Source organism: Methanobrevibacter thaueri, from assembly GCF_003111625.1.
GTDB lineage: Archaea > Methanobacteriota > Methanobacteria > Methanobacteriales > Methanobacteriaceae > Methanocatella > Methanocatella thaueri.
Map to the genome: position 1 here is coordinate 1 of NZ_MZGS01000017.1, position 115,343 is coordinate 115,343.

Here is a 115,343-nt window from a genome sequence, read left to right on the forward strand (position 1 = left end):
AAGTAATTTACTATTTTTTAACCATTAAAAACAAAATTAAAGAAAAATTAGAACGAATTTTCACCGAAGTGAAATTTCAACTGTAAAAAATTTAAAATCAAATAAGCCTATAAAATTTTACAGACTCTTTTTTTTTAAATTTAAGTATCATTAGTTCCATACCTTATACCATGTGTTCAATAGTAGGTTTACAAGGTAAGGTCAAGGCAGATGATATAGTTAAAATGTTAAAGGTCTCTAAAAATAGGGGGCCGGATTCATCAGGTCTTTTTTTAGATGAAATTTACACAGACATTGATTTGGATGAATTCAGTGATGATAATGACTATCCTATAGCTTTTGGCCATAATCTGCTTTCAATTTATGACCTGAATGATAGGGTTTCCGAGCCACAGCCGGTGGCAAATGACAATCTTGTTGTAGTTTTCAATGGTGAAATCTACAATTTCAGGACAATCACCAATCTGCTTTCCAAGGTGGGTGTTGAAAAGGAGATTCTGTCCGATGCGGAGGCATTGCTTTACCTGATTGACTTCTACAATAAGGGAGACCTTGTAAAGGCTATTCAGATGGCAACCAAACTGATTGACGGGGATTATGCATTTGCCGTTTGGGATGGTGAAAATCTTGCGATTTCAAGAGATCCGTTGGGTGTCAAACCGCTCTTTTATGCTGAAAATGATGATTTAAAAGGTTTTGCATCATCCAGACAGTCCTTATATGAGGTCGGTTTTGATGAGATTGAAACATTGAAGCCAGAACACATTCTTTTTAACTGGGAGGATATAGCTCCGGCACAACCAATTTATGAAAAAATCTATGAGGGTGACGTAACTAAAATAGACAAGCTATTAAAGTTAAGTGTTTCCAAAAGGATTGAAGGATTAAGAGAGGTCGGTGTAATATTTTCAGGTGGTCTTGACAGTTCGTATCTCGCATTGCTTTTGGGAGAGATAGCCGAAAACATTCCATTGAAAATCACATTATATGCGGTGGGGGCCGAAGGTTCAAAGGACATTGAATCAGCGATATATGCCTCAAAATTCCTCAATCTTGACTTGAAGATATGTGAGGTTACAGAGGAGATGGTGCGCGAAAGTCTCCCAGAGGTCGTAAAGGCAATCGGTGATGACAATCTCATGAAGGTCGGCGTTGGAATGACCACATACCTTGCAACAAAGATGGTTGCCGAGGACGGAATAAAAGTGGCTATATCCGGCCAGGGTGCAGATGAGCTCTTTGGAGGATATAAGCGTTACCTTGAAAGCTTTGTAAACGACACCCTGAACTATGACATCCGTATGGACATCTCAAACATGTACCATGTGAACCTGGAACGTGATGACGCATGCTCAATGCTCAATTCAGTCGAGTTGAGATTGCCGTTTCTGGACAAGAACCTTGTGGAGCTGGTATTAAACATCCCTGACAACAAGAAAATCGTCTCCATGCATGACGACATGCGCAAAAGCATATTGAGGAAATTGGCCTTTGAAGAGGGTCTTGATTATGAAATAGCCTACAGGCCCAAAAAGGCAGCCCAATACGGAACAGGCATCGATAAGATTTTAAGAAAGAAGATTTTAAAGGATACCGACATTTCACAGTATCTTAAATAATCTTTTCAAACTTTTTTTAATCACTTTTCCCATTTTTTCTTATAACTTTATTAATATTAAAAAACATAATAAATATATTATTGATTAATATAGGAGTTTTAATATTATGACAATCGAAAAAGATGCTGAAGATATCATAGAAAAATTTTCAAAAATATTAGAGGACATTCCAGATTCAGATGAAACCTGGTATATCACCGATAATTTGAATTTAACACGTGAAGATGAAGCTCATGAAAAAGATCCAGAAAAAATATTGAGAAACGCCAATATTGACAAAGATGGAAATCTCATTGTAAAAAGAGCTGATTGGACAAATTAAGAGTGATAACATGAGAATAAATTTGGTTCTCGAACTTATGGATACTCCAGGACAACTTGTTAAAGCATTGGAACCAATCAGTAGTCTTGGTGCAAACCTTGTCACTGTTATTCATAAAAGAGATTATAAAAACGAAAAAGGCAATGTTCCGGTGCAACTCACCATTGAAGGGGAACATGAAGACCTTAAGAAAGTAGTTAACAGATTTGAAGAATTAGGATTTTCCATTATAGAAATGGATGGTGTAGTTAAAAAGGAAAAGATCACCACAATTTTCTTCGGCCACATTGTAGACCAGGACTTAAGAGACACCATGGACAGAATCAATGCACTTGACGGGGTTGTCATCGTTGCATTTGACATAAAATTGAACGGTGAGGAAAAATCCACTGCGTTAATCAACATTGAAGCAGATGTGGGCAAAAAGCAAGCGGTGTTTAATAGAATTGCAGAAATTGCTGAGGAAAAGGATTTACTGGTAATTAATGAAGTTTAAGTGATTATTATGGATGAATGTAAAGTCATTATTATGGGATTCGGTTCAGTTGGCCAAGGTGTAGCCAACGCCCTTTCCATGAAGAAGGATTTAATTAAAGACAAAACCGGAGTCAGCGTAAAGGTTGTTGCTGCAGCAGATTCATCTTCATCCGCAATCTCCCAGGACGGATTGGATGAAGAGTTGCTTGTAAAAACTAAAAAGGAAGAAGGAAAACTGGCAGCATATCCTGAATTCGGTTCTGATAAAAGCGGTTTGGATGTTTTGGATGCGGTTGAATACGATTGTCTCATTGAAGCAACTCCTACTAATATCGTTGATGCACAACCGGCACTCTCATTAACACTAAAAGCATTCGAACAGGGAAAAGATGTAGTGACCTCAAACAAAGGACACTTGGCACTCAAATTCAAGGAAATAGTTGGCGCTGCTGAAGAGGCAGGCGTTGAATTCAAGTATGAGGCAAGTGTCGGAGGATCAATGCCTATTATCAATTTCACAAGAGACACACTGGCATCATGTGAAATCAAGTCAATCAAGGGTATTCTAAACGGTACCACAAATTACATCCTCTCAAGAATGACTTCAGAAGGTTCAGATTATGAAGTCATACTTAAGGAATCACAGGAATTGGGTATTGCAGAAACCGACCCAACACAAGATGTTGAAGGTATAGATGCAGCTTGTAAAACAGTAATTTTAGCAAACTCACTTTTAGGCATTGACGCAACCTACAGTGACGTTAAGGTTGAGGGTATTTCAAACATTAACTCACAGGCTATTGAACTGGCTAAAAAGGACGATTACCTAATCAAGTTAATAGCTGAAGTGTCCCCTGAAAATTTACAGGTTTCCCCTCGTCTGATTAAAAGGGGAAGTTCCTATGACGTAAGCGGAACCCTGAACATGGCCACCATCAAGACAGATTTGGCGGATGAGGTTTCCGTGATTGGACTTGGAGCAGGTTCTCTTGAAACTGCTTCTGCGATGTTGACTGATTTAATTAGTATTTTAAAGAATAAAAACTAATTAAATTATTTTTTTACTTTTTTTAAATGATGATAATATGAAATATGTAATTTTTATCCCTGATGGGTCAAGTGATTATCCTGTAGATGAATTAGGTGGCAAAACTCCTTTGATGGTAGCAAACACTCCAAATATCGACAAGTTAGCTTGCAAAGGATTTGGAGGATTCACAAACAATGTGCCTGACCAGTACACACCTGGTTCAGATGTGGCGAACATGAGCATTTTCGGATACAATCCAGCTGATTTCTACACAGGCCGTGGACCGCTGGAAGCGGGCAGTGAAGGAATTCCAACCACTCCATGCGATGTTATATTCAGATGCAACACCATCTACAGCGAAAGCGATGCAATGGACGACTTTAATGCAGGCCACATTTCAACCGAAGAGGCCGATGAGCTGATGAAAGGATTGAACGAATACTTCAATGAAAAGTATCCTGACTTCAAAGGCAAGTTCTACACCGGCGTAAGCTACAGGCACCTGTTCGTATACTCCTGCGACAGTGTGGAGGACGCCAAAATCATGTCAAGCATCAAGACAATGCCTCCTCATGACATTGTTGACGAAAAGCTGGTGGACAACCTATTCGGAGAATGCGAACTGGCCGAGGAATTCCACAAGATCATGTATGAGGCAAGGGAATACCTTAAGGACCATGAGGTTAACAAGAAAAGGGAAATCCCTGCAAATATGGTGTGGCTATGGGGACAGGGCGTAACCCCAACATTGCCTAACTTTGAGGAAACCTATGGAATCACAGCTTCTGTAATAACAGGTGTCGATTTGCTTAAGGGAATCGGAAACTTTGCCGGAATGAACATAGTGAATGTTCCTGGCGCCACAGGATATTTCGATACAGACTATAAGCAGAAAGGTGAATACGGTATTGAAGCATTAAAAGAAACTGATTTATTGTTGATTCATATTGAGGCTCCGGACGAAGCGGGCCATGCTCAAAATACTGAAGAAAAGGTCAAGGCAATTGAAAGAATTGACGAGTTCATTGTCGGACCGATAATCGAAAGCCTTGAAGGCAGCCCATATAGGGGCGCAATCCTTCCGGACCATCCGACTCCAATCAGCGTCGGAACCCACACCCGTGACAATGTGCCTATAATCATATTCGATTCCGAACGTGAAGGGGACGATTGCGAATCATTTGATGAGGAAGGAGTTAAAAAAGGATCCCTTGAATTTAAACAAGGACATTTCTTGGTACAAAGATTGATTGATGGAGATTATTAGAATGAAAGTATTATTAGTTAACGGAAGTCCAAATAAAAATGGATGTACTTTTACAGCTTTAAGCGAAGTTGCAAAAACCCTAGAGGGACATGATATAGAAACAGAGATTTTCTGGATTAAAACAAAACCGATAACAGGATGTATTGCATGCATGAAGTGTGGCGAGAAAGGACAATGCACATTTGACAATGATGTTGTAAATGAATTCGTCAAAAAGGCATACGATGCAGATGCTTTTGTATTCGGCTCACCTGTGTATTATGCCAGCGCAAACGGATCCATGACTTCATTTTTAGACAGGGCATTTTACTCAAACTCCCATGGAGCCAATGGCGAGGCATTCAAGCACAAGCCTGGAGCTGTGGTATGTTCCGCAAGACGTGGAGGAACAACCGCAACCTACGACCAGCTAATCAAGTATTTGGGAATCAGCCAAATGCCAATCATATCCTCATTCTATTGGAACATGGTTCACGGAAATACTCCTGAAGAGGTCATGCAGGATGAGGAAGGATTGGGCACCATGAGGCAATTGGCCCACAACATGGCATTTTTCCTGGAATGCATGAAAGCAGGTGAAGAGAAAGGTTTGACCATAACAGAAGAAGAAAAACCTCGTACAAACTTCATAAGGTAAGTTATGAACATTTTCAAAACTCCTGAAAACTATCTATATTCAAATAGGGCATTACTTGCCTTATTCATTCCACTTTTAATAGAATACTCATTGGAATTCCTTGTGGGATTTGCCGATTCAGTGATGGTGGCTTCATTAGGTGAAGCGGCCATATCAGGAGTTTCACTAGTTGACTTTTTAGTTCAACTTCTCATTTTTTCATTTTCAGCTCTTGCAACGGGTGGTGCAGTCGTTGCGGGACAATATTTGGGCAACAATCAACTGAAGGAAGCCCAGGACTCTGCAACCCAGCTTGTCTGGTTTTCAACAATATTATCCACAATACTGATGATTGCAATCCTTTTTTTAAGACGATTTTTAATTGGGCTCTTGTTTGGACACATTGAGGCTGACGTTTGGGCGAACGCCGACGTATATCTCTATTTCATGGCATTGTCAATTCCGTTTTTGGCCATTTACAATGCTGGAGCGGCGATTTTCAGAACAACCAACAATGCATACACTCCAATGCAGATTCTTTTCGTCTGTGACATTTTGAATGTAATCGGAAATGCGATTTGCATCTACTTTTTGGGATGGGATGTTCGAGGAGTGGCCATTCCAACAGTGATTTCAAGGCTGCTTGCGGCCCTTCTGATATTGCATTTCGTTGTTGACGAAAATTATAAATTGCATATAAAAAAGACTTTAAAGCATAAATTCGACACCAAAATCCTTAGGAAAGTTTTGGAGATAGGCATTCCATATGGAGTTGAAAACGGCCTATTCCAATTGGGAAGGGTTTTGGTCCTCAGTCTCGTCTCAACATTCGGGACAATGGCAATAGCTGCAAACTCCGTTGGTTATGCAATAGGCATATTTTCTGTATTGCCCGGTTTTGCCATCAATCTTGGACTGACTGCAATAATATCGAATTGCGTTGGAGCCAATGACTATGAGCAGGCAAGGTACTACAACAGGAAATGCCTGATTATTGTGGTGATTTCACACATTGTCATAAATGCGATAATCTTCGCTAGCCTGCCATACGTTTTAGGCATTTACAACCTATCGGCAAAAACGGCTGCAATGACCACTGATATGGTGATTTGGCACGGAATATTCGCAATAATAATTTGGCCGCTGTCATTCACATTGCCGGCAACATTCAGGGGAGCCGGAGACTCAAAATCAGTGATGTACATTAGCCTTGCAGTGATGTTCACCTGCAGAATAGCATTATCATATGTCATTGCCGATTGGATGGGCATAGGAGTGTTCGGAACATGGATTGCAATGTTCATCGACTGGTATGTGAGGGCTGCGATTTACATTTACAGATATTTCTCAAACAAATGGACAGAATACAGGGTGGTTTAAATTAGATCTGAAATAACATATAAGAATACGCATAAGTTTTCAAAAAAGGAACTGCAGGAGCTTTTCTGCTCAGTGGAATGGTCTTCTGGGGAATATCCCGAAAAGCTTGTCATAGCGATGAAAAACTTCGATACTGTCTATTCCGCATGGGACGGTGAAGATCTGGTCGGGATGATTTGCGTAATGGATGACGGAATAATGAACGCATATGTTCATTATCTGCTCGTAAAGCCTGATTACCAGCTTAAGGGAATTGGAAGGGAACTTGTCGAAAGGGTCAAGTCCCATTATAAGGACTATTTGAGGATTGTTGTAATCTGCTTAATGGAGAACGTTAAGTTTTACGAATATTGTGGATTCGATGTAGAAGAGGATAAGCGCGCATTATTCATAACAGAATTGGAAAATTAAGGGATAACTATGGTATTGTTTAGAGGAGACATAAAGTGCAAGAGCTTGCAGAGGAGAACTTCAATCAGCGTGATTTTGCCTGCGGACAACATTCATTTCCTGCAGGACACCGAGGAAATCGTCCCGCAGCCATACAGGACATTGTATCTGCTTCACGGATTATACGGCAGCGATGACATATTCCTTGCAAACACATCCATTCAGAAATTTGCCGAAGACCATGGGATAGCCATTGTAATTCCATGTGGTGAAAACAGTTTCTACGTTGACAACGAGAAGGCACACGCATATTACGGCGAATATGTCGGTCAGGAATTGCTTGACATCACAAGAAACATCTTCCCTCTTTCGGACAAAAGGGAGGACACTTTCATTGCAGGATTTTCCATGGGAGGATATGGAGCCCTTAGAAACGGCTTGAAATATTCTCAAAACTTCTCCAAAATCGGAATGATTTCACCTGCACTGATAACCGATGATATCGCTGATTATGCTGATGACAACAACGTGCTGCATTCAAGGGACTTCTATGAATCAGTTTTTGGCGATTTGGATGAGATTAAAAATTCAGATAAGGATCCTAAATTCTTAATTGAAAACTGTGAGGACCTTCCGGACATCTACATGGCCTGCGGAATAGATGACTTTTTGTTTGAGAAGTGTGCAGATTTCTACAAGTACCTGAACTCCAAAGGCATTGAAGCAAGGTTTGTCGGCGATGAGGGAGAGCACACTTGGGAATTCTGTGACAAGTACGTCAAGGATTTCATTGAAACATTTTTAGGGTGATTGAATGGTGAAGTTATGTCCAAAATGCGGTGCCGATTTGACTGAGGTGATTGGAGGATACCTTTGCCATGAATGCGGCGGAGGAATGTATAGTGATGATGAGGTGATTACTCCAAGTTGCCCATCCTGCGGAAGCGAGCTTGGAACTCTGGGCGATACCTACTACTGCTTTCAATGCGGCAGGACCGTAGGAAAGGATGATGCGGTCTATGGTCATGATGTTGATTTTGATGATGATTATTCATTTGATGAGCCTGATTATGATTCCATGGTAAACAATGGTGACAATATCTGTCTGAATTGCACATACTGGAGCGTAAGTCCCTATGGAGCATCTTACGGTATGGTATGCAGGAGAGGATATATGACTGAAGGCCCTGGAGACTCCTGCAGTGATTTTGAGCAGTCCCGCAGCTTTGCAAATTATGGTGATGGTGGTCAATATCAGTTTGATGAGACATCAAGGGACATTTCAAACAAGTTATATTATTGGAAAAATAATCGATAGTCATGCCACTTTATATACCAAATTAAATTTTTATATATTAGTAAAAACTAAAATTATAGTATAATTATTGGAGAGGATTAATCTGACAAAATATATCATTATAACTGGTGGGGTAGTTAGTTCCATAGGTAAGGGTATCACCTCTGCATCTATGGGTAGAATTTTAAGGTCTTATGGTTTAAAGGTTTCAGCTATTAAAATAGACCCTTATTTGAACTGGGATTCTGGAACACTCAATCCATATCAACACGGTGAAGTGTACGTTACTCATGACGGTATGGAAACTGATTTGGACCTTGGACATTATGAAAGATTTTTGGATGTTGAACTTGATGGAATGGCTAATATTACAACCGGAAAAGTTTATGAATCCGTCATCGCTAAGGAAAGGGAAGGAGGATACCTGGGCGAATGTGTACAGGTTATTCCACATATAACTAATCGTATAAAAGAGATGATTAGGGCCAATTCCGAAAGCGCAGATTATGATGTGGTTCTTGTCGAACTCGGTGGTACTGTTGGTGATATTGAAAGTCAACCTTTCCTCGAAGCCTTAAGGCAACTCAGAAATGAAGAAGGCAGAGAAAACGTTATGTTTGTCCACGTTACATTTATCCCCTACCTAAATGCAGCTGGAGAATTCAAAACAAAGCCTACCCAACACTCCACAAAAGAATTGAGAAGTGTCGGTATTAATCCTGATGTAATTGTATGTAGATCACAGGTTCACATTGACGATGCGCTTCTTGGAAAAGTGGCACACTTCTGTGACGTGGATGTTAACGCTGTAGTAAACACCCCTGACGCAGGAACCATCTATGAAGTGCCTTTGGTTTTGGAAGACCGCAACATCGGTGAGCTAATCGTTAACAGAATAGGTTTGGATGTTGAAGCAGACACCTCCAAACTCGATGAGTGGAGAGAAATTGTAAAATCTCTTAAGATAACTGACCCACAGGTCACCATCGGTATTGTCGGTAAGTATGTTGAACTTGAAGACTCATATATCAGTATCCGTGAATCATTGCTTCATGCTGCAGCAAGCATTGGCGTGAAAGCAAATATCAAATATTTAAGTTCCGATGTTGAGGAGCTTGACGGGGATGCCTTAAAAGAGTTTGATGGTATCCTGATTCCTGGAGGATTCGGTGAAAGAGGATTTGAAGGTAAATTGGATGCAATTGATTACGCAATCGAAAACGATGTTCCACTGTTCGGAATCTGTCTCGGTATGCAGTCCATGGTAACCCAGTTCGCAAGAAGAAACGGCTATCCTGAAGCAAACAGTTCAGAGTTCGGTGATGACATTGTCGACCCTGTAATTGACATGATGGAAGAGCAAAAGAAAATCAAGAACATGGGCGGAACAATGCGTTTAGGTTCCTATGACTGTAAGATCATTGAAGGAACCAAGACCTATGAGGCATATGGTGAAATCGATATCGAGGAACGTCACAGGCACAGATACGAATTCAACAATGATTACAGAGATGACCTGCAGGAAAAAGGCTTGATAATTTCAGGTACTAGTCCTGATGACTTTTTAGTTGAAATTATCGAATTGCCAAATCATCCTTGGGCTATTGGTTGTCAATTCCATCCGGAATTCAAGTCAAGACCTAATAGACCTCATCCATTATTCAAAGCATTTTTAGAAGCTATTTACGAGTATTCTAAAAATTAATTTTTCTTTTTTTTATAACTTAAAAACAATTTTGCTAGCTTGGCTTCTGCTTAATTTATATTATCTGACGTAGAATAATATACCTATGAATTTCAGTAGTATATTTTTAATTCAGATAACTGTTACAGTATTGTTTTCACTTTGCGCGACAATTTTCGATGTTAGGAAGGGTTTTGTTCCGAACCTGTTATGCTATATCCTGATTGCCTTCGGCCTTTTTTCGAACCTGATTTTGTCATTGATTTCAACTAACATTAAATTCATTCTAGCTTCAATTATTTCAATGGTTATCACATATTCCATCACTTATATGCTATGGCAATTGTCGATATGGGGAGGTGGTGATGTAAGGCTCTTCACTGGCATTGCCACAGTAATACCATTCGGTTTAAACATTGACTTTTTGCACATTTTTCCGGTATTGTCAGTGTATCCCTTTTCGTTTAGCGTTGTCATAAACAGCATACTGGTGTCATTTCCATTCCTGATGGTCTTCGTCTGCTATGCGATAGTCAAGAAGGACCTGTTTCAAAACAATATAGACATACTCTTCAACGTCTTCAGCGTGGACAGCCTGAACTACATCAAGGAAAAGACGCTGAACAAGACGATACCCGTTAGGGAGATAAAAGAGGGAAACATTGTAAACAGCTATTATTTCGACGATGAGCACATCTCTGATTTGATTGGGGAAGAGGACGGAAACCTGAAGGTATACGAGAACACAGATAAGGGCTGCAAATATTATTTCAAGTCCATAAGCGCAGGGGGAATAACGAAAAAAGAGGAGAGCCTCCTTAAGATAATGAGCGTTCAGGGGTTCATTGACAATAGGATCTCAATAAAGGTTTCATATCCATTCACTCCGGCAATCGTGGCGGGATTGCTGATTGCGGTGTTCTATGGGGACATAATGATGATTTTTGCAAAAAACATAATGCTGGTGATATGATGAGGGATAATTGGGGCCAGGTTTCGCTGGAATATCTTTTGATATTTGCCATATCCATGATACTCCTGATAGCGTTTACATTGCCCTTGACGGACTTCACAATCCAGACTGCCCTTGATGTGTCGGATTCCCTTGACATGAAATCAGATCTCTCCAAACTCTCGCAGGCAATTCAGACCGTTTACGGTCAGGGTCAGGGGTCAAGGCAAATCGTGAATATAATCTCCCAGACTCCCAGCAAGATTGACGTCACCGATAGCCATGTCTCATGCAATCTAAAGCTTAAGGACGGAAGCAGAAAGCTGGTGAAAGTGACCTCCAAGTCAAACCTGGCCAAGACCACAATACCAATATCCGAGGGCACAAACACGATTGTCGTCGAATGGCCGGTGGGTAGCGAAACTATGAATATCCACAAAACAGGCTAAAATTCATACAAAGTTATTTTAAGTATTATAACTTAATATTAAAGTATAACACTAATTGGTGTGTGGAATTTTATGGATATAATTACAACTATAATTTACATAGTTTTATTCATTATCATGATGCTTTTTGTCTTTTCAATAGGAATGTTAAGACATTATATGCCAAAGCGTGAAATACTTTTGGTGTTGGTTGTGGCGTTCTTCATTGGCGCAATCGGAGGAGCGTTCTTCCTGCAGCCGATATATGAGGAATTGCCTGCCATGGCAAGCGCTGTTGAAAGTAACATGCCTAATAATGAAGAAACTTTATACTTAGACTTGTCTTCTTCAATCGACACTAACCAGTTGAGGGACCAGTTGTCTTCAATGGATGGTTTCAAGTCCTTTGATGAGACCTCGATCACGATTCCGATGTGGAGTTTCAACGAACGGGAACACGACTATTTCGCTTCAATTGTGGGAAATATCGATTCACATTATAAAAACTACAATGTAACCTCAAATGAGATTAAAATTGAGCTTGCAGAAAATTACACTGCATCAGATGCTCTAAAATCATTTTCAGACTGGTATAAACTTGTATATGACGATACCATTTCATATGCACAGATTCATGCCGTTCTTGTTGTGGATTCAACCAAGCTGGATGATTTTGAACAGGCATTGCTTGAAAAGGGAATCGTTGCGTCTAAAATTGAAGGACCTATTCAGGACAGTGTAAACAATACAAATGCCTCAATGTTGTCAAATCTTGAATTTACCATGGTTTGCGGTGGTGTAGGTGTCATTGTTTCAATAATCGGAATCTACATGGATTCTGTAGTGCCTTTATATAGAAGATTTAGAAAGTTCATGAATACTAAGCGCAAGAGATAATATGAATGTTGCAGTATTGTTTTCAGGCGGTAAAGACAGCACTATGGCCGTTTATGCCGCATTGGATGCGAAAGAGGATGTCAGGTATCTTCTTTCCATGAAATCCAGGAATGATGAATCATACATGTTTCATGTTCCTAACATTCATATAACTGATCTGCTTGCAGAGGCACTCGACATTCCGATAATGTCAGTTGAAACCGATGGGATAAAGGAAGAGGAACTTGAGGATTTAAGGACTGCTTTTGAAAATCTTAAGGATTTGGGCGTGGAGGCCATATACACAGGCGCCCTTTACTCAGTTTATCAGAAATCCAGAATAGAAAAGCTCGGCAGTGAAGTGGGATTGGAAATAATCTCTCCCTATTGGCATGTCGATGAGCTGGAATACATGCGGAAAATCGTATCCCTTGGCTTTAAGATAATGATTTGCGGTGTGGCAGCATGGGGATTGGACGAGTCATGGTTAGGCCGCATTATCGACGATGAGACAATTGATGAACTTGTAAGGCTCAATGAAAAGTATCATGTTGATATTGCATTTGAGGGCGGTGAAGCCGAAACCCTGGCCATTGACGGACCTATTTTTAAAAAAAGACTTGAAATATTAAAATATAAAAAGGAATGGCACCTCGACAGTGGTGTTTACATTATCGAAGATGCAACCTTGCAGGAAAAATAATCATAATCCGATTTCGTCAAAGAAATCGTTGATGTCCTGAATGAAGCTTTCCATATCGCTTTCGTTGATTATCAATCTGTCGGAAAGTGAAATGACGGATCCGATACCGAAGCCCAATTCAGACATATCTCTCTTTTTGAATTCGTTGAAATCCTGTGAATCGTCTTCTCTCATTCTCTTTTTCAATCTTTCAAACCTTATGTTGGTGTTTGCAAAGATTGATAGGATCATGAAGTTGTCAAAGTTTTCCTTGAACATGTCGACCTCATGAAGGCTTCTGATTCCTTCAACGATTATGGTTTTTTCAACGCCTTCATCCTGAAGCTTTTTGATTTTTTCAATTGTCAATTCGGAAATGATGTATTCTCCGAATTCTTTTCTTAGGTTTTTAGCGGTTTCCTTACTGCCTTCCCCTCTTTTTTTAGCTTCTTCTCTCACGATGTCTCCCATACTAACGATAATCGCACCTTTTTCAGTTGCAATGTCAGAAACTATTCCTTTTCCGGAACCAGGTAATCCAGATATTCCCATTACTTGCATTATATTCACTCTTTTAATTTAATCTGTTCTAATGATTCTTTAAGATTCTCTTCATTATCAAAGTCATTAACTATTTCCATCAATACTTGCTTGTCTTGAGTTTTCAAGTCTTCAGCTATTTTTGTCATGAAAGGTATCGCACGGACAATGTTGTCCATTATTGACACGTCAGACATTTTTGAAGTTCTTGAAAGTGGGTTCAAATCAATGGTTATTATGTTTTTGCCGCTTTTTTTCAATATTTCGGCTCTGTCCCCATCTTCCAGAGGTATCAATACGGTATCGGCACTGTATATTCCAGTTTTGCTGGCGCTTGCCCTGTTGTTCTTGATGTCAGTGAGATACTCGATGTCATCGTCCAGGGTGCCCAATATTTTATCGTAACCGAGATCCTTGTATATCTGTGTGATGATCTTCACCCTGTCGTCGGTTCGGTAAAACAGGTTTATTTCGATTTTTGCGCCGACACTGTTTGCCAATTCAATTATTTCTTCAACAGCTAATGCGGTGGCATTTCCATTAACGGAAATTACCGGATTATTTGATAAGAGTAAAGCTGCAACGGCAACATACATTGCCCTTTTTGCAGGATAGGTTGTTCTTTCACCAATTAGATAATCAAAAGCCTCTCCCCTACCATGAGCTATCATTGCGGAGTCTGCCAGATATCCCTTTTTGGCGGCTTTCACCATTTTGTCTCTTAAAAGAAGAGATTCATAACGTGGATGTGATTTTGGTATCATTAATGTTGTCTCCTTATTTTAAATCAATTTTCATTTGCGCCAAATAGCCTAACAGTGTGGTAATTGATAATGTTATTACTGCCACTGAAATTATGTGTATTGTGTAATTTTCAAACATTGGGTTTGGAACATTCGGTAAAATGAAAAAAATCATATCTAGAATAATATCGATTATTACAAAGACTATTCCCACTAAAATCCCTTCAACAACCTCGTTTGTCTCGATATTCCTGATGTAGAGTATTCCGAAAAATCCTGTAACGACTATGCTTATTATTGGGATAATGATGTCGATATGAGGAAGCCTGGTTGTGAATATTGGGCCGAAAACTGCGGATAGTGCGTATGATAATGCCCATATTACAATTCCGAATATTATTGCTAGTTTCACTTTCATTTTTTAAACCTTAAATTATAATCAATTATATTTTTGGTTTGAAAATGTTAAATACTTTTCTAACAACATAAGGTTCGTAAAAATTAAAAATAGATTGGGATGTTTAGGTAGTTAATATGATAATTAACTACCTATTACTTGTTTTACAAGCTTTAGAGAAATGAATTTTAAATTTGGCTGTTTAATCTATCTCTCAAGGCTACTATGTAGCCTTATTTATAATATTGTTTTAACTATATATAAATGTTATTGTTATTTTATAAAAATTCAAGTATACTTTATTAAAAACCTTTATATCTATCAAATTAATAAAGTTAAATTGAATGACACATGACGATAACTTTGAAGAGTATTTGAGGAAGATGTTAAGTAACTCCATAAGCTCACTTAACCCCTCAGAGGAGGCAAAGGCCAGGGCAAGGAAATTGTCACCTTCCTACTTTATGGATTTGAAGGAAAAACTGCTTATTGAATATGAGGGCAAGAAATTGGCCGACGTTATGGACTGCAAGGTCTCTAAGGAATCCTATGGGGAAGTGCTGAAAATAGAAAACTCACAAAGGATAGACTTCAACATTGAGGACAATGACTTTAAAAAGCAGATAAACACTAACCTCAAGCTTCTTCCGAAAATTGGCTTGAAGACAGAGCAGAACCTCAAGAAAAAGGGCTACACAACAATAGAGTCACTGAAAGGCCATGACAAATACTCAGATGTCGCAGGCAAGTTCCTCTCCACAATAGATGACATGAGCTACCTTGAAATAATGGACCTTCTGGACAATAACAGGTACACAAAAAAATGCAGGAACAACATCATCAAAAGCATTAGCTTAAAGGATCCTGAAGACTTCAAGTTCATGGATATCGAAACCAAGGGACTCTCCAATGTTCCAATAATACTTATAGGCGTGGCTGAAATAAAGGGAAGCAGGATCATATCCTCACAGTACTTCCTAAGGGATTATTCCGAGGAGGCAAACATAATAGAGGCCTATCTGAGCCATCTGGATGAGGACTCCGTGCACGTGACATTCAATGGAAAGACTTTTGATGTGCCGTTTATAAAAAATAGATGTAGATACAACAGGATTGATGGAAATCTCGACTTGCCCCATCTTGACCTGATGTATTTTGCAAAAAACCTTTGGAGCGACGAGCTGCCAAATTGCCAATTGCAAACAATTGAAAGGGAACTGTTTGGAATCGAGCGTGAAGGAGACGTTCCAGGACAGTATATTCCAGGATATTATGACACTTACCTAGAAAAGAATAATATAGGTCCCGTTGTGCCGATAATAGAGCACAACTGTCAGGACATCATTTCTCTTGCAAGCTTTTTGGATAAAATGTATAGGGACGTAAATTAAAATGGGATTGTTTGACAGATTTAAAAAGGATAACACTAAAGAAAAAAAGCCTAAGGAAGAAAAGGTCATCCCCGATGATTTGGAAATTGATGCGGATCAGTTGATATTGAAGGAAATAGCCACAAACAGCAAGGATCGCTATGAAAGGGCGGCCGCCGCTGATCAGGTCACCGACCAGTATGTTGCACTGGACATGTCAAAGACCATAAAAGACCGTGCAATAAGGCTGATAGCCATCAATAAGGTTAAGGATGAACGATTGCTACGTGACGCTGCCGAAAACTCACAGTTTTTTGATGTGAGAAGCTTTGCATGGGAAAGGCTGGGCGAAAACAACAAGTCCATAGCCGAAGTGGTGATAAACACCAAGAAAAACCCTCACGCTGATGAAATCTTTGACAAGGTAAGCGATGAGGAAACCCTTGCATGGATTGCGACAGATGCGCAGGACAAGAAATACAGAAACAGTGCCATTGACAAAATCAATGACCCTAATGTATTGTATGATTTGGTGTTTAAGGCAAAGGACAGTTCCATTAGAAAAACGGCGGTATTGAAGGATTCATTCGTCAGCGAGGACATCCTCCAGAAGGTGGTGATTGAGGATAAGGACGAATCCGTTAAGATGGCAGCCGTGGGAAAAATCAAAAATGAGGACAATTTGGCTAAAATCGCATTGAACGAGGACAATGCCAAAATCCGTTCAATCATCTTTGACAGAATTCAAAACCCTGAAATCATAGAGGATATTGCATTGAACTCAAATAAGGCAGATGTCAGATTGGACATTGTTAAAAAAATTGATGATGAAAAGCTATTGGCGCAAATGGCCTTGAATGACGATGACCACATCGTCAGAAGCGAAGCCGCCAAAAGGATAACTGATGAGGACGTTCTGCTCAAAATCATTTCCAGCGATGACGACAGGTTTGTTCGCCAAATTGCCGTAAACAACATTCAAAACCCTCAAGACCTGATTAAGATTGCCTTGGAGGATGAGGACCAATTTGTAAGAAACCATGCCATCAAAAACGAAAATTTGACTGATGAGAAGGATTTCACCTACATTGCTATCAACTCAACCCACGAGGAAATTGCCATGGAGGCTTTGAATCACGTAACCGAAGAGAAGAACTTCATTGAAATCCTCTGGAATGCAAAGCTTGATACAATCAAAAAAGCCACACTGGACAATATCAATGATTTGGAAACCCTGATAAGAATAGTTCTTGCCAATGAGGATGAGGAATTCTCGCTTAGGGCATTGAATAAGATCAAGGTTGAAAAGTGTCTCTTCAAGATTTATGAGCAGGGGATATCTGAAAAGATTTCCGTCAGAGCGGTGTCACTTATTAAAAATCAGAAACTGTTGACTGACATCGCCAGAAACGAGGAATCCTGGAGGGTTCGCGAAGCTGCAGTTAAAAAAATAGTGAGTAAAAAGGTTTTAAGGGAAATCTCAATGAATGATGAAAACGAATACGTTAGGAATGTGGCTAAAAAGAGAATGAATCTATAAATAGAATTCAGGCTCTTTTCTTTCACTGTTCGCTTTTTCAAAATCTACTTTTTTCGCCTCGAAGGCGGCTCCTGAGAATTTACGGGCATCTTCAGGACATATTGAGATGCATGCTGTACATCTTGAGCATATGTCCAGGTCGGTAGTTACCGGATCATCGTCAGGAATTGCCTTTTCAGGACATATTGAAACGCAGTCATAACAGAATGCACAGAGACTTTCATCACATGTTATCTCAAACGGCAACTGCTTATAGTCGGTGTAGGGCCTGTTTCCAGGTATGTCTGACTCCAATAATTCACCGGATTCTATCTTTTCAATACATTTCTGACTAAATTCATTGATTTTTTCAATATCTGAACTGTCTGGTCTTCCCACAGCAACGCCATCGAAGATTGAGTGGTGGCTGACGGTTGAAGCTGCTGCAACAACATTGAAGCCATTTTCTTTGGCTAGGTCAACCAGTTCCAGCAATGCATCGGTAACATGGGCATTTCCGTAATTTACGACAGCAATTGCCTTTGCACCGTTTCCCTTGATTTTTGAAAATCTCTCCCTGGCGGTTTTCGGAAGCCTTCCGGCAAAGATTGGCATGGCTATTATGGCAATGTCATCACTTGAGAGCTCCTTTGAGTATTTGAAATGAAGCAAGTCACAAATCTCTTTTTCCTGGCTGAAATTATTGGCTATTGTTTCAGCAACCTGTTTTGTTGTCCTTGACGGACTGAAAAATATTTCTACAATTGTCATACTCTCTCACCTAAATTATCAATTATATATATGATTAGAAAGTATTTAATATTATTAAATTTAAAAAAATAATTTGGTGATACGATGGAATTAATGAAAGAGCTATCTTTGGCACCGGGAGTTTCCGGATCCGAAGAGGAAATAGCCAAGATTATTACACGTGAATTAAAAGATGTTGCTGATAAAATCGAAACTGACAGTATGGGAAACCTGATTGCCACCAAAAAAGGTAAAAAAAAGGCACCTTCCGTAATGTTGGCAGCGCACATGGATGAAATCGGTTTGATGGTCAGATACATTGATGATAACGGTTTTATTAAATTCTCAAATATCGGTGGAATTAACGATCAGATGTTAATGAACCAGACCGTGACAGTCCACTCATCAGTTGGTGAGGATGTTGTCGGTGTAATCGGTTCTAAACCACCTCACGTCACAACTGCCGAAGAAAAAAACAAGGTTGTCAAGTCCACTGACATGTTCATTGATATCGGAGCAAAGGATAAGGAACAGGCAGAGGAAATGGTCAGGATTGGAGATAAGATGACCTTCAATTCATTGTTTGTTGAATATCCTAACAATGTGATTATGGGTAAGGCATTGGATAACCGTGTGGGCTGTTATGTGATGATGGAAGTCTTAAAAAGAGTTGAAACCGATGCCACAGTTTACGGTGTAGGTACCGTACAGGAAGAGGTAGGATTAAAAGGAGCCAAAACCTCAGCATTCAAATTAAATCCTGATTTGGCAATTGCGCTTGACGTTACATTGTCTGGTGACCACCCTGGAATCAAGCCTGAAGAGGCACCAGTGGTCATGGGTAAAGGTCCTGCAATCATTTTGGCCGATGCAAGCGGAAGGGGTATTCTAACCCAACAATCCGTTAAGGACATGCTCATCAAGGCCGGTGATGAAAATGACATTCCTTATCAATTGGAAGTTAGTGATGGTGGAACAACTGACGGAACCGCTATTCACTTGACCCGTGAAGGAATTCCGACCGGTGTTTTATCAGTTCCTACTCGTTACATACACACTCCTGTAAGTGTATGCAGTATGGATGATATTGAATCAACCATTCAATTAATTACAGAAGCTATAAACAATTTATAGCTTTAATTTTTTTCTTTTTTTAGATTCTATTTGAATCTGTCGTCTGATTTTTGTGATTTTGCTTTTTGGTGTTTTGTTTCAAACCAGCCGATTTTCAGCTCGTCGATTGTGTCCTCGTATAGCTGCGGAACGTATGGCTTGATGTCTAGAAGGGGTGTTCCGTCCAGGATGTCAACGTTTTCAACGTAAACGGTATTTCCTTCCACTTTATTTACCTTGACGACACTCATTCCTATGCGGTTTGGCCTTTTTGGTGATCTTGTTGCGAAAACGCCGTGTGTGTCGTTGTCCATGAAGGGCTTTACCTCAAGCATGTATCCGTCTACCTTGTGGAGCAGATAGATTAGGTGGATGTGTGAGAATCCGTCCAGGTCCTTTAGTCCGTCAACATATTTGTCCTTGATTTCCAGTGTTCCTTCAATGCCTTTCGCACCTGTCGGTTGAATGGGCATGCCTTCAATTTTTTTAAATTCAGTATGGATTGTTCCTATTGATTCCATTTCGATATTCATAATTATTATTCTCGTTTTCATTAAATAAAATAATTTCCTTTTATTTTTTTGATATTTTCGATATGAAGCATTTTCGGTAATCGATTTCAAAATCGTTATTTTAGCAAAAACCGAAACATTTATATGCAATTCGATATAACATATTATTGTAAAAAATTAAGGAGATGAATAAATATGCAACTTAGTGCAAGAAATCAATTAAAAGGTAAAATAGTAAGTGTGGACAAAGGTGCTGTAATGGCAAACATCAAAATCGAAGTAACTGAACCTAACACAATCACTGCTGTAATCACTAAAGAATCAGCTGAAAAATTAGGTTTAACTGAAGGCGATGATGTCGCAGCTATCATCAAATCTACCGAAGTAATCATCGGTAAATAGATTTTTTTCTTTATATTCGGGGTTTGGATTTTTTGGAATTAGATTATTCCTAAAAATCCTAATAATATCAAAATAACAAATATTATGACTGCTGCTTTTAAAAGTGTTTTTAGATTTTTGATTATTGCATAGATAATGATGAAAAGCAGTACTAATTTAATGATGAAAGAGAGGGTAATCATTGCTTATCCCCCTGCAAGAATGGTTTTTGTACCTTCTTTTGAAATTTCTTCTTTTTTGAATTCCACTTCATATTTCACGGTTTCGATAACTTCTTTTAATGCGTCAAGAGTTTCTCCCCTGTGTGCGCCAAGAACCGCAACTAAAAACAGCATGTCTCCGGTGTAGAACTCTCCGATGTAGTGGATGACTGAAATTTCATGAACGTTATATTTTATTTTTGCATTTTCAACAATCTTTTCGATTTCCTCTTGTGTCTTTTCCTTATCAGGTGTGGTGAGTATTAACTTTTCAAGGTTCATATTTTCTTCTTTTCCGCGTACAATTCCTTCGAATGTGAATATTGCACCTGAGTAGTCAATCTTGGTGCTTTTTTTAATTTCAGCTATCAAATCAGCTGTTGTTACTTTATCTTCTTTGGCTTCAATAACTCTTACGACCATTATTTCATCTCCAAGTTAATTATTATGATTTCATGTTATATAACTATTGTTATATGTCACTGATTTCCTTTACGGACAAGTTTTTCAAACGATTTACTCCGTCAATTTCCTTAAGAAGGTCAGCTGTTGCCTTAGGAACAAGTTCCTGCCAATTCTCATCCTTCAAAATCCTGCGCCTGACCTCTGTTCCGGACAAGTTGATGCGGTCATATAGCGGAGGTTGCCTAATCTCATAGCCCTCCTCTGCAAAGAGTTGCTTGACCAGAGGATTTCCTGAATAGACTATGGAAAACGGAGGGGTCAGCATCTTTACATGTGATGCCCAGATGGCATTGAAATTGATATCCTGCATTGGAATGATGTAATATCTTGACGGATCCACATCTATCTCTGCCAAGGCCTGTGTCATCATGACGACACGCTCACCTGCGGTAAATGGGTCCTTGACCTCATGGCTGAGCTGGGCACTGCCTATTCCGATGACAATCTCATCCACCTCTTCCAAAATCCTTTTGATAACTTCCATATGTCCATTGTGGACAGGCTGCATACGGCCAATTAAAATACCACGAACTTTATCCATATTAATCACTACGCATTTAAACTATCTAAACTATTAATCAAATTCACAGCTGTCTGATGTTTTTGCAGAATCGGATCGGTAATTGAGGTCTCCATGAGCAAAGTGTTGATACCCTGTTTAGCGATAGGTTCGGTCACTTTCTCAGGACTTGTGCCCTCTCCGAAGTCATAATCGACAAGATTGACGTCATTGCTCAATTTATCAATAAAATAATTAATTTTATCCGTTCTGTTGGACAGGCTGAATATGAAGTTTGAATATTCATAGTCAGGATTAATCTCATGAACATCAACAACGATAAACGGATTGTCCTTAGCAATATTCGGAACAATATACTTGTTGGCCAATTCCTCACCTGCAGGACGTGTGTCCTCACGGGTAGTCAGGTTGTCCTTGGTCTGGACATAATAAATGACGTATTTCTTTGTAAGGTTATGAGTGCCGTTTTCTTTGGTAATGTTGTATATTGTCTTATTCACTTCCTCATGAATCTCGTGTTCCCTTGGGTGAACGCCCAGGATTATTCCAACGGTTTCATTGCTGGACATGTTTCCCGCCACGACTTTATAGACTGTGCCGTTGGCGTTGCTGCCCACGGTTGTGACATTATAGATATTGTCGGGGCCACGTGTAACCTCGGATATCATAATGGCTAAATTGAATATCACTATGGCGACTAGAACAATTAGCAATATCTGATATTGTTTTTTCTTATTCATAAAAAGACCTTAAAATCATTTATATAATTATTATTCTAACTAAACTTATATTAAACACTTTTTACTTAAATTATATTAACTAAACGATATGGAGTATGTTTAATGGAAACTAAAAATATGATAATAATTGCAGTAGTGGTTGTAATAATCGCTATTTTAGGCGTTGTTTTCGCTACTGGAATGTTAAATGGTGATGATAATAAAAATGTAGTGACCACTCCATTCAAGACTGATTTCATGGAAGGCAGTTTTGTTGGAAAAGTCAAGCTTGTAAATGACGATGAAAAGTTCATGCATTCCTATAGGGATAAGAACCACAGCATAACCTACAACATCTCAACAGTGGACGATTCCGAATCCCTCATGGACATCTATGAATTGCAAGGGGTGACAAACCCTGAGGAGAGGTCTTTCAACGGCAATGACTGGAATATCTACTTCACACAGGCAATTCCTGGCAATGACACCAATTCCTCAAAGGACAATGATACAATGAACATCATAATCGCCCAATCACAAGGCAAAAAGCAAGGATACCTAATCTATATGATCATTGATTCAAAATCCGATGTCAATTCAACAATGAACACATATGGTCAGTCATACACAGACTACATGAAGCCTTTGCTTGAAAGCATCACATTGAAGAAAAGCGATGACGTTCCGAAAATATATGACCAGTTCGGATTAACCGAGGACCAGTTCAAGCAGCAAATGGATATGATTCATGACTATCAAGCAGGAAACATGTCTGCGCTAGGATAGTGTTAGGATGAACATTACAGTTTTTCATGCAAACGAATGCGACAAGAAGAAGTGCACAGCCATCAAACTGGCGAAAATGGGAAAATGCAGGCTTGTTGAAAACATAAACAAGATTCCTTCAGGTGCAATAGTTCTGAATCCGTATGCTGAAAAGGCTGTATCCTATGAGGACTACCGATATGTTCAAAGAAGGGGAATAGTGGGACTTGACTGCTCCTGGAATGAGGTGTCAAGTTCTAAAAAATTCTTCTCCCTGTCCAAATATCACAGATCCCTTCCCTTTCTGATAGCGACAAATCCGGTGAATTATGGAAAGCCATGCATATTGTCAACCGTTGAGGCCATCAGTGCGACATTATACATTACACGCTTCAAGGAAGAGGCTCGTGACTTGATGGATGGTTATAAGTGGGGACATACCTTTTTGGAATTGAATCATGAGTTGCTGGAAGCTTACAGTGAAGCCGACACCAGCGCCGAAGTGGTTGAAGTCCAGAATAATTTCCTCGAGTCTAAGCAATAATATTTTTTATTATTGTTATTTTTTCTTATTTTTACTCATTTTAACTAAAACTTTAAATACTATTAGTTTAAAATAATTAATTAATAGTTATGTATTCATAACACTTTATTATTATTAATTTTCACGATTAAGGAGGAGTTATTAATGGCAAGATTCGAAGAAGCAGAAAACAGAATGTTCAATGTAAAAATCTGCTTAAAATGTAATGCTCGTAACCCTGCAGGAGCTACAACCTGCAGAAAATGCGGTTACAAAGGTTTAAGATTCAAAGCAAAAGAACAAAGAGGATAAACATATTCTCTTTTTATTTTACTATTTTTTTAAAACAATTAATTTAATATATTATTTTTAATAAAACTATTTTTAGGTATTCTTATGAAAGATGTAGAAAATTATATTAGAGATATATTAAAAACACGTAAAATTCATTTTACATTGATTGATCCTGATGAACAGACTCCGGAGGAGGCTTTGGAAATAGCAACACAGGCTATTGAAGGAGGCACTGATGGAATAATGATTGGAGGATCCACTGTAAATGGAGATGATGTTGATAATACTTGTAAGATATTATCTGAAAATATTGCAGTGCCTATTATTATTTTCCCGGGCAATACAAGTAGTGTAAGCAAATATGCTGATGCAATCTTTTACATGAGTTATGTAAACTCAACCAATCCGTACTGGATCAACGGTGCTCAGGCAATAGCCGCACCGGCGGTTAAGGCATCAGGAATGGAGATTTTATCCATGCATTACATGGTTGTCGAACCTGGCGGAACCGTTGGATGGGTCGGAAACGCTAATCTTGTACCAAGAAACAAGCCAAAGATTCCAGCGGTATATGCAATGTCCGCCGAATTGTTCGGAATCAAGTTCTTCTACTTAGAAGCTGGTTCAGGCGCTCAGGAACCAATTCCAGCTGAAATGGTTGCATACTCTAAAAAGGCAGCCCCTAAAAACATTTTAGTTGTTGGAGGAGGAATCCGTGACGGCAAGGCAGCTTATATGGCAGCAAAAGCCGGTGGTGACATCATCGTTACCGGTACCGTTGTGGAAGAAGTTGATGACGTTAAAGCTAAAATTCAAGAATTGACCGGAGCTATCCTAAAAGCTTCACAAGAGTAGTTTCCAACTGCTCTTACCAAACTTTTTTTTATCATATAACTGAATATTAATAATAGTGATATTATGTTAAATTCATTGTATGAAAAAGCCATCGCTAAAAGAGGATTTATCCAGGATATAGAATCTGACACGGATATTGAAAGCCAACTGGAACATAAATGGTTTAACAGATTCATTGATGAAAATCATGGAGATTTTTCAATTGCCGCAGGAGATGGAAGCTTCAATAAGAAGAAATTCCTCACCACTAACTTCTGTGCGGTTGGAGCGGAATCCATTATTTATGATGGTGAAATTAAAAAGATTGACGACTCAGACATATTCGACATACCTCATGTGAGTTTTCTTGACGAACTGTTAAGCAATTATATGGCGATATATGAACTGAAATGTGCATTAAGAGCTATAAAGGATTATAACGTTGATTATTACATGTTGGACGGGTCAATTTTAGGGGACCTGCAGAACGCATTTCCAAGAGGGGCCAAGTTGCCGTCAAAAATCAAGGAAAATCTTGACGAGTCCACATTGAACGAGTTTGAAAGAAGACTGTCCCATAGGCATTACGGATTGGTCTTTCCTGAAATTAGGGACTCTCTCAAGCTGATGGAATTGCCCAAAAGTGAGGAAATGAATAAGGTTGAGGAGTATAACCTTCACCTGGCCTCTATTGAAAAAATCATTCTTTTAAGGGAAATATTGCAATACCGCAAGAAAATAATATCAATTTCAAAAACCTCATCTGACAATGAGCTTTTCCATTGGAACATTCCGGATATTGCATTTCTTGACAAGTTCACACATCAACAGGGAATGTCCATAATAAAATATAAGTCCGTATGGGAAAAGGCGGCATTTCCGTATTACAATGACTTTTTCAAAAAGATTACGTTTACAATATTTTATGTAAGGTTCCAAAACAACAAGAACGTATTAAAAGTTGAATTGCCTTATAAGGCAAGCAAGGACCACGTGTTTGAATTGATCAAAAAGATAAACGCCCTATCGGTTCAGGGATATCCGTACCTTTTGAACAAGGCCCACAATGATGTGGTAATAACCGATAGGAACATGAAGGAACTGGTGAAAATAGCTAAGATTTACGAGACAACAAATAGGGAAGTGATGTCATGGTAGTTGGAATTTGCGTAGGGGAAACCTCCCTGACAGAAGTTACATTCATATCAGATAAGATGCCGCAAGTTGGCGAATATGTAACAATAGAATATGACGGAAAGAAAGTTTTAGGAATGATTGAAAATCTGGTGAGAGGAAATGATGCCCTAAACATCGATATCAATGACTTTAAAGCGATACGACAGATATCCAAGATTGGAGCTGAAGACAACTACATTCGCGGAAAGGTTAAGATTCTTGGGGACGTCAACGACAACTTGAAACTGCCCCGCACACCTGTGCTGCCGGGAACCGAAATCAAATTGGCCGATGCTGAAATCCTTAAGGAGATATTTAAGGTTACAAACCCGATAAAACTGGGGGCTCTTGTTAATCAGAGTGATGTTGAGGTCAATGTTGAAGCAAACCCTATATTGTCAAGGCACCTTGCGATTCTTGCGATGACAGGTGCAGGTAAATCAAACACCGTGGCGGTTCTAATTGACCAATTGCTTGGCTACAGCGTTCCTGTATTCATATTCGATATGCATGGAGAATATAAGGATGCCGAATTCCCGAACGGCAACGTCAATGTCATCAAGCCGAAAATCAATCCGCAATACATGACATTTTATGAAATCAAGAAGCTTGTAAACATCCCAAGCAACGGCTACATTCAGGAAAGGCACTTCAGAAGGGCATTTAAAAAGGCAAAGGAAATGCTCAGCGATGGTGTTGCGCACACCAATAACTTCCTGCAGATAATTTATGACATTCTTGAAGCCGATTCACAGGTTGAAGGCTCAGACAAGCAGATTGTTGACGTGATGAACAAGATTGACGATTCAATGGACAGGTACTCCAACCTTTTCGACCAGTACACAGGAAATATCCTGACAAGCATCAAGAAGGCCCATGCAAATGTCCTTGATTTGAGTCAGGTCGATGAATCCGTTGCCAGTGTACTCGTAAGCCACATCCTGAGGAATTCCCTTCAAAGGTCCAAGAATGCAGCCCACAGCGGAAACAAGAAGGAACTGTTGGACAATTCCATATTCTTCATTCTTGAGGAGGCACATATTCTGGCTCCAAACAAAAGAGACAGCGATTCCAAACGCTGGATTCAGAGGGTTGCAAGAGAAGGCCGTAAGTTCGGATTGGGATTATGTCTGGTGAGCCAGTCACCGAAAACAGTTGACCATGACGCATTGTCACAGATGAACAACATGATCATCCTAAGGCTTGTTGAACCGGAGGACCAAAGGCACGTTCAATCAGCCAGCGAAAGCCTATCACAGGATTTGATCAATCAGTTGCCGTCATTGAACGTAGGGGAAGCCATTGTATTGGGTTTAATGACAAGGGTGCCTACCCTAGTGAAAATAGACAAGTTCAAAGGTCGCCGTCATGGTGATGACATGGATATCGTTTCACATTTCATCAACTCACAGAAGGATGATGAGAAGGAAATTGATGACTTGGAAGATGAACTTCTAGACATGGGATATGATTATTAATCCCATTATTTTTTTCTTAACTTTTTTTAGATAATTTTTAGATTGTTAAATCAATATTTATTACATTTCAAATGCTCTCTTGGCAAACCATTATATATAAAATAGAATATACCATTACTCATTAAATACTTGGTTAAGTGTTTAAATTGGTTATATACGAAAAATTTAGAAGGTAATATAATGAAATTTGCACATTTAGCAGATACTCATTTAGGTTATCGCCAATATGGATTATTTGAGCGAGAAAAAGACTTTTATGAAGTATTTGAAAAGGTTATTGATAAAATAATTGAAGAAAATGTCGATTTTGTAATACATAGCGGTGACTTATTTGAAACCGCAAGACCTTCACCTATGGCTTTACTGACTTTCCAAAAGGGTTTGTTAAAGCTAAAAGGTGCGGGAATACCTATGTATGCAATCGCAGGAAATCACGACGTTGTAATGCGTAAGGGATCCATCCCTCCACAGGTAATATTCAAGAAAATGGGCTTGAAGGTAATCAGCAACATCAACCCGACATACCTGCATGGGGACATATTTATTGCAGGGCTGCCATACTATCCTGCATCACATGGAAAGGTCCTAAGAAGCAAACTGGCCGAACTGTCAGAAAAGGCATCCCAGCATGAAAAATCAATATTGGTTTTACACCAGGGAATCGACAAGTATTTCGGCTATAATTATGAGTTGGAAATAGGTGAACTTCCCGACAACTTCAACTATTACGCATTAGGCCACATTCACAAATATGTCAACGATAAATATGGCGAGGGAAGATTGGTTTATCCGGGTTCTGCTGAAATCTGGAAAACCTCCGAAATACCTGATTACATGAAAAACGGCAAGGGTTTTGTTGTTGTTGAAATGGAAGGTTCTAAAACAACAGTCAAAAGGGTTAAAGTGGACATGCCAAGGGAATTCATTCAAAGAACTCTTGACTATAACAATCTGGAAAGCGGTGTTGCTGGAATCAAGGAAATAATCAAGGACTTTGAAAAGAAGCCTATCCTAAACTTGACAATCAACAATGTCGAGTCAGACACCAGCAGGGTCTATGAAATAATCAAGGAGGAATTGGGAGATTTGTCCCTAATGATCAGGCCTACATTCAACATGTTTGACATGGAGGTCCCCGGTGATATTGTCGATGACAATAATAAGTTGGGTCCAAAAGAACTAATCGTCAAACAGTTGGAATTATATGGAAGCAGCGATATTGACACATTGGCCACCGATTTGTATGACTTGCTGTCAAAGGATAAAATGGACGAATCCGGTGAGCTGATTGACCAATTCTACCATGAACATTATGCTCATATCACTGAAGAGGATGTTGAATTGGAAGATGAGGAAGCAGAAAAGCAACCTCCCAAAGAGGAAGAGAAAGATGTACAAGTAACATTTAAGGAGGTTCTAGAATGATTTTCACAAAACTAAAATTGAATAACTTCAAGTCACATGAAAATACTGTCATATCATTCAACAAGGGCATTAGTGTGATTGTTGGTGAAAACGGTGCTGGAAAATCCACAATACTTGAGGCTATCAGCTTTGCATTATTCAAACAACATACAGGTAAAAGAATTGATGATTTGGTAAGAAATAATGCTCAGTCAATGTCCGTTGAGCTGGAATTCACTTCCAATAACAGGGAATATAAAATCGTCCGTGAGAAAAAATCCAATCTAAAATCATCCATCTACAAGAAGACATCTTCAGAAGGAGGATATGCACACATCTGCACAGGAGATAAGGAAGTGGCTTCAGAGATTCGCCAAATCCTTGACATCGATTCAGACTTATTCCTAAATGCAATCTACATCAGGCAAGGCGAAATCGCCGAACTTGTTGACAAGACACCTGCAGAGAAAAAATTATTGATAGGTAAACTATTAGGTCTGGATTCACTTGAAAAGGCATGGAAAAACTTTTTGCCATTCATCACAGATTATGAAAATCAACTTTCAGAGCTTAAGGGTAAATTATACAATTCTGATAAATTGTATGAGGACCGTGACAAAAAGCGTTCCGAGTTAAACATCTTGAAAAACAGAGGTCATGAACTAGAACAGGAAATTGAGGAAGTCAAAGTTCTTTTAAACGACATTTCTGAAAGCAAACGTAATATGGAACGTGAAAAGGAAATCTATGACCATCAGGTCAACAATCTGGAAGTAGAAGAGAACACATTAATCAAGCTTGAAGAGGACAAGCATTTGGTTCAAGACAATCTGGACAAGATCCACAAGGCTGAAGAGGAAATAGGCAGATTGGAAAAATTCGTCTCAAAGCTGGACGTTTACCTTGACTTTGAAAAGTCAGTTTCAAGCATTCAAAGTCTCAAGATTCAACAAGACGAGATTGAAGACAAGCTGGATTCAATAGCTAATCAAAAGGAAATTGTTTCAACTAAAAAAGAAGGTTATGATTTCTACTTGAAATCTGATGAGGATATTACAAATTTAAACAATCAGAAAAATGATTTTGAAAAGGAATTGGCCACAATCGCTAAGCTTGAAAAGGATAAGAAGGATTTGCTGAAGGATATTGAAGATGAAAGAAATGACATTGAAGACTTCTTCTCAAAATCCAAAGACAAGCTGGATGAAGAGGGCATGAATCAGGACACTCTTGCGGAAATCGATGATTTCAACCACCTTGAAGAGGCAACCAATGATTTCATTAGTCAGACTTCATCAAAAGTCAAAGACTTGACCGAGGAGATCATTTCCAAAAACGAGGATATTGTTGTCTACAAGCAAAACATCAAATCCTCTGAAAAGCCGTTGAATGACTTGAAGGATGTTGACAATAAGTGTCCGGTATGCCAATCCGACATCAGTTTATATCAGAAAAAGCAATTGGTCAAGCAGTATCAGGCCCAGATATCAGAAAACGAGAAACTGATTAGTGTAAATGAGGAAAATGTTCGTTTATTATCCAAAAACAAGGCAAGTTTTGAAGAGAAACTTGAAGGGCTTCAGGAATTGTCTAAAAAGATTGTCGAATACAAACAAAAATTCAATCATTTGCAGGAGCAATTAGTTAAACTGAACAAGATTGATGAGGGCCTGGAAGGCAAGGAGTATATCAGCAACAAGTTAGGCGACATCATACTGTTCATAGCTAATAAAAAGGCAGATCGTGAAAGATTTAAAGAAGATTATGATGCATTCAATCAGGCTAAGGGAGCATTGGAAGTTTTAGGCAGTGAAGCCGAAACCCAACAAAAACTGAAGCAGGTTGAAAATGAAATCGATAATCATGTCACCAATATCAAATTGGCTATAGATCAGGACCCTCACTTGAGCAGCGACATCAGTCCTGAAGAGCTTAGGGACCGCATTGATGACTTAAAACAGAAAAATGAGGAATATAATCAGCTCAAGGGTTTTGTTCAAAATAAACAGAACTACATGACCCAACTTGATTCCATCAAGGAGGACATTGGAGTTTCAATCAACCAAATAGACATAACCAAAAATAAGATTGAGGCATCAAAGTATGATAAGGAAAAATATGACCAAATCATATACAGTTCCGAGTTATATGAAAGAAGGTTCAACACATTCAACAGTGAACTTTCAGAAATCAAGGGCAGGGCACGTGAGTCAATTGCAGTTTTAAATGATTTAAACGAGAAGATTGCCATTGCGGATAAGTTTGAACAGGAATACAGGGACATATCCGATTATATTAATTTGCTCGACCACATAAGGAATTTATACAGTAAGAATGGTATTCAAAGGGAATTAAGGAATATTTCAAGGCCTTTAATCCAAAAGCATACCAAGGAATTCTTCAATGAGTTCAACTTCAACTACTCCGACTTGACTATTGATGACGAATATGAAGTGACCGTTTACGGTCCTGAAGGCGAATCATCAATGAGCATGGTCAGTGGTGGTGAAAAAATCGCTATTGCACTTGCCTTAAGGTTAGGTATTACCCAAGCAATGGCCAATGGTGAACTGGATACTATTCTATTGGATGAGCCTACAATTCATTTGGATTCATCCAGAAAACATGAGCTTATCAATCTCTTGAAGGAAATGTCATCATTGCCCCAAATGATTATTGTAACTCATGAGTCTCAGCTTGAAAATGCCGCTGACAATCTAATCAAGGTTGAAAAAGAGAATGGTATTTCTAAAGTAATAATGTAGATTACATTATTACCACTTATTTTTTTTACATTGTTTCAGGTGCATCTTTAATTGCATCGATTATGCAGTTTGCGTTCCATCCAACAATGGTTGCAGCTTTTTCTTCCAATACTTCAGGAACTTCCTCAAGGCCCATTGGCCTTACAAGAACGATAGGTATCTCATACTTTTCAGCTGCGTTTAATAAGTGTCCGAACAGTTCCTTATTGTCATTATACAATCCGGCCAATAGGATGATCCTGTCCACTTTTTTGTAAAATCCTTCTCCTGCAAGTTCATAGGAGCCGGATATTGATTCTTTCCATAGGAAATCAACTTTTGAGAATAATTTTTCAGTGAATTGACCGTATTCATTGTTTTTGTCAATGCCGTTTGTTATAACCAAATTGTAAATCTTGTCGTCCCTGTCATCTTCAAACATGTTAAACACCTTGTTCTTATTATATTTTCATTCAATATAAAAATGTTTATTAATTGTTAAGGTGTAAGTTTATAATAGAAATTATTTTTTAGGAATTATTTTTTATGAGAGCAGCGGTAATTGGTTTAGGTGTAGAAGGTAAGAAAGCGGTAAATTCTCTTTTAAAACATGGATGGGATGTTTATGCCACTGATTTGAACATGAATGTTGATTTGGACGGTTTGGATTTGCCTAACTTGTCCATGAACTTGATTGAAGATAGTCAATCAGTTTCCATTGTTGGAGATAAGATAACCGTTGACTTGGGTTTTTCCAATTCCTACGCCATTGAGGAGTGCGATGCAATAGCAATCAGCCCGAGCATGTTTGGAGGGGCATTTGCCAATCGCCTGCTTGAAAGCAATGAGCTCTTATGTGATGTTGTTTGCGGACATAGGGATCTCTTCACAATAGGCATTACCGGAACCAACGGTAAGACAACCACTGTCCATATGCTCAAAAGCATTTTGGAGGATGCAGGACGCAAGGTTTTAGTTGGCGGCAACGGTGGTGGAGGATTTTCAGGCTATTATGATTTGATTCTCGAGGCGAATGAAGGGGATTATGACATTCTATTGGTGGAAGTGTGCGATATGACCCTTGATTTTGCAAACTATTGCTTTGATTTTGACATGGTCGGCCTTACAAATATCGGGAATGACCATATGGACGTTCACAAGACAATTGCCAATTATAAAGACTCTCTAGTTAGATTCTTTTCAAACAAGACAATTTTCACAGCATATAATCAGGATTTCAACAGTGACTTCAAGGAATCTGCCAGTCAAACAATTCCTTATTTTGTTTATCAGGATGAATTGAAATTATTCGGAAAGTTCAATATGCTCAATGCGGGCTTGGCTGCAGCAATTGCCAAGGAGCTTAAGGTGCCAAAGGACATCATCAGGCAAAGCCTGGCTAATTTCAATGCCGTTGAAGGCCGTTTGGATGTATATAAAATCAATGACGCTGACGTTTATGTCGGAAAGACCGACAATTCAGATGCATTGGCTTCAATTTTGGCTGAAAGGAACTTTTATGCATTGTTTATAGGCACTCCAAGGCATCATGAAGAGCATAGGCTTGATATCTTGGATGTTGCAGTCCAATACAATCCTGAAGTGATTGTTTTGTTCCCAGGTTTGGATGACACTTTAGACATTGCTATCTATAGACTTAATTCCTTGGGTTATATGGGCAATATCATAACTGTCAACACGCTTGACCAGATCATTGAATTGGTTGCCGAGTATTCTCATGAAGATGCAATACTGATTGGAGGCAACGGTCAGGAAACCATCATTGAGATTCAAGAAAGAATAAAGCTAATTTCCGAAAAACTATAATTTTTCAATAATGTTTTTATATCATATGTGATATATTAATTAGTGTATATTTTGCTAGGTGTATTAAATGAGTAGTTGGAGAAAAATATCAATTGTAGTTCTTATAGCATTATTAGCCTTATGTGCATTTATTGCAATTACATCCGCAAGCACTACTTCCTACTCAGCAGAATCAGTAGCTAAAGATTATAATATTCCTATTGGTCAGTCCATGTTTGAAAATCAGTCAATTGTCGGAACCAGTGAAAATGTTGAAGTTCCATTGGTTGCAAATGTTGGATTTTTAACACATCAATTGATGGCATTTGATTTACAGGGAATCTTAAGAGGAGTAACTACCGGTATTGTTCCATTTGATTTCAGTGTAGTTTCCGGTGAAGGTATTGATTCTTACGGTAAAGTAGTTGATGTTGTAGGTCCAGGTTATTTAACTTATGAGGGGGATAAACTAGCAGTTAAAGCGCCTGATAATTACGTATGGGGATATAGTGCTCCTTATAAATGGTTAGAGAAAACTGAAAGTGGTGTCGACGTATATGAAAACGGTACAAAAATCAAATCTGTGCCTGTGGATGAAATAAGAAATCTTGATTATCATAATGATTATTATAACGCATCTACCATAGCAAGCTGGTATAATTATGATGCGCAAGTGGGATCTACATTCACACTTGAAAAGGGTATGGTTGGATTTTCCGATGGTAGAAACAACATCTCCTCCAGTGATGTTCCAAAGATATTCGGTCAAGCTGTAGTGGATTATGCAGCAGAATATCCGACAGGTTCTCCAATCCTGTTATACTCAGGTAACTACACCAATGAGACTGGTGAAGTTTATGGTACCTCATTAGGTTCACACCCTGAATATGGAGATTCAATCAGGGAAATTAATGCAAGACAGTTTGTTGAAGCATGGAATGGAACCGTCATACCACCTAATACAACCGCAAGTGGTAAAGATTACGTCTACTTCGAATCAGCCAGTGATGCTTCCGCACCTGGTGGAAGTGCGGCTCACGGTGTTTGTCCATCCGCAAGAGCTTTAAGAGCTGCTGTAACTTCAGAAGGTTTCGGATTACCTACTGGCATGACATGGGACGAAAATGCAGTTTTATTCGGTTATAACCCTGCAAGGGACATTACCGTCTACAATAACCACGATTTCCCAGTTGAAATTAGAATGTGGACCGAAGGTTCCGGAACTGGTATGGGCGTTTATGCCCAAGTAATTAGATATATTCCAAATGACTGAATATATCCTATTTTTTTATTTTTTATGTCTGTTTCTACTGTTATTACCGCTGCAGGTAAAAATTCTCGAATGAGAAAAGACCAAATTTCCAGAGGCATTGAGTTAACCAATAAGCTAATTTTACCGTTCAATGGCAAGACAGTCATAGAGACAACCATTGATAATGCATTATCCTCAAATGCAGATGAGTGCATTGTGGTACTTGGTCATTATGCTAGTGAAATAAAAGAGGCAATCTTTGATAATTATAAAGATAAGGTGAAATTTGTTGAAAACAATCCCGTTGATGTAGGTTTATCAACATCACTTTACCATGGTCTTTCAAAATTAACCTCAGATTTCGCATTGTGCATAACAGCCGACCAGCCGACAGTGACAACAGAAACATTCAACAGACTCATTGAAGTCAGTCAAAAATCAGATGATCCCTACAGGACAATATCCATCTTAAGAAGAAGAAAGACAGGACTGCTGGACACTGCTGAAGGTTTGGGAATGCCTTTTGTGGCTCCAAGGGAAAACCTTATGGGATACCTTGAAAATGAGAACGATAACCTGAATCCTATATTGAGAAAAATATTCGATGATGGATATGTGTTTTATGGAATAAAAGAAAAAAATGAAAAAGAGTTATTAAACATTAATCACTATGATGATTATTTAATACTCTTAGATTGATTCTAAACCGGAAATGACTTCTTCAATCATTTCTTTACTGATGCCTACAGCCATTTCCTCATCCTTGATGTCAGCTGCTTTTCTTGAACCGTCACAGCCTAATGTGAAGTTGATTCCACCTTCAATGTATGGTTTTGAAAATGCATCGCCGCATAAGGATTGAATTCCTGCAAACATTCCGCAAGCCTTTTCACCGGTTTTATAAACGATACTTTGAGCAAGTTTCATTCCGCCGACAGGTTTTGTGATGACTTGAATCACGTCAGCCTCAAAGTCTGCCTCATCCAATGGAGCATAGATAATTCCCCATGACCTTTCAGGAACAATGGAAAGGTCTGCAGTTAATTTTTGTGCGGTTTCCAAATCTTGGAATCTGCCTAATGAGAAGTATTTTTCACCGTTGGCCAATTTTTCAGGCATGTCCCTAAGGCCGATAGCTCCTGCACCGCCTAAACATTTCTGTTCTTCAATAGTTGAGTAAAATTTATCACCTAATGATGCTTTTCTAACCATTTCACAATGTCTGATTTTTTCATCAATCAAATCATAACCTTCCGGAAGGTCTTCTTCGGTTTTGATTAATTTCATTGCTACAGGTTTGCAATCGAGTGCAATTTTGCTTTCGATTACTTCACAATATTTTTTATTTGTTTCTAAATTAGTCATTTTAATCCCCTTTAAATATTATTAGTATTAAGGAATTTTAATATCTTTTGTTTTAACACTGTTATTTTTACAAAATGTCCTGAAATCGCAAGCACTGCAGGTTCTTTCATCAGAGTCAGCTTTCCAGGCTTCCTGAATCTTGCAGCCGTTCATTTCCCTGATTAATGAGCTTTCAATATTATCGACCACACTGTCGAACATCAGCAGTGCATTTTCCTGCTCTTCCTCATCCACGTTGATGATTCTGATTGATCTGCTTATCTTGAACCCGTCGCTTAATTCGGGAGCCTTGTCCTCTTCCTCCCACCTTTCGATTAGCTTAACGTCATCCTCAAATTCATTGCCCACATCTGTCAGCTCATCCTTAAGCTCCTCCTTAATCAAAACCAGGTCCTCTTTTGAAGGTACAAGCTCATTCAGGTAAAAGATGATTCCTGCCACAATAGGCTTTGCATCCTCCTGTTTGGACCTGAGCCAGGAGTAGGTCAATATCTGCTGTTTATGGGTTTCCCATTTGTCCTCGACTTTCGGATTTGTTACTATAGTTGGAGGTCTTTTCATTCCCTTATAGTCGATGATTATCTCATAATCCTCGCCGTCCTGTTCCTTTATCCTTTTTTGGAAATTAGGGTCCTTTTTAAGGAATGCGATGATTTCATTGTTGAAGTTGTCCAGGTTGCTCTGCTCCAGGTCATTGATCTTCATGGAGGTCAGGACATCCACAACCCCGTTGATGCCGTAATAATTTGAACGGCTTTTATGCTCATCATAATTCGGCATTGGCCTTACTCCCTTAATCAAATGCTCTGATGAGTCAATCAAAGGGAACAGGTGCTTTCCCCATATATTTATTGCCTTTTCAGCTCTTGCACTTGCCAGCTTCTTATGGTCATGCTCATTTAGGTACTCGACTTCAGGATGATTGGACATGCTGAAAAACAGGTCCTCATCATAGGGATAGAGTCCCCTTGTCTGCAATCTTAAATCGATCTGCTCCTCAATAGGCCTGATGTCATCTATCCAATCCCATGGGAAGCTTGTCTTCTTGTAATCCCATTCCAGATATGCCTCTTCCATCACACCATGGATGAACTCACCAAACCACCTTTGCACGGGCTTTGATGGGGGCAGGGTTCCCTTATTCTGGTATCTGTACTGTAGGTTACAGGTTAAAAATGAAAGCAAATCTCCGGTAAGACTGTACTCTGGAATTATATAAGGTTTTGATTTTGACGGTAATTTCATAGTTTTCACTCCTAAACTAAATATATCTCCTTGAATCCAACGTATTTCTCATCCCTGCTCCATCCAAGAGCAACGTTCGGTATGTTGAAGTGGTCGTTTCTTTTCGTATAACCTTCAATGGCGGGACTCAGTCCAACAAGCAGCAATACACTTTCCGCTCTGGAAAACGCTACAAAGTATAGTCTTGTCAAGTCGTCGAAAGAACGGTCCCTTTCGCTTCTTTCGCTTTGCCCAAGAGAGCTGTGCTGCCTTACACTGTCCTCAATGGTTATCTTGTCATCAAGAGACTTTGGAAATCTCAATATTTGGGTTTTTATGTTGTTTGTCTTGAATTTTGAACCCACGTCAACGATGACAAGCGGAAACTCCAATCCCTTTGACTGGTGAATTGATAGGACATTCACCCTATCGTCAGGCAGGGTTTCAAGCAGTGATTCGTCAATCTTGACCCCACCGGTTGATAATGGAATGAAAATGTTCCATATGGCCTCAAGAACTGATTCTGCCTCTTGTTTTTTATTATAAAATGAAATTGCTGAGTGATATTCATTGAAAAATCCTGTCTGTGTGATTGATTTGGTGATTGCCTCCAGATACACTATTCCCTCAACATCATCCTGCAGCTCCTCAATCCATGTTGTCAGCTTGTAGGCAAGTTCCATTAGGCTAGCCCTTTTCGGCCATTCGTCATGTCCTCTCGGTCGTCTGAGCTGCCAATAGGTGACAAATTCGCTTAATGAAATGGGTTCGCGAGGTTCTGGATTCATTTTCATGTAATCCTTTGCCTTAAGCCTCCATCTGTTCATGTTTCTCACGGCCAATTTCGGAATTGTCTTGTCTGAACGTTGGAATGTTGACTCGGGATCTATGCATTCGAGCATCAATCCGCAGAAGATTCCCACTACATCAATTTCCTGCAGGTCAATTCCCCTTGGATTGAACATTTCAATAGGATTCTTGAGTCTTTTGAGATGTTTTCTAAGTGAAAATAAAAAGGAACGGTTTCCATGGGACACCTCTTTTGGTGAATATGACAATATAGCAATATCCGAAGCGGATCCATAATCATCATCCAATTTAAGCTTGATGCTTTCCATTTCCTTTCCTGCTTTGAGGTTTTCACTTCTGATTTGCTGTAATTTGGCAATGTCAAGAGGTTCATTCATCTTTTCATAATATTCCTTATTCAGCACCTGCATTACCTTTAGGTCACACTCTCCCTTGTTGACCAGCTTGTTGATGAATATTGACAGGTCCTTTGCAAGCATTTCAGGATTGTTTCTGAACATTCCCAAAACAGGCATTTTGTCCTTTTCAAAATCAGGGGCTATGATTTTCGGCTTGTTTGCCACCCTTGCTTTTTGATATTCACTGTCAAGTTCCACAAACTGGTTGCAGTGCTCTATGATGTTTTCTGTTGAGCGGTAGTTTGTCTGCAGGTTAATCTCTGTGATGTCTATGCCAAGTCTCTGCTTGACTCTTTCAGGGTAATGCGTGAAGAGGTCTACTGTCGCACCTCTGAAGCGGTACAGTGACTGGTCATCGTCTCCCACAACGGTTATGCTCCCTCCATTTTCAATGGCTGATTTGGCAATTGTGAAGTATATGTCCTCCTGTATGAGGTTGGTGTCCTGATATTCATCGATTAGAACAATCCTTATCTCATCAAGGAATTCATTTAAATCTCCGCTTTTGAGTTTATTTAGGAACAATGCCTCTAGCATTGCAAAATCGATGGTGTTCATGCTTTTCAAAGTTTTCTCGTATTCCCTTATGCAATCCAGGGCAATGCGCTCTCCGCTTCCCTCTTTGCTTTGCTCATATAATTTGTCAATGTCAATCTGGTCGTAGAATAACCTGTTCTTGATGTTAACAAGTATTTCACTTAATTTTGATGGCTCTTCCATCTTGGATTTGCCGCTTAGTTCCTTGAGGTATTCCACTAATTCCTTATTGAGATATGCTTCATTTTCTATAATAATTCTCATCATTGCTGAGTTGGCAACGAATTCTTCAATGACAATGGCTTGGTTTTCACCAGGTTTTTTAAAGTCCCTGAGTAATTCCTCGGCGATACTGTCGGTTGTTCCAATCTTGATTTGATTGAAGTCTATCCTGTCGATTTTAGCGATGCTTTCGAAATCATCCACATTGTCCAGCAGGTGGTTTTTGATTTCATCTCCCCATCCGAGAATACGTGAGTACAGTTCCTCTGCGGCTTTTCTTGTAAAAGTTGTTGCCAGTATCTCATTTGGGTCAATGTCATCTACAAAAATGTATTTAAGTATTTTTAGAACCATAACGGTTGTTTTACCGGAACCTGGTCCCGCTACAATAAAAAGGGATTCATCGCTTTTTGACAGTATTGCCTTTTGCTGATTTTTATTTGAAGAAATATCTCTTTCAAGAATATCCACTACAATATCTTCAAATTCATCATATGATATCATTTTTTCCCTCTTAATTTACTATAATTTAATTTTTCTAATTAACTTATTTAAATAATCTTTGAGAGAGCATTTGGAAACTATTAGTTGTTGCTAAGGATTACTTTCCATCTGCTCTCACCTTCGATTTAAATATCAGTATAGATTAAATAATTACTATAAATATTAAAATTATTTAAGTAGGAAATTGAAATATATTATTGGAGGTTGTAAACTTCCATAATATGCATAAGTTAGAACCAAAAATGGTTCTAGCTTACTATTTTTTACATTTTACAATTCCAGAGACTATTTCAGCTGATATTATGGTAGACAATATTGACATGTTTAAAAACGATGTGAGATACAGGGAAAACATTGCCCATATAGAAACCATACCAGCTAAAGAGGCCAGTTTCAGGAAAGTGAATAATCTAAACGAGAGGATCGTTGATTATCTAGATTCAAAAAATGTTAAATTATACGAACATCAGGCGGAGACATATGAAGCCATAAAGGACGGAGAGAATGTAATAATCACCACACCAACAGCTTCAGGAAAGACATTGGCTTTTAACCTTCCTATTATGGAGACAATGATAGAGGATAAGGATGCAACGGCGCTGTACATTTATCCCGCAAAGGCTCTCTCAAATGACCAACTGCACGTTCTTGAAGGCATGGAAGAGGAATTGTCTATTAAGATACGTCCCAGAACATATGACGGCGACACCCCTCGGGAGGATAAAAGGGGAATACGCGAAAAGTCAAGGATAGTCCTGACAAACCCATACCAATTGCATCTTATATTGTCCTGGCATCACCAATGGTCAAGATTCTATAAGAACCTCAGATATATCGTGATAGATGAGTCACATTACTACAAGGGCGTTTTCGGTTCAAACGTTGCCTTCCTGATTAAAAGGCTGAAAAGGATTGCCAATTTCTATGGCTCATATCCGCAGTTCATATTGTCCTCAGCCACACTTGCAAACCCGTTGGAACTTGCAAACAGGCTGACAGGGGAAGACTTCAAGCTTGTCGACAATGACACATCCCCAAGCGGAGAGAAGGACTTCATTCTATACAACCCATTCAAGAATTATGTCCGAAAGAAGATCAACACGCAGAATGCGCCTTCAGTGCACATGGAAACGGAAAACATTTTCATGTACATGATGCTCAAAAACATTCAGACATTATGCTTCACCGTTTCACGTAAAACCACAGAACTGATTGCGATGTGGGCCAAAAAGGACATGACTCAGGTAAAGGGCAAGCTGGCCCATCGTATTGCAGCATATCGTGCAGGATATCAGGCCCAGGAGAGACGTGAGATTGAAGAGGGACTCAAAAGCGGAAAATACCTGGGAGTGACATGCACTAATGCATTGGAATTGGGAATAAATATCGGTTCCCTTGATGCTGTAATCATTTCAGGCTATCCCGGAACAATGATTTCAACATGGCAACAGGCTGGAAGGGCAGGAAGAAGCAACCAAAAGTCCCTGGCAGTATTGATAGCATTTGAAAACCAGCTGGACCAGTATTTCATGAACAATCCTAAATTCTTCTTCGACAAGCCCCATGAAAATGCAATCATAGACTTGAAAAATCCGATTTTGCAGGAGGCCCATCTTTTGTGTGCGGCCAAGGAACTGCCTTTGCAGAGGGGTGAGGCGGAAAAGTACTTCGGCATTTCACAGAACGTTATTGACGGCATGGTCGCCAGGAAGGACTTGCATGAAAACCATAGGGGAGACTTCATATATCCGTATGACGACAGTCCCGCACTTGACCATTCCCTTGACCAGATTTCATCAGAGGAATTCAAGGTAATGAATAACGGAAAGCTTTTGGAGACAATGGAGCGTTCACAGGTTTATCGTGAAGCCCATGAGGGAGCAATCCTTATCAACAAGGGAGACACCTACGTCGTCAATGATGTTAATCTGAAGAGCGGCTATGTGAATGTCTCAAAAGAGGTTGTGGATTACCATACGATGGTCTTGAACCAGACTGACATCAGCATCAGGAAGAAGCTGTCAAAAACAAAATACGGCGACTTGACAATACACTTCGGGGAACTGACAGTAAGTGAAGATTACTTCAAATACAAAAAGATGCATTTTTCAAAAGCAATTGGAACATATCCTCTTGAACTGCCTCCTTTGAAGTTCAACACCAAGGGATTGTGGTTCACAATACCGAAACGTGTTCAGGACACCTTGGAAGACATGTTTCCAAATGAGGAGGAGGTCTTTGCAGGGGGCCTTCATGGAGCGGAGCACGCATTGATCGGACTCTTCCCATTGCATACGATGTGCGACAGGTTTGACATTGGAGGGCTGTCAACAAACTATCATGAGGACACCCAGGAAGCGACAATATTCATTTATGATGGATATGAAGGTGGAATAGGCATCTGTGAAAAGGCTGCTGATGTGTTTGTGGAATTGCTGAACTCAACAATTGACATGCTGAACAATTGCCAATGCCAAAGTGGCTGTCCCGCATGCATCTACTCACCAAAATGCGGAAACGATAACAAGCCATTGCACAAGAACGCCACAAAATACATTCTTGAGTTCATGTCCAAACTGATATCCAATGAGGATGACAGTGAAATCGAGGCTGAAGTAATCGTTGAGGAGATTGTGATTCCGGACGACTTTGATGAGGCCTATGATTTATATAAAAAGGGAGACTATTCGGCTTCAAAGGACCTTTTGAACAACATAATCTCAAATGATAAGAGACATGCCAGGGCATTGGCCCTTATGGCTCAAATCTTATATGAACAGGACCAGAAGGATATAGCGTTACTGTTTACCAAAAAGGCATTGTCTGCCGACAGGTCAAACGAAATGGCAAATGAGCTTGAAGTCCTGCTTACCAACAAGCCTCAAAAGGAAATGGTGGAGTTGAACTCCCTTGATGATGTAGATACATTATATGAGGAAGCCTATGACCTGTATGAACAGGGAGACTTGGCCACAGCTTCCGATATTCTGGTGAAATTATTGGATTTCGATGATAGAAATTCAGAAGCGTTGGCATTGATGGGATTGATATATTACCATTCAGGAATTTTCCCAAAGGCGGTTGAATATTATAAAAAAGCGTCAAAAATAAATAAGAATGGTGAAATGGTTAGGGAATTGAAGATGAGGGTTGCTTAAACCTCATCCGTATGGGGTGAATCCTTGCTCAAAGTGTTCGCACACCTTTTCAAGCATTTCCGGAATGTCTATTTTTTGAGTGCAGTGGTCAATGCATGTGCTGCAGTATGTACACTCGTCAGCAGGAACCTTCTCATCGGCCAGCTTGTCAAAGTACAATCTGTAGATGTCGGATTCAGGCTGGTTCTTGCTTGTGTTGTATAGATTGAAATATTCAGGGATTGGAATCATTTCAGGACATGCGTCAACACAGTATCCGCATTCGCTGCATGGAACTGCAACGTTGTCGGCCAGCTTTAGAGCCATCTTTTCCAAAAATGAGTTTTCCTCATCGCTTAAGACCTCAAAATTCTCATAGGTGTCGCAGTTATCAATCAAATCCTCCATTTTGCTCATTCCGCTTAGAACTATTTTAACGTTTTCAAGGGATGCGCAGAATCTGATTGCAAAGCTTGCAATGGACTTGTCCGGGTTGAACTCTTTGAAGTCATTTTTTATCTCATCATTTGGATTTACAATCACTCCTCCTTTCAATGGTTCCATGACATAGACGTCAAGTCCGTGTTTGACACACAGGTCATAACATTTGTGGGCTTCAATTGACGGATCCTCCCAGTCAAGGTAGTTGAGCTCCAGTTGGACTATGTCGAACATCTCTCCGTATTTGTCGAGAACTTCTTCAAGCAGGTCTGATTTGTCGTGGAAACTGAATCCAATTTGCTTTGCAACTCCGTTTTCTTTCATCTTTTTGACATATTCAAAGGTGTTTGCATTTATTGCGTTTTTAACCCATGGTCCGTTGATGTTGTGAATGAAGAAAACGTCAAAGTATTCAATGCCAAGTCTTTCAAGCATTTCGTTGACGAACTTTTCATTGTCTTCCTCGCAGGTCAGAGCCCATGTCGGCATTTTGTCACATATTCTGAAGGATTCACGCGGATACCTTTCAACAACTGCCTTTCTGATTGCAACTTCGCTCATTCCGTTGTGATAAGCATAGGAAGTGTCAAAGTAGTCATATCCTTTTTCCATGTAGATGTCAACCATTTCGTTGAACAGGTCCTGATTGATTGATGTGGGGTCGTTCTTATCGGTCAGGGGCAGTCTCATGCAGCCGAAACCGAATTTTGATTTGTAAGTCATAATACTATCTCCTAATTATTATTAATTTTTTAAAAATATTATATTTAAATGTTGCCAACATCAACATTTATTTAAAAGATTTAAAAATTATACTTTTTAAGTATTACTTCAATAATACTAATATATTAAATACTTTTATTAATGGATAAAACTAAATTTATAGTATTAATGTTTTATATAGGAGTTGTAAAATGCACGAATTATCTATGGCTCAAGGCATTATCAATGCGGTTCTTGAAACTGCAGAGGCAAATAATGCAACTGAAGTAAATGAAGTCACTGTTGAAGTTGGAAGACTCGCAATGATAAATCCAGAACAATTGGAATTCATATTAGGAGTTTTGATTGAAAATACAATTATGGAAGATGCAAAAATTGTTTTTGAAGAGATTCCAGCTGAAATAGAATGTAATGACTGCAATTTCCATGGTGAAGCTATATTAGATGATAGTGACCACTACGCTCCACTCGTCAAATGTCCTGAATGTGACAGCTTGAGCGTAGAGACCTTAAATGGAAAAGACATTGTTGTAAAAAATATTGTTATTGAAAAACCTGACGATAATTAGATTGGAGGCAAAAATATGCACCAAGTAGCTGATGTAGAAGTAGCAAAAAATATTATGGATGCTAATAAGAAATTAGCGGATAAAAACTTAAAAAATTTGGAAGATAAAGACATTTTCTGTGTTGATTTTGTAGGAGCAATCGGTTCCGGTAAAACAACACTTGTCGAAGAGATCATTGACAATACTGATTATAAGATTGGTGTTCTTGCAGGAGACGTAATCTCAAAATTCGATGCAGGACGTATAGAAAAGCATGATGTGCCTGTTGTAGGTTTAAACACTGGTAAGGAATGTCACTTAGATGCACATTTAGTGGGTCACGGACTTGAGGACCTGCCTTTGGATGACCTTGACATGGTCATTATCGAAAACGTGGGTAACTTGATTTGTCCTGTGGACTTCGAATTGGGTTCACACTTGAGAATTGTCGTTGTGAGCGTTACCGAAGGTGACGACACTGTTGAAAAACACCCAATCATTTTCCAGACATCTGATGTGGTTGTAATCAATAAGGTTGACCTTGCAGATGCCGTTGGAGCTGACGCTGACAAGATGGTGGCTGACGCTCAAAGATTAAACCCTAATGTTAAAGTAATTAAATCCAGTTTGAAAGAAGGAACTGGATTGGATGAAATTATTGCTGTAATTGAAGAAGCAAAAAATAGTTAAGTTTTAATTCAGGTGGTTTCATGAAAGTATGGATAGATATTTCAAATGCTCCTCATGTGAGATTTTTCAAGGACGTAATAAAATATTTGGAAGCTGAAGGTGAGGATGTAATAGTCACTGCTAGACAATTTGGTGATATCCATAAACTGATGGAAATGTATGACATTGACTTCATATCAGTCGGAAAACATGGCGTAAGCCTTTACGATAAGTTAAGGGAAAGTACTGAAAGGGTGTACAACCTTGTGGACATCATAAATGGCGAAAAGGTGGATGTCGCCCTTAGCAAGCATTCCATTGAACTTCCTAGAATCTCATTTGGTTTAGGAATTCCAAGCCTATACGTTTTGGACAATGAGCATGCGCTTGCAGCCAACAAGCTGACCCTTCCGTTATGTGACAGGATTATCACACCGAAAATCATCGACATGTGGAAACTGATGAAATTCGGAGCAGATCCGAACACTATCATATCCTATGATGGAACCTCAGAATTAATGCACTTCAAAAGCTTTGAATATAATGACAATGTGTTTGATGACTTGAATCTTGAATTGAAACATCCAAAAACAATTTTGATGAGGCCGGAACCTTCACTTGCATCATACCTGAACACAGACTGCAGAAAATCAGTCTTGTCCCCTATTGTTGACGAGTTGAAGAATGTGGCCAATATTCTGATTCTTCCAAGGTTCAAGGAACAGGCTGAAATATTTGAGGGCATTGAAAACGTCTCAATTTTGAAACCGCCGGTTGACACATCAAGCATCATTAAGAAGTCAGATTTGGTTATTGGTGCCGGAGGAACAATGAACAGGGAAGCTGCAATCCTTCAGACTCCTGTAATCTCCTGTTATCCTGGAGAAACATTGTCCGTTGACCAGTATTACATCAACAAGGGACTGATGTTCAGGTCCATCGATACCGATGAAGTGATTGAAAAGGCACTTGACCTGATTGTCAAACCTCATGAGGAAATCGATGTTAAGACTGATGACTTGTTCCAGGTGATTATTGATAATTTATATGATTTGGCCAAAAATGGCAAATAGTTTTTATAGTAAAATAATCATATAATTTAGTATAGTATTAATTTGTTTTATTGGGCTGGTAGCTCAGATGGTAGATCGTCGCCTTGGCATGGCGGAGGCCCCGGGTTCAAATCCCGGTCAGTCCATTTATTTTTTTAAAATAAGATAGAATTGTGATTAAAATATGTTGTTAATTGCTCAAAACCACTTACAGTTAATTGTAGAAGTAGCGGTAATGCTATTTGTCACATGGGTGTTTGCTTTGAATTTAATCCCATTGTCACTCAGTGTGGTTACCTTCCTGTCACTGTTCCTGATGGGCGGTTTTACATTGATATTTGCAGGGGACATCGCACTTTTGGTATTGTCCTCGAGTCAGGCGGAATTTACGCATCCATTCGGACCGATAGCGTTATTGGGTACCGTTGCGGCTTTGGCATCATTGAAGGTGATGAAGGAATCGGGAGTGGACATACGGCCACTTAGAAGGTTCGTTATTCTTTTCCTTGCAGGTATAACAATATTCGGAGGATTAATGCACAGGTCATTTTTAATCTTATGGTTAATAGGATTGTTCTTCGGCTATTTGATAATATCCAAATCATTCAGGGAAAAATCAATATTCACCGCAAAAAGAATTGGAATGTTCCTGGGTGCTGCGGCAGTCGGTTTCGTTCTTCTGGAAGTGGTTGCAAGAGTGAGTGGAATGACAATTTTCTCACCATTGCTTAGGTTGGGAAGGATTGAACAGTACTCTGCATCAAGTATTAAGACAGTATTGAGCAATATACAATTGATAGGACACAATGCCAATGCATCCTACTGGGGAGCGGAAGGTACGGCATTTGCGGAGGGTTACATTACATTACCTATGCAGCTGGTATTATTCTTCGGTTTGCCTTTCCCAATGTTTTTCGGTATATTGGTTAACCAAAAGGATACAATCGACTATATGCTTCCAGGTATCTTCGGATACGGTTTTGACTTCGGAATATTGGGATTAATCGGATTAATGGTTTTCGTGCTTGGAACCATCATAATTGGTTTTAAAGTATTGAAAATGTACAGAGAGAAAAGAGAAAAGAACAATAAGAAGTATCTCGGTAGGGAAGTATTGCTAACCGGTGCCCTTGCAGCATTCTGTGCACAGGCATTAGTTGGAATGTTCATATTTAACAGGTCCATCAACGGTATGGCATTGTTGACGTTTATTTTCGTAGGTACATTGATTTTAGCTAATGTGGTTACATTAAAGACAAGATCATGAGGTAATTATATGAAAGCTTTAGTTTTACTTGGATGTCCTGAGACTCCATCACAAACTCCAATGGCCGTTTATGTATTCAATAAATTAACAAAGATGGGATATGATACAACCATTGCGGCAAACCCCGCAGCCAAAAAATTGGTCAAGATATCAGACCCTGAAAATTATTATAATCTTAACCTAGTGGATTTAGAAAGGCTTCTTGGCGAAATCAATGAAGGAGATTTTGACCTGTTGGTTGGTTTCGTTCACAAAGACGCTGCCGCATCATTTTTCGTAACATTTGAACAGATCATTCAATGCAAATCCATTGCACTGGTATTCTCAAGGGATGCAGATGAGGTGGCTGAATTTGTAGAAATGATTGAAGAGAGTGGCAGCAACGCTTTGATTACCGCAGTAAGAGCTTTCCATAATCCGTCACCGATTAAAGTTAAATTTGACAGAGCAATTAAGGAGTTCGAATAAGATGTCATTCTGTTTAGACACATACTTACAACAATCAGATAATTATGAAATCCATGCATCAAAGGCAGGTTTCAAGGACTGTGCAATGATTATCAGATTCAAGGCTGATGACATAGTCTACATCAAACCTGGCGATGAGGTGTTGGGGGTTAGAGTAATAGGAATCCCTCCGATACCAATAGGTTTTGACAATGAAAAAGGAACAGTATTCCTGCCATACACTAAACCTTGTCACGGAACCTCCGTTGTGGAATTGCCGATTGATGAGGAAGAAGTAGAAAAAATCAGAAAATTAGATACCGGTAATAAAAAATGAAATCCACTGTTGTCGGAAGCTTCCCAGTTGAACTGAAAAAGGAATCTTCCACTAAAAATAAGTTATTAAGTGCTCTTGGAGCATATGATCCGTATAAACAAGCTATAAAAGATAGTGTTATCTCTCAACTTGATGCCGGAGTTGACATAATCTCCGATGGTCAGGTCAGGGGAGACATGGTCTCTATTTTTACTAAATACATTCCCGGAATGAAAATCGAGGAGGGAAACACTGTAATCGTTTCCAAAATCGTAAGACCAATTCGGGAAATATCCATCAAGGATTTGCAATATGCAAAGAAGGTCATGAAAGACTATTATAATGGAAACATTCCTGAAGGAAAAGGCGTTAAGGGGATAATTACAGGCCCTAACACCATTGTGCACTCTTCCAGAATCCAGTTCTTCTACAAGAACAGGGAAGATGCCATAATAGATCTTGCACACAGCCTTAAGCATGAGGTTAATGCCATTGTCAAAAAGGTGGAGCCCGTCTACATCCAGATTGACGAGCCCTTCCTCTCCACAGGCATGGTGGACATGAAGGTCGCCAGTGAAGCCATTGACATCCTTCGCGAAAACCTTGAAATCCCATTGGCAATGCATGTATGCGGAACACTTGACGGTGCATTCAAGGATTTGGCAAAGTTCAATGTGGACATTCTCGATATGGAATTTGCGGGAAATAACGTCAACATAAACGTCTTGGAAGAGAATTCCAATCTGATTCATAACAAGATTATAGGATTCGGATGTGTCGATTCATCAGTCAACACAGTGGACAACATTGATGAGGTTGACGACTTGGTTATCCGTGCAATCAATATTGTTGGAAAGGACAATCTGATATTGGATCCTGATTGCGGTCTTAGAAGAGCCCCAAAAGATGTGGCATTTGAAAAGTTAAGAATCATGAATGAAATCAAAGACAAGTACAGCTAGTCCTTGGGGTTAAAATGACAGAATATTGCAGCAAATGCGGTGAAAAACTAAAGGAAAACGCATTATTCTGTGCCAATTGCGGCGAAAAGGTTCCAAATAGGAATAAAAAATTTCCAATTAAGTATATTATTTTGATAGTTATTGTGGCTATTGTTGCTGTTGCAATTGCCTCAACTCTTTTTATACCCGGTCCGACCCAAATAGTGAAGGTGGATGACGTTGAGTTCCAGCTTCCGGCAGATTATGTCATGGAACCGGACAGGACAGAAGTCAGCATAGATGAAAACGTGAAGTCAACTGCAATGGCTTGGAGTAATGAAAAGTACTTTATAGAGATTGGCGTTACAAAGACTCCAGGTTCCGGCTTTGACAGTGAGGAGGTTGCCGCAAGCCTGGAAGGAACACCAACCAAGATGTACGGTTACAGTGGATATTACTTGGAATATGAAAACCAGGGAGCAGCATTCATATTTGGACTTAAAGACGAGGTCTGCATGATTTATGTGAGCCATCCTGATGCATTTGATGATGTAAAGGTAATTGGTCAGGTTTATGAATAGATATTGAGTTTTTTTTTGGTTTGGGTATTGTCCCTATGATCTTTCATATAAACATGTGTTATTTATATACATTATAAATATAAGTTAAACACATATTTTTACACAAAGATTGAATTAAAAAAGAGGCCAATTATGAATAATAAAAAAATAATAATCTTATTTGTACTGATAATATTCACAGTAGGTATGGTGATGAGTGCAGCTTCAGCAAGCCACACATTCAAAAAAGGAAAATATAAAGTAACAGTATCAGATAAAACATATAACAAAATAAAAAAAGGAAAAAAAGTCATAAATAAGAAAGTAGGGACTAAAAAGAAAACTAAATGGGTTACAAAAAAAGTGAAAACATATGAATCATGGATTGATTCGGATGGGAACTTGTATAAATCCAAATCTTGGAATCCTTATAAAAAATTAGGATATAAAGCTAAATATATAAAATCTGTTTGGAAATATTATGATGATGGGGATATTTGTTGGGAGTACTATAAAGTACCTAAAACCATTAAAAAACCAGTTTACATGCACATTTATGCTGATTGGACGGGAGATTTGGAACATATGAAATATACTGGTAAAATTAAGGTTGAATTAGATAATTGCAAATATCTTTGTTTTTAGAAAAGTGTTACATTATGTAACACTTATGTTATCCTTTTTTTAGTTTAATTTATTTTACTTCCGTTATGAATATAATAATTATTAATTTTCATTTAAAACACTACTAATTTTCCAGTATTTTCATCATTTCTTGCTTTAGACTCTTTAAAAAAAGTTGTGAGGACTTGATTTCAAGCCCTATTTTTGTGGATGGTTTTTTCATGGTGAAAATGAGGGGTGGTGTTTTCCTCATTTAACGATATTCGTGTTTGAAGTTTTTGTCATATAGCTTGGACGCATTAAAGTCGCCAGGGTCTAGGACATCTCCCACCACAATCATTGCAGTCTTTGTTATATTGGCATCTTTCACTTTTTCTGCAATATCCTTGAGGGTTCCTCTAATTATTTGCTGGTCAGGCCAAGTTGCCTTTTTGACTACTGCAACAGGTGTAGTTTCCTCATAACCTTCAAGCAATTCATCCACCACTTTGTCAATCATGCCTATTCCCAAAAAGATGCACATGGTTGCATGATGCTTTGAAAAGCTTGCAATACTTTCTCCGGCAGGTTTAGGTGTTCTGCCTTCAGGACGGGTAATGATTACACTTTGTGAGATTTCAGGCAGGGTCAATTCAGCTTCAAGGACGCTTGCGGTACCGAACAGTGAACTTACACCTGGGATAATCTCATATTCTATGTCATGCTTTTTGAGCTCACGGATCTGTTCGGCAATTGCACCGTAGATTGATGGGTCTCCTGTATGCACACGTGCAACCAGTTTGCCTTCATTGACTGCTTTGGTGATTATTTCATCTGTTTCGTCTAAATTCAAATAAGCACTATTGTGTATTTCACAATCGTCACGGGCAGGGCATAATACGTCCTTGTTGACGAGTGAACCGGCATATATAATAACATCGGCTTCTTCTATGACTTTCCTTCCTTTGACGGTGATTAAATCAGGGTCTCCCGGACCTGCGCCAATAAAAATAACTTTACCTTTCATGGTATTAGTTTTATTTCCAATATTATATAAATATTGATTTTAATTCAATGCAAACTTTATTAATCGTTAAAATAATTAAAAAATATGGATGATAAAGGTTTTATTTCAATAGAATACTTGTTTGCATTATTCATAATTGTCATTATTGCCTGTGGCATGTTGTTTTTCACACAGGCCTCCTTATCGTCAAGCTTCAATATTGAGGATGGCGCGTCACATAGGATGATTCTGGATAGCGTTGCAAACCAGATTGCTCAGGTGAACTCGAATGGTGTGGGATACTCCAAGATAATACGGTTGCCGTCGGACATGGGCTATTATGAGCTCACCTTCAATAAAAACAGGCTGATAATGGAATATGATGGCAAGAAGGGAGAGACAATAATTCCCATAGCGAACATTGACCATGATACGAGACTGGTCAGTGGAAGGAGTTACATGATTACAAAGACGGATGAGGGGATTGTGATAACATGATGGAAGACAGGGCGCAGATTTCAGCGGAATTTCTGTTTCTGATGGGGGTTCTGATACTGATTGTGATGCTTTCAATAGCCTTTGTGGCTCAGGAGCAGGAATTGTCCCAGGCCATGGCATCGGCAAGAAACGGGGTGAATGAGGGTGTCGGCACATCATCAAGCGCAATCTATCCGGAAGACACTTACAGGGAATATTCGACTGCAAAAGAATCTTTGCTGTATCCCTATTCCGTGGAGATTGTAAATGTCTCATATACCGATATGGGATATGATAAGAACTTTGAGAAAAGATGGATACAGTTCAAGGTATACGCTAAAACCTCAGAAAGGTTTGATAATGATGAATTGGTTTCAATAGGCGACAGGATAAACTATAATCTAAGGAAATCCATTGCAATCAGCTTCAATTCTACCCCGTCAACCAACAGACTATACAATCCCGTATTCTCCCAGCACTATGTCTACACCACCGCTAATGTTAAATGGGTTTGAGTATATATTCTTAATCATGTCAAGGTATGAAAAGGGAAAAGAAGTTTTAGAGGCAATTCAGGAAAGGTCTGTTGAGGAAATATTTGAGGGTCTTGAGGACATCGCGCCGGACATGTCAAGATTCGTGGTCGAGTTTCCCTATGCGGAAATATACACCCGTGAGGAGGTTGACTTGAAAACACGTGAATTGTGTACCGTTGCTGCACTGACAGTCCTTGGAACAGTTCCCCAATTGAAGGACCACATCAACGCAGCGTTGAATGTGGGAAACTCCCCAACTGAAGTTGTTGAAATCATAATGCAGATGAGTGCCTATTGCGGATTTCCAAAGTCAATCAATGGTGTGGTTGCCGCTAAAGAGGTATTTAAGGAAAGAAATCTAATATAGTGAGAAAAATGTATGAACTGGATGGAATCAATATTTCAGATTTGAATTACGACAGGGTCTGTCTTAACTGCAAGCATTGGCAGGTCAATGTCCAAATCAGAGGTCCGGCAGATGGTGTAATATGTAGATTGGGCAGGGGACATACTGAGCCTACAGACACATGCCCCGAATTTGCACTGAACAGCACATTCGACAGCCTGCAGGACCCGAACAAGTATCAAGACAAGTCAAAAAAGCTTTATGTATTTAAGAATCTTTAGGTGTTATGATGACATTTGATGAGGTTGCCTCTAAACTGCAGTGCGAACTTGCGGACATAATCATGAACCGGAAGGAAGTCAACGAATACGAACTGATCGTCTACAAGTATCTCTTCATTACGGAACTGAAGATACCTGTCCATGAGGATTTGGGCGTTGAGATTGTCGAGGATTCATTTGTATTGTATCTGATTCCCGACGGTTTGGAATTTGAAGTGATTCGCAGACTGGATGATGCCTTTGATAGGTTTAGAATAACTTTCATGCCTAACGATTATGGTTTAGTAAAATTAAAATTTGAACTCAGTGATTGAATGTATAACGAAGAAGAAAAACAACAGTTAATGAATGATTTGGTTGAGATGGAAACGTTCCAGGCAGACACAGGTGATGAGGGCAAGATCCTGCAGGAGGACCTGAAGAAATACTTCATAGACGGTGAAGGCGATAAGGAGGATTTGATCTTTAGGCTGGAACTGTATTTCTATGCATTCAAGCTGTTCTGCAGAAAGGACATTGTAATCTATAGGAATCAATTCACAGTATACCTGAACGATTCCCTGCTTGACTATCATTTGATTAATCTGGTAAAACAAGATTTAACGGATTTCGAATTGGAAATCGAAGCCGTTAAGGAAAACAATGAAGTGCTGATTAACCTAAATTTCATTCTGCACTTTTAAATTTTGAAAATTTTACGGGCATTGTTGGTGGTTATCTCATCAACGGTGCTGACATCCATATTTTTTATCTCAGCTATTTTATGAACGGCCTTAACAACGTTTGCAGGCTCGTTTCTCTCTTCTTTTGTCATTGCCAAGTACGGACTGTCTGTTTCGGTCAGAACATAATCAAGGTCTATTTTCTCAATCAAATCCTGGTGATGCTTTGAATAGCACAGCATTGTTGAAAAGCTCATGTATGAATCGTCACGGTTCATTATCCTTTTAGCGGTTTTCAAGCTTCCGCCATAGCAGTGAAAAACAAAATACGGGATGTCGTCATAGTCTTCAATGATGTTGACCGCCTTTTTCTCGCAATCCCTTACATGCATCACAATAGGAACCCTATATTCATTGGCAAGTTCCAGAAAGCTTTTGAATATTTCCTGTTGCCTTTCGCGCAATGCCTTGTCGGTGACATAGTAATAGTCCATTCCGACCTCACCAACTGCTAGAATTGAGTCAAGATTATTGTGTATGTTCTCATGGGCGATTTTCAAGTCTTCTTCACTTGCATTTTGAGAACTTACAGGGTGAAAACCAAAAGTGGGATAAATGAATCCTTCATAATCCTTTGAAAGCTGCAATACCTTCATGTTGCTTTCATTGCTGTAACCGGAAACGATAACGTGGTCAAGCTTGTCCTTTGCTCTTTTGATGACATCCTCACGGTCATCATCAAATTCCTCAAAATCAATGTGGCAATGTGTATCAATCATGATTATACACCAAAACGTCTTTCTCTTTCCTGGTAGGACCTGATAGCCCTTATGAAATCGACTTTTCTGAGTTCCGGCCATAAGGTTTCACAGAAGTAAAGTTCTGAATATGATGATTGCCATAGCAGGAATCCGCTTAAACGTTCCTCACCGCTTGTCCTTATGATAAGGTTCGGATCGTCTAATCCTCCGGTGTAGAGGTTTTTGCTTACAAGTTCCTCATCTACATCGTCTATGGTGATTTCGCCTGCTTGGACTTGCTGGATAATCTTTTTGAATGAGTCTATGATTTCCAAACGCCCATCGTATCCAATAGCTATGTTAAATAATCTTTTATCGTAGTGGGCGGTTGCATCCTCAGCTTCCTTGATTGCCTCACGCACGCTTTCAGGAATCAGTTCTGTCCTGCCGACAACTTTAACCTTCACTTCGTTTTTGTGTATCTTTTCGTGGTCAACCAGTCGTTTGAAGTTTTTAACGAAGAGTTTCATCAATCCTTCCACTTCATGCTGAGGTCTGTTGAAATTTTCTGTTGAAAAAGCGTATACGGTTATGATTTCGATTCCAAGTTCGATACTCCAGTCCAGTACCTTTTCCAGTGTGTCCACTCCAATTTCATGTCCCTTAATAACGTCCATGTTTCCCTGGAGCTTGGAGTAACGTCTGTTACCATCCATGATTATGGCTACATGCTTAGGCATCTTCTCCGGTTTCAAATCACGACTGATGTACCATTCATATAGCCTATAAAGAATATTTTCTGCCATTTCAATCCCTTGAATCTAGTTAATCATGTTCGGCTAAATCATTGACTAAGATTAGGCTGCGAACATATCCTTCAATGCTTTGGTCTCGGCTTGTATCGATGTAGGTTTTGTCTATTCCAAAGGTTACGGCACCGTAGCTCGGCCAAGAGTTCAGTAAAATAAGTGTTCTGAATATTATGTTTCCAACTCTGCCGTTTGGCGCGATAATAACGTTGCAGTTGTCTTTCATTGCTTTTTCAATAAGGATAAAGTAGTTTGTGACATCTTCTGATGTTTCTTCAATCATTTTTGTTAGTTTTTTTGCGTCCTTGATTGAATTGGAAACTTCACTGCCTCTTCCGAAATCATCTTCTCTTCCTTCTGCAAGGACTGCAATTTTAGGGGTTTTGCCAAGTTTTTTAAGAAAATCACAACAGTTCATTGCTATTTCAAACTTGTCCTCAACGCTCACGCCCTCATCAATACCGACTGGTGACAATAGGAATTCATAGTCTTTTCCATTAACATATGTGGCTCTTGATAAATTAGGGTAGTGTTCTTTGAGTTCTTTCATGATATTAGATGCTGGAAGTGATCCACGGACTACACCATCTATTTTATCATCTAAAACTGCTTTTACTAAGTCCTCATCCTTATATATTAATTTAAGTTCTGTTTTTGGGTGTTTTTCTTTAAAAATATGACAAGCCTGTATTATATTTTCGTTTTCACCAACACCAATAGCTATTGTTTTCATTAATTTTTAATATGTATTTTAATATAAATTAAAGTTTTCTAAAATTGTGGTGTTTTTTGATATTTTTAAAAAAAGAATTTATGATGATTTGTTAAAATCATCAATTGCTGAGTCTACCAATTTGATAACTGATTCACTTAAATCAGGGTATGAATCGTTTATGGCAACTGGAATGTTGTCACAGTAGACCACTTCCAATCCATGGGCTATTGCGTCCTTTGTTGCAACGTCAACTGCTGCAGCCTTAAGTTCAGTCAGCATAACGTCCGCATCATCCATGTATTTTGCCATGTCCTCCCTCAGGAGTGGCCTGTTGGAGAGATGTGCGGTTGTTCCGATTACTTCACAGCCGTAGTTCTCCTCAAGGTAGTCAACAAGCTTGTCCTTGACGTCTTCAGGGGCGGTTGTTGCAAACAATACCTTCTTGCCTTCGATGTTGTCAAGAGGCTTTGGCCTGAAGACTGTTGATATTACGGTTGCATCAGGGTTTACATCAGCTACAAACTCCTCAATCTTTTTAAGCTTTTCATCATCACACATAGGCTCTTCGCACATTGTCAGAATGACCAGATCTCCAAGCCCCACCCTGTATGGTCCGAAGTAGGTTGTGAGGTTTTCAATCGGTTGGTTTGCACCTATCAATGCTATTTTCCTGTTTGTTTTTATTGGAGGGATTGCAGCTCCGCTTCCCTCGAAAATTGCGAATTTGGAGTCAACCTCATTTGCAAGCCTTGCTCCCTTTTTCATGTTGGTGAGAAATACCTCTCCTGCCATTCCTCCGCCGCAGCGTCTGCATCCTATGGTGAGGATTCTGCTCATGAGTGCATCCTCCCAGTGGTCGCTTGCGGCATGGACTCCTTTTTCGGACTGTTCAAGAAGGAATTCCGCATTGATTTTCAGCTTTTCGCCGTGAACTATTTCAGGATCTTCCGGTCCTCCCCTTCCCATTGCAATGACACATGGCTCGTAGCCGTTTTTGTCAATCAGTCTGGATACGAAACCTGATACGGCTGTTTTTCCGATACGTTTTCCGGTTCCGAGAATTGTGATTGACGGCTTTTCCATTATGTCATATTGTGATGTGGCATCGAACTTGAAGTCAGGTCCCTCATATGATATTCCCTCATTGAGAACCTTGCATGCTATCTTGAACCTTTTAGGATAGTCGAGAATTGGCTCGTCACTCAAGTCGAATACTGTGTCAATGTCATATTCTCTTATCATGTCCACAATGATATCGTATGGTATGTCCTTGTCCTTGGCGAATTGGACTGGAATTCCGAGCTTTTCAGAGTATGATTCCTCAGAATCGTCCCTTAGCTTTTCGGTTCCTCCTATAAAAACTGCACCTGCGATATCGATGTGTTCTATGTTGTTTAGGGTATCTATTGCTTCCTGAGTTACTGGTAGATAATGTTCACCGTCAACTAAACAGAGCATTTTAGTTAAAGCTTTCATAATATTTAATATAGTTTTAATAGCTTATAAGTTAAATTATTAAATATGCAATCTAGTGAAATTGACATTGAAGAGACACATATTCGCCTAACGACAGATGTATCAAAGCATGACTTGAGGCATTATATTTACAACTTAAGGTCAGATTTGAAATCATACATCAATCGCAATCAGGATTTTCTATTGTCCATTGAACCGATTGCCAAAAGAGATGAAAATTTGCCGGTGATCATTGACAGGATGATTGAATCTTCAAGTCTTGCGGATGTCGGCCCCATGGCATGCGTTGCCGGAACGATTTCCGAATTGTCACTGGATTATCTGATGGAACATGATTCCAGATATTCAATTGTTGAAAACGGCGGTGACATTGCTCTTGTCAATGACCGGAAGGTCCTGTGCGGGATATATTCCAACAATCAGGTTTTGGGAAATAATATCGCTTTTGAAATTAGGCCCCAAAGGGGCAAGCTTGGAATTTGCACATCCTCTGGAAAGATTGGCCATTCGATAAGCTTTGGCGATGCGGACAGCGTCACCGTAATATCAAAATCCCCATCACTTGCAGACGGGCTTGCAACAAGGATTGCTAATGATGTTTACGGTAATACCAGTGAGGATAAGGTGGCTAATGCAGTTGAATCCGCTGAACAATATAGGGAATTTTTCAGGGGTGTCTTGATAATTTCACAAAATCACGTTGCAACTGTGGGCAAAATTCCGAAAATTGTTGAAACATCAATATTTGATACTAAAAAATAATTCTATGATATGTTTTATTAAAATATACTTGAAAAACACAACTATATTTGAATGCAAAATTTAAATATAAGTAGTTAATAATATTAATGTATAAGATTTAAGGAGTTAATTTTTAACTAACTGAAATTAGTTAATATGGGTTAGATATCTATGTATAAAGACGAAATGATACAATTACATCAATTTTTAGTATATGTTTTAAAATATTTAGCTGAAGATGACCAAATTACCAATGACTGCAGTGAATATATCACCCTGAAAATTAGTCCACATCATATTCACAAGACCAAGGCAGAGCACAAGCATGCCATTTTTGTTTTATGCAAAATCATTTCTCAGGTAATTGCAGACAAGGAAAACAATTCCATACCTGAAAATGTCCGTAACTCCCTTTCCGATTTAGTCAGAAGATCTGAAGAGGAAATGGGTTCATCTTAAATCTTTCTATTTTTATATCTTTTTTTATTCTTTAACTGTTTTTGAAAAGCAAAATCTTAAAAAGTTTTATATACTATTATTACTTATTTATCTATAATATTGAAATCAACATAACATGTGTGATATTTTGAAGTCATTCGAATTTTTATCTAAAAAAAGAGAGGAAAAACCAAGGAGCTGCGGCTTGACAATGGTTTTGGACAAGGGACTTGGTCTCCAGACAGCGGAAAGCCTAATGGAGATTTCAGGAGAATACGTTGATTATCTTAAATTTGGATGGGGAACATCCATAGTTCATGAGCAGGAGATAATAAAATCAAAAGTTGAAATGTATCAGTCACATGACATACAGGCATATACCGGAGGAACACTATTCGAATTGGCCTATATGAACAATAAGCTAGAAGAGTTCTTCGAAGAAGCTCATAATTTAGGATTTAAAGCAATTGAGGTTTCCGACGGTTCAATATCCATTCCTCATGAAAGCAAAGTGGAATGCATCGGGATGGCAAAGGATGAAGGATTTGAGGTATTGTCAGAAGTGGGCAAAAAGGACCCGAACCTTGACAAGGAACTCACACTTGACGAGAGAATCCAATACATGCAGGAGGAGCTTGATGCAGGTTCATCACTGATTATAGTTGAGGCAAGGGAAGGCGGAAAGAATATAGGCATATTCGACAAGTCAGGAAATGCAAAAGAGGATGAGATAGACTACATCTTGGATAATTTTTACGCAAGTAAAATATTGTGGGAAGCCCCAAACAAGGACCAGCAGGTGTTTTTCATCCTTAAGCTTGGAAACACAGTCAATCTGGGAAACATTTCCAGTGATGACATAACCTCCCTTGAAACCTTAAGAAGAGGACTGAGGGGAGACACTGTCGGCAAGATTTAATCATATTTACAGTTAGAGGGTGTGTAAATGACTCAAAGAACAATCAGCCAAATCAATGAAAGGATTGAAAATGACGAAGCCAATATCTACACAGCAGAGGAATTCAAAAAGCTCATCAAGAAAGGTAACGCTCCTGATTTTGAGGAAGTCGATGTAGTCACCTGCGGAACTTGTGGAGTAATGAGCGGAACCGCAGCAATTTTGAATTTCATCATATCTCCACCGGGAGAGTTCATAAGGGCAAGCGAAGTCTATATGAACGGAGTTCCGGCATATGCTGGACCATGTCCAAACGAATGGCTCGGATCAGTTGACGTGATACTTCATGGAACCGCCCATTCAATACATGATGAGAATTATGGTGGAGGATTCCTTTTGAAGGATTTGCTTGAAGGCAAATCAGTCGATGTGAGAGTGGAAAGTGCCGACGGCAAGACAATTGAAAACTCGATAACCATTGATGACATCACAAGGGGTCAAATTATAGGTGCCCGTATGGCATTCAAGAATTATACTGCATTCACAAATCCGAATAATGAAGCGGTCAAGTCAATATTTGCAGCAACACCTCTTGAGGGAAACTTATCCGGTTTGACATTTTCAGGATGCGGAGACCTGAACCCGCTTCAAAACGATATTCCTCACAATGTAATTAAAGAGGGTTGTAGGGTTTTAATAAACGGTGCCCAAGGTTATATTCTGGGTGATGGGACAAGGTCAAGTGCTGAAAAGCCAAACCTGATGCTTTCAGCAGACTATAAGCAGATGGATCCGTATTACATCGGTGGATTTAAGACAGGTCAAGGCGGAGAGATATATGACACGGTTGCAATACCTATTCCTGTACTGAATGAGGAAATCTACAGTAACCTCCTCGTGACTGATGACATGATAGACCTGCCGGTTGCAGACATCAAGGGACGTCACCTGCCATTGGACAATACGGATTACGATAAGATGTGGGGTGGCCATGACTTAAGGCCAAAATTCGACGATTCCAAATGTTCAAAATGCGATTCATGTTCCGTTGAAAGCGTCTGTCCGACAAATGCGTTTAAGGACAGGAAACTGAACATCGCACATTGTTTCGGATGTGGAATGTGTGCCAACTTCTGTAAAAACGATGCGTTCGACATGAACACAGGAGATGTTGATTTGAAGATTAATGGAGAAAATGTTAACATTCCAATTATCTGTAGGCAATCAGACAGATTGAGGGGAAACAAACTGTCATTAAAACTCAAGCAATTAATTGAAAACAATGAATTTAAACTGTAGGCGGTATTATGAAAAACCAACAGAAAATTACCGACTCACCGATTGATTTTGCTGAAAAAATCATAGAGGACGTTAAAAACTCAAAGGATGATGGTGTCCTGAAATGCGTGCAGTGCGGAATGTGCACATCAACATGCCCCGCAGCAAGGCATTCCGACTATAACCCTCGTGAAATAATCGAAAGGGTATTGGATGGGGATTTAACCATCATTGAGGATGACAATATCTGGAACTGCTTTTACTGCTACACTTGCCACAGCGTATGTCCTGTTGGAAACAGCGTATGTGAGGTCAACCAGATTCTGAAGCAAATTGCAGTGGAAAATGAGGTTGGATACGAAAAGCTATACGAATATTTAGGATTTGCCGACTCATATTTCACGGCGGCAATCGGAGCAATCCCTGAAATATTCTTCACTGACATCGACCGTGACGTGCCTGGCTGGTGGGATTTCAGACAGCACTTGGATGAGATAAGGAACGAACTGGAATTGGACCCTCCATTGATGCCTCCGGAAGACGTCATTGATGAGGTAAGCACAATATTGACAATCACAGGTTTCAAGGACAAGATAGAGAAAATCAGACAAACACAGGAGGGGTCTGAATGAAGTACGTGCCTGATAAGGACATATTGCTCTTTAGGAGCTGTCTTGTAAGCGTGGAATACCCTGGAGTTGAGGCATCCACAAAATTCGTCTTCGATAAGTTGGGAGTGGATTATGCAATCTCAGAAAAACAAACCTGCTGTACCGGATTGGGTCATTACTCCGATGTATTCAATCAGATTGACACATCAGCAATTGGAGCAAGGAATTTCAGAATAGCTAAGGAAATGGGAAGACCTAATCTTGTTATGATGTGTGCAACATGTTATGCAATCAACAAGAAATCAGTCAAGCTGCTCAACAAGAAGGACGACTTGAGAAATCACATTAATCAATTATTCGATGAAAACGGTTTAAGCCATCTCAAATATGAAAAGGATGACTTGAAACCGACAGAAAACATTTTCCATGTAGTGGACATATTGTATGCCAAAAAGGATGAAATCAAGAAGCATATTAAATATGACTTGAGTGATTATACGATAGCAACCCACCATGGCTGTCACTATTGTAAGGTGCATTATGAGGACACCATCGGTGGAGTCAGGGATCCTAACATTATGGATGAGCTGATAGAGGAATGCGGTTGCAAGACTATCGGCTGGTATGATCACAAGAGGTCCACTTGTGGAACAGGATTCAGACAAAGGTATTCCAATCCGGACTTGTCTTTCACAGCCACTGCAGACAAGATGAATGCCATAGCGGATGAGGATGTTGACATACTGGTGCACCTTTGCCCAAATTGCCATATTCAATTTGACAGGTATCAGCATCTCATAGCCGAAAGGGAAGGTAGAGAATTCAGGGCAATTCATCTAAACATTGCACAGTTCATTGCATTGGCCATGGGGGGAGACATGGATAAGGTAATTGGTGCCAAGGCACATACGGTGCCTATTGATTCAGTTATAAAGCAGCTGAAGGAGGTAGAGAAATGAGGGATGATTTGAAAGTTGGCGTGTTTTTATGTGAGTGTGGAGGAAACATTTCAGATATTGTGGATTTGGATAAGGTTCGTGAGGAACTTGATGTTGAATTTATTGGGCAATTCGAAAACCTGTGTTCATTGAATGGGCGTAAGATAATACGTGATGCCATATTTGACCATGATTTGGACAGGGTAGTCGTTGCAGCATGCTCACCGATAAGCCATGAAAAGACATTCCAGGACTATGTGAAGCCACTAAATCCGTATCTGATGGACATGGCCAACATACGTGAACAGTGTTCATGGGTTCACTCAGATAAGGAAAAGGCAACTCACAAGGCCATAACTTTAATCAACGCATCAATCGAAAAGGTAAAGCAATCCGATGCAGTCGACCCGATTTACTGCCAGACACCTGATGAGGTTGCGGTTATAGGTGGAGGAATAGCCGGAATGAATGCGGCATTGTCCCTTGCAAAACAGGGAACAAAGGTAACCCTCATTGAACAGTCCCCTTCAATAGGAGGGCACATGGCAAAGATAGGTAAGGTGTTCTCACCTGTCAAGATAGCAGAGGAATGTGGAATGTGTCTCTTAAACCCTATACTCAACGAGCTCGTCTGGAACGATAATATTGAAGTATTGACAAACACAAAGGTCATTGAAGCCGAAAGACGGGCCGGAACATACAATCTCATACTGGAGAAATCCCCTCGTTACGTCGACACGGAAAAGTGCATAGCATGTGGAAAGTGTGCGGAGGCATGTGAAGTGGAGGTGCCGAACGATTGGAACGATAACCTGTCCATGAGAAAGGCGATATACAGGCCTTTCGGACAGTCATACCCTGAAGCTTACGTAATAGACATGGACAACTGTACAAAATGCAGCAATTGCGTAAAGGCATGTAACATGAAGGCCATCCGGCTCAGGGGGAGGTCCGAAAGAATCCCATTGCAGGTGGGGTCAATCATTGTGGCAACAGGTCACAAGCTCTTTGACATGGAAAAACGTCCGGAATACGGTTACACAAGATATGATGATGTGATAACCCAGTCTGAATTGGGCCGTATTACCGGTGTAAACGGTCCGACAAAGGGAAAGCTATTGAAATCCAATGGTGAGGTTCCAAAACGTGTCGTAATGATACAGTGTGTCGGGTCCCGTGATGAAAAGCCTGACGGGCACAGATACTGCTCAAAGATATGCTGTACCGTGGCGCTCAAGAATGCGAACATCATCAAGCACAAGTATCCCGACACCGATGTTCTCATCTGCTATACAGATGTGAGGACCCCTGGAATGTTTGAGAAATACTACAAGCACACCCAGGAAAACGAGGTGAGATTCCTGCGTGGCCGTCCGGGCGAAGTGGTCAAGAAAGGAGACAACTTCATTGTCAGAACAGAGGACACCCTGAAAGGCGAGTTCGTCGAAATCGAAGCGGACATGGTGGTATTGTCAACAGCCATGGAGCCGTCTGCAGGAACCTGTGAAATAGCTGAAATTCTGAATGTGGGAACAACTGAAGATGGATTCATCAAGGAATCACATCCGAAAATCAAGCCTGTGGCTACTGATGTTCAGGGAATATTCGTATGCGGAACAGCACATGAGCCAAAGGACATTACAGATTCAATCATGCAGGCAACTGCCGCAGCATCAAAGGTTGCAGAGTACAATTACGGTGGTGTTGAAATCGAGCCGTTCATTGCAGAAATCGATACAGATAAGTGTACAGTCTGCGGGGAATGTATAAGCCGCTGCAAATACAAGTCAATGAGCATTCAAAATGATGAAATCTACATTGATCCTATGAGCTGTACAGGTTGCGGAAAATGTCTCATTGGGTGCAACCAAAGGGCAATCACTGTCAACGGTAACATTGATGAGAAAATCATGTCTACAATCAAGGGAGCATTGTCTAAAAAGCAAGAAGGCGAACGCATGATTTTAGTGTTCCTGGACAATATCGGTTACACAGCTGCAGACAACATTGGAGTCAACAGACTGTCATATCCGGAATCAATCCATATCATCAAGGTGATTTCAGTCAATCGCGTAAGGCCAAGACACATCAAATATGCACTTGAAAACGGTGCCGATGGAGTATTCATTGGTGAATTCCCAGGAGATCTGATGTATGATGAGGTTGAGCGCAAAATCGGCCGTGTCAAGGATAGGATTGCCGAGTTGGGTGAAAACCCAGAAAGGATTACATTCTCCAAGGTTTACATTCCTTACTTCTCAGGCCTTGCCCGAAAATTCAATGATTTTGACTTAAAAATTAAGGAATTGGATGAACTTGAATCATGATTTAATGGATAAAGGAGTTAAAAACTCCTTAATCTATTTTTTTTAAAATATTATTTAGAATCTCTAGTCCTAACGGGGTGCATACGTATACCCTTCCCTTAGATGCATTTTCATTTAGGCATCTAACTAGTTTTTTACTCTTTAAAGTTGATAGGGAATATGAAACCAGAGCGAAATTCATATCAAGTTCCCGGCCAATCTCTGAAGGCATCTTATAATCCTCGTTTATTGCCTTTAAAACTTGGACTCTATTTCTTGAAGACAGCACAAATCCGATAAGTCCGTATAATTCTTTCTTATCCATAATGTTAGTTTTTAATTCAGTTATAAAACTTTATTTAAAGAGTAAATTGTTTAATTATAACTTAACTAATTTTATATAATACTATGGATAAAGTATCTGTATGTCAAGATGTCCTAAATGTGGTGAGGAACTTAAGGTGAATGCGATATTCTGTCCAAACTGTGGATTTAAGGTCAAATCCGATGATGGCGGCTATGACAAGATGATTGCTGATGTCATTTATGTTGACGGCAGGATATCAAAGGCAAAATCAATTGGTGTGGCTATTTTTCTATTGTATATTTTTGCAAACATGTTTTTTGTATTTCCTTCAATGCTTAGGTTTAGTTTCCTGCTGTTTTTAGGTGCAGTGATAGTTGTTTTCCTAATTGGATTGTTCTATTATTGTGTATGTAGAGGAATAGGATTTGTAGTGAGGAGATTCGTGAATTAGATGGATTTCATGAACCTTTCCTTGATTGTAATCGGATCAAGGTCAATGATTGGGGCTGTTGAGTTTCCCGCTTCTGTCTTGTAGACGATGAAGCTTGCATCATCGCTCTCGATTATGTCCCTCAAGTCGATATCCTCAAAATTAAAGCTGTTTTTGAATCCTACGCTTTGTGCAATGTCAACCAAATCAATGAGTTGCGCATAGGTGTCCTGGTTTCCGGTAGAACCGTATGCACCATTGTCGATTACAATCCATGTTAGATTTGCAGGATTGCTTGCAAATATTGTGACGAGTGAGCCCATGTTCATCAGAAGGGATCCGTCCCCGTCGATGACAATGACCTTTTCATGTGGTTTTGACAGTGCAAGGCCCAATCCTATTGAGGATGCAAGGCCCATTGAGCCGATCATGTAGAAGTTCCTGGACCTGTCGTTAATCTCATATAACTCTCTTGACGGAAAACCTATGTTGCAGATTACAAGTTCCTCATCAACATAGCTCATTATGTCTTCAATAGCTTCGTATCTCATGTTATCACCAGTAGCTAATGTCCAGAAGTACGCTTACGGGCTTTCCTTCCTCTTCGGACATTTCCCATCCTAATCTTACGTCATTGTATCCCGCTTCTGAGTCTCCTGGTCTGAAGAATCTGAAGTCCATCGCTTCGAGTATTCTTGGTGTTGACTCTCCCATAGGGACCTGTCCAACGATGTTTTCTCCTTTTGTTCCTCTGTGACTCATTATCATGAGCAATGGGAATTCATAGAGTTCCATAAGGGATTTCAATGCGTTTATTGAGTTTCCAAGTCCTGAATTCTGCATCAATATTGCCGGCTTTTTGCCTCCAAGGTATGCTCCGGCACATATTCCAATCCCCTCTTCCTCACGGGTGACGGGAATATGGATTATTTCATCATCCTCGTCAATCATATCGAGCAGTTTTGATAGGTTTACGCATGGAACACTAACGACAAAGTCGATTTCGGCGTCCTTAAGTCCATCATAAATAGCTTCACTACTATCCATATTTATCACACATACAATTTTATTGATACTTTAAATTTATTTAAATTACTATAAAAAACTATTTAAATTATTTTCATTCAATGTTTTTCAGATTATCAAGAGAATAGACAACGATTTTTAATTTAATTAATGTACATTTTAATACATTACATTAAATTAATAGTAAACTTTTTATTTAATTTTATACTAATATAAAATCATGTTTGATAAACTACCTATTTCCTCTAAAACAGAAAGGATATTGACCAAATCCCTGGATGAGGCAATCACTGTTGAAGAGGCAAATCACTTGATGAATATTCAGGGGCAGGATTTATACTCCCTACTAGCAACAGCGGATTACTTAAGACAGGAAATAGTTGGAGACAACGTTACATTCATTAACAACTGCAATATCAACTTTACCAACATTTGTACAGTCAGATGTGGCTTTTGTGCATTCGGTAAGGATGCGGACGACCCTGATGCATACATATTGTCCGATGAGGAAATCCTGGCAAAGGCCGAAGGTGCCGTGGAGAATGGCGCCCGTGAATTCACCCTGATGGGAGGAGTTCTTCCGGATGCAGACATTGACTATTATCAACATTTACTTACATTATTGAAGGACAATTATCCTAAGGTGTCCATACACGGATTTTCACCTACAATGGTTCGGGATGCCTGTCTGGTGTCCGGAATGGATATCAAGGAAGGATTTGAAATACTTAAGGATGCAGGTTTGGACACATTGCCCGGAACTGCGGCTGAAATACTGACCGACAGGTCAAGGGAAATCATTTGTCCGGAAAAGGTAAGTGTTGCCGAGTGGATAGATGCCGTCAAGGCAGCTCAGGAAGTTGGAATTCAGGGATCAGCAACAATAATGTACGGTCATGTGGAAACGTTGGAGGAAAGGGTAGAACATATAGACATTATCAGACAAATTCAAGAAGAGACTCACGGATTCACAGAGTTTATTCCAATGACTTTTATGCATGAATATTCTCCAATCTTTTTGGAGGGCCAATCAGATCTTGGAGCTACTGGTACACAGGATTTGAAATTATATGCCGTTTCAAGATTGATGCTTAGAGATTTACTTCCGAATATCCAGGTGTCCTGGGTAAAAATGGGCTTCAGATTTGCACAGGTCGTGCTGACTGCTGGTGCAAACGATTTGGGAGGCACATTAGGTGGAGATGAACTTTCAGAGGCTTCAGGAGCACCGGATGGTGTTGATGCATCTATCGGAACTTTAAGCAGAATGGTTAAGGACTTGGGAAGAACTCCAATCGAGAGGGATTCAAAGTACAGTGAGTTTTATCCAATAGATTAGGTGTTTTGGTTTGAAGAAATTTATTGTTATTGACGGTTTGGACGGTTCCGGAAAGGATACGCAGGTCAATCTGATTGCTGAGGCATATCAAAAGAAGGGCAGGGATGTCACAATACGTTCCCATCCATGCAATGACAATAAGTTCGGCAGAAAATCAAAGGCTGCACTTCTAAAAACAGGGAAACTGAATCACATAAAGGCAACTATATACTTTGGCCTTGATGCGATAAGGTCCGTCCAGATGTACTGCCACAACAGGAATACCGATGTCGTAATCTTTTCAAGGTATATTCTGGCGGTGATGTATCTTCCGAATGTGGTTAACACAATTGTCTATAAAATCGTGGCATTTGTTCTTCCGACATCTGATTGCATGTTCTTTTTGGACATAACCCCTGAAGAGTCACTTAGAAGAATAGGGTCTCGTGATGAAGAAACAGAAATGTTTGAAAATATAGAATCCTTGACTGAAAACCGTGAAAGGTCCAGGAAATTCACATATAACTGGAATGTGGTGTCTGCTGATGACGCTCCCGATGTGATTTCCGAAAAAATAATAGCTAAATGCTTTGAAACAGATTGATTACAATACTTCTTTTATGCCCTCTGATGTGATAATCATCAGGGAATTTAGGTTTTCAAGAACCAATGAGACGATAGGGTGTGTTTGGATGTCCTTATGCATGAAAATTATTTCCTTATCCACAATGTCAATCCAGTTTACATGATAGACGACCACTCCATTGACGATCAGGCCTAAAAACTCAGGCACGAATCTGTTCTCGTTAACTTCCTCAAAGTATTGGTTTTTTCTCAATATTTCTCTTAAAACGTTTTCCATTCTTATACACCTTTTCTTTCATAAACGAATTTTGGAACTGCCTTATCGAAAGGATCAAAGGTTTCACGGTTCTTGACTTCCATGCATTTCATGCTCACTTTTGAGTGGAGTGATGACGGCAATCTTAAAATCCTTTTAAGGTCGATTGATACTTTGGCATCGATTGTTGCAAGATTGACTCTTGCCATTGCATTTACAAGGTTCCTATAGCGTCTAGGGCCTATGTCATTTTTAAACTGACCCCAGTTGTCCCCTTCCAGGTGATGTCTTGCGGCCATGATGTCCTTCATCAGTTTCGGGTTGATTCCGTCAAGCTTCTCGTTGCCGACAAGATGCTGTATGTTGAACTTGACCCTGTCAGTGAATATCTTCTGGTATCCTATTGGTATTGAGAAGTGCTCGAAGTTGAAGCTTTGGTTTGAGACTTCTGAGTTCACGAATTGTGATTTCGGAACTTCTGCGCCCGCTGCGTATTTCAATACCTCTGAGCGTAGCTCGCTTCCTGCAACCATCATTTCCTCATCAAGTATTCTGATGTGATATCCTCTCCCTGAATAGATCAGATGGATATTCTTAAGGCCCAAATCACCCTGCAAGGTGTCAATTAGGTTGTTTACAATTTCTAAAGCTTCCCCTAGGCAGATTTCGCACACTCCATCGCATTGGCAGGACCTGATCGGTATGTCCTTTGCGTCAACGTCGAAAATGTATTCCGCCTTTAGCCAGTCCTCCCTACGGCGTGGATTGTTGTAGAAAGCTACTGAGATGTATGCTGCAAATGGGGCCTTGTATCTTAGGAACTTGCGCAATGACTCTGTTCCTCTAAAGACTTTGTACCTGTCGTTAGGTCCGCGTCCGTTATGGTCAAAACCGAACTCCCTTTTCTTGATGTCGGTGGCGATAAAGTCCGGCAGGTCTTTCGGGTCCCATTCTTCACGATAGTATTGTCTTCGCTCTTTAATGGTAGCTTTAGAAAACATGATTATAGTTATATTTTCAAAGTATTTATTTTATTTGTTGGTGTGATTTTGTGTTTTTTCATAGCTTCTAAGCTTTGTAAATATAAATATAACAATTGTTAATATATATTATCGAGGTTGAAAAAGATGGAATTCTTAAGACAAAGTGATGTGATACAATGGAAGGATGGGGAATGCAAAGAAATAAAAGAGAATACAGTGGATGATGAATACACATATCTGTTCATTGACTACTTGCCCCCAAGGAAATTTTCCACCTATCCAAAGGATTTGGAAGACTTTGCAGTCGGCTATTGTCTTGGAGAAGGCTTGATTAAAGATTATTCTGACATTGAATCAATAAAGCTCGACGGGACAAACGTGCTTGTGACAACAAGACTGTCACATGACCCAGAAGAGGATTTGGAACAGGATGGAATAGTGCAGGAGAGAAAGGGAAACTGTGAACATGCCTGCGTATGCAGACTTTTGGAATATCAGGGAGTAAACTCAGACAATGCTGGGGGAATCCGCTCCGAGCTGGAAACCATAGAGCCGAATACATCTGACTTATCCATTGATGCGACACAGGTCATAAAGGATATCAAACACCTCACCGATGAGGCCAGGATATGGCAAAAAACGGCTGGTGTGCATGTTGCGCAATTGAAATATGAGGATAAAATCATTATCCGTGAGGACGTAAGCCGTCATGTTGCTGTGGATAAGGTGATTGGAGCTGCCTCAATTGAGGGCTATGATTTCAGCAAATGCTACATCTCATACAGTGGAAGGATGCCTGCGGACATGCTGATTAAGGTAATCCGCGTTGGTGTGCCAATAATCATATCCAACGCAGCGCCGGCATCTTCAGGTATCGATGTGGCCAGGGCGGGAAACATCACAATGATAGGTTTTGTCAGGGGCAACAGATTCACGGTCTACACCGCCCCCGAACGGGTGAACCTTGAAAAGTAAGTTTATTATACATCACTTCAAAATATAATCATATGAATGAGTTTGTTGAAGTCATTGGAGTTGAGCATTTAAAGACAATTCTTTCAGGCCTAACACCTGAGGAAATCGTGAAACCGGCATATGACAATTGGATGGGCGGCATCAAGACAGGCCATACCGTATTGAATCTTGAGGACGGCCGTGTTTACGGTTTGGGCATGGATTTTAATCAGCTCCACCTGCATGACGATATCTACATTGAGCTATACACAATCGAATCCCATGAGGAACCGATTTCCGAGGAGGAATTCTTCTCCAAAAACGAGTATGAGGAATATCTGGAGTTCAGCAGCGATGACCCATGTGAATATATTCCCGATGTGATATCAGAATTCTGTGAAATGAAGGGAATTGACGAGTATGAACGTACAGTTGGCCTTTTGGCATATAATTTTGAAAAAAACGAGCAGGCCAATTACAACATGTGGGAATCAAAGATCTTAAACAAGTATTATGATGCAATTTATGAGGATCACAATCCTTTCCAGTTTTCACATTCTACTCTTTAGGGGCTTCCTGGTCCAATTGGTATTTTTTACGTCCGTAACATGATAACGGGTTGTTTATTCCCTTGCAGGACTTGTCTGGATGGCATAGGTTAGGCAAGTGTATCTTTATTTTTTCACAGCTCATCGGTGTGTACCATTTTGTCTCGCCCTCATGGTTTATGTCAACCCTCTCATGCATTCCGAAACCTAGTTTTGAGATGATGTTTATTTTTTCCTGTGGCTGGTCGTCAAACAAAGGCGGTGTACAGTTGTCTGCAGCATCAAAGATCAACGGCAGGATTTCGTTTTCGGTTATTGACAGGTCGGGATCCATGTCTGAGACTTTAACGGTCTCGTCTGATGCGAATATTCTTGGATATAACCTTGCATATGATGCGAATGATGTTAACAACAGAACGATTGCATCGTTACGTCCACCGGAGGACACGCCTTCGACGGTTGCCTTGATGCATGGTGGAAATGCGTCCGGATTTAATTTTCCTGCCTGAACTGAACCGTAAATTCCACCGCTTCCGGCATAGTATTGGTTGTATTTGCTGATTTCTTCAGGAATGAAGTCCTTCAGGTCCTCTCCAATCTTGATGATTGCCGGGTGAATTTCAATTCTTTGGGACATTTCCTTAATCCTGTTTATGTATTCCTCGGTTTTCTGCATGATAAGACGGGATATGATTTGTTCCTTAACGCTGTCACCTATCAGGATATTGTACATCCTTTCAGGGCTTCTGTCGGTAAACTCGTCACCAAAACGATATAGGAAGTCTTCCTGCTGAAGTATTATGTCTCCGTCGTCAATTAGAAGGTCGGTCAATTTCAATTTTTTGCTGGCCACAATGTCCCTTAGTGATTTCCAGTGAATGGCGCCATCGGTCTTGATTTCATCAAGAACCTCATCGATTATGTCTGCCCTTGCCATTGGAGGAATCTTGGCCAGTCTTTCTAAAATAAGTGTTCCCTGTGATTCGATGAAAAGTCTTGTCTCGCGTGAACCTGTGTTGAACTGTATGGCTATTGCCTGACACAATATATGGAAGGTTACAACGTCCTGCTTGAACAGATCACCGTTTGCCAGGTATTCAAACTCTGCCTGGGTGAAGTTTTTGTTGTTCTTTTTCTCGATTGCCCATTGGATGCGTTTCATTGCCAGCTCGGCATATGATTTAGGAATCAGCGCATCGTCTGAAATTCTTTGATTTAATGTGTGGGTGCAGATATCAATCAGTGACTCATCTACGTCGAATATCTGATTTAAATCGCCGTATTCGCGAATGATGCTTCTTCCTTCATCGGATAATGGGTTTATAAATGAAACTTCAGCCATGTTTTTAACTCTTTATTTCATGTTTTAAATAGCTATCTCATTGGAAATGCCAACATTGCTTTTTGTTCACGCGTCAAGATTTTTCACATTTAACACGGTTAAAAAATAAGCATTTATTATATATGAGTAACATAATTATATCATGCTTAAAATAATTGAGGAGATAAGATAAATGTCTAAAATATTTATTTCATGTGCACTTCCTTATGCAAATGGGCCATGTCATTTAGGCCATATCCGTTCTACCTATCTTCCGGCTGATATTTACGCCAGATACAATAGGATGATTGGAAATGACGTGCTGCTTGTCTGTGCCACCGATGAGCACGGAACTCCAATTGCGGTCAAGGCAGATAAGGAAAACAAAAAACCGATAGAAATCTCAAAAAGATATCATGATATGATTGTAAGAGATGTAGAGTCAATGAACATATCATTGGATAACTTTACAAGAACCACAGATGAAGCTCACTATGAAATCGCAAAGAATTTCTTTAAAACTTTATATGACAATGATTTAATCTACAGGGAGGACATTCAACAGCTATACTGTCCGAACTGTAACAAGTTCCTTCCCGACAGGTATGTTGAAGGATTATGTCCGGTCTGCGGATCCGAGGCAAGGGGAGACCACTGTGAAAAATGTGGAAAGGCCCTTGACCCGACCGAACTTGACGAACCCCACTGCATTACCTGCGGAACCACTCCGGTAATCAAGGACACCTTCCAATACGCATTCAAGCTCTCAGAGTTTGAGGATGCCCTTAAGGAATACATCGACAACAACGATAACTTGCCTGCAAACGTGAAAAACTATGCATCCAACTGGCTGAAAGAAGGATTGAATGACTGGATTTTAACCCGTGATATGGATTGGGGTATTCCAGTACCGTTGGATGAGGCGAAAGGCAAAGTATTATACGTATGGATTGAAGCATTCCTTGGTTATATCTCATCAGCAAGCCAATGGTCAAAGGTTTCTGGCAAGAAATGGGAGGAATACTGGAACGACTATGTAGTTCATTTCATAGGTAAGGACATTATCTACCACCATTCAATCTTCTGGCCTGGACTTCTCAAGGCATACGGATGCAAATTACCTGACATGATTTACGCAGGCGAATTCCTGTCCCTTGAAGGGGAAAAGATGTCAACCAGTAAAAACTGGGTCATATGGATTGCTGATTTTGTAAAGGATTACGAACCAGACCTTTTAAGATACTATTTAACAATAAATGCTCCATTGAATAAGGATTCAGACTTCTCATGGGACGATTTCCAAAGAAGAAACAATGACGAACTTGCGGATGTTGTCGGAAACTTCCTGCACAGGACATTCGTATTCACCAAGAAATACTTTGACAGCAAAATCCCTGAATACACCAATCCAAGCGAAGAGGATGAGGAATTCAGAAAGGCCATTGCGGAATTGCCGGACAAGGCTGGTGCATTGATTGCCGATTATGAATTTAGGGAAGCGTTGCTTGAAATATTCAAGGTGGCCAAAAAAGGTAACAAGTATTTCAACGATTCCGAACCATGGAAAGCGGTTAAGGAAGACATGGCCAAGGCGGCAAACTGCCTATACTTATCAAATCAATTAGCAAAAACATTGGCATACACATTAAAGCCATTCCTTCCAACAAAAGCAGACAAAATTGCTGAAATAATGAACATAGATAATTTAGACAACTGGAATGATGCTAAAGTGGAATTGCCAACAGGCCATGAAATAAACAAGGCCAAACCATTATTCAAAAAGATTGAAGACAGCGAAATTGAAGCACAAAAAGAAAAATTGAAAGAAAACCTAAAAAGTGAGGAAGAGGATACAATGAGTGACTTAATATCAATTGATCAATTTGATGAAGTAGTAATTAAGATTGGACAAGTAAAAGAAGCGGAAAAAATAGAAAAATCCGACAAGCTATTAAAATTGCAAGTGGACATAGGCGAGGAAAAGCCAAGACAAATTGTCGCAGGACTTGCAAAATTCTATTCTCCTGAGGAATTGGTTGACAGGAAAGTCTGCGTCGTTGCAAACTTGCAGCCTGCAAAACTATTCGGAACCCTATCAGAAGGAATGATACTCGCAACCGGCAAATCCGGTGCACTGTTATCTCCTGATGAAGCTGGAGAAGTCGGCGAAAGAATTCAATAGTTAGATTAAAATGCCAGAATCTGTCCTAGTAAGTAAAGTCGAAAGTTATTTGATTGAAATATCAAACGATTCAATTAGCTTGGATGATATTGATGATTTTGATAATTTCAAAAGTCTTTATTTTAAGCTAGATGACAGATTAGACAAATTACAACGTTTTAAAGATGATATGGATGCCCAAGGGTACACCACTCCTTTTACATCCATAAACAAGTATGGAACCAAATCCGTTGCTGAAGTGGCCATTGAGGAGAAGGGCGAAAGCAGTCGCCATAACCAGATATTCCGGATGAAGGCAAACGCCAAAAAGAACATTCTGGACAGGGTCAAATCAGCAATCGACTCACATAAGATAGCCCTTGGAAATCTGGAACAGTTCGGATATGTCAAGTGCAACTCATGCTATAAGAAATATTCCATGAGTGAATACAAGCAGATGGACGCCAAATGCAGTTGCGGAAGTCAGGGATTCACATTCAAGATAAACAAGGAAGCCACTCACCGGATAGAGATCATCCCCTACTTGCCATTGTCAGGAAATTACATGGTTCTCAGAAATGAGCTGTCATCATACGGCAGGGAATCTCTCAAGCAGGTCTTCAACATTCTTAAACAGGAACGTAAGGGTGTTGTAAAGACTATATCCATGAGGATACGTTTCAGAGACAAGAACAAGCGTCTTATTCGAAGAAACATATCATTGGGCTCAGAATACGTTAACAACTATGATGAGGAAGTCAGGCGCAGATACGGTAGGGAAGTGAGGATTGAGTCCTTAAGGTTCAATAGGACAAAACCTGCAATTATCGATGACAATCATGCAAGAATGGCCCTGGCTATAGGTTATGTCAAATACGGTGAAGAGATAATCGAAAGCATCAAGGATGAAATCCTGAAAAGAAGGCTGACTGATTTCAAGCGCATAAACAAATATGATGAGATAACCAACACCTACAAGAATGCCTCACCAGAGTTCATCGACCAGAACGACATTGATGAAATCGAGGACTGGAGAAAGGCACAGATAGAGGATAGCTTTAGGAAATTGGGCTACATCGACAAGTTCGGAAATCTGACAAGATCCCTAAAGCGTGATTTGAAGATAAGGGAGAACATCTATAGGAACACCCTAAAGAATATCGCATCAGCCTTGATTATCTGGGATATCTTCAAGTACTACATGACAACCTCAAACAATTCACGTAAACACGATATCGGACCATTCCCATACATTCGTATCGAGCTTGACCGTGAACAGAGAAAGGTGTTCCAGGCATCATATACCAATGTCATCGAAACCCTAAACAGCTATACCGATATCAAAATCATTCCAATCCCTGAAATGGACCTTCTATTATATGAGAAATTCAAGTTCGAAAAGGAGATAAGAAGTATCAATATCAAGTTCAACCATGTGGCATTGGGTGCCGCATTGATTAACTTAAATTCCGACATTGAACTGTCAAAAATCAGCAATGCATTCAACATCAACGAATCAAGAGTCAAAAAGGAAATCGAGCATATTGACACCATCAAAAATCCGAAAAGCGACAAGTTAAAAAGATTCAACGAATTGATTAAAAAGTGATTGGATGGGTAAAGAAACCAGAACAATTCATATAACAAAGGCATTGTCATATTCAATGATTGGGGAACTGTTTAACGAATATCCCAATCTTGAGGAGATTACCTGCTCTCCAAGCGTATATAATAGAACCTCAAGGAAATATATCGAGGCATTGTCCGAAATGGGTATCAATGTTAAAAAGAAATATGAATGGGGCGCCAAGTCCAGAAGCGACAATCTGGAACTCTATATTTTAAAGCTTTCAGACGAAGGGATGTCCGCACGCGAAATTTCAAACAGATTGGAAATTCCCCTTAATCGTGTTTATTACCTGCTTAAGAAAGGCAAGGCAAGTTTCAACAATCGTCAAAGGAAACATGACCATGATGAAGTAAAGAGACTCAAGGGGGAAGGCCTAAAGCCTAAGGAGATTTCAGAGATATTGGATATTCCCCTTAGAACTGTCTATTATATCCTAAACAAAAAATAATTACTTTTTTTAATAATGAGTATCATATCATTAAATATGATGATTTTACCACAACTTCCGTTATATGCAATAGCCATAATCTGTGGGTTACTATCCTTTTTTGTAACCAGATTAACTATGCCTAGGATTATTAGAAAACTTGAAGCTGCAGACATTGTTGGAAAAGATATACACAAATCCTGGAAACCGGTTGTAGCCGAAATGGGTGGATTCGGAATACTCTTTGGATTCATCATCGGAATGTTTTCAGGAATATACATGCACGACATCCTGGCGTTTCCGCTTGTGATTGTCCTTGTAGTGATTTTGCTTGTAGGAATGATTGGAATCGTGGACGACCTTCTTGCATTGTCCTCAAAAGAAAAGTTCTTCCTGCTGTTTCTTGCGGGCCTGCCATTAATCTGGGCGGCACCATCAAATGTGGGGCTATTGTACCTGATAACAATACCTATCGCATTGTCAATAGGATCCAACCTCACCAACATGCTTGCGGGATTGAATGGAATCGAATCAGGTTTGGGAATCATTTCAATGACCTCCCTGACAATCGCATGTATCATCTTGGGCAAATATGATGTAACAATCATTTCCATGAGTATGCTCGGTGCATTAATCGCATTTTTATATTTCAACAGGTATCCTGCACAGATTTTCCCAGGGGACACCGGAACACTCATCATCGGAGCAGCTATCGTCTCAATTGCATTCATCGGTAGGGTAAAATTAATCGCTTTGATAGTGCTGATGCCGAACATCATTGATGCTGCATTGAAATTCTACTCAGCAGGTGTCATGAACCGTCAACAGCAAAAGCCGACACAATTGAACGATGAGGGAAAGCTTGTCCGTCCGCAGCAAGGTTTCAAGTCATTAATCAGACTTGTTTTGAGAAAGCCTATTTCAGAAAAGGATGCGGTCACAATAATCTGGGGAATCGGAATACTGTTTGGAGTATTAGGTATCCTTGTAGCGTTAATAATGCCTGGAATGCTTGAAAACCAGACACTGGCGAACTTCCTTCATGTCAAGGAGATGTTCTATCATATTTAGGTGAAAAGATGAGACCTTATGTTATACTGAATGCGGCAATGACCTTGGACGGTAAAATCGCAACTCAAACCGGAAGCTCAAACATCTCCGGCAAAGAGGACTTGGAAAGGGTTCATGAGCTTAGAAAGGAATGCGACGCAATCATGGTGGGTATCGGAACGGTGATGGCTGACGATCCAAGATTGACAGTCCATAAAATCGATGCCAATCCCGAAGACAATCCTGTTCGGGTGGTTGTGGACAGCAAATGCAGAACCCCAATCGATGCAAGAATCACCAATGGAGACGCACATACCGTCATAGCATGCGCCAATGAGTATAAGGAAGAGTTCAAGAGTTCCGAAAAATTCGAAGCATTTAAGGAGAAGGGAGTCAAGGTTTTCTTTTCAGGCGATAAGAGAGTGGACCTGAGTGCGCTTATGAGCTATCTGCATGAGGAAGGCATTGAAAAGCTGATGCTCGAAGGTGGAGCAACACTGAACTTCTCAATGATTAAGGCAGGACTCATTGATGAGATAAGGATTTGCATTGCGCCGATGGTTGTCGGTGGAGCTAATGCGAAGACCTTCTTTGACGGTGAGGGCTTTGATTTGATGGATGATGCGATAAAACTAGAATTGATTGATTCATACAGTCTTGGAAAAGACCTTATTTTAACTTATAAAGTGATTTAATAGATGTTTTTTTTTAAAACATCATATTAAATGGCATATTCTTTGATACGCAATATTTGCATAGTGTATTTTTATCATGGATGTATTGGGCACGGCCCTTGCAATAGAATTCTCCGTCAGTGAAGAAAATATCATCTTTTTTGTCTTCTGAAAAAGGATGAAGAGGCTTTTTGGCAATCAATGCAAGATACAGTGAAAGGTTTTCGGTGAAATACTTGGTTTCCTCATCACCGCCGGCATATGTGTCAAAATAAAAGCCGATGTCCTTTTTCAAATTGTTAATCAGGGCATCCTTTATTTCAAAATCGTCAACGATATCTATTCCATATATGTCGTCATATGTTTCAGAGTTATATTTTGCAAGCTTTTTTGTTAAAGGGTCCTTATACCTGTCGTCGGTTACCTTGTTTCTAACGTATTCTATATCGTAATCCTTCAGGTTTTCACGGATTATTTCCAAAAGTTTTGACGCTTTCATAAGATCCCTTTGCTTTTCAATAGTTCACGTGGGTTGTCGACAATGGCCTTCATGGCTTCATCTGGAGACAATCCTGCTCCTAAAGCTATCTCATATGACTTTTCGAATGTTATCAGGTCGCTTGGGGCGTGGGTGTCTGTGTCAACTAGCAGCTTGTTTCCTACTTCACGTGCAACGTTTGCAACATGTCCGTTTCCAAGGCAGTGTCCCTTACGGGCGGAAATCTCAAGATAGATGTCGTTTTCCTTTGCAAGTTCAGCCTCTTCGACTGTTATCAATCCAGGATGTCCTAAGATATCAACATGTTCGGATTCCACTGCGGCACGGTTGGTTCCAGGGGTGACAGGTTCGTTTAAAGTCTCACCATGGACCACAACAATCTTTGCACCCAATTCCTTTGCTCTTGCGGCAATTCCGTCGATTGATTCGCAAGGGGCATGGGTGACCTCTGCACCGAGTACAACGGTTATGTCCCAGTTCGCATTGATGTCGTCAATTGCATCCTGAATGGCAGGAATTGTGTCAACGTTTGACCAATCGACATGGTCTGTGATTGCTATTGCTTCATGATTTAATTTTAAAGCTCTTCTAGCCAGTTCGGACGGCAGCAATTCGCCGTCACTGAATAAACTATGCATATGTAAATCTATTCTTTTGTTCAAAATATAACCTCTTCATATTAAGTATAATATTATATATAGTACATTTAATATAAATTTATATAACTTAAATATTTTATAGAGGTTATTGAAATGAAAGCAAAAGCAGTTAAAATAGCAGATGGCGTCTATTGGGTTGGAGTAATCCATTGGCACAGCAGAACTTTCCATGGATATGGAATTCCTGGAACAACCTATAATGCATACCTTGTATTCGGTGAAGAAAAAACCGTATTGATTGATAACGTTTACAGGGGAATGTTCGAACAGTTCGATGCAAGGGTAAAGGACGCATTCGAACAGGAAGGAAAAGAGTTCAAGATTGATGTGTTTGTTCAAAACCACTCAGAAATGGACCATTCCACCTTCTTAAGACAAACCATAGAAGAGTACAACCCTGATGCTGAAATCTATGCTTCACAAAATTGTATCAACTTCTTGGAAGCTCAATATCACAACTTCTCAGACTTGGAAATCAACGCCGTTGCAACCGGTGATGAGTTAGACATTGGCGGAAGAACCCTCAAATTCATTTCCGCACCGATGCTTCACTGGCCTGACAGCATGTTCACCCTTCTCGCAGAGGAAGGCATATTGTTCTCAAACGACGCATTCGGACAGCATGTGGCTCATTCCAAAAGATTCGATGAGGATTATGATACACAATATTTACTTAGGGAAGCACAAAAATACTACGCTAACCTAGTTACCTTAGGCTCCCCAATGCTTAGAATGAAATTGGATGAATTGACCAACACAGGTTTAATCAATGATATAAAAATGATTGCACCATGTCACGGTCAAATCTGGAAAAACCCAGCTCCAATAGTTGAAAAATACTCAGAATGGGGATCAGGTGTATGTAAGGACAAAATCACTGTCATCTATGACACAATGCACCACTCAACCGAAAAATTGGCTTATCAAATCGCTGAAGGTATAATGAGTGAAGGTGTTGAGGTTGTAATGTATTTCATGCAAGAGGACGGTCCTGATGATGTAATTACAGACATATTGGACTCCAAAGCTATTGCGCTCGGTGCTCCTACAATGATGAACAAGCCATTCCCAAGAATTGGTAACATGATGTACTGGCTGGATTGTGTCAACTTCAAGGGAACCGGCAGCGAGAAAAACGCATTGATCTTCTCATCCAAAGGATGGGGTGGAGGTGCTGTGGCAAAACTCCAAAATGATTTGGAAGCTGCAGGATTCACTGTAACCGACACTTTGGATGTATTGTTCGTGCCTGATGAGGATGTCATGGCTGAAGCATTCGAGAAAGGTGCAGAGCTCGCAAGATCCATTAAAGAATAATCATTCTTATTCTTTTATTATTTTTTTTAAATCAATAATTGTTGCGAATAGCAACATTTATATGCTTAATTATTTAAATCATAATCAAGGAGTTAATATTATGTCAAGCTTAGTAATTTATTTTTCAAGAAACGGTGAAAACTACTTCGGAGGAGAACTCAAAAACATAGAGAAAGGAAACACCGAGGTCATTGCCGAATACATTCAGGAAATTGATGGTGCAGATCTATTTAAGGTGGAACCTGCAGTTGAATACCCTGAAGACTACATGAAATGCATTGACGTTGCCAAAAAGGAACAGCAATCAGATGCAAGGCCTGAAATCAAGGAGACACTTGAAAGCATTGATGATTATGACACCATATACATTGGTTTTCCTAACTGGTGGGGAACATTACCGATGCCTATGTTCACCCAATTGGAGCAATTAGACTTTGCGGGTAAAGTCGTAAAGCCTTTTGTAACCCACGAAGGTTCCGGTTTCGGTTCATCACAAAAGGATTTGGCCAAATTATGCCAAGGAGCTGAAATCAAGGGAGGTTTATCCATTCCTGGGGCTAGTGTATATGATGCTAAAAACACTGTGAAAGTGTGGATAGACGAATAATTTTTTTTCATATTTTTTTTTAAAATTTTTCTGTTTACTTTTTTTTCATATTAAAACAATTTTGTATACTTTATCTTACATTATTATGGCTATTTTGTTTTCGTAATTTTTTCTCGTGTTTTTGATTAATATTGATTGGTTGTTGGAAATTGCTAAAAGTATTATAATTTTTACATGAATGTATGAAAATTGTACAGAAAAAAATATAGGACATTAAATAAGATTTAATCAGTAATTTTTGTATTTTGTTTAATTTTTTTAAATTTTTATATTGTTTTTGTTTTATTAAAGTTTAAATATGATGTCTAAAATAAGTATAATATGCAATAATATTTAAAATAAATCAATTATTGTTGTTTATTTAATAATATATTTATAAAATGAAAAATTTTTAATATTTTATTAAATTATTATAAATTTAAATAATATATTGTGATTTATTGAGTTAAATCAAATCTTATTGTAAATATAAAGATCAAATGTTCGGAGAAATTTTTACTGAATATGATTGGTATTCCTCGGTCTAGTGTTTGTAAAACGAATATGATTGACTAGTTAGTTGTATTACGTTTTATCTTGCATGGTAATGATTGGGTATATTATTTATAAAGAGGTTCAAATTAACGGAAATAAATTTAATTATATTATTAAATTATGTATTTGATTAGTTTATATTTTGATTTGACTCTCGTATGAGGGAAAAAATGAAATTTAATAAACTATTTGGAATTGTATTATTAATTAGCGTATTATGCTTATGTATAAGTGCTGCTGCAGCTGCTGATGGTGTGGACAGTCATGCGGTTGGAGCAGATGAAGGAAATTTGGCTGTTGAAAATAATAATGATGATGTTTTAGGTGCCGGTAACAGTTGGTATGTTAAGGCAGGCGCGTCAGGAGGAGATGGATCAGAGACAAGTCCGTATGGAGATTTAAAATCTGTAACCAATAACGCTAACTATAAAGAGAATGACGTCATATATGTTATGGATGGTACTTACAAAGGTGCAAAAAATCGTAACATTGACTTGAAAGAAAATACTACTGTAAAGGCTTATGATGGTGCAAATCCTGTATTTGATGCTCAAAAGCAAAATTCAATATTTGTGATTTCTCATAACGGCATTACACTTCAAGGATTGACATTAATCAATGGTGGAGGAGTTGTTGCTACAACTGCACAAGGTACTAATAGTTGGTGTGGAGGTGCAATTTGCAACTCTGGAGATAACCTGACAGTAGACGGTTGTACCATTAAGAGCAATGACCCTATCAGTTATGGAGGGGGAATCTACTCAAAAGGTAAAAACACTGAAATCAAAAACTCTAACTTTGAAGGATGTGAAGCAAGTAATGGTGGGGCAATCGCAATAGACGGACCATATGCTAAAATTGTTGGCAATAGCTTTAAAAATAATGCTGGGGCACAAGGAGGAGCCATAAACATTTATAATTATGGTGGAGCCCTCATCGCAAATAATTCATTTACTAGGAACCGCGCTAACAGTGGATATGGTGGAGCGATATATGCCCGTGCTGGAAATAACTATATTGCAAACTCAACCTTTGATCATAACCAGGCTAGAACCTACGGTGGAGCGATATGTACTGTTAATCCAAATACCAAGATAGATAACTGTACTTTTAAAAGCAATCAGATTTTCAACGATAATTCAAATACTAATTGGGGAGGGGCAATCTATTCCCAAGGACGCAATACATCTATTGTAAATTCCAGATTCACAGATAATGCTGTTAGGGATGATGGTGGTGCAATTTGTGTTAGAAATAGTAAAAATTTAGTTGAAAACTGTACTTTTGATAAAAATTGGGCTGCAAGAGGCGGGGCAATTTTTATTGTGGAGAAAGTTTCTGGAGGAAATATTTCAGATGTCGTAATCAATAATTGTACATTCAATGACAACGGTATAATAACAGAACAAGACGGTCAGCCTAATTTAGGAACAAAAGGTGGAGCAATCTACTCCTGGGGAATTGACACTAATGTGACCAATTCCAAATTTAACAACAACCAGGCTATGGTTGGTGGAGCAATATTGTTTGAACGTGGTCATAACTTTTTAGAAAACGACACTTTCACAGGCAACAAGGCAGTCAGGTATGGTGGAGGTGCTATTTCAAGTACCCGTTTCGGAGATACAATAAACAATTGTACCTTTGAAAACAATTTCGCCCAAGGTTACGGTGGAGCTGTAAGTGCTGATTATCCAACAATTACCAATTCAAAATTCATCGGTAATGAGGCAAACCACGGAGGAGCAATATGTACAATCACTGCAAATGTTTCAGATTCAGAATTCTACGACAATAAGGCAGACGATAATTGGGTTGTATTGGCTGCTACAAAATTGATTGAATCAAATAATATTCATCCAGGTCAAGTGGCTCTTTCAATGAACCATACAACCTACCTGAATATGGAATATGATATGGATAAAGAGATTGCTATCATGCCTGGATATTATGCATACTGTATGGAAGAGTTTGCTGACTATCCTCAATATGGAGTATTATGGGAAAACTTAAGATTCGCTCAGAATTCATTGTCCGAGGAACGCATTGGTGAATATGTTAAAATTTTGATTTTCAAATACTGGAATGATGAATCACAGCATGAAAACCTTCAGAAGTTAGTTAACGCATTCACAGATCGTGACTTCAGAAACAATGATAACCCGATTGTTAAAGAAATTGTTGCTTTGTACGATTCCGGTTACAGGGTTCCAACAGATAATGCTTTAAGGTTATATGATAATGGAACTGTGGCTATATTTCATTTCAAAGAAATTATCACTCCTTCCGGAACACAAAACGTATTTGCATTCAATATCACATACAATCCTAACTTAACAGTTGAAAAAGAAGTAATTACCGATCCATTATATATTGGTCAGGAAGTGGACTTCAACATAACTGTCACAAACACAGGTGAATGTAATTTGACAGATATCTGGATTAACGAAACAGATTTCAGCGATGGATTGGTATATAAATCATTCAGATCTCCATATAATTGGACTTATGATGAGAAATCCAAATTATGGATATTGAATGACACTTTGGAAATGAAAAAATCCGCATACATTATATTAACATTTAATGTAACTAAAGCAGGAAACATGACTAACAACGTGACAACAGGATTAGGCAATTACACATTCGATAATGACACTGTAAACTTCACAGTTTACGCTCCAAACATGACAGTTGAGAAGTTAACTTTGAATAAGACTGCATTTGTTGGGGATAATGTGACTTTCATGATTGTTGTTACTAACACCGGGGATTGTAACTTGACTAATGTTAAGGTTACTGAGGTTTTCAATTCCACTGAGTTAAGGTTTGAAGATTACACAAATAAGGATAAATGGAACAGGAACGGTAATGTTTTCACATTGATTGGTAATTTAACTTCAGGCAATAGTGCTAATTTCACTATTGTATTTAATGCATTGGTGAATGGTACTTTAATCAATACCGTTAATGTTACTAGTAATGAGACTGAAAATAAAACCGCCAATAACAATACTACTGTTTACAAACCTAACATGTCTGTTGAAAAAATATCAAACAACAAAACAGTTAAAGTTGGTGAAATGACCAGTTTCGTCATTGTAGTTAAAAATACAGGTGACTGTAACTTAACCGGTGTTTATGTAATCGATAAAGGAGCTGAAGGTTTAGAATATGACCATACTGTTGACGAATCAGGAAAATGGTCATATGAAGGTGACGGTAAATGGACTTATAATGGTGTTTTAGGCGTTAACGAATCCTCTGAATTCACTATTGTGTTTAAAGCTTTAAGTGAAGGATTTAAAGTTAACAATGCTATTGCAGGAAACAACATTACAAATGACACTGTTAACAGTACCAATACAACTAATGTCACTGTTGAGCATAATAATGAAACAGAGGTTCCTGAAAATGTAACTGATGTTCCTGAAAATGAAACAGCTGATCATAATAAACCTGAAAAAACTGTTAAAGCGAAAGTTGATGCCAAAGCTACTGGTAATCCATTGATTGTATTGATCATGGCATTGGTTGCTTTAGGATTTGAATCTAGACGTAGAAAACAATAAACATGTTATATGAATCTCATATAACATACTTTTTCTTTTTTTGTTATTTTCTTATAAGAGGAAATTTTTAATTAAATTAAAAACATAATATTAATTATGTCAAATTCAGTTTTCGTGCCTGGCCACATTACAGGTTTTTTCACAATAGAAAACCATGAAATCTCACTTAAGAACGGATCTTGTGGTGCGGGGTTTTTACTTTCCAAAGGAGTCAGGACAACAATCGATGATGCTGATGAACTGATTATAAATGTTAATCAGGGAGATTCGACTGTCATTGATGAGGTTTTGAGGATTTTGGAAATTGATACAAATTTTAAGATTACACAAGACATTCAGTTGCCTATAGGAGCGGGTTTCGGCACATCAGCCGCTTCAGCCTTAAGCTTATCACTGGCATTGAATGATTTCCTGGATTTGAATTATCCAAAGGAGCTATGCGGACAGATTGCACATATGGCGGAAGTCAATCTTGGAAGCGGTCTGGGCGATGTCATCGCACAAACTGGCCACGGAATGGTTTTAAGGGTGGAGCCGGGAGCTCCGGGCATTGGCAAAATAGAATCATTTGAGCATGACGTTTACGTTGCATGGAAAAGCTTTGGAGGAATCGACACGTCAAGCATCATTCGAGATCCCCATCACAGGGAAGTGATTTCGGATGTCGGCTTGAAATATCTTGAATTCTTTGAGGAAAAGTCCAGCCTGAGGAATTTCCTGGACTTTTCATACAAGTTTTCCACAGAGACAAATCTGATGTCAGGCGAAGTCAAGTCATTAGTTGATTATCTTAATTCCAGGGACGATATTTTGGGCAGTTCAATGGCAATGTTGGGAAATACTGTGTTCGCCTTTGCATATGATAAGAGTGCCTTCGAAACTTTAGACATTGAAGGACTTCATGTAGATAAACTTAACAATGTTGGGATAGTTCATGATTAAATTATGCTATGATGTTGAAAAATACCGCAGCGACATCTTGGATTTGGTGAAACCCACCGACACAATAATCGAGCTGGGATGTCATGTTGGCGGAACCACCAAATTGCTTCCGCAGACATGTAATATCACAGCCATTGACAATTCCCCAGAAGCCCAGGAGAAAATGGATGAATTGGAGCATGTTAAATTTATCAATGCCGATGTGAGACTGCACGATACATTGTCAGAGGTTTTCAAATCAATACAATCATGTGACATGCTTTTGATTGACTTAGGTGGAGGCTATCATCCAGACACTGTTTTTAAGGTTTTTTATATCTGGTCAAGCACATTCAAGCCAACACATACAGTAATCAGAAACCGTGGCCTTCTTGAGTTTTTCAACTCAGCAGAGGGAAGCGGTGAGGAATACACTTCACAAAGCGGATATCTGGAATCATATCATGATGCAGGCATACCTCCACAAATTAAAGAGTTTGACCTGTGGACATCATCACTCAAGAAGTGAGATGATTATAGAAAATTGAGTGATATTGCTTCAATTCAAGTAAAATAAGTAATTAATAATATCATTCTGTTTAAATTTTTCTTTTTCATTTTATTTCTTTTTCTATTTTTATTTATCCCGCCGTATATTTCTGTACAATTAATATTATATAATATTATAAAGATAATATAAATTGAGGTTATATCTATGATAGGTAAAAAAATTCGTTTAGAAAGAATCATTAACAGAAATACTAAAAGAACAGTAATTGCGCCTATGGATCATGGTGTGTCAAGCGGTCCTATTCCAGGAATCATTGACATGGATGAAACCGTCGAAAGCATCTCCCAAGGAGGAGCCGATGCAATTCTAATGCACAAAGGAATCGTTCAACAAGGACACCGTGGTTATGGAAAAGACATAGGGCTTATTGTTCACTTGTCAGCAAGTACATCCCTTGCACCAGACCCAAATGACAAGGTAACTGTAACAAGCGTTGAAAAGGCAATCCAACTCGGTGCCGATGCTGTTTCAATTCACGTAAACCTCGGTTCAGAGACTGAAAGCCAAATGCTTCAGGAATTAGGTGAAATCGCTGAAACCTGTGACTACTGGGGAATGCCTCTTCTTGCAATGATGTACCCAAGAGGCCAAAAAGTCGAAAACGAACACGATGTCGAATTCGTTAAACACGCAGCACGTGTAGGTTCTGAACTCGGTGTTGACATCGTTAAGACCAACTACACAGGAGACCCTGACTCATTCAAGGAAGTGGTTGAAGGAGCAATAGTGCCTGTTGTCATTGCAGGCGGCCCTAAAATCGATACCGATGAGGAATTATTGCAAATGGTTAAGGACTCCCTTGAAGTTGGCGGTGCAGGTGTAGCATTCGGACGTAACTTGTTCCAAGCTGAAAACCCTGGAAAAATCACCCGTGCAATTTCAGAGATTGTCCACCATGATGCAGAAGTGGACGAAGCATTAAAATTCTTAGAATAGGTGATTTGATGCAAAACAAATTCGCTTGGATAAGCACTCCTGATGAATTATGGGATAACAAGAAAGAAATGATTACCACAGCACTGGAATCAGGAATTGACCATGTTCTCGACTTGGACGATTGTGAAAACATCAGAAAATTGGGCAATGTCAAAATAATTTCAAACAGTGAAGATGCAGACATATTTCTGGTTGGAATCAACGGTGAAGGAGATGGCTTTCTTGAATTGAGCGAGGATTTCACAGACTCAGTGGACATCGCCAACGCAAGAAAAGCGAAAAGCGAAGGAAAAACAGTATGTGCATATGTTATAATCACTGATAAGGCCCATGAACAATTGGCAGTGAAGTTGGGTTCGATTGCGGATTATGTGATTCTTGTCGGAACAGACTGGACAATCATCCCACTTGAAAACATTATTGCAGACCTGCAGAAAGAGGATGTAAATATCATAGCTGCTGTGCGTGACGTTGACGGTGCACGCGTCGCATTGGAGACATTGGAACATGGAACTGACGGCGTTATCTTTGAGGCAAATGACTTCAACAACATCAAAAAGATTGCACAGGAAGTCATAGAGGCATCACAAAGCAAATACGAATTGAAAATCGCAACCGTTACCAATGTTAAACCATTGGGATCAGGCGACAGGGTATGTGTCGACACAACAGACATGATGAAGCCCGGTGAAGGAATGCTGATCGGTTCATATTCAAAATCCATGTTTTTGGTACATTCAGAATCGCTTGAAAGCGAATATGTCGCATCACGTCCGTTCAGAGTAAATGCAGGACCTGTTCAGGCTTATGTCATGGTTCCGGGCAATAAAACAAGATACCTATCAGAATTGGTCGCTGGAGACGAGGTGTTGATTGTCAATACTAAAGGTGAAAGCAGAACAGCATATGTCGGAAGAAGCAAGATTGAAAGACGTCCTCTGATATTGATTGAGGCTGAATATGAGGGACAGACCATTCGCACATTGCTTCAAAATGCCGAAACAATCCGTATAGTGGATGAGAATGACGAACCATTGTCAGTGGCTGACGTGAAGGCAGGGGATAAGGTGAAAGTATACATCGAATCAAGCGCACGTCACTTCGGAATAGCCATTGATGAAACAATCATAGAGCAATAGGTGTTGAAATTGACACAGGTTAGAGCATTTTTGGCAATTGATTTGGATGATGACTTAAAACCGAAAATCAACAAGGTAATCAAGGAATTCAAGCAGATTGACACCAGAATAAAGTATGTGGAATTGACCAATCTTCACTTGACATTAAAGTTCTTTGGTGATATAGACACAAATGGTTTGGAAGTTCTTGAAAAGGCAATTGCAAATGTTCTAGATGACTTCAGACCATTCAAGATTAACATTAAAGGTTGCGGAGCATTTCCGAACAGCAATCATATAAAAGTGATTTGGGTTGGAATAGAGGATGATGCAATCCTGAAGGACATGCATGACAGGCTTGATGAGGAGTTCAAAAGACTCGGATTTGACAAGGACAGGAAATTCTCAACCCATTTGACAATCGGAAGAATGAAATCCGCAAAGAATAAGGATAAAGTTAAAAAAGTTATTGAAGAATTTAAGGATATTGAAATTGGGGAAATGGAAGTGGACAGCATTCGTCTCAAGAAATCCACACTTACTCCTCAAGGACCGATATATGAGGATTTAACAATATTTGAATTGTGATTTTATGGATTATAAAGCTATTTTAGAGGACATCAAACCTACAGCAGAGGAAAAGCAGCATATTGATAAGGTATCATTGGACATAATGAACTTCCTTCAAAAAGCATGTGATGAAAAGGGAATTGATGCTAAGGTAGCTTTGGTCGGCTCAGTCGCCAAGAACACTGCCCTTAAGGGCAAATCAGACATTGACATTTTCATAGCCTTCCCATTGGATACCGAAAAGAAGTATCTCAAGAAAAAAGGTCTTGAACTGGCACACTTGTGCTGCGATGAATTCGGAGGTGATGCCGAGCATCATTTTGCCTCACACCCTTATGTGACCGCAGAAATTGGGGACTGTGAGGTCGACATCGTGCCGTGCTATGCCATCGAGGACGGAAGCCAGCTCAAATCCGCAGTTGACAGGACAATTCTCCACACACGTTACGTAAAGGAGAACCTGAAGGAGTCCCAGGAGGATGAGGTTCTTCTACTGAAACGTTTCATGGCAATGACAGGAACATACGGTTCCGAATTCAAGGTTGGAGGATTTGCAGGCTATCTGTGCGAATTGCTGATTATTAATTATGGCGATTTTGAAAGCACATTAAAGTCAGCCATCAACTGGAAATATGGCCACACCATCGATTTGGAAGGATACGGCACTGCAGGCAACTTCAAGGATCCTCTGATAGTTATTGACCCGACAGACAAGAACCGCAATGTCGGTGCTGCATTAAGGCTTGACAAGATGGCGGAGTTCATTCAATCAGCACGAAATTACATATTCGGAGATAACAAGAAGGATTATTTTTACCCTCTCAAACGTGATTTGAACAAAGATGATATCCTAAACGAATTTAAACAAAGGGGAAGTGACCTAATTGCATTCAGGTTCGACATTCCTGAAATGCCATTGGACACCCTTCACCCGCAACTTAGAAAAACCTGCGAAGCGCTTGAGAGAAAACTTAATAGCGAGGAATTCAATGTCTTCAAGGCCGATTACTGGAGCGATGAGGTTGAAAAATGTGTCATTCTGCTTGAAATGACCACATCAAAGATCAATAGCGTAAAGGTCAATGTCGGGCCGAAGGTCTTTATCACACAGGCCTGCGAGAACTTTGCCGCAAAATACGGCCGTCAGAACTGTTATGTCCAGGGAGATTTCCTGGTGCACACACAGGAGAGGGAATTCAACGATGCACGTGACTTGATATCTCATATCTTTACAAAGGAACACATAGGTCTGATTAAGGTGGGAAAGAACCTCAAGAACATTATCATAAACACATTCGAATTCATTGACATTGAGGAAGTGGATGAAGAATTCCTGGACGATTTCCTGAATCCCGGCCAATATATTGTAAGATGAAATTTTTTCTAAACGTGATAACATGAGCGATAAAACCCTGTACGATTTTGAAAACGAAAATATGGATGACTATGAACTCATAGAAAGGAAGGCATTCAGAAAAGCCGTAGAGCTCAACGACAAGCTGATAGATGCCAAGACAATTCTTGAGGAAATCACATATGATTGGGATGAGTACATCAAGTTTCTAGAGGATGAAAGGATTTCAAAATACTGTGAGTTCAAGTGTCAGGAGACTATAGACTTTGATGAGGAGCTATTGAATGCAATAGCCCAGACACTTAAACAGTCTTTAAATAATACCAATAAAGCCATTGCATATAATTCAAAAAAAATTAAAATTAATCGTGTTATTGATGGATAATTTTATAGAAAATTTTATTATATTCAAAATGTAAAATATAAATTATGTCAGAGATTAAAAAACTCACTGCCGATGTCGATGCCGAGGAATATTATAAAAACTATGTTGATTTTGAAAAGTTCTCCAAGCTCTGCATCGAAGAACAGGAAATGTTGGGATACAACTGGAGCTATCCTCCATTCGATTTTGATGTAGATGAGTTATGGCATTCTTTCAATAAATTAAAGATTATTGCTTTTAAAATAGATTTTTCCAAGGAAGAACTGGAACATACCTTTGAAGAGCGAGAACTGGAATTCGTTTTGAAAAGGTTTGAACGCATCAAAGGCAGATTGATGAATGACATATACATGCTGGAAAATGAGGATTCCCAGGGATTGTTTTTAGGAAAGTGCAACATGTGCATGAGATGCACACGGGAATTCGGCCTGCCGTGCAAGATGCCGGTGAAAATGAGATATCCGCTTGAAGCTCTCGGTGCGGATGTGGACAGGACCGTTGAAGACATTTTCGGTTATAAAATACTTTACGCTCATGATGGTAAACTGCCTGAATATCTTATATTCGTAGGCGGTCTGCTTTATGATAAAAAATAGGTGGTAAAAATGAAAGTCAGTGTAATAGGTGGAACCGGACCTCAAGGATTAGGTATAGCCGAAAGATTGGCAATTGCAGGTGTTGAAGTAATTGTCGGATCTAGAAAAGAAGAAAAAGCTTTAGACGTAGTCGCAAAGGCAAAAGAAGACCTTGCAGACTATGACTTGAACATGGTTGGAATGGCAAACGAAGATGCTGCAAAAGAAGGTGACGTATTAATCCTCACAGTACCTTTAGCTGCTCAAAAACCAACTGTAGAAGGAATCAAGGAATTCTGTAAAGACAAAATCGTCATGGATGCAACCGTACCATTAGAAACAGCAATCGGCGGAAAACCATTCAGATTTGTTGACCTCATGGAAGGATCAGCAGCTGAAAGAACTGCAAAAATACTAGAAGGAACCGGTGCAAAAGTAATCTGTGCATTCTGTAACATTTCAAACTCTCACCTAGCAAACATCCCAGAAGAAATCGACTGTGACTGTTTGATTGCAGGTGATGACGCAGAAGCAAAAGCTACTGCAGCCGAAATCATTGACAAAATCCCAGGTATCAAAACCATCGATACAGGTATATTGGAAAAAGCAAGAATCATTGAAAAAATCACACCATTATTGATTGGATTGAACATCAAGTACAAATCCCACTATGGCGGATTAAGAATCACTGGTATTCCTGCTTTGGACAAAGACTAACTTGATTGACATGGATTCATTTGAGGCATTAATCGGAAAGAGCATTAATGAAGTAACCTTAAATGAATCACCAAATTTTTTTTTAGCGCCGCTTAAATACTCCCTTAAGCGTTGCGGCAGACGATATCCCGCTACAAAATATAGGCTGGTAGATATTGATTATTTTGATTTAATCTCCTTTTCTGAACTGTTCAAGCGTGAGGCAATAATGATTATCTGGTATGATGACGAGGATATCATAACGGATTTGGAAATCTATTATCTCAGCAATGACTTTGATATACTTTTTAAGGACTATTACTTCATCAAGAAGGCCATTGACAATGGCGAGGCCCATAACCTGACGGAAGGGGACACGACTTATCTTGGCGCTGCACGGATTAATGAGAAGGTGCCTCAACCAAACAGCGACAGGCTGGCAAACAAACGTGAATTTGTTTTGAAAAAGAAGTATCTTCAGAAGATAATTAATGAAATGGGCTATTGATTTCAATTTTTTAATTTCTCTTCATGTGTTTTAATGTAATCTAAAACCTTTTCTCCCTCTTCGGTAAGTGAATACAGTCTTCCTTTGCGGAGATCCGGTGTGGCACAATAAATCAAATCAATTTTTCTTAATTGGGACAATAGATTACTGATGTGGTTGGTCTTGACGTTAATTGCTTTCCCAATCTCTTTTGGAGTATGATATTCGTTATCCAAAAAGAGGATTATGTTTTTCCTATGCTCTGATGCCAGAACATAAGCGATTTTTTCTAATTGTACATCATCATTTGGCATTATAGATATTTTAGTTTAACTTAAAAGGCATTGATATATATAATGTTGTACCTATATATTACATTATTAGCAAATTTATTACACATCTTTTTCTATTAATGTTATTAATCATTAAAACAAACAGTTAATCATGAAAAAAGTAAAAATCACCATATTGAAAACAACCCTTCAGGAAGACCTGGCAAAGGAGTACGGAGTTGACGGCCTCACAACATGTCCTCTTATGAAAGAGGGAGAGGTGTATTATGCCGATTATGCAAGGCCTGAAGGATTTTGCGATGAGGCCTGGAAGGCAATATATCAGTATGTATTCGCATTGGCCCATGGAGCCAGTGAAATCTGGTATTATTCCGACTGGATTAAGACTCCCGGCGTTGCAATCGTTTCCTGCAACGATGGGTTGAGGCCGGTGATAATGAAATTAGAAGCGACTGAAATCGAAGCCCTTCCGGAGGAGTGATCATGCCAACCTGTCCCAATTGCGGCAGCTACATCCCCTTGGGAAATCATTCATGCAGCTGCGGAACCACAATCAGATATGACGATGATGATGAGGACTACGAGGAACAGTCAAGACGTGCAAGTCACGCTGAAGCTTTAATTTGGCTGAAAAAACAGGCAGAAGCCAAAAGAAGAAGCGAAAACCCTTATGACAATGACCTTTTAAATGAGCTTCATCATGAAGGCGCTCCGTCGAAGATGCTTGACAAAATGAGTGAGGGACTATGGCTTTTGAACAACAACTACGGCCTTGAATGGGATGATTATGAATTTCTGGACCCTCTCCTAATTTTCATTCTCAAGAAGCATCATGATTACTTTGACGTGAAAATAAGGGCGAAATATAATGTAGAAAGCGTATACAATGAGGTTGTTCTGCTTGAGGACACGATCATTCCTGATTTTACAAGACTCTACTCAAATGACCAGTTCAAAAAAATAGTTAGGGAAATGGAAGAGAAGACTGATTCCAAGTTCCATTTCTGCAGGGTGGTTATCATAGGTTATGAGTTCATGGTTTCCGCCGTTTTCGACGATAGGGGATACATTGTCGATTTTGAAAACATGCGGCTAGTCGAATAGTTCGCCGTCAAACTCTTTTTGCGCATTTTCAAAGAAGTATCCAAGTTCACGCCCGTTCACGAATATGTGTGAAACGGTGATTGAAACGCTCATTTCGTATTTTTCATTCACTTTTCCCCATGTTATCAGGGGCTGGATTGCGTTTCCGTAGACCACGCAGTTGGTGAGTGTGTCGAAATCGATCCATGGTATGCAGGATAGGTTTACGATGTTTGTCCTGTCCCTGTCCTCCATTTCAATGAAAAAGCCTTCCTTTTCACCGCATAGAATATCGGCAGACAACTCCTTCACATAGTCATGCCATTGGATGATGTCATCAAATTCCTGAGGTGTTTTAACTCGCATTTCACGATATATATCATTGTCCTCATCCATTATCGGACTTACACCTTCAAGCTCTTCATATTCGATGACCTTGCCGTCAATTATTCTTCTTCTGAGTTCGGGAACGCTGTTTGTGGCGTTCAAAAGGCAGCCCAGGCTCATTATGAAAAATGATTTTTCATTTTCATGACACCAGTTCCATAGCTTTTCCACATTTATTCTTGCGGATATTGCGTATCTGGTTGAAAGGAAGTTTATAAACGGATTTTCTTCTAAATTAAATTCAATTTCTCTCATTGGATAACCTTAATCTTTTTATATTATTTATAATTATATATAATATTGTATAAATCTTATATGGTTTTGTTAAAATGAAAGTAGTAATTGTAGGTGGAGGAGCTGGAGGAATATCCACAGCTTCCAATATACGTAAATTAGATAAAGAGATTGAGATAACAGTTCTCACAAGAGACAACAAGGTGGCATACTCTCCATGTGCCATTCCTTATGTACTGTCCGGAAAGATAGAATCTTTCGACGACATCATCATGAGGACTCCTGAAGACTACAAGGAAAAGGACATTGACGTTATCACAGAAGTAGAAGTAACCGAGGTTGACTCAGACAAAAAGACAGTCACCTATGAGAAAAACGGCAAGAAAACAGTCATGGATTACGATAAACTGGTTTTAGCAACTGGTGGAAATCCGTTTGTGCCTCCTATGCAGGGAGTGGAACTGGATGGAGTTTTCAGAATCCGCAACATCGACGACGGTATGAGGGTACAGGAAGCTATGAAGGATGCAAAAAGTGCCATCGTAACCGGTGCGGGATTGATAGGTATTGAAATTGCCTATGCACTCAAGCAGCAAGGCTTGGATGTAATCCTAAGTGAAATGTTGCCTCAAATCGTTCCAAGATCACTTGACAAGGACATGTCAGACATATTGGTGAAATATCTTGAGATGGAAGGAATCCAAGTCGTTTTAGGAAAACCTATCACCAAGCTGATTGGTGAGACTAAAGTAGAAAAGGCATGCTTCGGCGATGAGGAAATCTATGACGCAGACATGGTAATCATGGCAACAGGTGTAAGGGCCGAGTTGGACCTTGCAAGAATGGCAGGATGTGAAATCGGAAGATGGGCAATTCTTGTAAATGACAGGATGGAAACCTCAGTTGAAGACGTTTACGCAGTCGGGGACTGTGTTGAATCCAAGGATTTGATTTTAGGTTCAAACACCATTTCACAATTGGGTACCACTGCAGTTCGCGAATCAAAAACATTGGCCCGTACAATATGCGGCAAGAAATCCAAATTCAATCCGGTATTGAACTCAATGGTGTCAAAAGTCGGTAAATTGGAATTCGGTGCAGTTGGATACACAACAAGTTTCGCTCAACAAAACCGTATCAGGCCTGTAGTTCAAAAGGTACAAGCACTTACAAGAGCACGTTACTATCCAAATGCAAAACCAATGGATATTAAGGTTATATGTGATGGAAACGGAACCATTATAGGCTGTCAAATCATAGCAGAGGAAAGAGTAGCAGAAAGAATCGATACAATGACATTGGCAATTACAGAAGGTTTGACCTGCTTTGATTTGAGCAATATGGAATTTGCCTACGCACCGCCTGTATCAATGGTTACAGACCCATTAATCTTAGCAGTTGAAGAAGTAAGCAAAAAATTTAATTAAGGAGGAGATTTAATGGCAGAACATGGTCAAGGACATGGCCATCATGGTCACGGGGGTCAGATGACTCCTGAACAACAAATGCAAATGATTCAGCAAGACATAAGACTTGCAAAGAATTTAGGTCAAATCAAGCATAAGATTGTAGTAATGAGTGGAAAGGGAGGAGTAGGAAAATCTACAGTGGCTGCAAACATTGCAGAGACATTACAGGCTATGGGCTACAAGACAGGTATCCTGGATGCGGATATTCACGGACCAAACGTCCCTAAGATGCTCGGTATCGAAATGCTTGAAGAGGAATTCAACCAATATCAATTTGATAAATTTAAAGAACTTGTTGAAGCTGGTCTTGACACCAGCCTGCCTGAAGAGGAACAACGAGAATATATTGAAAATCAAAGGAAGGAATACCAGCATTCCATTTTCCCTGTTACAACCGCAAGTGGATTGAAAGTAATGTCAATGGCATTTCTCATCGATGCGTTGGACAGGCCTATCATCTGGAGAGGACCTCAAAAAACCGGTGCAATCAAGCAGCTGGTTTCCGACTGCCACTGGGGAAAACTTGACTTTTTAATCATTGACAATCCGCCTGGAACTGGGGACGAACCTTTAACAGTTCTTCAAACCATTCCTGAAGCCGATTTGGTATTGATGGTCACCACACCTAACGTCGTTTCACAGGAAGACGTATTGAAATGCGTTAAAATGGTTGAAATGATGAACATCAAAAACATTGGTCTCATCGAAAACATGGCATACTATATCTGTCCTCACTGTAATGAGAAGCTCAACATATTCGGTGAAGGCAACGGTGAAAAGTTCGCAGAGGAAATGGAAATCACCTACTTGGGCGATTTGCCAATTGAAGAAAAGGTTTCCGATGCCCCTAATAAGGAAGGTACAATTTCCGTTCTTGACCCTTCAGATGAAGTGTCCAAGAGATTTGTGGAAATCATTGAAGATATTAAAAAAGAGTTTTTAGAGTAAGCTAGTGTTTATAATATAGCTTACGCTACTAATGTTTACAAGGTATCCTAAGAAATTAGGATCCTCTTTTAATTTTTTGAAATAATCTAGTTTTTCTATTATGTATTCCTTGTTCTCATCCATCACGTTCAGGGAGAAGTACTGCATGCCCAGGGTGTATTCCCTTTCGTCGGTGAATATCGGCACGATATATTCGTCATCATTGCCGTATGGGATTTTAACGGGTTCATTATCCTCGATTGAAATGATGAACTGGTTGTCCTGGATGTATTCCTTCATGTCCTGTTCTATTTTTAGGATTGCTTCCTCATTGCCGTTCTCGCCCTGCATGTAGGCAAGATTTATCAGGTTTTTGAATTCAGGGTGTTTTATTTCTTCAAGTTTCATTGTATCATTATTTCTATTTTTTGTTATTTAACAATTCATCTTTTGGTATGAATTTCAATGCTGCAGAGTTTATGCAGTACCTTGGACTTCCTCCAGGTCCGTCATCAAAGAGATGGCCCAGATGTGAGTTTGACTTTGCGCTTCTAACCTCTATTCGTGTTGTGCCGTGTGAGAAGTCCCTGTGCTTTTTAATCACATCATCAGAAACTGGCCTTGAAAATGCCGGCCATCCGCATCCTGAGTCGAACTTGTCCTCTGAAGAGAAGAGAACTTCACCGTTTACAACGTCTACATACACACCATCTTCAAAAAAGTCATCATACTTTCCACTGAATGGCGGTTCTGTCATAGAAAGCTGTGTTATTTCATACTCTTCACGAGTCAAGTGGTCGAATTCTTCATCGTCTATTAAATTTAAATCAACATGACAATAGCCCTGCGGATTCCTTTCAAGATACTTCTGATGATAGTCCTCGGCAGGATAGAAATTGCCTATTGCACGGGCCTCGACAACAATCCTTTTTGATGACTCCTTCTGTTTTTGCCTCAGGAAATTGATGACGGTGTCCCTTTGTGACTCCTCCTGCCAGTAGATTCCTGTTCTGTACTGGGTTCCGATGTCTGCACCCTGACGATTTTTGCTGTACGGATCGATAATCCTGAAAAAATTCTCAAGGATTTCCTCCAGGGAGATTATTTTCGGGTTGTAGGTTGCCTTGACCGTTTCGGCATGGCCTGTCCTTCCGCTGCAAACCTTTTCATATGTTGGTGCAAGGTCATTGCCGTTGGCATAGCCAACCTCGGTGGAGTTGACTCCCTTCAATCTGGAAATGAATGCCTCAACGCCCCAAAAGCACCCTCCCGCCAGATAGATTACTTGCTGTTTTTCAAACATGTTTAATTGTTTGTTGTTAAACATAAAATATTTTTATTAGGTAAATTAAAATGTATAGTATATACTGGAGGAAATTTAATGTTTTACAGTACAATAATGAAAATCGATTCAATTGACAGATTAAGAGACATAAGGGACGCATTGCTTGTGGAACAAGGAATCAACCCAACCCGTCAAGGTGAACAGGCCATTAAGGTAGTAGTTGAAAGAATTGATGAAATCCAAGCTACTTTAGACAAATCTGCCACTAAAAACTTAAACAGACGTAAGTGATTTTTGTGATAAGAAGGGTCGCATCCTCAAGAAGACTGCTCAGAAAGAGAATGTATAAAGCACCACATTCCAGACACAGGGTTCCGAAATATTATCGAGAGAACAAAAACAAGGCCAAACCACATCAGGAAGATTTCAAGAAAATGAACGGACCCCAAATAAAACCTAGAAGAAGACCGAAAAGAGAGGTTATTGAAGGGTTTAAGATGTCTTACAGGTATAAGTATTACATGCAAGGCAAACAAGAAGAAACAGATGAAGAAGAATTAGATGATTAATTCTTCTTTAGTAATTATTTTTTTATCAGAATGAATATCTAAAATCAGACCGCTGAAAGCGTCATCATTTTTCGCAAGTTCACTGAAAAGTTCATCGGATACTTCAGTGGGTTTGTAATCAACTAATTCTAAATATTCAAAGCCTTTTTCATATTCATCCATATTTGAAAAGACAATTATTTTGAAATCATCAAGACTTCCAGTGACCAGGAAGTCCTTTTCATGATCCTCGCCGATTGTTGGACAGATATACATCTAAAAATCACCATTCCTATCCATATTGAAGTTTTGTGAGTGTGGATTGATTACAAAACCCTGGAAACACTCGTCAGCTTCGGCCAAATCAGCAATGTCCTCTGGAGTAATGACCTTCAAGTCAAGCTTATCGAGAAACAGCTTGGATATCTTGGCGCTGCCGACGGCATATTCGCGCATGTCGGTAAAGATTGGAATTATGTACTCCCTGCTTGTTTCGGTAAGTGTCAGCTTGACCGGCTTTTCCGCCTCGTCAATCAGTGTGAAGTAAATCTCATCGGGATATGTGTCCCTGATGTTTTTCTTCACTGCCTCAAGCTCTATTGCATCTTCGCTTTTAAGCTTTTTGGCCATTTCAGCGTATATTTGAATATACTCCTTCAGTTGGCTTTTTGAAGCTTTGACGTTATTTTTCTGATAGTCCCGGTAATCTTCGAGTTTCATATCTATTCACTGCAATCGTGGACGTTTTCTGAGAAAATTACGAAATCGCATTGAGGGGCGTCAATTGCAAGACCTAAAAACTCGTCATCTTCAGAGTATGCTTGTACAATTGCGTTTCCAACCGCCTTGTCATATGCAAAATTAGCCTCACCGGATTCTTCAATGAATGATTCGATTGCCTTTTGTGCCTCTTCCTCGGAGGTGTAGACTGGTATGAAGAACTCTTCGTGTTCGTCGTCCTCTCCGCTGACAATCAATGCAACAACCTCTTCATCTTCAGTGTCTGCGTTGTATACGATAGTGAATTCCTCATGGTATACCATATGATCGATTTCGTGGCCTAAATCATGTAATTCATCAGCCATCTCTTCGTTATCTTCGTCAAAATTATCTTCAAGTTCAATATATTTTTCAATTAATTCTTTAAGTTCGCTCATAATATCACGTAAAAATAAGTTTTTTAAAAACAAATGAACATTCTCTTCCTAAACACCACTAAAGGAATACAAGCGAATGCTCATTTCAACCATCACCATTGTTCATATTATAAAAAAATAGTACATAACAATATGAACAATACTATTTTACTTTTCAACATATATAAAGTTTTAGTTTTTTAGAAGGTTGATTCTATTGCTTTTATTAGGTTATATATAAATTCATTAGTTTTTACATTAACATTGTTGAGCTTACCTAGTTGGATGACCTTGCCGTTCAGTGTGTCAATCTCTGTAGGTATCTTCCTTTTAATGTCCTGGTGTGTTGATGAGTAGTGGTTATAGGTGTCCGGAACCAGCTTTGAGTAGAACAGGTCCCTGTATTCCTCCGGACTTTGCCATAGGGTCTCATATGGGGATGCTTTGATGACCTCAAAAATCTCATCTATGATACTGTTCATTATCTCCAGTGTGTAGGGGTTTTCGGTCAGCTGGCCGTAGGTGACGTCCAGTATTGCGCCCAGAGGATTTAATGTGCAGTTGTAAAGCATTTTTGCCCACAGGTATTTGTCGACTTCATCGGTAATTTCACAGTTTATTCCTGATTCTGTTATCAAGTCAGCTATTTCCTGCAAATCTTTCGGATCTTCTTTTTGAAGGGACCCGAGCAGTATAGGTTCGGTGTAGACTGTAACTTCACTGACATGTCTTTCGGGTCTTGTAAAACCTGTGATTACCCGTGCTGAGAAGACCTGCTTTTTTGTGAAGTATTCAAGGTAAAACTCGTCATTACCGAATCCGTTCTGGAAGATGATTATTCTGGTGCTTTCCTTAAGAATGTCCCTGTGGTCATTCAGATTCTTTGCAATGTCCTCATTTGCGGTTGTTTTTGAGGCTATGAAAATGTAGTCGAAACTGTTTTTTGGGATGTCTTCATATTTCTCATAGACCGGAACGTCCTTAATCTCATAGTGTGTGAACAGTCCTGTTCTTTTGATTCCGTTTTCCTTTATTGCTTTTGCTGTTTCGCCACGTGCATAGATTGATACATCTGCGCCCTGTGATGCGACTGAAGTTGCAAGTCCAATCCCGACACCGCCAGCACCTATAACTAGAATATTCATATTTTAACCTCAATTTTAATTTTGTCATTGGCAGGTAATATGATTTATTAAACCTGTTTTTATTGTTTTATCAAATAAAATTTAATCATATTTTAATTTTTATCAAGTAAAACTTAAATTTTATATATAATATTTTATATATTCTTATAATGTAAAGTTAGATTTATTTTTTATTATTATAACTTTATAGAAAAATTTAATCGAAGTGGTTGAATGAAGATAAATAAGAATATATTGATATGTGCACTTCTGTTGCTCATAATGCTATGCGTTATAGGCTCAGCAAGTGCAGAAGATACAAGTATAGATAAAAATTTAACCACATCCGATACTGATGAAATAGCTATTGAGGAAGGTTATTCTCAAGATGGCTTGGAAGTTTCGGATAGTGAAGAGAAATTAAGTGCTGAACATACGGTAAATAGTTACAGTGAACTCACAACGGCGATAACAAATGCTGCTGATGGAGATACTATAATATTAAATGATGGTACTTATGAATTTCCAAGTTCTGCTGGAACTATAACATTAACTAAATCATTAACATTCAAGGGTGAAAGTAAAAATGGAGTATCAATTGTATCAGCTGGAACTTATAGTATTTTTTCAGTAACAGATAATGGTATTTCATTAAACATTCAGAATTTGAATTTTAATGGCGTGTCTACTTCAGGTAGCGGTATTGTTGCTATCGGAGGTACAGGAAATTTAGATATTAAGGACTGTAGTTTTGAAAATTGCCAAGCAAAAGCTGGAGCTGTTAGGTTTTTTGGTTCCGGTAATTGTACAATTAACGGTTTAGTTATTAAAGACCATCAATTATCTTATTCTTCGGCTACAAATTATGCGGTTGCTTTAACTTTAACAGGAGCAGGAACATATACATTAGATAATGTTTTAATTGATAATGCCAATTACACTTGGACATCATCATCTACCCGAGGTGTAATTTATATTAGTAATCAAAATGCAAAAGCCATAATTAATAATTTAACAATTATGAATTGTGGTGGTAATATGTATGGAATAATAAATAATGCGGGAACAACTACAATTACTAATTCAAAAATTACTCGAAATACTATTCCGGGGGCAACTGGAAATGCAATTATACGTAATTCAAATAAATTAACAATTAATCAAACAATAATTTCTGAAAATATTGCTTCAAATCCAAATGGAGGTTATATAATTCAAGATGCAGGTTCCTCTTCTGTAAAAACAGTATTAGAATTGAATTATAATAATATTTATGGAAATAATGCTACAAACATTTATGTTACTACTAATGATCAATATGTTGAATCTGTTAATGCGGATTATAATTACTGGGGCAGTAACTATGATAATTCAGATGAGCTTAAAACAGCAACAAATATCGAACAATCAACATGGGCAAATATGGAGGGTGACAATTTTGTTGATCAAGATGGCCAACCATTAGCTAAAGAAATTCCTACTTTAAATGATGGTGGGGACGAACCTGAAGTTGAATATGACTTGTATGTGGACTGTTATGCTGCTGATGGTGGAGACGGATCTAAACTCAATCCATTTAATTCTATTTCTGCTGCGGTAACTGCTGCGGATGATGGCAATAGTATTTTCATTAGGAATGGTATGTATACAATCGATTCTAAAATAGATCTTGGAAGTAAATCTTTAAGTTTCATTGGTGAAAGTAATGAGGGTGTTATAATCAAATCTGCCGTTAATACTGCAGTTTTTGAAGCTATTTCTACAGGTGTTAGTTTAAAATTAGAAAATTTAGTATTCAAAGACAGTTCCACATCTTCTATGGGCATAATTAACTTTGGAAATTATGAAACTAATGCAAAATTAGAGGTTATTAATTGTACTTTTGATAATTGTAATGCTAAATTTGGAATGATACATGTTAAAACATTAGGTGATGCTACAATTTCTGATGTTAAAATTTATAATTCCAATTGTACTGTTAGTAAAGGGGCTAACGCGATTTACGTTCAATATGCTACTAATAATTTAGATATTAACGGGGTTGTCATTGATAATTGTAATTATGTATCAACTGGAGGTTATTCATATGGAGTAATTTATATGAATGCTGCAGTATCTAATGCAATTATTGATAACGTTTCAATTACTAATTGTAAAGGAAATATTTATGGTATAATTAATGCAAAAGGTAATACTGTCGTTAGGAATTCAAAAATTATGAACAATCAGTTATCTGCATCTACTAATGATATATTCCGTTCTAATAATCCTGGTACATTAACTATCGAGCAAAATATTATCATAAACAATACTTGCGGTAGAATTTTTTACAGTAATCAACCTTCATCTTCTACAACAAATACTGTTTTAAATGCAAATTATAATAATATAGCTAATAATACTTATTCCACCATATATTCTGGAAGTACTGGTTGTGAAATAGATTTTGAATATAACTACTGGGGAAGCAATATTGCCCCAACCGATCCTAGCGTAACTCACTACGCAATCATGGACAGTCAAGGCCATTTCACCGATGAATCAGGCAATGAACTTGCAAAGGAGATTCCAGTACCTTCCGAGGAAGGCGGAGATGAACCTGCAGTTTTAGACATTATCTATGTATCCGACAGCGGCAGTGATGATAATGACGGTTCAATGTCTGCTCCTGTCAAAAACATTGCAAAAGCTGTTGAACTTGCACAAAAAGGCAAAATTGTTATTTTGGCAGGCAACTACACTTTAACTGAAACATTATCCATAGATAAGGATTTGGACATTGAAGGTAGGGGAGCTGTTTTAATTAAAGGTTCTTCCCAAATAATTTCAACTTCAAAAGCCCTTAATTTAACCAACATCAAGTTTGACTCCACTGCTGATGTGACTGGTTCTATTATTTCAACCAATGGTGATTTAAACATTGATTCATGTGCATTTTATGCAGATACCCAATCAGGTAGTGCTATTTACGTTGACGGCGGAAATGCAAACATTGCCAATTCAATTTTAATAAATCCTACAGGTTATGCTTTAACCGTATCAAATGCTCCGGCCACTATTGTTGCAAATAACAACTGGTGGGGCAAAAACGATGCTGCAAACACAAATACCGATGTGGATTCATGGATTGTGATGGATGCAGGCATTGACCTTGCAAAAATCAATGCAGGTGATGAGGTTACTATTACTGTCACATTCACAAAAACTAATGAAGGCAGTGATTATGCTGGAACATTACCTGAATTCAATGTAAAAGTCACAGCAAATGAACTGAATGAAAACTTAAGTGTCAAAAACAATCAGGCAAGCGTCAAATACACTGTAAACGCCGATGATGAGGCAACTATAACATCAGGCAGTGAAAACGTCTTAGTGCCTCTCAAATTATATGACCCTCCGGAAATCATTTATGTCGACGGTCAAAATGGTGATGATACAAATGAAGGGGATGAAACACATCCTGTAAAAAGCATTTCAAAAGCGATTGAACTTGCCAAAAAGGGTAAAATCATCATTTTGGAAGGCACATACACCATCGACAATACATTGACTGTAAATGATAATCTGGACATTACAGGTCAAGGCGATGTAATCATTGACGGTAATTCAAAACGTATCCTAAACAATAACGCTGACTTGAACATTACAAACATCCAGTTCACAAACGGGTTTGATTCATCAGCAGTCATTGTCAACAATGGCAATTTAACACTCGCAAATACACAGTTCTATTCAAACGTTAACTTAAATGGATATGGAGCAAGCGTAGTGAGAAACAATAAGAAGTTAACCGTAACAGATTCCAAATTCTATGAAAACAAAGAAAGGTACGGAAACATCTACAACAATGCAGGTGAACTGTTAATCAGCAATTCCGAATTCTTCAACAATGATGTGACAACTGTTACAACAGTACCAAACGGTCTTGCAGTATACTCTGAAGGCGGAAACGCTGTGATTGAAAATTCCAAATTCTACAACAACAAAGGTAATTTTTCAGTCATTTACTTCATGTCCAAGGATTCATTGAGCTCAAGTGTTGTTAACAACTTAACTGTTGATAACTGTACTTTTGACAACAATGAATTGGTCAGATATGGTGCAATCTACTCACAAAAAGCCAATACTACCATCAGGGACTCAACCTTTACAGACAACATAGTCAGAAAAGGAAGTACTTCAGATGCTGACGGTGGGGCAATCTATGTCTATGGCCAAAAGGTAACTGTTGAAAAATCAGTATTCATAAACAATAAGGCAGATAGAGGAAATGACATCTACGTTTATGCTGGAGAATTGGAAATATCAAATTCAGTTTTAATCAATGAAAACAGATATTCCATTGTAAACGCGTCTTCTGCAACTGTAACAGCCAATGATAACTGGTGGGGTGCAAACACTCCAAATGTTCCGTTTGCCGTTGAAAGATGGGTTGTAATGACTGTTTCTTCAAATGATACAGAAATCGAAACAGGTGACACTGTCGAAATTGTCGCTTCATTTGACAAGACAAACGACGGCAATGATTATGCCGGCGAATTGCCAGAAGTACTCAATGTAACCTTCAAATCAACCAGCGGCAATCTGAATGAAGTTAAAACAATTAAAAATAAGAAAGCTGAAGTTACCTACACTGTCGACACTGCAGATAAACAAATCACTGTCTCATCAGACGATGCAAACGAAACATTAAAGATTTCAAGAATTCTGGACATCGTCTATGTATCAGTAGACGGTGATGATGACAATGATGGTGATAGGGATGCTCCTGTAAAAAGCATTGCAAAGGCATTGGAGCTTGCTGTGAAAGGTCAAATCGTTATCCTTCCAGGTACCTATAAGACAGGATATTTGGGAATCATCGATGAGGATTTAAACATCACCGGTGAAGGAAAAGTAATAATCGATGCTGACAACAACAACAGGGTTTTATACATTTATAACACTTCAAATGTTGTTCTTAAAAATCTGATTTTCACAAACGGTTACACTGCCGAAGCTCTTGATGAAAGCGGTGCACTTATAGGCAGTGCAGGTAATCTGACTATCAACAATTGCACTTTCGCAAATTCAAGATCAGAGAAAAACGGTGGTGCAATATATAATGCAGGAAACCTTATAGTAATAAACTGTACTTTTGAAAACAATACTGCTGATGAATGTGGTGGTGCAATATTCACACAAAAATCCGGAAATGGAATCATTCCAAGTCTAACTGTTGACAATTCCGTATTTAGAAACAACTCCGCTAAAGGAAAATCCAATTATGGTGGAGGAGCCATTTACATACAGCAGGCTGCCGACGGTGTATCAATCATAAATTCATTATTTGAAGACAACAAATGTATTGATTATGGTGGAGGGGCAGTTGAAATAGCTCAAACCAATGTTGCTTTAATCGACAACTGTACATTTAGATCCAACTCCGCTAATGGCGAAGACTACAAGACCAAATCCAATTATGGTGGAGGTGCAATCAGCTTCAAAGGATTCTATTCAGATACCCGTGAAACATTGACCGTTACAAATTCTCTGTTCCTTGACAACACCGCTAACGAATACGGTGGAGGAGCAGTCTTTGCTATGTATTCAACAGTAAACCTCCAAAACTCCGTACTGATTAATAACGGAGATGACAATGGAATTTACGTATACAGCAGGGATGCGGATATTGCTCCTGCCAAAGTCAATGCAAATGACAACTGGTGGGGTTCAAATGATGACCCTAAACAGTTCATCAATCGTGGAACAATTTCAAGATGGGCAATCTTAACAGTATCAAATGCTTCTGAAATAAGAGCAGGTGAAACAGTTACATTAACCGTTTCCATTAACAATTACACTACTGGCAGTTCTAATGGTAGCTTATCTAATCCTATCAAAGTAGAAAGGCCCGTAACTATTTACACAAACCTTGGAAACATTGAAGGAACATTAATCAATGGTGAATTCACAACCGATTACACTGTTCCTGCAGGTCTAAAAATTATTTCAGCAACTGTTGATAGTGAAACACAAATATTATATGTTGTCACCACTCAGACTAATGTTGAAATTAGTAATATTACTGGATTAATGGGAGACAGGTTAAATTATGTCATTGCGGTTTCAACTAATGATGGATCCATTGTCAATACTGGTAATGTTGAATTATACTTCGGCGATGACTTGATTGCAACAATCCCTGTTTATAATGGACAGGCTGAAGATACAATCCTCATCAATAAGCAAACAGGTATTTACACCATTACCGCAAAATACATTGATCCGACTGAAGAGTTTGCCAATAATGAGGCAACAGCCACATTAAATGTAACCGGAATCGACAATGTGGTTACTTCTGAAACATTCGCCAAATTCTTTGACAGTGAAGGCAAAATGTTGGATGACCTTCCATTCGACGAACTGTACTTCGAGGGCACATTTGAAAACATGGGCGTAATCACCATAGGAAAACCTATTAAGCTTACTGGAAGAAACGCTCAATTTAAGGACACAGTTTTCAAAATCGATGCAAATGATGTGGTCTTAAACAATGTATCTATCGAACTAAGCCAAAGATTTGACAAAACAGATGGTGCAGCAATATACATTGGCGGAAACAATGTGGTTGTTTCAAACAGCAACATCACCTACAACGCTCCGGACAATGTACAAAGCTATGCTATTGAAGTGGATGTTGCCAAGAATGTGAAAATCATCAACAACAACATCAACTACACAGCCAAATCAGACGGTACAGTCAAGACAATTGCAATCAATGCACTCGATTCCGATAACCTTGTTGTTGAAAACAACGTATTGAATGCAAACGTTCCATCCGTTGACCTTGACTATTCAGCATATCCAATTGTGGGCTATAAATCTCAAGGGGTGCACATTGAGAAAAGTAACAATGTGTCATTCGACAAAAACGACATTACAGTCAATTATGGCAATGCAGCAGGATACGCCGATACAATCTATGCTGTTCACTTTGAAGACAGCAACAATTCAAGAGTCACCAACAACGGCATTGAATTGAACGGCCACAACTATGCATACGGATTGGTTACCAATTATTGTGAAAACATTACAATTTCAGGCAATGACATCAAGTCCAATTCCGATGACCATTATGCAGCGGGTTTACAAGTGGGCGGCAAATCAACAGCTTCCGTAGACAACAACAACATTTCAGCCAAATCAAATGAGGTTGTCTATCCTGTATACCTCGACGATTGGCAAATGGGCGGTGAAGTAAATCTCACCAACAACAACATCAAAGGAGAATCCGATACAGTATACGGAGTATACGTAGAAGAGGACAAAGTGCTGATTTCCGGAAACACTATTGAAACTGTAGGAAACCACGTTTACGGTGTAGTGACCCATCAAACCGATGCGGTAATCGATGGAAACGACATTAACGCAACAGGTAGGGATGTCGGAGATATTGTATCCCCTCAAAGTGGCGTCAATGAAAACACAACCGGTATCATTGTCAGTGAAGGCAAAGCCGAAATCACAAACAACAATGTTGTAACTACTGGAAAATCCACCATAGCTGCAATCAACACAAATGCAACAATCAAAAACAATGGATTGACTGCAAATGGCACAACTGCTGATGACAGTATTTCAAGCGTGAATTCCACTGTTGTCACATCAGGAAACACTGCAGCTAAGGACAAGGATGCTCCAACAACTCCTGTTGTCAAAATCACCGGCAAGAACAATGCTAAGGTTGACTATGGATTCACATACAGTGTACGTGTAACCGAAGACGGAAAATCCGTAGGTGCTGGTAAAGTTGTAACTCTTAAGATAGCTGGAAAAACATTGAAAGCAAAAACAGATAAGAACGGTTATGCTAAATTCACTTTAGCAGTAAAACCTAAAGCCTATACCGTAACCGTAACATACAACAAGGTTTCACAAAAGTATAAGGTAACTGTCAAAAATGTTATTAAGGCTAAAAACTTGAAAGTCAAAAAATCAGCTAAAAAACTTAAAGTTAAAGTAACTTTAAAAACATCTGCTAAAAAACCTATTAAAGGTAAGAAAGTAGTTCTTAAAATCAAAGGCAAAAAATACAAAGCAAAAACCAATAAGAAAGGTGTTGCTACATTTAAAGTCAAAAAGAACTTACTTAAAAAACTCAAAGCAGGTAAAAAATACAAATACCAAGTTACCTATGGTAAGGATACCGTGAAAAAAACATTAAAAGTTAAAAAATAGGGATTTCAAATCTCTATTTTCTTTTTTTATTTTTTTTCGGAGGAATGAAATTGATTAGACATCATAAATTATTGTTGATTGGGCTGTTGGTCTTGATATTCATTATTCCGTCAAGTCATGCGATGGAAAACCAAACCAATGATTTGACCGAAATTGAGGATGTTCAAACAGCTATTTCAATGGTTGATGAAGATACTTTGGCTGCAAGTAATGACTATTATTTCAATTCATCACTGGAAGACGACAATGGTGATGGAACCTCTCAAAATCCATATAAATATCTGACTGCAGAGAGGATTAAGGGAAACTGTAACATTCACCTGACTGACGGTGAATACGTTTTGGACGATTCAAAGACAATTGAAAAGGTAAATATCATCGGATCCACTCCGACAAAAACGGTCATTAAATATGATGGAGTAGGATTCACTGTTAACTCATTCTTATCTTTAACCAACGTTACATTAACCGACATGTCAATAACCAATCATGGAAGCGTTAATGCGACAAATTCAATTTTTAATTATGGATATGGTAGTAAGGCGGACAGTTATGGAAACAATTACGGTGGAGCAATCTACACATCAGACGCCAATGCCAATTCCAAAGTGACAATAGCAAACTGCACATTCAATGAGGGATATGCCGTTTATGGCGGAGCGATTTACATGGGCGCAGGTTACTTGAGCATATCAGATTCACAATTCATCAATAACTATGCATATAACTTCGGCGGAGCCATAGCATGTGAAAACACATTGAACGTGGCAGTTTCAAAATCAAAATTCATCAGGGCTTATTCCATAGATGATGCGGGAGGTGCAATATATGTCAAGTCATCTCCAGTCACAATAAGCTACTGCGATTTCGTAAAATGTTCCGCAACATTTGGAGGAGCGATAACAACTCTCAATGGTGATGTGAGGCTGAATCATGTCACTGTCGTCAACAGTTCCGCAAAATGGGATGGCGGAGCTATTTATCATATGTACGGCAAGTTCTCTTCAACAAACGGATATTACAATAACAATTCAGCAAGAAACGGTGGAGCAATATATATTGACAATTCATCAGATTTGCTGTTGATATCCAACATTTTTGAAGGAAACGAGGCAAACATCCAGGGCGGTGCAATATTTTCACTCCTGAATAACTTACGCCTATCACTAACAGGAAACACTTATAAAAACAATAATGCGCCGATAAATAAGGATTACTTCGACACTTCAGACCTAAATGCAAATATTGGAAACGGAAACTATACCAATTATTTAATATCTGATGAGGAGATAATCGATATTCCAAGCCGTTACAGCCTGGTGGATGATGGATTTGTAACCATGGTGAAAGACCAGCAGTCAAGCGGTAACTGTTGGGCATTCACAGCAATGGCAGTTCTGGAATCCTGCCTTAAAAAAGCGACAGGAATGGAATTTGACCTTTCAGAGGAAAACATGAAAAACCTCATTGCACTTTATTCCGATTACGGATGGAAAATGGACACCAATGAAGGAGGATACGATTCCATGCCGTTCGGATATTTTGCAAGCTGGCTTGGTCCTGTCAACGAATCATCTGATGTGTTCGACGACAAATCAGTTCTGTCCCCTGTTTTAAGCAGCATCTTGCACATCCAGAACATATTGTTCTTAAAAAGGGACAACTACACGGACAATGATGCAATAAAGACTGCAATATTGAAATATGGGGCTGTCGGAACATCCATTTACTTTGACACATATTACCTGAACAACGGCAAGGACTATTTCACATGGGCATTATACCCATCAAACCATGCTGTTACAATTGTCGGATGGGACGACAACTATTCAAGGGACAACTTCTATTTCGGAAGCTATGCCGACGGCGACGGGGCATGGATTGTAAAGAACAGCTGGGGCCCTAATTGGGGAGACAACGGATACTTCTATGTCTCATATTATGATGAATCCTTTGCAAAGCCAGGTGTTGAGGGAATAGCCTACACTTTCGTTTTAAATGACACTGTCAAATATGATAAGAACTATCAATATGACATTGCCGGAAAAACAGACTATCTGCATGACGACAGGACTGAGGTCTGGTACAAGAACAAGTTCACAGCCGGCGGAAACGAAATCCTCTCCGGCGTTTCAACATACTTTGAGAAGTTAACCAACTGGACAGTGTCCGTTTATGTAAACAGTGTTTTGATGACAACAAAAAGCGGAAGTTCACAGGCGGGGTATTACACCTTCCATCTTGATGATATCGTTCCGTTGTATGCCGGTGATGTCTTTGAGATAGTGTTCAACACTACCAGTGACAGGTTATCCAGTGTTCCGATTTCCGAGATTGCAGCACTCAACAAGGCCATTTATTATCCTGAAATATCTTATGTAAGCTATGATGGTGTTAACTGGCAGGATCTTTTCTATCTGTCAAAAACATATGCGTTGCATACATACAAGTCACAAGTGGCATGCATCAAGGCGTTTACTGTGCTGGCGGATTACAATACCACAACAACAGTAAGCGTTGCCAATGGCACTATTGAGATAAGTGTTGAAGATCAGTTCAACAATCCCGTTAAATCAGGTGAGGTCAGCGTCAATATAAACGGCAATGTCCAAGTCTTCAAGGTGGATGACGGAAAGGTTGAAGTGCCGATTGATTTATTAGATGGAATATATGACATTGATGTATCATATAATGGAGATGATTACAATTCCTCCCAGAGCAGTTATGAGTTGGAAATCCTGTTGAATGTGGAATTGGCCAAGAATAATGTTTATACCTACAATTCAGATTACAGAATTGTTTTATCCGACCAGTTCGGCAATCCGATTGTGGGAAAGACAATGATTTTAAACTTAAACAATGAACAGTATAATCTGACAAGCGATGCTGATGGATCAATTACATTCAATATAAGATTGAAGGTTGGAAAATATGATTTGGTCCTTATAAATCCTGTTAACAACGATAATGTTTCCCAAGTGATTCAGATTTCTCCTCGCTTGAGCGACAATCAAAATATTGTCATGTACTATGGGGCAAATAACGTCTTTAGGGTCAGAGTTTATGGCGACAACGGAAATGTCCTTAAAGGAGAGTCCATCAAAATCATGATTGGTGGAAAGTCATACACTGCCAAAAGCGATAAAAACGGCTTTGCCAGTGTCCAATTGAATAAGTTGGCAGCTAAAACATACTCCGTAACTGTTGATTATAAGGGATTCAAGGTTTCCAATAAAATAAAAATCAAGCCTACACTAACCGCCAAGAACAAGTCAATTAAAAAGGGCAAGGTTTTAACATTTACTGCTAAACTTGTCAATTCCAAGGGAAAGGCTTTGAAAGGTAAAAAGATTACATTTAAAATCAAAAACAAGAAATACACCGCAAAAACCAATAAGAAGGGCATTGCCAAAATCAGAGTCAAGAAACTTAAGGCGGGAAAATACACCATCAAAACAAGCTATGGCAAGGTTAAGATTTCAAATAAAATCACTGTGAAGAAATAGATGTAAATTTATTTCTTTTTTTCTTTTCATAGCAGAATTGGTATTTCGAGTAATACTTTTTTAAAGTATACGTTTTTTTATTTTTCATTCAATTTTTTTCATGTATCAATAAATTTCAATTCCCAATTTTGCAGGTTCTTTAATTATTTTATTCTAAAACTTAAACCATATTCAATTTTAATTACAAAATTAAATTATAATCTTTTTATATTATTAAAAACAATATTAAAGTGTACATGTTTTTAAGTTAATGTTAAAATTAACTTATTTTTAAATTTAATCTATGTATAGGAAAATTTGGTGTGATAATAAATGAATGACAAAATGAGATTGGGTTTAATTGCAGCTGTTTCAATTATACTCCTGTTTATTTTATCATTATGGATTTCAACAACACCTGCTGATGCAGATAACTCTGTCAGATTCGGTATATTAACTTTATTACCGCCACTTGTTGCTATTATATTGGCATTCATAACAAAAGAGACAGTTTTATCCCTTTTCATCGGTGTATTCGTTGGAGAATTCATGTTATGTTCAAATGATTTGAATATCATTTCCACAATAGTCAACGCATTCCTAAACTTAGGTTCACAAGTCATCAGTTGTATGGCTGATCCTTGGAATGCAGGTATTATTCTTCAATGTCTACTTATTGGTGGGGTAATCCAGCTGATAACAAAAATGGGTGGGGCAAAAGCTCTTGCAGACGCATTTGCTAAAAGAGCAGACACTCCAAGAAAAGCTCAATTATTCACATGGATTTTAGGTTTATGTGTATTCTTTGACGATTATGCAAACTCCCTTATTGTAGGTCCTATTATGAGACCTGTTATGGACAAACTTAAAGTATCAAGAGAAAAATTAGCGTTTGTTGTGGACGCAACTGCAGCTCCTGTAGCGGGAATTGCAATCATTTCAACATGGATTGGATTAGAAATTAGTTTAATCGCTGCTGGTTTCCAATCAGTCGGTGTAACTAACGTAACAGGATTCGGAATATTCTTGCAGACTATTCCATACAGATTCTATAACATATTTATCTTAATATTTATCGTAATATCTGCACTTACCTTATACGAATTCGGTCCAATGAAAAAAGCAGAACAAAGAGCACGTGCTAGAAAAGAAGATGAAGAGATTATCGTTCCTGAAGCTCCTGGATTTGATGAAGTCAAACCTGTTGAAGGAGTCAAATTATCCGTTTGGAATGCGATTATTCCTATTGGAACCTTAATCATAGGTGCATTAATTGCATTCTACTGGAGTGGATACACCACCATTCTAGGTGGAGAAGACCAAGCTCTCATAACTTTAATGCAAACTGCTCCTTTATCATTTGATGGTATCTTCCAGGCATTATCTCAATCCGATGCATCCGTAGCATTGTTCCAAGCAGCATTATTAGCTTCCATTGTAGCAATCGTAATGGCTGTCGGTGAACAAATCCTAACCATCGAGGACGCTATCTCCGAGTGGATTGGTGGTATGAAAACCATCGTTATTACCGGTGTAATCTTGCTTCTCGCTTGGTCCTTAGGTGGAGTTATCGGTGAAGTCGGTACCGCTGATTACCTTGTAGGTATTCTAAGCAGTACAATTCCTGCATGGATTGTTCCTTCATTGATCTTTATTTTAGGCGCTTTGATTTCATTTGCAACCGGTACTGCATACGGTACCATGAGTATCTTAATGCCTTTGGCTATTCCTTTAGCATGGGCTGTAAGTACTGGTGACATGAGCTTTACAATCGTTTGTACAAGTGGTGTATTGACTGGTGCGATTTTCGGGGACCACTGTTCACCGATTTCCGATACAACAATTCTCTCATCCATGGGAACAAGTTGTAACCACATTGATCACGTTCAAACACAAATCTATTACGCTATCTTTGTAGCTATTGTAGCTGTAGTATTCGGATACATCCCAGCAGGATTCGGTGTCCCATGGTACGTCTGTGGTGTAATGGGTATTATTGTAATGTTCATCGGACTTAGAATATTAGGTGAAAAAGTAGATTTTGATGAAGCTGAGGAAGTATCCTCATAACTTCATTCTTTTTTTTATTTTTAAATTTTTTAGGCTGCACAGG

At 39.1% G+C, this 115,343-nt stretch carries 120 protein-coding genes and 1 tRNA gene; 86 read left to right on the forward strand and 35 right to left on the reverse strand.

The features are described 5' to 3' along the window. Positions 1-170: 170 nt before the first annotated feature. From MBBTH_RS03035 to MBBTH_RS03105, 15 genes are all read left to right on the forward strand, one after another. Positions 171-1,619 carry an asparagine synthase-related protein gene (locus MBBTH_RS03035; protein WP_116591581.1) on the forward strand — a complete coding sequence of 483 codons (1,449 nt, stop codon included), beginning with the start codon at positions 171-173 and terminating at the stop codon, positions 1,617-1,619. Positions 1,620-1,725: 106 nt separating this feature from the next. Further along, positions 1,726-1,941, forward strand: a complete 216-nt coding sequence (gene gatC, locus MBBTH_RS03040) for an Asp-tRNA(Asn) amidotransferase subunit GatC (RefSeq protein WP_116591582.1) — start codon at positions 1,726-1,728, stop codon at positions 1,939-1,941. A 10-nt stretch (positions 1,942-1,951) separates the two neighbouring features. After that, a complete protein-coding gene (locus tag MBBTH_RS03045) occupies positions 1,952-2,437 on the forward strand; it encodes an amino acid-binding protein (RefSeq protein WP_116591583.1) in 486 nt (161 codons plus the stop codon). A gap of 9 nt (positions 2,438-2,446) precedes the next feature. Beyond that, entirely contained in the window at positions 2,447-3,466 is a 1,020-nt protein-coding gene (locus tag MBBTH_RS03050; protein ID WP_116591584.1) for a homoserine dehydrogenase, read from the forward strand. Positions 3,467-3,503: 37 nt separating this feature from the next. Next, on the forward strand, positions 3,504-4,715 hold the full coding sequence (locus tag MBBTH_RS03055; RefSeq protein WP_116591585.1) for a cofactor-independent phosphoglycerate mutase: 1,212 nt from the start codon (positions 3,504-3,506) through the stop codon (positions 4,713-4,715). Between the two features lies 1 nt (position 4,716). Further along, the gene (locus MBBTH_RS03060; RefSeq protein WP_116591586.1) at positions 4,717-5,352 is read left to right on the forward strand and encodes a flavodoxin family protein; all 636 of its coding nucleotides are present in this window, start codon (positions 4,717-4,719) and stop codon (positions 5,350-5,352) included. Between the two features lie 3 nt (positions 5,353-5,355). Beyond that, on the forward strand, positions 5,356-6,711 hold the full coding sequence (locus MBBTH_RS03065; RefSeq protein ID WP_116591587.1) for an MATE family efflux transporter: 1,356 nt from the start codon (positions 5,356-5,358) through the stop codon (positions 6,709-6,711). Positions 6,712-6,762: 51 nt separating this feature from the next. After that, a complete protein-coding gene (locus tag MBBTH_RS03070; protein ID WP_341476445.1) occupies positions 6,763-7,122 on the forward strand; it encodes a GNAT family N-acetyltransferase in 360 nt (119 codons plus the stop codon). A gap of 9 nt (positions 7,123-7,131) precedes the next feature. Next, entirely contained in the window at positions 7,132-7,911 is a 780-nt protein-coding gene (locus tag MBBTH_RS03075) for an alpha/beta hydrolase (RefSeq protein ID WP_116591589.1), read from the forward strand. Positions 7,912-7,915: 4 nt separating this feature from the next. Continuing rightward, complete coding sequence (locus tag MBBTH_RS03080) at positions 7,916-8,419, forward strand: hypothetical protein (protein WP_116591590.1); 504 nt, start codon at positions 7,916-7,918, stop codon at positions 8,417-8,419. 67 nt (positions 8,420-8,486) lie between these two features. Next, positions 8,487-10,103 carry a CTP synthase gene (locus MBBTH_RS03085; RefSeq protein ID WP_116591591.1) on the forward strand — a complete coding sequence of 539 codons (1,617 nt, stop codon included), beginning with the start codon at positions 8,487-8,489 and terminating at the stop codon, positions 10,101-10,103. A gap of 85 nt (positions 10,104-10,188) precedes the next feature. After that, positions 10,189-11,055 carry a prepilin peptidase gene (locus MBBTH_RS03090; protein ID WP_116591592.1) on the forward strand — a complete coding sequence of 289 codons (867 nt, stop codon included), beginning with the start codon at positions 10,189-10,191 and terminating at the stop codon, positions 11,053-11,055. 80 nt (positions 11,056-11,135) lie between these two features. Beyond that, positions 11,136-11,483, forward strand: a complete 348-nt coding sequence (locus MBBTH_RS03095) for a hypothetical protein (protein ID WP_133241936.1) — start codon at positions 11,136-11,138, stop codon at positions 11,481-11,483. 72 nt (positions 11,484-11,555) lie between these two features. Continuing rightward, positions 11,556-12,359 (forward strand): hypothetical protein, encoded by an 804-nt coding sequence (locus MBBTH_RS03100; RefSeq protein ID WP_116591594.1) that lies wholly within the window; start codon positions 11,556-11,558, stop codon positions 12,357-12,359. Position 12,360: 1 nt separating this feature from the next. After that, positions 12,361-13,041: a diphthine--ammonia ligase gene (locus MBBTH_RS03105; protein ID WP_116591595.1), complete on the forward strand. Its 681-nt coding sequence runs from the start codon at positions 12,361-12,363 to the stop codon at positions 13,039-13,041. Here MBBTH_RS03105 and MBBTH_RS03110 read toward each other — a convergent pair whose 3' ends face one another. Genes MBBTH_RS03110 through MBBTH_RS03120 form a run of 3 tightly spaced genes read right to left on the reverse strand, consistent with a single transcriptional unit; the run spans position 13,042 to position 14,721 of the window. Then, entirely contained in the window at positions 13,042-13,581 is a 540-nt protein-coding gene (locus tag MBBTH_RS03110; RefSeq protein ID WP_116591596.1) for a nucleoside monophosphate kinase, read from the reverse strand. Between the two features lie 5 nt (positions 13,582-13,586). Beyond that, complete coding sequence (locus MBBTH_RS03115) at positions 13,587-14,324, reverse strand: phosphopantothenate/pantothenate synthetase (RefSeq protein WP_116591597.1); 738 nt, start codon at positions 14,322-14,324, stop codon at positions 13,587-13,589. 13 nt (positions 14,325-14,337) lie between these two features. Then, the gene (locus MBBTH_RS03120; protein WP_116591598.1) at positions 14,338-14,721 is read right to left on the reverse strand and encodes a hypothetical protein; all 384 of its coding nucleotides are present in this window, start codon (positions 14,719-14,721) and stop codon (positions 14,338-14,340) included. 323 nt (positions 14,722-15,044) lie between these two features. On the opposite strand from MBBTH_RS03120, the gene MBBTH_RS03125 reads away from it, so the two are divergent. Both MBBTH_RS03125 and MBBTH_RS03130 read left to right on the forward strand, forming a co-directional pair. After that, complete coding sequence (locus MBBTH_RS03125) at positions 15,045-16,091, forward strand: ribonuclease H-like domain-containing protein (protein WP_116591599.1); 1,047 nt, start codon at positions 15,045-15,047, stop codon at positions 16,089-16,091. A 1-nt stretch (position 16,092) separates the two neighbouring features. Next, a complete protein-coding gene (locus MBBTH_RS03130; protein WP_116591600.1) occupies positions 16,093-17,610 on the forward strand; it encodes a HEAT repeat domain-containing protein in 1,518 nt (505 codons plus the stop codon). Here MBBTH_RS03130 and MBBTH_RS03135 read toward each other — a convergent pair. Next, complete coding sequence (locus MBBTH_RS03135) at positions 17,605-18,360, reverse strand: 4Fe-4S dicluster domain-containing protein (protein ID WP_116591601.1); 756 nt, start codon at positions 18,358-18,360, stop codon at positions 17,605-17,607. The genes MBBTH_RS03130 and MBBTH_RS03135 overlap by 6 nt on opposite strands. A gap of 84 nt (positions 18,361-18,444) precedes the next feature. Here MBBTH_RS03135 and MBBTH_RS03140 point away from each other — a divergent pair, with 84 nt between their 5' ends. Next, positions 18,445-19,473, forward strand: a complete 1,029-nt coding sequence (locus MBBTH_RS03140; protein ID WP_116591602.1) for a M42 family metallopeptidase — start codon at positions 18,445-18,447, stop codon at positions 19,471-19,473. Between the two features lie 26 nt (positions 19,474-19,499). Here MBBTH_RS03140 and tsaA read toward each other — a convergent pair whose 3' ends face one another. Further along, on the reverse strand, positions 19,500-19,985 hold the full coding sequence (gene tsaA, locus MBBTH_RS03145; RefSeq protein ID WP_116591603.1) for a tRNA (N6-threonylcarbamoyladenosine(37)-N6)-methyltransferase TrmO: 486 nt from the start codon (positions 19,983-19,985) through the stop codon (positions 19,500-19,502). Positions 19,986-20,159: 174 nt separating this feature from the next. Between tsaA and MBBTH_RS03150 the strand changes: the two genes are divergently transcribed. After that, complete coding sequence (locus MBBTH_RS03150) at positions 20,160-20,366, forward strand: TOBE domain-containing protein (RefSeq protein WP_116591604.1); 207 nt, start codon at positions 20,160-20,162, stop codon at positions 20,364-20,366. A gap of 38 nt (positions 20,367-20,404) precedes the next feature. Here MBBTH_RS03150 and MBBTH_RS10875 read toward each other — a convergent pair whose 3' ends face one another. Genes MBBTH_RS10875 through MBBTH_RS03165 form a run of 4 tightly spaced genes read right to left on the reverse strand, consistent with a single transcriptional unit; the run spans position 20,405 to position 22,291 of the window. Next, positions 20,405-20,548, reverse strand: coding sequence for a hypothetical protein (locus MBBTH_RS10875; RefSeq protein ID WP_165814019.1), 144 nt, complete (start codon positions 20,546-20,548; stop codon positions 20,405-20,407). 3 nt (positions 20,549-20,551) lie between these two features. After that, positions 20,552-20,989 carry a molybdenum cofactor biosynthesis protein MoaE gene (locus MBBTH_RS03155; protein ID WP_116591605.1) on the reverse strand — a complete coding sequence of 146 codons (438 nt, stop codon included), beginning with the start codon at positions 20,987-20,989 and terminating at the stop codon, positions 20,552-20,554. A 49-nt stretch (positions 20,990-21,038) separates the two neighbouring features. After that, positions 21,039-21,572 carry a nicotinamide-nucleotide adenylyltransferase gene (locus MBBTH_RS03160; protein ID WP_116591606.1) on the reverse strand — a complete coding sequence of 178 codons (534 nt, stop codon included), beginning with the start codon at positions 21,570-21,572 and terminating at the stop codon, positions 21,039-21,041. An 8-nt stretch (positions 21,573-21,580) separates the two neighbouring features. Further along, a complete protein-coding gene (locus MBBTH_RS03165; protein ID WP_116591607.1) occupies positions 21,581-22,291 on the reverse strand; it encodes a protein kinase family protein in 711 nt (236 codons plus the stop codon). 102 nt (positions 22,292-22,393) lie between these two features. Here MBBTH_RS03165 and MBBTH_RS03170 point away from each other — a divergent pair, with 102 nt between their 5' ends. From MBBTH_RS03170 to MBBTH_RS03205, 8 genes are all read left to right on the forward strand, one after another. Beyond that, positions 22,394-23,056: a hypothetical protein gene (locus MBBTH_RS03170; RefSeq protein ID WP_116591608.1), complete on the forward strand. Its 663-nt coding sequence runs from the start codon at positions 22,394-22,396 to the stop codon at positions 23,054-23,056. Positions 23,057-23,063: 7 nt separating this feature from the next. Continuing rightward, entirely contained in the window at positions 23,064-23,579 is a 516-nt protein-coding gene (locus tag MBBTH_RS03175) for a DUF367 family protein (protein ID WP_116591609.1), read from the forward strand. Positions 23,580-23,723: 144 nt separating this feature from the next. Further along, on the forward strand, positions 23,724-23,870 hold the full coding sequence (locus MBBTH_RS03180) for a 50S ribosomal protein L40e (protein ID WP_116591610.1): 147 nt from the start codon (positions 23,724-23,726) through the stop codon (positions 23,868-23,870). An 84-nt stretch (positions 23,871-23,954) separates the two neighbouring features. Beyond that, positions 23,955-24,707 carry a geranylgeranylglyceryl/heptaprenylglyceryl phosphate synthase gene (locus tag MBBTH_RS03185; RefSeq protein ID WP_116591611.1) on the forward strand — a complete coding sequence of 251 codons (753 nt, stop codon included), beginning with the start codon at positions 23,955-23,957 and terminating at the stop codon, positions 24,705-24,707. A gap of 63 nt (positions 24,708-24,770) precedes the next feature. Continuing rightward, the gene (locus MBBTH_RS03190; protein WP_116591612.1) at positions 24,771-25,844 is read left to right on the forward strand and encodes a DNA double-strand break repair nuclease NurA; all 1,074 of its coding nucleotides are present in this window, start codon (positions 24,771-24,773) and stop codon (positions 25,842-25,844) included. Further along, entirely contained in the window at positions 25,838-27,340 is a 1,503-nt protein-coding gene (locus MBBTH_RS03195; protein WP_116591613.1) for a helicase HerA-like domain-containing protein, read from the forward strand. The genes MBBTH_RS03190 and MBBTH_RS03195 overlap by 7 nt, the downstream gene beginning before the upstream one ends. Before the next feature lie 180 nt (positions 27,341-27,520). After that, entirely contained in the window at positions 27,521-28,765 is a 1,245-nt protein-coding gene (locus tag MBBTH_RS03200) for a metallophosphoesterase family protein (RefSeq protein ID WP_116591614.1), read from the forward strand. After that, entirely contained in the window at positions 28,762-31,509 is a 2,748-nt protein-coding gene (locus MBBTH_RS03205; protein WP_116591615.1) for an AAA family ATPase, read from the forward strand. The genes MBBTH_RS03200 and MBBTH_RS03205 overlap by 4 nt, the downstream gene beginning before the upstream one ends. Positions 31,510-31,534: 25 nt before the next feature. On the opposite strand, the gene MBBTH_RS03210 is transcribed toward MBBTH_RS03205, so the two are convergent. Continuing rightward, a complete protein-coding gene (locus MBBTH_RS03210; RefSeq protein ID WP_116591616.1) occupies positions 31,535-31,930 on the reverse strand; it encodes a nuclease in 396 nt (131 codons plus the stop codon). Positions 31,931-32,034: 104 nt separating this feature from the next. Here MBBTH_RS03210 and MBBTH_RS03215 point away from each other — a divergent pair, with 104 nt between their 5' ends. The 3 genes from MBBTH_RS03215 to MBBTH_RS03225 all read left to right on the forward strand — a co-directional run bounded on the left by MBBTH_RS03215 (position 32,035) and on the right by MBBTH_RS03225 (position 35,245). Next, positions 32,035-33,315: a Mur ligase family protein gene (locus MBBTH_RS03215; protein WP_116591617.1), complete on the forward strand. Its 1,281-nt coding sequence runs from the start codon at positions 32,035-32,037 to the stop codon at positions 33,313-33,315. 67 nt (positions 33,316-33,382) lie between these two features. Further along, positions 33,383-34,567, forward strand: coding sequence for a hypothetical protein (locus MBBTH_RS03220; protein ID WP_116591618.1), 1,185 nt, complete (start codon positions 33,383-33,385; stop codon positions 34,565-34,567). Between the two features lie 24 nt (positions 34,568-34,591). Continuing rightward, a complete protein-coding gene (locus MBBTH_RS03225) occupies positions 34,592-35,245 on the forward strand; it encodes a nucleotidyltransferase family protein (RefSeq protein WP_116591619.1) in 654 nt (217 codons plus the stop codon). Here the strand turns inward: MBBTH_RS03225 and MBBTH_RS03230 are convergent. From MBBTH_RS03230 to MBBTH_RS03240, 3 genes are read right to left on the reverse strand one after another with little or no spacing between them, the layout of a single operon-like run. Beyond that, positions 35,237-35,911: a DUF169 domain-containing protein gene (locus MBBTH_RS03230; protein WP_116591620.1), complete on the reverse strand. Its 675-nt coding sequence runs from the start codon at positions 35,909-35,911 to the stop codon at positions 35,237-35,239. The genes MBBTH_RS03225 and MBBTH_RS03230 overlap by 9 nt on opposite strands. Before the next feature lie 27 nt (positions 35,912-35,938). After that, entirely contained in the window at positions 35,939-37,156 is a 1,218-nt protein-coding gene (locus MBBTH_RS03235; RefSeq protein ID WP_116591621.1) for a PD-(D/E)XK nuclease family protein, read from the reverse strand. 11 nt (positions 37,157-37,167) lie between these two features. Further along, complete coding sequence (locus tag MBBTH_RS03240; protein WP_116591622.1) at positions 37,168-39,606, reverse strand: UvrD-helicase domain-containing protein; 2,439 nt, start codon at positions 39,604-39,606, stop codon at positions 37,168-37,170. Positions 39,607-39,908: 302 nt separating this feature from the next. On the opposite strand from MBBTH_RS03240, the gene MBBTH_RS03245 reads away from it, so the two are divergent. Then, positions 39,909-42,764 carry a DEAD/DEAH box helicase gene (locus tag MBBTH_RS03245; protein WP_116591739.1) on the forward strand — a complete coding sequence of 952 codons (2,856 nt, stop codon included), beginning with the start codon at positions 39,909-39,911 and terminating at the stop codon, positions 42,762-42,764. Positions 42,765-42,767: 3 nt separating this feature from the next. On the opposite strand, the gene MBBTH_RS03250 is transcribed toward MBBTH_RS03245, so the two are convergent. Then, positions 42,768-43,907: an aldo/keto reductase gene (locus MBBTH_RS03250; RefSeq protein WP_116591623.1), complete on the reverse strand. Its 1,140-nt coding sequence runs from the start codon at positions 43,905-43,907 to the stop codon at positions 42,768-42,770. Positions 43,908-44,098: 191 nt separating this feature from the next. Here MBBTH_RS03250 and hypA point away from each other — a divergent pair, with 191 nt between their 5' ends. The 10 genes from hypA to MBBTH_RS03300 all read left to right on the forward strand — a co-directional run bounded on the left by hypA (position 44,099) and on the right by MBBTH_RS03300 (position 50,352). Further along, positions 44,099-44,476, forward strand: coding sequence for a hydrogenase maturation nickel metallochaperone HypA (hypA, locus tag MBBTH_RS03255; RefSeq protein WP_116591624.1), 378 nt, complete (start codon positions 44,099-44,101; stop codon positions 44,474-44,476). A 15-nt stretch (positions 44,477-44,491) separates the two neighbouring features. Continuing rightward, positions 44,492-45,145: a hydrogenase nickel incorporation protein HypB gene (gene hypB / locus MBBTH_RS03260; protein WP_116591625.1), complete on the forward strand. Its 654-nt coding sequence runs from the start codon at positions 44,492-44,494 to the stop codon at positions 45,143-45,145. Between the two features lie 20 nt (positions 45,146-45,165). Then, positions 45,166-46,197 carry a DUF354 domain-containing protein gene (locus tag MBBTH_RS03265; RefSeq protein ID WP_116591626.1) on the forward strand — a complete coding sequence of 344 codons (1,032 nt, stop codon included), beginning with the start codon at positions 45,166-45,168 and terminating at the stop codon, positions 46,195-46,197. 52 nt (positions 46,198-46,249) lie between these two features. Then, positions 46,250-46,322: transfer RNA gene (locus tag MBBTH_RS03270), tRNA-Ala, on the forward strand. A 38-nt stretch (positions 46,323-46,360) separates the two neighbouring features. After that, on the forward strand, positions 46,361-47,443 hold the full coding sequence (locus tag MBBTH_RS03275) for a hypothetical protein (protein WP_116591627.1): 1,083 nt from the start codon (positions 46,361-46,363) through the stop codon (positions 47,441-47,443). A 9-nt stretch (positions 47,444-47,452) separates the two neighbouring features. Beyond that, positions 47,453-47,911 carry a DUF1890 domain-containing protein gene (locus MBBTH_RS03280; protein ID WP_116591628.1) on the forward strand — a complete coding sequence of 153 codons (459 nt, stop codon included), beginning with the start codon at positions 47,453-47,455 and terminating at the stop codon, positions 47,909-47,911. 1 nt (position 47,912) lies between these two features. Then, positions 47,913-48,227: a DUF1894 domain-containing protein gene (locus MBBTH_RS03285; protein ID WP_116591629.1), complete on the forward strand. Its 315-nt coding sequence runs from the start codon at positions 47,913-47,915 to the stop codon at positions 48,225-48,227. Beyond that, positions 48,224-49,168: a methionine synthase gene (locus tag MBBTH_RS03290; protein WP_116591630.1), complete on the forward strand. Its 945-nt coding sequence runs from the start codon at positions 48,224-48,226 to the stop codon at positions 49,166-49,168. The genes MBBTH_RS03285 and MBBTH_RS03290 overlap by 4 nt, the downstream gene beginning before the upstream one ends. Before the next feature lie 14 nt (positions 49,169-49,182). Beyond that, positions 49,183-49,728, forward strand: coding sequence for a zinc ribbon domain-containing protein (locus MBBTH_RS03295; RefSeq protein WP_116591631.1), 546 nt, complete (start codon positions 49,183-49,185; stop codon positions 49,726-49,728). Positions 49,729-49,860: 132 nt separating this feature from the next. Then, positions 49,861-50,352, forward strand: a complete 492-nt coding sequence (locus tag MBBTH_RS03300; protein ID WP_116591632.1) for a hypothetical protein — start codon at positions 49,861-49,863, stop codon at positions 50,350-50,352. A gap of 232 nt (positions 50,353-50,584) precedes the next feature. Here the strand turns inward: MBBTH_RS03300 and cobM are convergent, their stop codons facing one another. Beyond that, the gene (gene cobM / locus MBBTH_RS03305; protein WP_116591633.1) at positions 50,585-51,337 is read right to left on the reverse strand and encodes a precorrin-4 C(11)-methyltransferase; all 753 of its coding nucleotides are present in this window, start codon (positions 51,335-51,337) and stop codon (positions 50,585-50,587) included. An 84-nt stretch (positions 51,338-51,421) separates the two neighbouring features. On the opposite strand from cobM, the gene MBBTH_RS03310 reads away from it, so the two are divergent. Genes MBBTH_RS03310 through MBBTH_RS10985 form a run of 6 tightly spaced genes read left to right on the forward strand, consistent with a single transcriptional unit; the run spans position 51,422 to position 53,639 of the window. Beyond that, the gene (locus MBBTH_RS03310; RefSeq protein WP_116591634.1) at positions 51,422-51,814 is read left to right on the forward strand and encodes a hypothetical protein; all 393 of its coding nucleotides are present in this window, start codon (positions 51,422-51,424) and stop codon (positions 51,812-51,814) included. Beyond that, on the forward strand, positions 51,811-52,308 hold the full coding sequence (locus MBBTH_RS03315; protein WP_116591635.1) for a class III signal peptide-containing protein: 498 nt from the start codon (positions 51,811-51,813) through the stop codon (positions 52,306-52,308). Before MBBTH_RS03310 ends, MBBTH_RS03315 begins: the two co-directional genes overlap by 4 nt. Before the next feature lie 16 nt (positions 52,309-52,324). Then, positions 52,325-52,696 carry a carboxymuconolactone decarboxylase family protein gene (locus tag MBBTH_RS03320; RefSeq protein ID WP_116591636.1) on the forward strand — a complete coding sequence of 124 codons (372 nt, stop codon included), beginning with the start codon at positions 52,325-52,327 and terminating at the stop codon, positions 52,694-52,696. Positions 52,697-52,704: 8 nt separating this feature from the next. Beyond that, positions 52,705-52,956, forward strand: coding sequence for a hypothetical protein (locus tag MBBTH_RS03325; protein ID WP_116591637.1), 252 nt, complete (start codon positions 52,705-52,707; stop codon positions 52,954-52,956). Between the two features lie 8 nt (positions 52,957-52,964). Next, positions 52,965-53,270 carry a hypothetical protein gene (locus MBBTH_RS03330; RefSeq protein ID WP_116591638.1) on the forward strand — a complete coding sequence of 102 codons (306 nt, stop codon included), beginning with the start codon at positions 52,965-52,967 and terminating at the stop codon, positions 53,268-53,270. Beyond that, positions 53,271-53,639: a hypothetical protein gene (locus tag MBBTH_RS10985; RefSeq protein WP_207773317.1), complete on the forward strand. Its 369-nt coding sequence runs from the start codon at positions 53,271-53,273 to the stop codon at positions 53,637-53,639. Here the strand turns inward: MBBTH_RS10985 and MBBTH_RS03340 are convergent. The 4 genes from MBBTH_RS03340 to MBBTH_RS03355 form a co-directional block, all read right to left on the reverse strand. After that, positions 53,636-54,397, reverse strand: a complete 762-nt coding sequence (locus MBBTH_RS03340) for a TatD family hydrolase (RefSeq protein ID WP_116591639.1) — start codon at positions 54,395-54,397, stop codon at positions 53,636-53,638. The two genes, MBBTH_RS10985 and MBBTH_RS03340, sit on opposite strands and share 4 nt — an antisense overlap. A gap of 2 nt (positions 54,398-54,399) precedes the next feature. Next, on the reverse strand, positions 54,400-55,164 hold the full coding sequence (gene uppS, locus MBBTH_RS03345) for a polyprenyl diphosphate synthase (RefSeq protein WP_116591640.1): 765 nt from the start codon (positions 55,162-55,164) through the stop codon (positions 54,400-54,402). Between the two features lie 19 nt (positions 55,165-55,183). Beyond that, entirely contained in the window at positions 55,184-55,900 is a 717-nt protein-coding gene (gene mtxX, locus MBBTH_RS03350) for a methanogenesis marker protein Mmp4/MtxX (RefSeq protein ID WP_116591641.1), read from the reverse strand. A gap of 78 nt (positions 55,901-55,978) precedes the next feature. After that, positions 55,979-57,358 (reverse strand): 2,3-diphosphoglycerate synthetase, encoded by a 1,380-nt coding sequence (locus MBBTH_RS03355; protein WP_116591642.1) that lies wholly within the window; start codon positions 57,356-57,358, stop codon positions 55,979-55,981. Between the two features lie 45 nt (positions 57,359-57,403). Here MBBTH_RS03355 and MBBTH_RS03360 point away from each other — a divergent pair, with 45 nt between their 5' ends. The 7 genes from MBBTH_RS03360 to hdrA all read left to right on the forward strand — a co-directional run bounded on the left by MBBTH_RS03360 (position 57,404) and on the right by hdrA (position 64,589). After that, entirely contained in the window at positions 57,404-58,120 is a 717-nt protein-coding gene (locus MBBTH_RS03360) for a UPF0280 family protein (RefSeq protein ID WP_116591643.1), read from the forward strand. Positions 58,121-58,270: 150 nt separating this feature from the next. Beyond that, positions 58,271-58,558, forward strand: a complete 288-nt coding sequence (locus MBBTH_RS03365) for a UPF0058 family protein (RefSeq protein ID WP_116591644.1) — start codon at positions 58,271-58,273, stop codon at positions 58,556-58,558. Between the two features lie 127 nt (positions 58,559-58,685). Further along, the gene (gene comA / locus MBBTH_RS03370; protein ID WP_116591645.1) at positions 58,686-59,456 is read left to right on the forward strand and encodes a phosphosulfolactate synthase; all 771 of its coding nucleotides are present in this window, start codon (positions 58,686-58,688) and stop codon (positions 59,454-59,456) included. Between the two features lie 27 nt (positions 59,457-59,483). Further along, positions 59,484-60,734 carry a methanogenesis marker 16 metalloprotein gene (locus MBBTH_RS03375; protein ID WP_116591646.1) on the forward strand — a complete coding sequence of 417 codons (1,251 nt, stop codon included), beginning with the start codon at positions 59,484-59,486 and terminating at the stop codon, positions 60,732-60,734. An 8-nt stretch (positions 60,735-60,742) separates the two neighbouring features. Next, the gene (hdrC, locus tag MBBTH_RS03380; protein ID WP_116591647.1) at positions 60,743-61,345 is read left to right on the forward strand and encodes a ferredoxin:CoB-CoM heterodisulfide reductase subunit HdrC; all 603 of its coding nucleotides are present in this window, start codon (positions 60,743-60,745) and stop codon (positions 61,343-61,345) included. After that, complete coding sequence (gene hdrB, locus MBBTH_RS03385; RefSeq protein ID WP_116591648.1) at positions 61,342-62,283, forward strand: ferredoxin:CoB-CoM heterodisulfide reductase subunit HdrB; 942 nt, start codon at positions 61,342-61,344, stop codon at positions 62,281-62,283. The genes hdrC and hdrB overlap by 4 nt, the downstream gene beginning before the upstream one ends. Then, positions 62,280-64,589, forward strand: coding sequence for a ferredoxin:CoB-CoM heterodisulfide reductase subunit HdrA (hdrA, locus tag MBBTH_RS03390; RefSeq protein WP_116591649.1), 2,310 nt, complete (start codon positions 62,280-62,282; stop codon positions 64,587-64,589). The genes hdrB and hdrA overlap by 4 nt, the downstream gene beginning before the upstream one ends. Positions 64,590-64,617: 28 nt before the next feature. On the opposite strand, the gene MBBTH_RS03395 is transcribed toward hdrA, so the two are convergent. Continuing rightward, positions 64,618-64,893, reverse strand: a complete 276-nt coding sequence (locus MBBTH_RS03395) for a winged helix-turn-helix domain-containing protein (protein WP_116591650.1) — start codon at positions 64,891-64,893, stop codon at positions 64,618-64,620. A 100-nt stretch (positions 64,894-64,993) separates the two neighbouring features. Between MBBTH_RS03395 and MBBTH_RS03400 the strand changes: the two genes are divergently transcribed. Further along, complete coding sequence (locus tag MBBTH_RS03400; RefSeq protein WP_116591651.1) at positions 64,994-65,326, forward strand: zinc-ribbon domain-containing protein; 333 nt, start codon at positions 64,994-64,996, stop codon at positions 65,324-65,326. Here the strand turns inward: MBBTH_RS03400 and comE are convergent. Together comE and comD are read right to left on the reverse strand one after the other, a co-directional pair. Further along, the gene (comE, locus tag MBBTH_RS03405; protein ID WP_116591652.1) at positions 65,323-65,856 is read right to left on the reverse strand and encodes a sulfopyruvate decarboxylase subunit beta; all 534 of its coding nucleotides are present in this window, start codon (positions 65,854-65,856) and stop codon (positions 65,323-65,325) included. The two genes, MBBTH_RS03400 and comE, sit on opposite strands and share 4 nt — an antisense overlap. A gap of 4 nt (positions 65,857-65,860) precedes the next feature. Continuing rightward, on the reverse strand, positions 65,861-66,352 hold the full coding sequence (gene comD, locus MBBTH_RS03410) for a sulfopyruvate decarboxylase subunit alpha (protein ID WP_207773325.1): 492 nt from the start codon (positions 66,350-66,352) through the stop codon (positions 65,861-65,863). 199 nt (positions 66,353-66,551) lie between these two features. Between comD and cofH the strand changes: the two genes are divergently transcribed. Further along, a complete protein-coding gene (cofH, locus tag MBBTH_RS03415; protein ID WP_116591653.1) occupies positions 66,552-67,670 on the forward strand; it encodes a 5-amino-6-(D-ribitylamino)uracil--L-tyrosine 4-hydroxyphenyl transferase CofH in 1,119 nt (372 codons plus the stop codon). A 10-nt stretch (positions 67,671-67,680) separates the two neighbouring features. Next, positions 67,681-68,253, forward strand: a complete 573-nt coding sequence (locus MBBTH_RS03420; RefSeq protein WP_116591654.1) for a nucleoside/nucleotide kinase family protein — start codon at positions 67,681-67,683, stop codon at positions 68,251-68,253. On the opposite strand, the gene MBBTH_RS03425 is transcribed toward MBBTH_RS03420, so the two are convergent. Continuing rightward, positions 68,254-68,511 (reverse strand): hypothetical protein, encoded by a 258-nt coding sequence (locus MBBTH_RS03425; RefSeq protein ID WP_116591655.1) that lies wholly within the window; start codon positions 68,509-68,511, stop codon positions 68,254-68,256. Positions 68,512-68,513: 2 nt separating this feature from the next. Next, positions 68,514-69,491 carry a DNA primase catalytic subunit PriS gene (priS, locus tag MBBTH_RS03430; RefSeq protein WP_116591656.1) on the reverse strand — a complete coding sequence of 326 codons (978 nt, stop codon included), beginning with the start codon at positions 69,489-69,491 and terminating at the stop codon, positions 68,514-68,516. Between the two features lie 126 nt (positions 69,492-69,617). Here priS and fdhD point away from each other — a divergent pair, with 126 nt between their 5' ends. Together fdhD and MBBTH_RS03440 are read left to right on the forward strand one after the other, a co-directional pair. Then, complete coding sequence (gene fdhD / locus MBBTH_RS03435; protein WP_116591657.1) at positions 69,618-70,448, forward strand: formate dehydrogenase accessory sulfurtransferase FdhD; 831 nt, start codon at positions 69,618-69,620, stop codon at positions 70,446-70,448. Positions 70,449-70,480: 32 nt separating this feature from the next. Further along, positions 70,481-70,996 (forward strand): hypothetical protein, encoded by a 516-nt coding sequence (locus MBBTH_RS03440; RefSeq protein ID WP_116591658.1) that lies wholly within the window; start codon positions 70,481-70,483, stop codon positions 70,994-70,996. On the opposite strand, the gene priL is transcribed toward MBBTH_RS03440, so the two are convergent. Beyond that, positions 70,986-72,317 carry a DNA primase large subunit PriL gene (gene priL / locus MBBTH_RS03445; protein ID WP_116591659.1) on the reverse strand — a complete coding sequence of 444 codons (1,332 nt, stop codon included), beginning with the start codon at positions 72,315-72,317 and terminating at the stop codon, positions 70,986-70,988. The two genes, MBBTH_RS03440 and priL, sit on opposite strands and share 11 nt — an antisense overlap. A 172-nt stretch (positions 72,318-72,489) precedes the next feature. Between priL and metG the strand changes: the two genes are divergently transcribed. The 5 genes from metG to MBBTH_RS03470 are packed head-to-tail and all read left to right on the forward strand — an operon-like array spanning position 72,490 to position 78,259. Continuing rightward, on the forward strand, positions 72,490-74,478 hold the full coding sequence (gene metG, locus MBBTH_RS03450; protein WP_116591660.1) for a methionine--tRNA ligase: 1,989 nt from the start codon (positions 72,490-72,492) through the stop codon (positions 74,476-74,478). Between the two features lie 10 nt (positions 74,479-74,488). Then, the gene (locus MBBTH_RS03455) at positions 74,489-76,066 is read left to right on the forward strand and encodes a DUF530 domain-containing protein (protein ID WP_116591661.1); all 1,578 of its coding nucleotides are present in this window, start codon (positions 74,489-74,491) and stop codon (positions 76,064-76,066) included. A 4-nt stretch (positions 76,067-76,070) separates the two neighbouring features. Then, on the forward strand, positions 76,071-76,535 hold the full coding sequence (locus MBBTH_RS03460) for a hypothetical protein (protein WP_116591662.1): 465 nt from the start codon (positions 76,071-76,073) through the stop codon (positions 76,533-76,535). Between the two features lie 36 nt (positions 76,536-76,571). Then, entirely contained in the window at positions 76,572-77,585 is a 1,014-nt protein-coding gene (locus tag MBBTH_RS03465; RefSeq protein ID WP_116591663.1) for an MraY family glycosyltransferase, read from the forward strand. An 8-nt stretch (positions 77,586-77,593) separates the two neighbouring features. Further along, entirely contained in the window at positions 77,594-78,259 is a 666-nt protein-coding gene (locus MBBTH_RS03470; protein WP_116591664.1) for a 2,5-diamino-6-(ribosylamino)-4(3H)-pyrimidinone 5'-phosphate reductase, read from the forward strand. 13 nt (positions 78,260-78,272) lie between these two features. On the opposite strand, the gene MBBTH_RS03475 is transcribed toward MBBTH_RS03470, so the two are convergent. Beyond that, complete coding sequence (locus MBBTH_RS03475) at positions 78,273-78,737, reverse strand: DUF2115 family protein (RefSeq protein WP_116591665.1); 465 nt, start codon at positions 78,735-78,737, stop codon at positions 78,273-78,275. After that, a complete protein-coding gene (locus MBBTH_RS03480; protein ID WP_116591666.1) occupies positions 78,734-79,399 on the reverse strand; it encodes a histidinol phosphate phosphatase domain-containing protein in 666 nt (221 codons plus the stop codon). The genes MBBTH_RS03475 and MBBTH_RS03480 overlap by 4 nt, the downstream gene beginning before the upstream one ends. 90 nt (positions 79,400-79,489) lie before the next feature. Between MBBTH_RS03480 and MBBTH_RS03485 the strand changes: the two genes are divergently transcribed. From MBBTH_RS03485 to MBBTH_RS03545, 13 genes are all read left to right on the forward strand, one after another. Beyond that, entirely contained in the window at positions 79,490-80,713 is a 1,224-nt protein-coding gene (locus tag MBBTH_RS03485) for an FprA family A-type flavoprotein (RefSeq protein ID WP_116591667.1), read from the forward strand. A 100-nt stretch (positions 80,714-80,813) separates the two neighbouring features. Further along, positions 80,814-81,320 (forward strand): flavodoxin, encoded by a 507-nt coding sequence (locus MBBTH_RS03490; RefSeq protein ID WP_243409652.1) that lies wholly within the window; start codon positions 80,814-80,816, stop codon positions 81,318-81,320. A 704-nt stretch (positions 81,321-82,024) separates the two neighbouring features. Beyond that, the gene (locus MBBTH_RS03495; RefSeq protein ID WP_165814020.1) at positions 82,025-85,426 is read left to right on the forward strand and encodes a right-handed parallel beta-helix repeat-containing protein; all 3,402 of its coding nucleotides are present in this window, start codon (positions 82,025-82,027) and stop codon (positions 85,424-85,426) included. A gap of 96 nt (positions 85,427-85,522) precedes the next feature. Beyond that, positions 85,523-86,368: a pantoate kinase gene (locus MBBTH_RS03500; protein WP_116591669.1), complete on the forward strand. Its 846-nt coding sequence runs from the start codon at positions 85,523-85,525 to the stop codon at positions 86,366-86,368. Next, entirely contained in the window at positions 86,361-86,876 is a 516-nt protein-coding gene (locus MBBTH_RS03505; RefSeq protein ID WP_116591670.1) for a class I SAM-dependent methyltransferase, read from the forward strand. The genes MBBTH_RS03500 and MBBTH_RS03505 overlap by 8 nt, the downstream gene beginning before the upstream one ends. Before the next feature lie 186 nt (positions 86,877-87,062). After that, positions 87,063-87,854, forward strand: coding sequence for a 2-amino-3,7-dideoxy-D-threo-hept-6-ulosonate synthase (locus MBBTH_RS03510; RefSeq protein ID WP_116591671.1), 792 nt, complete (start codon positions 87,063-87,065; stop codon positions 87,852-87,854). A gap of 8 nt (positions 87,855-87,862) precedes the next feature. Then, positions 87,863-88,993, forward strand: coding sequence for a 3-dehydroquinate synthase II (locus MBBTH_RS03515; protein ID WP_116591672.1), 1,131 nt, complete (start codon positions 87,863-87,865; stop codon positions 88,991-88,993). Continuing rightward, the gene (gene thpR, locus MBBTH_RS03520) at positions 88,994-89,560 is read left to right on the forward strand and encodes an RNA 2',3'-cyclic phosphodiesterase (protein WP_243409660.1); all 567 of its coding nucleotides are present in this window, start codon (positions 88,994-88,996) and stop codon (positions 89,558-89,560) included. Between the two features lie 4 nt (positions 89,561-89,564). After that, positions 89,565-90,917, forward strand: a complete 1,353-nt coding sequence (gene cca / locus MBBTH_RS03525; protein ID WP_116591674.1) for a CCA tRNA nucleotidyltransferase — start codon at positions 89,565-89,567, stop codon at positions 90,915-90,917. A gap of 22 nt (positions 90,918-90,939) precedes the next feature. Then, positions 90,940-91,281: a hypothetical protein gene (locus MBBTH_RS03530; protein WP_116591675.1), complete on the forward strand. Its 342-nt coding sequence runs from the start codon at positions 90,940-90,942 to the stop codon at positions 91,279-91,281. 44 nt (positions 91,282-91,325) lie between these two features. After that, a complete protein-coding gene (locus MBBTH_RS03535) occupies positions 91,326-91,877 on the forward strand; it encodes a DUF2284 domain-containing protein (protein WP_116591676.1) in 552 nt (183 codons plus the stop codon). Between the two features lie 9 nt (positions 91,878-91,886). Then, complete coding sequence (gene npdG / locus MBBTH_RS03540) at positions 91,887-92,573, forward strand: NADPH-dependent F420 reductase (protein WP_116591677.1); 687 nt, start codon at positions 91,887-91,889, stop codon at positions 92,571-92,573. A 10-nt stretch (positions 92,574-92,583) separates the two neighbouring features. Next, entirely contained in the window at positions 92,584-93,060 is a 477-nt protein-coding gene (locus MBBTH_RS03545; protein WP_133241937.1) for a PDDEXK family nuclease, read from the forward strand. Between the two features lie 2 nt (positions 93,061-93,062). Here MBBTH_RS03545 and MBBTH_RS03550 read toward each other — a convergent pair whose 3' ends face one another. Next, the gene (locus tag MBBTH_RS03550; RefSeq protein ID WP_116591679.1) at positions 93,063-93,353 is read right to left on the reverse strand and encodes a transcriptional regulator; all 291 of its coding nucleotides are present in this window, start codon (positions 93,351-93,353) and stop codon (positions 93,063-93,065) included. A 130-nt stretch (positions 93,354-93,483) separates the two neighbouring features. Here MBBTH_RS03550 and MBBTH_RS03555 point away from each other — a divergent pair, with 130 nt between their 5' ends. Together MBBTH_RS03555 and MBBTH_RS03560 are read left to right on the forward strand one after the other, a co-directional pair. Next, positions 93,484-93,813: a TIGR04076 family protein gene (locus MBBTH_RS03555; protein WP_116591680.1), complete on the forward strand. Its 330-nt coding sequence runs from the start codon at positions 93,484-93,486 to the stop codon at positions 93,811-93,813. A gap of 2 nt (positions 93,814-93,815) precedes the next feature. Continuing rightward, positions 93,816-94,436 (forward strand): zinc ribbon domain-containing protein, encoded by a 621-nt coding sequence (locus tag MBBTH_RS03560; protein WP_116591681.1) that lies wholly within the window; start codon positions 93,816-93,818, stop codon positions 94,434-94,436. Here the strand turns inward: MBBTH_RS03560 and MBBTH_RS03565 are convergent. Further along, positions 94,425-95,057 (reverse strand): CatA-like O-acetyltransferase, encoded by a 633-nt coding sequence (locus MBBTH_RS03565; RefSeq protein WP_116591682.1) that lies wholly within the window; start codon positions 95,055-95,057, stop codon positions 94,425-94,427. The two genes, MBBTH_RS03560 and MBBTH_RS03565, sit on opposite strands and share 12 nt — an antisense overlap. 74 nt (positions 95,058-95,131) lie before the next feature. On the opposite strand from MBBTH_RS03565, the gene MBBTH_RS03570 reads away from it, so the two are divergent. Next, positions 95,132-96,463, forward strand: coding sequence for an FAD-dependent oxidoreductase (locus MBBTH_RS03570; protein WP_116591683.1), 1,332 nt, complete (start codon positions 95,132-95,134; stop codon positions 96,461-96,463). 12 nt (positions 96,464-96,475) lie between these two features. Further along, positions 96,476-97,453, forward strand: a complete 978-nt coding sequence (locus tag MBBTH_RS03575) for an Mrp/NBP35 family ATP-binding protein (RefSeq protein ID WP_116591684.1) — start codon at positions 96,476-96,478, stop codon at positions 97,451-97,453. On the opposite strand, the gene MBBTH_RS03580 is transcribed toward MBBTH_RS03575, so the two are convergent. Together MBBTH_RS03580 and msrA are read right to left on the reverse strand one after the other, a co-directional pair. Then, positions 97,445-97,840, reverse strand: a complete 396-nt coding sequence (locus MBBTH_RS03580) for a hypothetical protein (RefSeq protein WP_116591685.1) — start codon at positions 97,838-97,840, stop codon at positions 97,445-97,447. The genes MBBTH_RS03575 and MBBTH_RS03580 overlap by 9 nt on opposite strands. A gap of 13 nt (positions 97,841-97,853) precedes the next feature. After that, the gene (gene msrA, locus MBBTH_RS03585; protein WP_116591686.1) at positions 97,854-98,759 is read right to left on the reverse strand and encodes a peptide-methionine (S)-S-oxide reductase MsrA; all 906 of its coding nucleotides are present in this window, start codon (positions 98,757-98,759) and stop codon (positions 97,854-97,856) included. 54 nt (positions 98,760-98,813) lie between these two features. On the opposite strand from msrA, the gene MBBTH_RS03590 reads away from it, so the two are divergent. Continuing rightward, the gene (locus MBBTH_RS03590; protein ID WP_116591687.1) at positions 98,814-99,008 is read left to right on the forward strand and encodes a hypothetical protein; all 195 of its coding nucleotides are present in this window, start codon (positions 98,814-98,816) and stop codon (positions 99,006-99,008) included. Between the two features lie 5 nt (positions 99,009-99,013). Continuing rightward, positions 99,014-99,286, forward strand: coding sequence for a hypothetical protein (locus MBBTH_RS03595; protein ID WP_116591688.1), 273 nt, complete (start codon positions 99,014-99,016; stop codon positions 99,284-99,286). Here the strand turns inward: MBBTH_RS03595 and MBBTH_RS03600 are convergent. From MBBTH_RS03600 to MBBTH_RS03615, 4 genes are all read right to left on the reverse strand, one after another. Then, positions 99,275-99,541 carry a hypothetical protein gene (locus MBBTH_RS03600; protein WP_116591689.1) on the reverse strand — a complete coding sequence of 89 codons (267 nt, stop codon included), beginning with the start codon at positions 99,539-99,541 and terminating at the stop codon, positions 99,275-99,277. The two genes, MBBTH_RS03595 and MBBTH_RS03600, sit on opposite strands and share 12 nt — an antisense overlap. After that, positions 99,542-99,985 carry a hypothetical protein gene (locus tag MBBTH_RS03605; RefSeq protein WP_116591690.1) on the reverse strand — a complete coding sequence of 148 codons (444 nt, stop codon included), beginning with the start codon at positions 99,983-99,985 and terminating at the stop codon, positions 99,542-99,544. It lies immediately after the preceding gene. 2 nt (positions 99,986-99,987) lie between these two features. Then, on the reverse strand, positions 99,988-100,422 hold the full coding sequence (locus tag MBBTH_RS03610) for a hypothetical protein (protein ID WP_116591691.1): 435 nt from the start codon (positions 100,420-100,422) through the stop codon (positions 99,988-99,990). Between the two features lie 179 nt (positions 100,423-100,601). Then, complete coding sequence (locus MBBTH_RS03615) at positions 100,602-101,546, reverse strand: ketopantoate reductase family protein (protein WP_116591692.1); 945 nt, start codon at positions 101,544-101,546, stop codon at positions 100,602-100,604. A gap of 213 nt (positions 101,547-101,759) precedes the next feature. Here MBBTH_RS03615 and MBBTH_RS03620 point away from each other — a divergent pair, with 213 nt between their 5' ends. The 3 genes from MBBTH_RS03620 (at position 101,760) to MBBTH_RS03630 (ending at position 115,300) form a co-directional block, all read left to right on the forward strand. Further along, positions 101,760-109,745, forward strand: a complete 7,986-nt coding sequence (locus MBBTH_RS03620; RefSeq protein ID WP_116591693.1) for a right-handed parallel beta-helix repeat-containing protein — start codon at positions 101,760-101,762, stop codon at positions 109,743-109,745. A gap of 44 nt (positions 109,746-109,789) precedes the next feature. Next, a complete protein-coding gene (locus tag MBBTH_RS03625; protein WP_116591694.1) occupies positions 109,790-113,251 on the forward strand; it encodes a C1 family peptidase in 3,462 nt (1,153 codons plus the stop codon). Positions 113,252-113,563: 312 nt separating this feature from the next. Further along, a complete protein-coding gene (locus MBBTH_RS03630) occupies positions 113,564-115,300 on the forward strand; it encodes a Na+/H+ antiporter NhaC family protein (protein ID WP_116591695.1) in 1,737 nt (578 codons plus the stop codon). Positions 115,301-115,343: the final 43 nt, after the last annotated feature.

Excerpts from the sequence above, each read along its gene's own strand:
- MBBTH_RS03035 (WP_116591581.1), top strand. The coding sequence starts at position 171 with ATGTGTTCAATAGTAGGTTTACAAGGTAAGGTCAAGGCAGATGATATA.
- gatC (WP_116591582.1), top strand. The coding sequence starts at position 1,726 with ATGACAATCGAAAAAGATGCTGAAGATATCATAGAAAAATTTTCAAAA.
- MBBTH_RS03045 (WP_116591583.1), top strand. The coding sequence starts at position 1,952 with ATGAGAATAAATTTGGTTCTCGAACTTATGGATACTCCAGGACAACTT.
- MBBTH_RS03050 (WP_116591584.1), top strand. The coding sequence starts at position 2,447 with ATGGATGAATGTAAAGTCATTATTATGGGATTCGGTTCAGTTGGCCAA.
- MBBTH_RS03055 (WP_116591585.1), top strand. The coding sequence starts at position 3,504 with ATGAAATATGTAATTTTTATCCCTGATGGGTCAAGTGATTATCCTGTA.
- MBBTH_RS03060 (WP_116591586.1), top strand. The coding sequence starts at position 4,717 with ATGAAAGTATTATTAGTTAACGGAAGTCCAAATAAAAATGGATGTACT.
- MBBTH_RS03065 (WP_116591587.1), top strand. The coding sequence starts at position 5,356 with ATGAACATTTTCAAAACTCCTGAAAACTATCTATATTCAAATAGGGCA.
- MBBTH_RS03075 (WP_116591589.1), top strand. The coding sequence starts at position 7,132 with ATGGTATTGTTTAGAGGAGACATAAAGTGCAAGAGCTTGCAGAGGAGA.
- MBBTH_RS03080 (WP_116591590.1), top strand. The coding sequence starts at position 7,916 with ATGGTGAAGTTATGTCCAAAATGCGGTGCCGATTTGACTGAGGTGATT.
- MBBTH_RS03090 (WP_116591592.1), top strand. The coding sequence starts at position 10,189 with ATGAATTTCAGTAGTATATTTTTAATTCAGATAACTGTTACAGTATTG.
- MBBTH_RS03100 (WP_116591594.1), top strand. The coding sequence starts at position 11,556 with ATGGATATAATTACAACTATAATTTACATAGTTTTATTCATTATCATG.
- MBBTH_RS03105 (WP_116591595.1), top strand. The coding sequence starts at position 12,361 with ATGAATGTTGCAGTATTGTTTTCAGGCGGTAAAGACAGCACTATGGCC.
- MBBTH_RS03110 (WP_116591596.1), bottom strand. The coding sequence starts at position 13,581 with ATGCAAGTAATGGGAATATCTGGATTACCTGGTTCCGGAAAAGGAATA.
- MBBTH_RS03115 (WP_116591597.1), bottom strand. The coding sequence starts at position 14,324 with ATGATACCAAAATCACATCCACGTTATGAATCTCTTCTTTTAAGAGAC.
- MBBTH_RS03120 (WP_116591598.1), bottom strand. The coding sequence starts at position 14,721 with ATGAAAGTGAAACTAGCAATAATATTCGGAATTGTAATATGGGCATTA.
- MBBTH_RS03125 (WP_116591599.1), top strand. The coding sequence starts at position 15,045 with ATGACACATGACGATAACTTTGAAGAGTATTTGAGGAAGATGTTAAGT.
- MBBTH_RS03130 (WP_116591600.1), top strand. The coding sequence starts at position 16,093 with ATGGGATTGTTTGACAGATTTAAAAAGGATAACACTAAAGAAAAAAAG.
- MBBTH_RS03135 (WP_116591601.1), bottom strand. The coding sequence starts at position 18,360 with ATGACAATTGTAGAAATATTTTTCAGTCCGTCAAGGACAACAAAACAG.
- MBBTH_RS03140 (WP_116591602.1), top strand. The coding sequence starts at position 18,445 with ATGGAATTAATGAAAGAGCTATCTTTGGCACCGGGAGTTTCCGGATCC.
- tsaA (WP_116591603.1), bottom strand. The coding sequence starts at position 19,985 with ATGAATATCGAAATGGAATCAATAGGAACAATCCATACTGAATTTAAA.
- MBBTH_RS03150 (WP_116591604.1), top strand. The coding sequence starts at position 20,160 with ATGCAACTTAGTGCAAGAAATCAATTAAAAGGTAAAATAGTAAGTGTG.
- MBBTH_RS10875 (WP_165814019.1), bottom strand. The coding sequence starts at position 20,548 with ATGATTACCCTCTCTTTCATCATTAAATTAGTACTGCTTTTCATCATT.
- MBBTH_RS03155 (WP_116591605.1), bottom strand. The coding sequence starts at position 20,989 with ATGGTCGTAAGAGTTATTGAAGCCAAAGAAGATAAAGTAACAACAGCT.
- MBBTH_RS03160 (WP_116591606.1), bottom strand. The coding sequence starts at position 21,572 with ATGGATAAAGTTCGTGGTATTTTAATTGGCCGTATGCAGCCTGTCCAC.
- MBBTH_RS03165 (WP_116591607.1), bottom strand. The coding sequence starts at position 22,291 with ATGAATAAGAAAAAACAATATCAGATATTGCTAATTGTTCTAGTCGCC.
- MBBTH_RS03170 (WP_116591608.1), top strand. The coding sequence starts at position 22,394 with ATGGAAACTAAAAATATGATAATAATTGCAGTAGTGGTTGTAATAATC.
- MBBTH_RS03175 (WP_116591609.1), top strand. The coding sequence starts at position 23,064 with ATGAACATTACAGTTTTTCATGCAAACGAATGCGACAAGAAGAAGTGC.
- MBBTH_RS03180 (WP_116591610.1), top strand. The coding sequence starts at position 23,724 with ATGGCAAGATTCGAAGAAGCAGAAAACAGAATGTTCAATGTAAAAATC.
- MBBTH_RS03185 (WP_116591611.1), top strand. The coding sequence starts at position 23,955 with ATGAAAGATGTAGAAAATTATATTAGAGATATATTAAAAACACGTAAA.
- MBBTH_RS03190 (WP_116591612.1), top strand. The coding sequence starts at position 24,771 with ATGTTAAATTCATTGTATGAAAAAGCCATCGCTAAAAGAGGATTTATC.
- MBBTH_RS03195 (WP_116591613.1), top strand. The coding sequence starts at position 25,838 with ATGGTAGTTGGAATTTGCGTAGGGGAAACCTCCCTGACAGAAGTTACA.
- MBBTH_RS03200 (WP_116591614.1), top strand. The coding sequence starts at position 27,521 with ATGAAATTTGCACATTTAGCAGATACTCATTTAGGTTATCGCCAATAT.
- MBBTH_RS03205 (WP_116591615.1), top strand. The coding sequence starts at position 28,762 with ATGATTTTCACAAAACTAAAATTGAATAACTTCAAGTCACATGAAAAT.
- MBBTH_RS03210 (WP_116591616.1), bottom strand. The coding sequence starts at position 31,930 with ATGTTTGAAGATGACAGGGACGACAAGATTTACAATTTGGTTATAACA.
- MBBTH_RS03215 (WP_116591617.1), top strand. The coding sequence starts at position 32,035 with ATGAGAGCAGCGGTAATTGGTTTAGGTGTAGAAGGTAAGAAAGCGGTA.
- MBBTH_RS03220 (WP_116591618.1), top strand. The coding sequence starts at position 33,383 with ATGAGTAGTTGGAGAAAAATATCAATTGTAGTTCTTATAGCATTATTA.
- MBBTH_RS03225 (WP_116591619.1), top strand. The coding sequence starts at position 34,592 with ATGTCTGTTTCTACTGTTATTACCGCTGCAGGTAAAAATTCTCGAATG.
- MBBTH_RS03230 (WP_116591620.1), bottom strand. The coding sequence starts at position 35,911 with ATGACTAATTTAGAAACAAATAAAAAATATTGTGAAGTAATCGAAAGC.
- MBBTH_RS03235 (WP_116591621.1), bottom strand. The coding sequence starts at position 37,156 with ATGAAATTACCGTCAAAATCAAAACCTTATATAATTCCAGAGTACAGT.
- MBBTH_RS03240 (WP_116591622.1), bottom strand. The coding sequence starts at position 39,606 with ATGATATCATATGATGAATTTGAAGATATTGTAGTGGATATTCTTGAA.
- MBBTH_RS03245 (WP_116591739.1), top strand. The coding sequence starts at position 39,909 with ATGGTAGACAATATTGACATGTTTAAAAACGATGTGAGATACAGGGAA.
- MBBTH_RS03250 (WP_116591623.1), bottom strand. The coding sequence starts at position 43,907 with ATGACTTACAAATCAAAATTCGGTTTCGGCTGCATGAGACTGCCCCTG.
- hypA (WP_116591624.1), top strand. The coding sequence starts at position 44,099 with ATGCACGAATTATCTATGGCTCAAGGCATTATCAATGCGGTTCTTGAA.
- hypB (WP_116591625.1), top strand. The coding sequence starts at position 44,492 with ATGCACCAAGTAGCTGATGTAGAAGTAGCAAAAAATATTATGGATGCT.
- MBBTH_RS03265 (WP_116591626.1), top strand. The coding sequence starts at position 45,166 with ATGAAAGTATGGATAGATATTTCAAATGCTCCTCATGTGAGATTTTTC.
- MBBTH_RS03275 (WP_116591627.1), top strand. The coding sequence starts at position 46,361 with ATGTTGTTAATTGCTCAAAACCACTTACAGTTAATTGTAGAAGTAGCG.
- MBBTH_RS03280 (WP_116591628.1), top strand. The coding sequence starts at position 47,453 with ATGAAAGCTTTAGTTTTACTTGGATGTCCTGAGACTCCATCACAAACT.
- MBBTH_RS03285 (WP_116591629.1), top strand. The coding sequence starts at position 47,913 with ATGTCATTCTGTTTAGACACATACTTACAACAATCAGATAATTATGAA.
- MBBTH_RS03290 (WP_116591630.1), top strand. The coding sequence starts at position 48,224 with ATGAAATCCACTGTTGTCGGAAGCTTCCCAGTTGAACTGAAAAAGGAA.
- MBBTH_RS03295 (WP_116591631.1), top strand. The coding sequence starts at position 49,183 with ATGACAGAATATTGCAGCAAATGCGGTGAAAAACTAAAGGAAAACGCA.
- MBBTH_RS03300 (WP_116591632.1), top strand. The coding sequence starts at position 49,861 with ATGAATAATAAAAAAATAATAATCTTATTTGTACTGATAATATTCACA.
- cobM (WP_116591633.1), bottom strand. The coding sequence starts at position 51,337 with ATGAAAGGTAAAGTTATTTTTATTGGCGCAGGTCCGGGAGACCCTGAT.
- MBBTH_RS03310 (WP_116591634.1), top strand. The coding sequence starts at position 51,422 with ATGGATGATAAAGGTTTTATTTCAATAGAATACTTGTTTGCATTATTC.
- MBBTH_RS03315 (WP_116591635.1), top strand. The coding sequence starts at position 51,811 with ATGATGGAAGACAGGGCGCAGATTTCAGCGGAATTTCTGTTTCTGATG.
- MBBTH_RS03320 (WP_116591636.1), top strand. The coding sequence starts at position 52,325 with ATGTCAAGGTATGAAAAGGGAAAAGAAGTTTTAGAGGCAATTCAGGAA.
- MBBTH_RS03325 (WP_116591637.1), top strand. The coding sequence starts at position 52,705 with ATGTATGAACTGGATGGAATCAATATTTCAGATTTGAATTACGACAGG.
- MBBTH_RS03330 (WP_116591638.1), top strand. The coding sequence starts at position 52,965 with ATGACATTTGATGAGGTTGCCTCTAAACTGCAGTGCGAACTTGCGGAC.
- MBBTH_RS10985 (WP_207773317.1), top strand. The coding sequence starts at position 53,271 with ATGTATAACGAAGAAGAAAAACAACAGTTAATGAATGATTTGGTTGAG.
- MBBTH_RS03340 (WP_116591639.1), bottom strand. The coding sequence starts at position 54,397 with ATGATTGATACACATTGCCACATTGATTTTGAGGAATTTGATGATGAC.
- uppS (WP_116591640.1), bottom strand. The coding sequence starts at position 55,164 with ATGGCAGAAAATATTCTTTATAGGCTATATGAATGGTACATCAGTCGT.
- mtxX (WP_116591641.1), bottom strand. The coding sequence starts at position 55,900 with ATGAAAACAATAGCTATTGGTGTTGGTGAAAACGAAAATATAATACAG.
- MBBTH_RS03355 (WP_116591642.1), bottom strand. The coding sequence starts at position 57,358 with ATGAAAGCTTTAACTAAAATGCTCTGTTTAGTTGACGGTGAACATTAT.
- MBBTH_RS03360 (WP_116591643.1), top strand. The coding sequence starts at position 57,404 with ATGCAATCTAGTGAAATTGACATTGAAGAGACACATATTCGCCTAACG.
- MBBTH_RS03365 (WP_116591644.1), top strand. The coding sequence starts at position 58,271 with ATGTATAAAGACGAAATGATACAATTACATCAATTTTTAGTATATGTT.
- MBBTH_RS03375 (WP_116591646.1), top strand. The coding sequence starts at position 59,484 with ATGACTCAAAGAACAATCAGCCAAATCAATGAAAGGATTGAAAATGAC.
- hdrC (WP_116591647.1), top strand. The coding sequence starts at position 60,743 with ATGAAAAACCAACAGAAAATTACCGACTCACCGATTGATTTTGCTGAA.
- hdrB (WP_116591648.1), top strand. The coding sequence starts at position 61,342 with ATGAAGTACGTGCCTGATAAGGACATATTGCTCTTTAGGAGCTGTCTT.
- hdrA (WP_116591649.1), top strand. The coding sequence starts at position 62,280 with ATGAGGGATGATTTGAAAGTTGGCGTGTTTTTATGTGAGTGTGGAGGA.
- MBBTH_RS03395 (WP_116591650.1), bottom strand. The coding sequence starts at position 64,893 with ATGGATAAGAAAGAATTATACGGACTTATCGGATTTGTGCTGTCTTCA.
- MBBTH_RS03400 (WP_116591651.1), top strand. The coding sequence starts at position 64,994 with ATGTCAAGATGTCCTAAATGTGGTGAGGAACTTAAGGTGAATGCGATA.
- comE (WP_116591652.1), bottom strand. The coding sequence starts at position 65,856 with ATGAGATACGAAGCTATTGAAGACATAATGAGCTATGTTGATGAGGAA.
- comD (WP_207773325.1), bottom strand. The coding sequence starts at position 66,352 with ATGGATAGTAGTGAAGCTATTTATGATGGACTTAAGGACGCCGAAATC.
- cofH (WP_116591653.1), top strand. The coding sequence starts at position 66,552 with ATGTTTGATAAACTACCTATTTCCTCTAAAACAGAAAGGATATTGACC.
- MBBTH_RS03425 (WP_116591655.1), bottom strand. The coding sequence starts at position 68,511 with ATGGAAAACGTTTTAAGAGAAATATTGAGAAAAAACCAATACTTTGAG.
- priS (WP_116591656.1), bottom strand. The coding sequence starts at position 69,491 with ATGTTTTCTAAAGCTACCATTAAAGAGCGAAGACAATACTATCGTGAA.
- fdhD (WP_116591657.1), top strand. The coding sequence starts at position 69,618 with ATGGAATTCTTAAGACAAAGTGATGTGATACAATGGAAGGATGGGGAA.
- MBBTH_RS03440 (WP_116591658.1), top strand. The coding sequence starts at position 70,481 with ATGAATGAGTTTGTTGAAGTCATTGGAGTTGAGCATTTAAAGACAATT.
- priL (WP_116591659.1), bottom strand. The coding sequence starts at position 72,317 with ATGGCTGAAGTTTCATTTATAAACCCATTATCCGATGAAGGAAGAAGC.
- metG (WP_116591660.1), top strand. The coding sequence starts at position 72,490 with ATGTCTAAAATATTTATTTCATGTGCACTTCCTTATGCAAATGGGCCA.
- MBBTH_RS03455 (WP_116591661.1), top strand. The coding sequence starts at position 74,489 with ATGCCAGAATCTGTCCTAGTAAGTAAAGTCGAAAGTTATTTGATTGAA.
- MBBTH_RS03460 (WP_116591662.1), top strand. The coding sequence starts at position 76,071 with ATGGGTAAAGAAACCAGAACAATTCATATAACAAAGGCATTGTCATAT.
- MBBTH_RS03465 (WP_116591663.1), top strand. The coding sequence starts at position 76,572 with ATGATGATTTTACCACAACTTCCGTTATATGCAATAGCCATAATCTGT.
- MBBTH_RS03470 (WP_116591664.1), top strand. The coding sequence starts at position 77,594 with ATGAGACCTTATGTTATACTGAATGCGGCAATGACCTTGGACGGTAAA.
- MBBTH_RS03475 (WP_116591665.1), bottom strand. The coding sequence starts at position 78,737 with ATGAAAGCGTCAAAACTTTTGGAAATAATCCGTGAAAACCTGAAGGAT.
- MBBTH_RS03485 (WP_116591667.1), top strand. The coding sequence starts at position 79,490 with ATGAAAGCAAAAGCAGTTAAAATAGCAGATGGCGTCTATTGGGTTGGA.
- MBBTH_RS03490 (WP_243409652.1), top strand. The coding sequence starts at position 80,814 with ATGTCAAGCTTAGTAATTTATTTTTCAAGAAACGGTGAAAACTACTTC.
- MBBTH_RS03495 (WP_165814020.1), top strand. The coding sequence starts at position 82,025 with ATGAAATTTAATAAACTATTTGGAATTGTATTATTAATTAGCGTATTA.
- MBBTH_RS03500 (WP_116591669.1), top strand. The coding sequence starts at position 85,523 with ATGTCAAATTCAGTTTTCGTGCCTGGCCACATTACAGGTTTTTTCACA.
- MBBTH_RS03505 (WP_116591670.1), top strand. The coding sequence starts at position 86,361 with ATGATTAAATTATGCTATGATGTTGAAAAATACCGCAGCGACATCTTG.
- MBBTH_RS03510 (WP_116591671.1), top strand. The coding sequence starts at position 87,063 with ATGATAGGTAAAAAAATTCGTTTAGAAAGAATCATTAACAGAAATACT.
- MBBTH_RS03515 (WP_116591672.1), top strand. The coding sequence starts at position 87,863 with ATGCAAAACAAATTCGCTTGGATAAGCACTCCTGATGAATTATGGGAT.
- cca (WP_116591674.1), top strand. The coding sequence starts at position 89,565 with ATGGATTATAAAGCTATTTTAGAGGACATCAAACCTACAGCAGAGGAA.
- MBBTH_RS03530 (WP_116591675.1), top strand. The coding sequence starts at position 90,940 with ATGAGCGATAAAACCCTGTACGATTTTGAAAACGAAAATATGGATGAC.
- MBBTH_RS03535 (WP_116591676.1), top strand. The coding sequence starts at position 91,326 with ATGTCAGAGATTAAAAAACTCACTGCCGATGTCGATGCCGAGGAATAT.
- npdG (WP_116591677.1), top strand. The coding sequence starts at position 91,887 with ATGAAAGTCAGTGTAATAGGTGGAACCGGACCTCAAGGATTAGGTATA.
- MBBTH_RS03545 (WP_133241937.1), top strand. The coding sequence starts at position 92,584 with ATGGATTCATTTGAGGCATTAATCGGAAAGAGCATTAATGAAGTAACC.
- MBBTH_RS03550 (WP_116591679.1), bottom strand. The coding sequence starts at position 93,353 with ATGCCAAATGATGATGTACAATTAGAAAAAATCGCTTATGTTCTGGCA.
- MBBTH_RS03555 (WP_116591680.1), top strand. The coding sequence starts at position 93,484 with ATGAAAAAAGTAAAAATCACCATATTGAAAACAACCCTTCAGGAAGAC.
- MBBTH_RS03560 (WP_116591681.1), top strand. The coding sequence starts at position 93,816 with ATGCCAACCTGTCCCAATTGCGGCAGCTACATCCCCTTGGGAAATCAT.
- MBBTH_RS03565 (WP_116591682.1), bottom strand. The coding sequence starts at position 95,057 with ATGAGAGAAATTGAATTTAATTTAGAAGAAAATCCGTTTATAAACTTC.
- MBBTH_RS03570 (WP_116591683.1), top strand. The coding sequence starts at position 95,132 with ATGAAAGTAGTAATTGTAGGTGGAGGAGCTGGAGGAATATCCACAGCT.
- MBBTH_RS03575 (WP_116591684.1), top strand. The coding sequence starts at position 96,476 with ATGGCAGAACATGGTCAAGGACATGGCCATCATGGTCACGGGGGTCAG.
- MBBTH_RS03580 (WP_116591685.1), bottom strand. The coding sequence starts at position 97,840 with ATGAAACTTGAAGAAATAAAACACCCTGAATTCAAAAACCTGATAAAT.
- msrA (WP_116591686.1), bottom strand. The coding sequence starts at position 98,759 with ATGTTTAACAACAAACAATTAAACATGTTTGAAAAACAGCAAGTAATC.
- MBBTH_RS03590 (WP_116591687.1), top strand. The coding sequence starts at position 98,814 with ATGTTTTACAGTACAATAATGAAAATCGATTCAATTGACAGATTAAGA.
- MBBTH_RS03600 (WP_116591689.1), bottom strand. The coding sequence starts at position 99,541 with ATGTATATCTGTCCAACAATCGGCGAGGATCATGAAAAGGACTTCCTG.
- MBBTH_RS03605 (WP_116591690.1), bottom strand. The coding sequence starts at position 99,985 with ATGAAACTCGAAGATTACCGGGACTATCAGAAAAATAACGTCAAAGCT.
- MBBTH_RS03610 (WP_116591691.1), bottom strand. The coding sequence starts at position 100,422 with ATGAGCGAACTTAAAGAATTAATTGAAAAATATATTGAACTTGAAGAT.
- MBBTH_RS03615 (WP_116591692.1), bottom strand. The coding sequence starts at position 101,546 with ATGAATATTCTAGTTATAGGTGCTGGCGGTGTCGGGATTGGACTTGCA.
- MBBTH_RS03620 (WP_116591693.1), top strand. The coding sequence starts at position 101,760 with ATGAAGATAAATAAGAATATATTGATATGTGCACTTCTGTTGCTCATA.
- MBBTH_RS03625 (WP_116591694.1), top strand. The coding sequence starts at position 109,790 with ATGAAATTGATTAGACATCATAAATTATTGTTGATTGGGCTGTTGGTC.
- MBBTH_RS03630 (WP_116591695.1), top strand. The coding sequence starts at position 113,564 with ATGAATGACAAAATGAGATTGGGTTTAATTGCAGCTGTTTCAATTATA.